The organism is Streptomyces sp. CNH189 (assembly GCF_000527195.1).
In genome coordinates, this window is the sequence record NZ_AZUS01000018.1 from 1 (window position 1) to 114892 (window position 114892).

The 114892-nt window shown below is 72.5% G+C and carries 105 protein-coding genes and 2 pseudogenes (1 of these 107 cut by a window edge); 66 read left to right on the forward strand and 41 right to left on the reverse strand.

Annotation, left to right across the window (positions count from 1 at the left end; all coding sequences use genetic code 11):
* A partial coding sequence (locus tag B100_RS34150; RefSeq protein ID WP_037723322.1) for a lectin occupies positions 1-383 on the forward strand: 383 nt, incomplete at its 5' end.
* A 93-nt stretch (positions 384-476) separates the two neighbouring features.
* Here the strand turns inward: B100_RS34150 and B100_RS0123090 are convergent.
* The 3 genes from B100_RS0123090 to B100_RS0123100 form a co-directional block, all read right to left on the reverse strand.
* Positions 477-1454 (reverse strand): alpha/beta fold hydrolase, encoded by a 978-nt coding sequence (locus tag B100_RS0123090; RefSeq protein WP_024886782.1) that lies wholly within the window; start codon positions 1452-1454, stop codon positions 477-479.
* A gap of 179 nt (positions 1455-1633) precedes the next feature.
* Positions 1634-2233, reverse strand: coding sequence for a molybdopterin-dependent oxidoreductase (locus tag B100_RS0123095; RefSeq protein ID WP_024886783.1), 600 nt, complete (start codon positions 2231-2233; stop codon positions 1634-1636).
* A 96-nt stretch (positions 2234-2329) separates the two neighbouring features.
* Positions 2330-2710: an STAS domain-containing protein gene (locus B100_RS0123100; RefSeq protein WP_024886784.1), complete on the reverse strand. Its 381-nt coding sequence runs from the start codon at positions 2708-2710 to the stop codon at positions 2330-2332.
* A 322-nt stretch (positions 2711-3032) separates the two neighbouring features.
* Here B100_RS0123100 and B100_RS0123105 point away from each other — a divergent pair, with 322 nt between their 5' ends.
* Positions 3033-4766, forward strand: coding sequence for a SpoIIE family protein phosphatase (locus B100_RS0123105; RefSeq protein ID WP_024886785.1), 1734 nt, complete (start codon positions 3033-3035; stop codon positions 4764-4766).
* 37 nt (positions 4767-4803) lie between these two features.
* On the opposite strand, the gene B100_RS34155 is transcribed toward B100_RS0123105, so the two are convergent.
* Complete coding sequence (locus B100_RS34155; protein WP_486585683.1) at positions 4804-5046, reverse strand: hypothetical protein; 243 nt, start codon at positions 5044-5046, stop codon at positions 4804-4806.
* 291 nt (positions 5047-5337) lie between these two features.
* On the opposite strand from B100_RS34155, the gene ctaD reads away from it, so the two are divergent.
* Together ctaD and B100_RS34160 are read left to right on the forward strand one after the other, a co-directional pair.
* On the forward strand, positions 5338-7053 hold the full coding sequence (gene ctaD / locus B100_RS0123115; protein WP_024886786.1) for an aa3-type cytochrome oxidase subunit I: 1716 nt from the start codon (positions 5338-5340) through the stop codon (positions 7051-7053).
* Positions 7053-7430: a hypothetical protein gene (locus B100_RS34160; protein ID WP_024886787.1), complete on the forward strand. Its 378-nt coding sequence runs from the start codon at positions 7053-7055 to the stop codon at positions 7428-7430. The genes ctaD and B100_RS34160 overlap by 1 nt, the downstream gene beginning before the upstream one ends.
* Here the strand turns inward: B100_RS34160 and B100_RS0123125 are convergent.
* Both B100_RS0123125 and B100_RS0123130 read right to left on the reverse strand, forming a co-directional pair.
* Entirely contained in the window at positions 7420-8412 is a 993-nt protein-coding gene (locus B100_RS0123125) for an alpha/beta hydrolase (protein WP_024886788.1), read from the reverse strand. The genes B100_RS34160 and B100_RS0123125 overlap by 11 nt on opposite strands.
* A gap of 87 nt (positions 8413-8499) precedes the next feature.
* On the reverse strand, positions 8500-8829 hold the full coding sequence (locus B100_RS0123130; RefSeq protein ID WP_024886789.1) for an antibiotic biosynthesis monooxygenase: 330 nt from the start codon (positions 8827-8829) through the stop codon (positions 8500-8502).
* Positions 8830-8974: 145 nt separating this feature from the next.
* Here B100_RS0123130 and B100_RS0123135 point away from each other — a divergent pair, with 145 nt between their 5' ends.
* A complete protein-coding gene (locus tag B100_RS0123135; protein ID WP_024886790.1) occupies positions 8975-9877 on the forward strand; it encodes an AraC family transcriptional regulator in 903 nt (300 codons plus the stop codon).
* A 6-nt stretch (positions 9878-9883) separates the two neighbouring features.
* Here B100_RS0123135 and B100_RS0123140 read toward each other — a convergent pair whose 3' ends face one another.
* The gene (locus tag B100_RS0123140) at positions 9884-10384 is read right to left on the reverse strand and encodes a hypothetical protein (RefSeq protein ID WP_024886791.1); all 501 of its coding nucleotides are present in this window, start codon (positions 10382-10384) and stop codon (positions 9884-9886) included.
* On the opposite strand from B100_RS0123140, the gene B100_RS0123145 reads away from it, so the two are divergent.
* Together B100_RS0123145 and B100_RS0123150 are read left to right on the forward strand one after the other, a co-directional pair.
* Positions 10383-10883 (forward strand): hypothetical protein, encoded by a 501-nt coding sequence (locus tag B100_RS0123145; RefSeq protein WP_486585684.1) that lies wholly within the window; start codon positions 10383-10385, stop codon positions 10881-10883. The two genes, B100_RS0123140 and B100_RS0123145, sit on opposite strands and share 2 nt — an antisense overlap.
* Positions 10884-11015: 132 nt before the next feature.
* On the forward strand, positions 11016-11594 hold the full coding sequence (locus B100_RS0123150) for a Dps family protein (protein WP_024886793.1): 579 nt from the start codon (positions 11016-11018) through the stop codon (positions 11592-11594).
* A 77-nt stretch (positions 11595-11671) separates the two neighbouring features.
* Here B100_RS0123150 and B100_RS0123155 read toward each other — a convergent pair whose 3' ends face one another.
* From B100_RS0123155 to B100_RS0123165, 3 genes are all read right to left on the reverse strand, one after another.
* Positions 11672-12817 (reverse strand): polyprenyl synthetase family protein, encoded by a 1146-nt coding sequence (locus B100_RS0123155; protein ID WP_078541144.1) that lies wholly within the window; start codon positions 12815-12817, stop codon positions 11672-11674.
* A 137-nt stretch (positions 12818-12954) separates the two neighbouring features.
* The gene (locus B100_RS0123160; RefSeq protein WP_024886795.1) at positions 12955-14535 is read right to left on the reverse strand and encodes an SDR family oxidoreductase; all 1581 of its coding nucleotides are present in this window, start codon (positions 14533-14535) and stop codon (positions 12955-12957) included.
* 88 nt (positions 14536-14623) lie between these two features.
* On the reverse strand, positions 14624-16711 hold the full coding sequence (locus tag B100_RS0123165; RefSeq protein ID WP_486585685.1) for an FUSC family protein: 2088 nt from the start codon (positions 16709-16711) through the stop codon (positions 14624-14626).
* 308 nt (positions 16712-17019) lie between these two features.
* On the opposite strand from B100_RS0123165, the gene B100_RS0123170 reads away from it, so the two are divergent.
* Together B100_RS0123170 and B100_RS0123175 are read left to right on the forward strand one after the other, a co-directional pair.
* The gene (locus B100_RS0123170) at positions 17020-18180 is read left to right on the forward strand and encodes a DUF3103 family protein (RefSeq protein WP_024886797.1); all 1161 of its coding nucleotides are present in this window, start codon (positions 17020-17022) and stop codon (positions 18178-18180) included.
* A gap of 198 nt (positions 18181-18378) precedes the next feature.
* Positions 18379-18858: a universal stress protein gene (locus tag B100_RS0123175; RefSeq protein WP_024886798.1), complete on the forward strand. Its 480-nt coding sequence runs from the start codon at positions 18379-18381 to the stop codon at positions 18856-18858.
* A gap of 9 nt (positions 18859-18867) precedes the next feature.
* On the opposite strand, the gene B100_RS0123180 is transcribed toward B100_RS0123175, so the two are convergent.
* Positions 18868-19449: a TetR/AcrR family transcriptional regulator gene (locus B100_RS0123180; protein WP_024886799.1), complete on the reverse strand. Its 582-nt coding sequence runs from the start codon at positions 19447-19449 to the stop codon at positions 18868-18870.
* 87 nt (positions 19450-19536) lie between these two features.
* On the opposite strand from B100_RS0123180, the gene B100_RS0123185 reads away from it, so the two are divergent.
* The gene (locus B100_RS0123185; RefSeq protein ID WP_037723354.1) at positions 19537-20586 is read left to right on the forward strand and encodes a zinc-binding dehydrogenase; all 1050 of its coding nucleotides are present in this window, start codon (positions 19537-19539) and stop codon (positions 20584-20586) included.
* Positions 20587-20733: 147 nt separating this feature from the next.
* Here B100_RS0123185 and B100_RS0123190 read toward each other — a convergent pair whose 3' ends face one another.
* Together B100_RS0123190 and B100_RS0123195 are read right to left on the reverse strand one after the other, a co-directional pair.
* On the reverse strand, positions 20734-22251 hold the full coding sequence (locus tag B100_RS0123190) for an MFS transporter (protein WP_024886801.1): 1518 nt from the start codon (positions 22249-22251) through the stop codon (positions 20734-20736).
* A 96-nt stretch (positions 22252-22347) separates the two neighbouring features.
* Positions 22348-23367: a LacI family DNA-binding transcriptional regulator gene (locus tag B100_RS0123195; RefSeq protein WP_024886802.1), complete on the reverse strand. Its 1020-nt coding sequence runs from the start codon at positions 23365-23367 to the stop codon at positions 22348-22350.
* 141 nt (positions 23368-23508) lie between these two features.
* On the opposite strand from B100_RS0123195, the gene B100_RS0123200 reads away from it, so the two are divergent.
* From B100_RS0123200 to B100_RS0123230, 7 genes are all read left to right on the forward strand, one after another.
* On the forward strand, positions 23509-24360 hold the full coding sequence (locus tag B100_RS0123200; protein ID WP_024886803.1) for a phytanoyl-CoA dioxygenase family protein: 852 nt from the start codon (positions 23509-23511) through the stop codon (positions 24358-24360).
* 38 nt (positions 24361-24398) lie between these two features.
* Complete coding sequence (locus tag B100_RS0123205; protein ID WP_078541126.1) at positions 24399-25469, forward strand: sulfite oxidase; 1071 nt, start codon at positions 24399-24401, stop codon at positions 25467-25469.
* Between the two features lie 65 nt (positions 25470-25534).
* Positions 25535-26494 carry a Rieske (2Fe-2S) protein gene (locus B100_RS0123210; RefSeq protein ID WP_051490038.1) on the forward strand — a complete coding sequence of 320 codons (960 nt, stop codon included), beginning with the start codon at positions 25535-25537 and terminating at the stop codon, positions 26492-26494.
* On the forward strand, positions 26491-27033 hold the full coding sequence (locus B100_RS0123215) for a DUF1360 domain-containing protein (protein WP_486585686.1): 543 nt from the start codon (positions 26491-26493) through the stop codon (positions 27031-27033). The genes B100_RS0123210 and B100_RS0123215 overlap by 4 nt, the downstream gene beginning before the upstream one ends.
* A 132-nt stretch (positions 27034-27165) precedes the next feature.
* A complete protein-coding gene (locus tag B100_RS0123220; protein WP_024886807.1) occupies positions 27166-27633 on the forward strand; it encodes a hypothetical protein in 468 nt (155 codons plus the stop codon).
* Positions 27630-28805, forward strand: a complete 1176-nt coding sequence (locus B100_RS0123225) for a zinc-dependent alcohol dehydrogenase (RefSeq protein ID WP_024886808.1) — start codon at positions 27630-27632, stop codon at positions 28803-28805. Before B100_RS0123220 ends, B100_RS0123225 begins: the two co-directional genes overlap by 4 nt.
* 7 nt (positions 28806-28812) lie before the next feature.
* Entirely contained in the window at positions 28813-29511 is a 699-nt protein-coding gene (locus tag B100_RS0123230; protein WP_486585687.1) for a phosphodiesterase, read from the forward strand.
* Between the two features lie 134 nt (positions 29512-29645).
* Here B100_RS0123230 and B100_RS0123235 read toward each other — a convergent pair whose 3' ends face one another.
* From B100_RS0123235 to B100_RS0123250, 4 genes are all read right to left on the reverse strand, one after another.
* Positions 29646-30338: a hemerythrin domain-containing protein gene (locus tag B100_RS0123235; protein ID WP_037723328.1), complete on the reverse strand. Its 693-nt coding sequence runs from the start codon at positions 30336-30338 to the stop codon at positions 29646-29648.
* 2 nt (positions 30339-30340) lie between these two features.
* Positions 30341-30502, reverse strand: coding sequence for a hypothetical protein (locus tag B100_RS37010; protein WP_158686745.1), 162 nt, complete (start codon positions 30500-30502; stop codon positions 30341-30343).
* A gap of 131 nt (positions 30503-30633) precedes the next feature.
* Positions 30634-31167, reverse strand: coding sequence for an SRPBCC family protein (locus tag B100_RS0123245; RefSeq protein ID WP_024886811.1), 534 nt, complete (start codon positions 31165-31167; stop codon positions 30634-30636).
* A gap of 101 nt (positions 31168-31268) precedes the next feature.
* Positions 31269-32144: a PhzF family phenazine biosynthesis isomerase gene (locus B100_RS0123250; protein WP_024886812.1), complete on the reverse strand. Its 876-nt coding sequence runs from the start codon at positions 32142-32144 to the stop codon at positions 31269-31271.
* A 227-nt stretch (positions 32145-32371) separates the two neighbouring features.
* Here B100_RS0123250 and B100_RS0123255 point away from each other — a divergent pair, with 227 nt between their 5' ends.
* From B100_RS0123255 to B100_RS0123265, 3 genes are all read left to right on the forward strand, one after another.
* Positions 32372-33316, forward strand: a complete 945-nt coding sequence (locus B100_RS0123255) for an NADP-dependent oxidoreductase (RefSeq protein ID WP_024886813.1) — start codon at positions 32372-32374, stop codon at positions 33314-33316.
* Positions 33313-33924 (forward strand): HD domain-containing protein, encoded by a 612-nt coding sequence (locus B100_RS0123260; protein ID WP_078541128.1) that lies wholly within the window; start codon positions 33313-33315, stop codon positions 33922-33924. The genes B100_RS0123255 and B100_RS0123260 overlap by 4 nt, the downstream gene beginning before the upstream one ends.
* A 139-nt stretch (positions 33925-34063) precedes the next feature.
* The gene (locus B100_RS0123265) at positions 34064-36388 is read left to right on the forward strand and encodes an FdhF/YdeP family oxidoreductase (protein ID WP_024886815.1); all 2325 of its coding nucleotides are present in this window, start codon (positions 34064-34066) and stop codon (positions 36386-36388) included.
* Positions 36389-36458: 70 nt separating this feature from the next.
* Here B100_RS0123265 and B100_RS37680 read toward each other — a convergent pair whose 3' ends face one another.
* Entirely contained in the window at positions 36459-36584 is a 126-nt protein-coding gene (locus B100_RS37680) for a hypothetical protein (RefSeq protein ID WP_486585688.1), read from the reverse strand.
* A gap of 414 nt (positions 36585-36998) precedes the next feature.
* On the opposite strand from B100_RS37680, the gene B100_RS0123275 reads away from it, so the two are divergent.
* From B100_RS0123275 to B100_RS0123295, 5 genes are all read left to right on the forward strand, one after another.
* Positions 36999-38171, forward strand: a complete 1173-nt coding sequence (locus B100_RS0123275) for a hypothetical protein (protein ID WP_024886816.1) — start codon at positions 36999-37001, stop codon at positions 38169-38171.
* A gap of 168 nt (positions 38172-38339) precedes the next feature.
* Complete coding sequence (locus tag B100_RS37275; protein WP_199785277.1) at positions 38340-38501, forward strand: hypothetical protein; 162 nt, start codon at positions 38340-38342, stop codon at positions 38499-38501.
* A gap of 37 nt (positions 38502-38538) precedes the next feature.
* Positions 38539-39198 carry a histidine phosphatase family protein gene (locus tag B100_RS35810; RefSeq protein ID WP_024886817.1) on the forward strand — a complete coding sequence of 220 codons (660 nt, stop codon included), beginning with the start codon at positions 38539-38541 and terminating at the stop codon, positions 39196-39198.
* Between the two features lie 105 nt (positions 39199-39303).
* Positions 39304-40125, forward strand: coding sequence for a nucleotidyltransferase domain-containing protein (locus B100_RS0123290; protein ID WP_037723358.1), 822 nt, complete (start codon positions 39304-39306; stop codon positions 40123-40125).
* Between the two features lie 162 nt (positions 40126-40287).
* Positions 40288-40761, forward strand: a complete 474-nt coding sequence (locus tag B100_RS0123295; RefSeq protein ID WP_024886819.1) for an SRPBCC family protein — start codon at positions 40288-40290, stop codon at positions 40759-40761.
* A gap of 85 nt (positions 40762-40846) precedes the next feature.
* Here B100_RS0123295 and B100_RS0123300 read toward each other — a convergent pair whose 3' ends face one another.
* Positions 40847-41338, reverse strand: a complete 492-nt coding sequence (locus tag B100_RS0123300; protein ID WP_024886820.1) for a hemerythrin domain-containing protein — start codon at positions 41336-41338, stop codon at positions 40847-40849.
* Positions 41339-41556: 218 nt separating this feature from the next.
* Between B100_RS0123300 and B100_RS0123305 the strand changes: the two genes are divergently transcribed.
* Both B100_RS0123305 and B100_RS0123310 read left to right on the forward strand, forming a co-directional pair.
* The gene (locus B100_RS0123305; RefSeq protein ID WP_024886821.1) at positions 41557-44082 is read left to right on the forward strand and encodes a SpoIIE family protein phosphatase; all 2526 of its coding nucleotides are present in this window, start codon (positions 41557-41559) and stop codon (positions 44080-44082) included.
* A gap of 99 nt (positions 44083-44181) precedes the next feature.
* Positions 44182-45555 (forward strand): APC family permease, encoded by a 1374-nt coding sequence (locus B100_RS0123310; RefSeq protein ID WP_037723330.1) that lies wholly within the window; start codon positions 44182-44184, stop codon positions 45553-45555.
* A 75-nt stretch (positions 45556-45630) separates the two neighbouring features.
* Here B100_RS0123310 and B100_RS0123315 read toward each other — a convergent pair whose 3' ends face one another.
* Together B100_RS0123315 and B100_RS0123320 are read right to left on the reverse strand one after the other, a co-directional pair.
* Positions 45631-46140 (reverse strand): DinB family protein, encoded by a 510-nt coding sequence (locus B100_RS0123315; RefSeq protein ID WP_024886823.1) that lies wholly within the window; start codon positions 46138-46140, stop codon positions 45631-45633.
* A gap of 86 nt (positions 46141-46226) precedes the next feature.
* Positions 46227-46985 carry an SDR family oxidoreductase gene (locus tag B100_RS0123320; protein ID WP_024886824.1) on the reverse strand — a complete coding sequence of 253 codons (759 nt, stop codon included), beginning with the start codon at positions 46983-46985 and terminating at the stop codon, positions 46227-46229.
* 296 nt (positions 46986-47281) lie between these two features.
* On the opposite strand from B100_RS0123320, the gene B100_RS0123325 reads away from it, so the two are divergent.
* The 3 genes from B100_RS0123325 to B100_RS0123335 all read left to right on the forward strand — a co-directional run bounded on the left by B100_RS0123325 (position 47282) and on the right by B100_RS0123335 (position 50935).
* Positions 47282-49045 carry an MOSC and FAD-binding oxidoreductase domain-containing protein gene (locus B100_RS0123325; protein WP_024886825.1) on the forward strand — a complete coding sequence of 588 codons (1764 nt, stop codon included), beginning with the start codon at positions 47282-47284 and terminating at the stop codon, positions 49043-49045.
* Between the two features lie 274 nt (positions 49046-49319).
* The gene (locus B100_RS0123330; protein WP_024886826.1) at positions 49320-50330 is read left to right on the forward strand and encodes a sporulation protein; all 1011 of its coding nucleotides are present in this window, start codon (positions 49320-49322) and stop codon (positions 50328-50330) included.
* A 149-nt stretch (positions 50331-50479) separates the two neighbouring features.
* A complete protein-coding gene (locus B100_RS0123335) occupies positions 50480-50935 on the forward strand; it encodes a tellurite resistance TerB family protein (RefSeq protein WP_024886827.1) in 456 nt (151 codons plus the stop codon).
* Between the two features lie 75 nt (positions 50936-51010).
* Here B100_RS0123335 and B100_RS0123340 read toward each other — a convergent pair whose 3' ends face one another.
* Together B100_RS0123340 and B100_RS0123345 are read right to left on the reverse strand one after the other, a co-directional pair.
* Positions 51011-51943, reverse strand: a complete 933-nt coding sequence (locus B100_RS0123340; protein ID WP_024886828.1) for a M56 family metallopeptidase — start codon at positions 51941-51943, stop codon at positions 51011-51013.
* 6 nt (positions 51944-51949) lie between these two features.
* Positions 51950-52339 (reverse strand): BlaI/MecI/CopY family transcriptional regulator, encoded by a 390-nt coding sequence (locus B100_RS0123345; protein WP_024886829.1) that lies wholly within the window; start codon positions 52337-52339, stop codon positions 51950-51952.
* A 270-nt stretch (positions 52340-52609) separates the two neighbouring features.
* On the opposite strand from B100_RS0123345, the gene B100_RS0123350 reads away from it, so the two are divergent.
* Entirely contained in the window at positions 52610-53185 is a 576-nt protein-coding gene (locus B100_RS0123350) for a TerD family protein (RefSeq protein WP_024886830.1), read from the forward strand.
* Positions 53186-53261: 76 nt separating this feature from the next.
* A complete protein-coding gene (locus tag B100_RS34175; protein ID WP_024886831.1) occupies positions 53262-53552 on the forward strand; it encodes a twin-arginine translocase TatA/TatE family subunit in 291 nt (96 codons plus the stop codon).
* A 128-nt stretch (positions 53553-53680) separates the two neighbouring features.
* Here the strand turns inward: B100_RS34175 and B100_RS34180 are convergent.
* Positions 53681-54079, reverse strand: a pseudogene (locus B100_RS34180) (GNAT family N-acetyltransferase).
* Entirely contained in the window at positions 54076-54525 is a 450-nt protein-coding gene (locus tag B100_RS0123365; protein ID WP_024886832.1) for a DUF2199 domain-containing protein, read from the reverse strand. The pseudogene B100_RS34180 and the gene B100_RS0123365 overlap by 4 nt, the downstream one beginning before the upstream one ends.
* Positions 54526-54784: 259 nt before the next feature.
* Here B100_RS0123365 and B100_RS0123370 point away from each other — a divergent pair, with 259 nt between their 5' ends.
* The 5 genes from B100_RS0123370 to B100_RS0123390 all read left to right on the forward strand — a co-directional run bounded on the left by B100_RS0123370 (position 54785) and on the right by B100_RS0123390 (position 59148).
* Positions 54785-55447 carry a DedA family protein gene (locus B100_RS0123370; RefSeq protein ID WP_024886833.1) on the forward strand — a complete coding sequence of 221 codons (663 nt, stop codon included), beginning with the start codon at positions 54785-54787 and terminating at the stop codon, positions 55445-55447.
* 89 nt (positions 55448-55536) lie between these two features.
* A complete protein-coding gene (locus B100_RS0123375) occupies positions 55537-56763 on the forward strand; it encodes a histidine kinase (RefSeq protein WP_024886834.1) in 1227 nt (408 codons plus the stop codon).
* On the forward strand, positions 56754-57398 hold the full coding sequence (locus B100_RS0123380; RefSeq protein ID WP_024886835.1) for a response regulator transcription factor: 645 nt from the start codon (positions 56754-56756) through the stop codon (positions 57396-57398). The genes B100_RS0123375 and B100_RS0123380 overlap by 10 nt, the downstream gene beginning before the upstream one ends.
* Positions 57399-57434: 36 nt before the next feature.
* Positions 57435-57998, forward strand: a complete 564-nt coding sequence (locus B100_RS0123385; protein WP_024886836.1) for a hypothetical protein — start codon at positions 57435-57437, stop codon at positions 57996-57998.
* Between the two features lie 52 nt (positions 57999-58050).
* On the forward strand, positions 58051-59148 hold the full coding sequence (locus B100_RS0123390) for a MerR family transcriptional regulator (protein ID WP_024886837.1): 1098 nt from the start codon (positions 58051-58053) through the stop codon (positions 59146-59148).
* 157 nt (positions 59149-59305) lie between these two features.
* Here the strand turns inward: B100_RS0123390 and B100_RS0123395 are convergent, their stop codons facing one another.
* The gene (locus B100_RS0123395) at positions 59306-61390 is read right to left on the reverse strand and encodes an NPCBM/NEW2 domain-containing protein (RefSeq protein ID WP_024886838.1); all 2085 of its coding nucleotides are present in this window, start codon (positions 61388-61390) and stop codon (positions 59306-59308) included.
* A gap of 494 nt (positions 61391-61884) precedes the next feature.
* Here B100_RS0123395 and B100_RS0123400 point away from each other — a divergent pair, with 494 nt between their 5' ends.
* From B100_RS0123400 to B100_RS0123455, 12 genes are all read left to right on the forward strand, one after another.
* Positions 61885-63171, forward strand: coding sequence for an extracellular solute-binding protein (locus B100_RS0123400; protein ID WP_024886839.1), 1287 nt, complete (start codon positions 61885-61887; stop codon positions 63169-63171).
* A gap of 1 nt (position 63172) precedes the next feature.
* Positions 63173-64111 carry a carbohydrate ABC transporter permease gene (locus tag B100_RS0123405; protein ID WP_024886840.1) on the forward strand — a complete coding sequence of 313 codons (939 nt, stop codon included), beginning with the start codon at positions 63173-63175 and terminating at the stop codon, positions 64109-64111.
* Complete coding sequence (locus B100_RS0123410) at positions 64111-64965, forward strand: carbohydrate ABC transporter permease (RefSeq protein ID WP_024886841.1); 855 nt, start codon at positions 64111-64113, stop codon at positions 64963-64965. Before B100_RS0123405 ends, B100_RS0123410 begins: the two co-directional genes overlap by 1 nt.
* Positions 64962-67058 carry an alpha-galactosidase gene (locus tag B100_RS0123415; protein ID WP_024886842.1) on the forward strand — a complete coding sequence of 699 codons (2097 nt, stop codon included), beginning with the start codon at positions 64962-64964 and terminating at the stop codon, positions 67056-67058. Before B100_RS0123410 ends, B100_RS0123415 begins: the two co-directional genes overlap by 4 nt.
* A gap of 75 nt (positions 67059-67133) precedes the next feature.
* A complete protein-coding gene (locus B100_RS0123420) occupies positions 67134-67907 on the forward strand; it encodes an SDR family oxidoreductase (protein ID WP_024886843.1) in 774 nt (257 codons plus the stop codon).
* Positions 67908-67947: 40 nt separating this feature from the next.
* Positions 67948-68685 carry a FadR/GntR family transcriptional regulator gene (locus B100_RS0123425; RefSeq protein WP_024886844.1) on the forward strand — a complete coding sequence of 246 codons (738 nt, stop codon included), beginning with the start codon at positions 67948-67950 and terminating at the stop codon, positions 68683-68685.
* Positions 68682-69827, forward strand: coding sequence for a galactonate dehydratase (dgoD, locus tag B100_RS0123430; protein ID WP_024886845.1), 1146 nt, complete (start codon positions 68682-68684; stop codon positions 69825-69827). The genes B100_RS0123425 and dgoD overlap by 4 nt, the downstream gene beginning before the upstream one ends.
* Positions 69828-69829: 2 nt before the next feature.
* Positions 69830-70675 (forward strand): hypothetical protein, encoded by an 846-nt coding sequence (locus B100_RS0123435; RefSeq protein ID WP_024886846.1) that lies wholly within the window; start codon positions 69830-69832, stop codon positions 70673-70675.
* A gap of 66 nt (positions 70676-70741) precedes the next feature.
* Positions 70742-71374, forward strand: coding sequence for a bifunctional 4-hydroxy-2-oxoglutarate aldolase/2-dehydro-3-deoxy-phosphogluconate aldolase (locus B100_RS0123440; protein ID WP_024886847.1), 633 nt, complete (start codon positions 70742-70744; stop codon positions 71372-71374).
* Entirely contained in the window at positions 71371-72246 is an 876-nt protein-coding gene (locus tag B100_RS0123445) for an SMP-30/gluconolactonase/LRE family protein (RefSeq protein ID WP_024886848.1), read from the forward strand. Before B100_RS0123440 ends, B100_RS0123445 begins: the two co-directional genes overlap by 4 nt.
* Complete coding sequence (locus B100_RS0123450; RefSeq protein ID WP_024886849.1) at positions 72243-73223, forward strand: sugar kinase; 981 nt, start codon at positions 72243-72245, stop codon at positions 73221-73223. Before B100_RS0123445 ends, B100_RS0123450 begins: the two co-directional genes overlap by 4 nt.
* A 269-nt stretch (positions 73224-73492) precedes the next feature.
* Entirely contained in the window at positions 73493-74719 is a 1227-nt protein-coding gene (locus tag B100_RS0123455; protein WP_024886850.1) for an erythromycin esterase family protein, read from the forward strand.
* 13 nt (positions 74720-74732) lie between these two features.
* Here B100_RS0123455 and B100_RS0123460 read toward each other — a convergent pair whose 3' ends face one another.
* The 3 genes from B100_RS0123460 to B100_RS0123470 all read right to left on the reverse strand — a co-directional run bounded on the left by B100_RS0123460 (position 74733) and on the right by B100_RS0123470 (position 79121).
* Positions 74733-75275, reverse strand: a complete 543-nt coding sequence (locus B100_RS0123460; protein WP_024886851.1) for a hypothetical protein — start codon at positions 75273-75275, stop codon at positions 74733-74735.
* Positions 75276-75370: 95 nt separating this feature from the next.
* The gene (locus B100_RS37685; protein WP_486585689.1) at positions 75371-77656 is read right to left on the reverse strand and encodes an alpha/beta fold hydrolase; all 2286 of its coding nucleotides are present in this window, start codon (positions 77654-77656) and stop codon (positions 75371-75373) included.
* A 361-nt stretch (positions 77657-78017) separates the two neighbouring features.
* Positions 78018-79121 (reverse strand): FAD-dependent monooxygenase, encoded by a 1104-nt coding sequence (locus B100_RS0123470; protein ID WP_024886853.1) that lies wholly within the window; start codon positions 79119-79121, stop codon positions 78018-78020.
* Between the two features lie 509 nt (positions 79122-79630).
* Between B100_RS0123470 and B100_RS0123475 the strand changes: the two genes are divergently transcribed.
* Entirely contained in the window at positions 79631-80476 is an 846-nt protein-coding gene (locus tag B100_RS0123475) for an MBL fold metallo-hydrolase (RefSeq protein ID WP_024886854.1), read from the forward strand.
* A gap of 35 nt (positions 80477-80511) precedes the next feature.
* Here the strand turns inward: B100_RS0123475 and B100_RS0123480 are convergent, their stop codons facing one another.
* Positions 80512-81177, reverse strand: coding sequence for a TetR family transcriptional regulator (locus tag B100_RS0123480; protein WP_024886855.1), 666 nt, complete (start codon positions 81175-81177; stop codon positions 80512-80514).
* A gap of 98 nt (positions 81178-81275) precedes the next feature.
* Here B100_RS0123480 and B100_RS0123485 point away from each other — a divergent pair, with 98 nt between their 5' ends.
* The gene (locus B100_RS0123485; protein ID WP_024886856.1) at positions 81276-82178 is read left to right on the forward strand and encodes an SDR family NAD(P)-dependent oxidoreductase; all 903 of its coding nucleotides are present in this window, start codon (positions 81276-81278) and stop codon (positions 82176-82178) included.
* Here B100_RS0123485 and B100_RS0123490 read toward each other — a convergent pair.
* Together B100_RS0123490 and B100_RS0123495 are read right to left on the reverse strand one after the other, a co-directional pair.
* Positions 82150-83289: a serine hydrolase domain-containing protein gene (locus B100_RS0123490; protein ID WP_024886857.1), complete on the reverse strand. Its 1140-nt coding sequence runs from the start codon at positions 83287-83289 to the stop codon at positions 82150-82152. The genes B100_RS0123485 and B100_RS0123490 overlap by 29 nt on opposite strands.
* The gene (locus B100_RS0123495) at positions 83286-84122 is read right to left on the reverse strand and encodes an IclR family transcriptional regulator (protein ID WP_024886858.1); all 837 of its coding nucleotides are present in this window, start codon (positions 84120-84122) and stop codon (positions 83286-83288) included. Before B100_RS0123495 ends, B100_RS0123490 begins: the two co-directional genes overlap by 4 nt.
* A gap of 54 nt (positions 84123-84176) precedes the next feature.
* On the opposite strand from B100_RS0123495, the gene B100_RS0123500 reads away from it, so the two are divergent.
* The 5 genes from B100_RS0123500 to B100_RS0123520 are packed head-to-tail and all read left to right on the forward strand — an operon-like array spanning position 84177 to position 89383.
* Positions 84177-85754, forward strand: a complete 1578-nt coding sequence (locus tag B100_RS0123500) for an ABC transporter substrate-binding protein (RefSeq protein WP_024886859.1) — start codon at positions 84177-84179, stop codon at positions 85752-85754.
* On the forward strand, positions 85751-86743 hold the full coding sequence (locus tag B100_RS0123505; RefSeq protein ID WP_024886860.1) for an ABC transporter permease: 993 nt from the start codon (positions 85751-85753) through the stop codon (positions 86741-86743). Before B100_RS0123500 ends, B100_RS0123505 begins: the two co-directional genes overlap by 4 nt.
* On the forward strand, positions 86740-87660 hold the full coding sequence (locus tag B100_RS0123510) for an ABC transporter permease (RefSeq protein ID WP_199785278.1): 921 nt from the start codon (positions 86740-86742) through the stop codon (positions 87658-87660). The genes B100_RS0123505 and B100_RS0123510 overlap by 4 nt, the downstream gene beginning before the upstream one ends.
* Complete coding sequence (locus B100_RS0123515; protein ID WP_024886862.1) at positions 87657-88502, forward strand: ABC transporter ATP-binding protein; 846 nt, start codon at positions 87657-87659, stop codon at positions 88500-88502. Before B100_RS0123510 ends, B100_RS0123515 begins: the two co-directional genes overlap by 4 nt.
* Entirely contained in the window at positions 88499-89383 is an 885-nt protein-coding gene (locus tag B100_RS0123520; protein WP_024886863.1) for an ATP-binding cassette domain-containing protein, read from the forward strand. Before B100_RS0123515 ends, B100_RS0123520 begins: the two co-directional genes overlap by 4 nt.
* Before the next feature lie 29 nt (positions 89384-89412).
* Here the strand turns inward: B100_RS0123520 and B100_RS0123525 are convergent, their stop codons facing one another.
* The gene (locus B100_RS0123525) at positions 89413-90351 is read right to left on the reverse strand and encodes an ROK family protein (protein ID WP_024886864.1); all 939 of its coding nucleotides are present in this window, start codon (positions 90349-90351) and stop codon (positions 89413-89415) included.
* A gap of 62 nt (positions 90352-90413) precedes the next feature.
* Here B100_RS0123525 and B100_RS0123530 point away from each other — a divergent pair, with 62 nt between their 5' ends.
* The 4 genes from B100_RS0123530 (at position 90414) to B100_RS0123545 (ending at position 95797) form a co-directional block, all read left to right on the forward strand.
* The gene (locus B100_RS0123530) at positions 90414-91196 is read left to right on the forward strand and encodes a creatininase family protein (protein ID WP_024886865.1); all 783 of its coding nucleotides are present in this window, start codon (positions 90414-90416) and stop codon (positions 91194-91196) included.
* 23 nt (positions 91197-91219) lie between these two features.
* Positions 91220-92347 carry an enolase C-terminal domain-like protein gene (locus B100_RS0123535; RefSeq protein ID WP_024886866.1) on the forward strand — a complete coding sequence of 376 codons (1128 nt, stop codon included), beginning with the start codon at positions 91220-91222 and terminating at the stop codon, positions 92345-92347.
* A complete protein-coding gene (locus B100_RS0123540) occupies positions 92344-92751 on the forward strand; it encodes a RidA family protein (RefSeq protein ID WP_024886867.1) in 408 nt (135 codons plus the stop codon). The genes B100_RS0123535 and B100_RS0123540 overlap by 4 nt, the downstream gene beginning before the upstream one ends.
* 121 nt (positions 92752-92872) lie before the next feature.
* Positions 92873-95797, forward strand: a complete 2925-nt coding sequence (locus B100_RS0123545) for an FAD-binding and (Fe-S)-binding domain-containing protein (RefSeq protein ID WP_024886868.1) — start codon at positions 92873-92875, stop codon at positions 95795-95797.
* Between the two features lie 14 nt (positions 95798-95811).
* On the opposite strand, the gene B100_RS35820 is transcribed toward B100_RS0123545, so the two are convergent.
* Positions 95812-96647 (reverse strand): IS5 family transposase gene (locus B100_RS35820; RefSeq protein ID WP_106967070.1). Its coding sequence is split into 2 segments (ribosomal slippage): positions 95812-96272 and positions 96272-96647, totalling 837 coding nucleotides; the frame shifts between segments, so codons are not numbered across the junction.
* Between the two features lie 80 nt (positions 96648-96727).
* Positions 96728-97345 carry a hypothetical protein gene (locus tag B100_RS0123560; protein ID WP_024886871.1) on the reverse strand — a complete coding sequence of 206 codons (618 nt, stop codon included), beginning with the start codon at positions 97343-97345 and terminating at the stop codon, positions 96728-96730.
* A gap of 146 nt (positions 97346-97491) precedes the next feature.
* On the opposite strand from B100_RS0123560, the gene B100_RS0123565 reads away from it, so the two are divergent.
* Positions 97492-98874: an SMI1/KNR4 family protein gene (locus tag B100_RS0123565; RefSeq protein ID WP_024886872.1), complete on the forward strand. Its 1383-nt coding sequence runs from the start codon at positions 97492-97494 to the stop codon at positions 98872-98874.
* A 70-nt stretch (positions 98875-98944) separates the two neighbouring features.
* Here B100_RS0123565 and B100_RS0123570 read toward each other — a convergent pair whose 3' ends face one another.
* A complete protein-coding gene (locus B100_RS0123570) occupies positions 98945-99817 on the reverse strand; it encodes an SGNH/GDSL hydrolase family protein (RefSeq protein ID WP_024886873.1) in 873 nt (290 codons plus the stop codon).
* Between the two features lie 262 nt (positions 99818-100079).
* Between B100_RS0123570 and B100_RS0123575 the strand changes: the two genes are divergently transcribed.
* The 3 genes from B100_RS0123575 to secY all read left to right on the forward strand — a co-directional run bounded on the left by B100_RS0123575 (position 100080) and on the right by secY (position 103066).
* Positions 100080-100637 carry a TetR/AcrR family transcriptional regulator gene (locus B100_RS0123575; protein ID WP_024886874.1) on the forward strand — a complete coding sequence of 186 codons (558 nt, stop codon included), beginning with the start codon at positions 100080-100082 and terminating at the stop codon, positions 100635-100637.
* Positions 100638-100932: 295 nt separating this feature from the next.
* Positions 100933-101532, forward strand: a complete 600-nt coding sequence (locus B100_RS0123580; protein ID WP_024886875.1) for a GPP34 family phosphoprotein — start codon at positions 100933-100935, stop codon at positions 101530-101532.
* Between the two features lie 226 nt (positions 101533-101758).
* On the forward strand, positions 101759-103066 hold the full coding sequence (secY, locus tag B100_RS0123585) for a preprotein translocase subunit SecY (protein ID WP_024886876.1): 1308 nt from the start codon (positions 101759-101761) through the stop codon (positions 103064-103066).
* An 8-nt stretch (positions 103067-103074) separates the two neighbouring features.
* Here secY and B100_RS0123590 read toward each other — a convergent pair whose 3' ends face one another.
* The 5 genes from B100_RS0123590 to B100_RS0123610 are packed head-to-tail and all read right to left on the reverse strand — an operon-like array spanning position 103075 to position 109351.
* A complete protein-coding gene (locus B100_RS0123590; RefSeq protein ID WP_024886877.1) occupies positions 103075-104886 on the reverse strand; it encodes an alpha-galactosidase D in 1812 nt (603 codons plus the stop codon).
* A 48-nt stretch (positions 104887-104934) separates the two neighbouring features.
* The gene (locus B100_RS0123595) at positions 104935-105861 is read right to left on the reverse strand and encodes a carbohydrate ABC transporter permease (RefSeq protein WP_024886878.1); all 927 of its coding nucleotides are present in this window, start codon (positions 105859-105861) and stop codon (positions 104935-104937) included.
* A complete protein-coding gene (locus tag B100_RS0123600) occupies positions 105858-106760 on the reverse strand; it encodes a carbohydrate ABC transporter permease (RefSeq protein WP_486585690.1) in 903 nt (300 codons plus the stop codon). Before B100_RS0123600 ends, B100_RS0123595 begins: the two co-directional genes overlap by 4 nt.
* A 34-nt stretch (positions 106761-106794) precedes the next feature.
* Positions 106795-108108 (reverse strand): ABC transporter substrate-binding protein, encoded by a 1314-nt coding sequence (locus B100_RS0123605; RefSeq protein WP_024886880.1) that lies wholly within the window; start codon positions 108106-108108, stop codon positions 106795-106797.
* A gap of 25 nt (positions 108109-108133) precedes the next feature.
* Positions 108134-109351 (reverse strand): ROK family transcriptional regulator, encoded by a 1218-nt coding sequence (locus tag B100_RS0123610; RefSeq protein ID WP_024886881.1) that lies wholly within the window; start codon positions 109349-109351, stop codon positions 108134-108136.
* A 278-nt stretch (positions 109352-109629) separates the two neighbouring features.
* On the opposite strand from B100_RS0123610, the pseudogene B100_RS34190 reads away from it, so the two are divergent.
* Positions 109630-113703 (forward strand): annotated as a pseudogene (locus tag B100_RS34190) (discoidin domain-containing protein).
* Between the two features lie 224 nt (positions 113704-113927).
* A protein-coding gene (locus B100_RS0123620) for a PP2C family protein-serine/threonine phosphatase (RefSeq protein WP_051490040.1) crosses the window boundary here: on the forward strand, positions 113928-114892 show its 5' portion. The gene runs 91 nt beyond the window's last position; the window shows 965 of its 1056 coding nt (coding positions 1-965); its start codon is at positions 113928-113930; its stop codon lies off the right edge, out of view.

The following is a 114892-nucleotide window of genomic DNA, read 5'->3' on the forward strand; positions in this document are numbered from 1 at the left end:
CCCGTGCCGGTGAGGTGAGGGGCGTGAACGCCAAGTGTCTGGACGTGGACGACGCGGGGACGGCGGACGGGACGCAGGTGCAGATCTACGCCTGCAACGGGTCGGCGGCGCAGCGGTGGACGGTGCCGGGTGACGGGACGTTGCGGGCGTTGGGGAAGTGTCTGGACGTGTCCGGTGGGGGGAGTGCGGACGGGACGAGGGTGCAGTTGTGGACGTGCAACGGGACTGCCGCGCAGGTGTGGTCGGCGCAGTCGGACGGCACGGTCCGTAATCCTCGGTCGGGCAAGTGCCTGGACGCCTCGGGCGGTACGTGGAACGACCGCACGCCGGTCCACCTGTGGACCTGCCACACCGGCCCCAACCAGAAGTGGACCCTGCCCTGACGGCCGGCACCACTGCCGGGGACGCTCCCTGCCGGGCCGGGCGGGCAGGGAGCGTCCCCTTGCCCGCCCGATGCTCGACCGTGGGGGACGGCGTCAGGTGCGGCGGCGGGCGAGGGCGACGAGGCCGGTGCCGGTGGCCAGGGCGAGGACGGCGGCGCCGCCGAGGACCGTGAGCTGCTCGGCACTGCCCGTGTCGGCGAGGGCGGGGCCGGAGGAGTCGTGTGCCGCCTGCAGGATGAGATCCGTGATCTCGTCGGGAGCGGTCTCCATGACGGCGTGCGGCCCGTCGACCTCGACGGTGGTGGAACCTGCCCGCTCCGCCATGAAGCGCAGGTTGGCGGTGCCGATGGTGCGGTCGTCCGTGGGCACGAGGAACCAGGACGGGATGTCCTTCCACGCGGTCGCCTCGGTCGGCTCGTTGCCGCTGGCGACGGTCGCGGGCCGCTGGGCGGCGGCGAGGGTGGCGGCGCGGTCCGCCTCCAGCCGGTCGCTGAGGAAGACGTCGCTGAACTTGTCGGGCTTGAGGTACAGGTCCACGTCGGTGGGGTCGTCGCTCAGCGGCACGGCGTTCAGGGAGGTGGGCACGGGGGCCGTGGGGTCGTCCGTGATGCGGCTGCCGGGGTACTTGGCCGCCAGCTCGAACGCGGTCTCGCCCTTCTCCGGGGCGAACCCCGCGATGTAGACGAGGGATTCGACGTTCGGGTTGCCGGCCGCGGCGTTGGTGACGACGGCGCCGCCGTAGGAGTGGCCGACGAGGACGATGGGTCCCTCGATCGTCCTGAGCAGGGTGGCCAGGTAGTCCGCGTCGCCGGACAGGCTGCGCAGCGGGTTCGCGGGGGCGATCACCCGGTAGCCCTTGGCCTGAAGGTTCTCGATCACCTGGGTCCAGCCCGAGCTGTCCGCCCAGTAGCCGTGCACCAGGACGACGGTCGGCTTGGCGTCCTGGTGCGGCGTGGTGTCACCCCCGCTCTCCGACCCCGTGGACGGGCCGGCCGCCATCAGGGCCAGGGCCGGGAGGAGGACCGCGAGGGCGAGTGTCCGCCGCGCGGCGGAGTGCCGTATGTGCGTCATGACCGCTCTTTCTCCGAGGGTGTGGTCTGCTGAGACGACACTGCACGCGCGGCGGGGGCACGGCACCGCCCGGTGGTCCGTGCGGGTGACACCGCACGGACGACGCACGGGTGAAGATCACGGCGGTCAGGTTTCGGCACGCCTCGTCCCCGGCGGGTCACGCCGGGGGAGGCCGCGTGTCAGTCACCCCGGTGCCGCTGCTCCCGCCAGGGATCCCCGTAGTTGTGGTAGCCGCCGCCCTCCCAGAAACCCGGCCGGTCCTCGGCCGTGAGGCGCAGTCCGCGCACCCATTTCGCCGACTTCCAGAAGTACAGGTGGGGCACCAGCAGCCGTGCGGGGCCTCCGTGCTCGGGCGACAGCGCGAAGCCGTCGTAGGCGTGGACCACCCATGCCTTGCCGCCGCGCAGGTCGGCGAGCGGGAGATTGGTCGTGTAGCCGCCGTAACTGTGGGCCACGGCGAACGCGGCGTCCGTGGCGACACCCTCCAGGGACGTGTCCAGGGAGACCCCGCGCCACCGGGTGTCGAACTTCGACCAGCGGGTGACGCAGTGGATGTCGCGGACCGGCTCCTCCTGCGGCAGCGCCATCATCTGGTCCCACGTCCAGCGGCGCTCCTCGCCGTGCTCCGTGGTGACCGTGAACGTCCAGGTGTCGGTGGACACCTCGGGCGTGGGACCCGCCGACAGTACGGGAAAGGACTCGGTCGGATACTGCCCCGGCGGAAGGCGGTCGACGAACGACCGGCCGCGTCCGCGGAATCCGGGCGAAAAAGAACTCACGGCTCACTCCGTCCCTGGGAAGAGCGAGGGTCGGTGTGCTTCTTCTCTCCTCGAATCGTCGCTTCATCGACATGTCTGCCGAATGGCCAGCCTACGTCAGCGGTGCGCCTCGGGCAGGGGCGGCCGGGCGGCGCGGACCGCCTCGTCGACATCGGCGTGGAAGGTGAAGACCTCGTCCAGCCCGACCATCTGCAGCACCCGCATCTGCGCGGGGGTGACCCCGGCCAGAGCGAGCGACGAACCCGCCGCCTGCGACCGCCGGTGCGCCGTCACGAACACCGTGATGCCCGTCGAGTCGCAGAAGGTCAGCCCGGACAGGTCCAGCACCACCCCCAGCGGCCCGAAAGGGGCGTCGTTGACAGCCTCCGACAGCACCGGGGCCGAATGGTGGTCGAGCTCCCCGACCACCTCAAGGACGTAGGGGCCCGAGGTGCTGGGGCGGGGGGTGACGACGAACGTCTGGTCCGTATGGGACACGCAATCTCCTCGGCGGGGTCCTCGGCGCAAGCGGCCGACCTGGCTCCGCCCATCCAGTGGTGCACGGCTGGCCGGATCATCCTACGAACTCGACGCAGGTGGATCGTGCACACCCTGCCCCGATCGCTCCGCGTGCGCACGTCGTCCCGTTCTGTGCGGCGGAGCGAGGATCAGGGGCGGGAGAACCGCACGCCCGCCGGACGTGTGATGATCTGGGGAGGGTCGCGTCGTGCTTCCCGGTTTCCCGCCACGGTCCGGCCGAGCGCTCGGAACCGTGGGGTCCCGTGACCGTTATCCGATCGACAGGTGGCGAGGAGGGGACATGGAGACGGCGGGTGACGGCCGTGGTTCCGGCGACGGACATGGCGGAGCGGGCCCCGACCGGACGGTCGGCGACATGCTCGCCCGGCTCCGCACGGGCGCCTACGTCGTGGACGTACGCGGCTCCATCGTCGCCGTCAACGCCCTCGCCGAGCAGCTCCTCGACCGCACCGCCGCGCAACTCGTCGGTGCGGACGCACACGACCTGCTGCACCGCAACGCCCGCGGGGAGTCGATGCCGACGTCCCGGTGCCGTATGCGGCCCGCCTTCCTCGCGGGCCGCCCCGCCCAGGACGACCAGGAGTGGTTCGAGCGGGGGGACGGCACCCTGCTCCCCGTCGCCTGGAGCATCATCCCGTGCGGCGCGGGACCGGCCGACACCCTGGTGCTCGTCCTCTTCCACCGCCGCGAGATTGCCGCCGGCCTTCCCGGGCACGAGGAGGCCGGGGGCGGGACGCTCGACGAGCTCGAACGGCTCGCCCTGCTGGCGGAGATGACCACCCAGCTGACGTCCACCCTGTCCGTCGACGAGGCGCTGCGCCGTCTCGTCTCCCTGGTGCTGCCACGGCTCGCGGACTGGGCGGTCGTCGACCTGATCAGCGAACGCGACGAGGTGTGGCGCACCAAGGTGGTCCACGTGGAGAACGGCACCCCGGTCGCCCGCCGGGATCTGGAAGGCCCCATGGCCCCCGTCCCCGCCGAGTCCCCGATGCCGCTGTCCCGGGCTCTGCGGGGCGTCTCGTCGACGATCGCCGAACCGCAGACCTACGAGCGGTCCCCCGACTCCGGCATCGCCGTCGAACAGCGCCGGCTGTTCGAGGCCACCGGCATGCACTCGGCGGCCATCGCCCCGATACGCGGCCTGCGTGAGGTGCTCGGCGCCCTCACCCTCGGCCGGTCCGAACGCGCCGACAAGTTCACCCCCGCTGACCTCACCCTGCTCGAGGACATCACCCGGCGCGCCGGACTGGCCCTGGACAACGCCCGCCTCTACCAGCGGCAGCGCAAGGTCGCCGAGACCATGCAGCGCTACCTGCTGCCCCAGCTGCCGCGCGTCGCCGGCCTGGAGATGACCTCCCGGTACCTGCCGGCGCCGGACGCCTCCCATGTCGGCGGCGACTGGTACGACGCCTTCACCCTCGGCGACGGCGACACCGCCCTGGTGATCGGCGACGTCTCCGGGCACGACCTGGACGCCGCCGCGGGCATGGCCCAGCTACGCAACGTGCTGCGTTCCTACGCCTGGTCGCAGAAGGAACCGCCCAGCCGCATCGTCGAACGGGTGGACCGCGCGGTGCTGCGCATCACCGACGTCTCGATGGCCACCCTGGTGCTCGGCACGCTGACCACGGACGACGAGGGACGGTGGACCCTGCGCTGGACCAACGCGGGCCACCCGCCGCCGCTGCTGGTCACCCGGGACGGCGTCACCGAGTACCTCACGGACGGCGGCGGCATGCTGCTCGGCACCGGCACCGACCGGCCGCGCGTGGACGGTTCGACCGCCTTGCCGCCGGGCTCCACCCTCGTGCTCTACACGGACGGACTCGTCGAGTCGCCCACCCACTCCATCGACGACGGGCTGGACCGGCTGCGCCGGAACGCCGCCGCGCTCGCCCACCGCCCGGTGGAGGCGTTCACCGACGAACTCCTGCGCAGGGCAAGGCCCGACGACAACGACGACGACGTCGCCCTGCTGGCCGTACGGATCGGCACCCGCTCCGGCCGCCGCTGACACCCGTCCCGGCGCCCGGCGAGGCGTCCCCGCCCCGTCAGCGCAGGCTGTCGCGGAGCCGGGCGACGGCGGCCTGCAGAGCGTCGAAGGCGTGCTCCTCCTGCCGCGGACCGGTGCGCGCCGCCGGCAGCAGGCTGTCACGGGCCGCCCGGGCCCGGGCGTACGCCTCGAAGCGCGTGACGACGTCGGCCACGGCGTCGGGCGGCGGTGCGCCCTGGTGGGGTTGCTCGCGGGACGGCATGGAGCGTCCTTCCCTCCCCGAGTCGGTCCGTCCGGTCATGCCCCGCATCCTTACCGGACACCCTTGCCCTCCACACTGCCCGACGCCGGACACGGACCGCGGGCCGACCTTGCCGACAACCGGCAACGCGCCGCCGTACGCCCGTCGTCCCCCGCGCACCGCGGCCACTCGCACGGGTGAAAGTCGGCGTCCGGTCGGGGAGTGTCAGAAGCGGACCCCGGGATACCTGACATAGCGTCGACCCGACCCACCCGTGCCGTTTGCACCTTTCGTGGCATGAGTGGATGCCCTTCCCGCTCTGCATTCCGCGTTGTGAACCGAAGGACCTCGATGGCGACACACACGACTGAACCGCTTTCTCCGGTACCCGCGGCGGAGGGACGACGAGGGAAAGGGCGTGTGGTCGTCTCGTGGCTGACGACGACCGACCACAAGAAGATCGGGCACCTGTACCTGATCACCTCGTTCGCCTTCTTCCTGGTGGGCGGTCTGCTCGCCATGCTGATCCGGGCCGAACTGGCGCGCCCCGGGCTGCAGATCGTGTCGCAGGAGCAGTACAACCAGTCGTTCACCATGCACGGCACGATCATGCTGCTGCTGTTCGCGACGCCGACCTTCGCGGGTTTCGCCAACGCGATCATGCCGTTGCAGATCGGCTCCCCGGACGTGGCGTTCCCCCGGCTGAACATGCTGTCGTACTGGCTGTTCGCCCTGGGCGGTCTCATCGTCCTGGGCAGTTTCCTCACCCCCGAGGGCGCCGCCGACTTCGGATGGACGGCGTACACCCCGCTCAGCGGCGGCGAGCGCACCACCCAACTGGGCGGCGACCTGTGGATCATGGGGCTGGCGCTGTCCGGTTTCGGCACGATCCTCGGTGCCGTGAACTTCATGACCACGATCATCTGCATGCGCGCGCCGGGCATGACGATGTTCCGGATGCCGATCTTCACGTGGAACGTCCTGCTCACCTCGCTGCTGGTGCTGCTGGCGTTCCCCGTGCTCGCGGCGGCGCTGCTCGCCCTGGAGGCGGACCGCAGGTTCGGCGCGCGGATCTTCGACCCGTCCAACGGCGGCGCGCTGCTGTGGCAGCACCTGTTCTGGTTCTTCGGCCACCCAGAGGTGTACATCATCGCGCTGCCGTTCTTCGGTGTGGTCACCGAGATCCTGCCGGTGTTCTCCCGCAAGCCGATCTTCGGTTACATGGGCCTCGTGGGTGCGACGATCGCCATCACGGGCCTCTCGGCGACGGTGTGGGCGCACCACATGTTTGCCACCGGCGCGGTGCTGCTGCCGTTCTTCTCCTTCATGAGCTTCCTCATCGCGGTACCGACGGGTGTGAAGTTCTTCAACTGGATCGGCACCATGTGGAAGGGATCACTGTCCTTCGAACCCCCGATGCTGTGGGCGGTCGGGTTCCTGGTGACCTTTCTCTTCGGCGGCCTGACGGGCGTTCTGCTCGCCTCACCCCCGATGGACTTCCACGTCCACGACAGCTACTTCGTCGTCGCCCACTTCCACTACGTGGTGTTCGGCACCGTGGTGTTCGCCATGTTCGCCGGATTCAGCTTCTGGTGGCCGAAGATGACCGGCACGATGCTCGATCACCGGCTGGAGAAGGTGCACTTCTGGACCCTTTTCGTCGGCTTCCACACCACCTTCCTGATCCAGCACTGGCTGGGCGCGGAGGGCATGCCCCGGCGCTACGCCGACTATCTCGCCGCCGACGGGTTCACCGCGCTGAACACGGTCTCCAGCATCGGCGCCTTTCTGCTCGGTCTGTCGACCCTGCCGTTCCTGTACAACGTGTGGAGGACCGCGCAGAAGGGCGAGAAGATCGAGGTCGACGACCCCTGGGGCTACGGCCGTTCCCTGGAGTGGGCCACCTCCTGCCCGCCTCCCCGGCACAACTTCGTCACCCTGCCGCGGATCCGCTCCGAGTCCCCGGCCTTCGACCTGCGTCACCCGACCCTGGCCGGCTTCGACCAGGCGGAGAACGCCGGCCAGCGCGATGTCCTCGACCCCGGCGGCCACAAGGGCGACCGCTGATGGCGCGGGCCTCGCGCTCCCGTCGCGCCCTCGCCCGCGATGCCTCGGCCGTCACGGCCGAGGCGGAGGGCATCGTCATGGCGCGGTCCCATCTCGCCGAGGCGCGGCTGGAGGCGGAGGCGCTGTGCGGGGACATGCCGTGGCTGACCACCGCCCAGGCCGAGGACGTCGCCCGGCACTACGTCGACCGGCGCATCGACCTCACCCGGCGGATGCTCCGGACGACGGCCCGCCGTGCCGAGGAACTGCGCGGCGAGTACGAGGCCCGGTACGCCGAACTGCGCGGCGCGCTGCTGAGGCGTCACGTGGCCTGTGCGTCCGGCCTGCTGGCCTGCGCCACCGGGATCAACGCGGCGCTCTGGGTGTTCATGCGATAGGCCCTGTCGTCACCTTCCCGTCGTTCATCTGCCGCAGTACACGGGCCAGCCAGTCGGTGCGGGTCCGGCGCGCCGCGACCGACAGCTCCGCCTCCGGGAACAGCGCGTCGAACCCGTGGTGCCCGCCCGCCCACACGTGCAGTTCCGCCTGACCGCCGGCCGCCCAGAGGCCGGCGGCGTAGGCCACGTCCTCGTCGCGGAACACCTCGGCGGAGCCGGTGTCGAGGTACGCGGTGGGCAGGCCGGACAGGTCGCCGGCCCGCGCGGGGGAGACGTACGGGGGCACCTCGTCGTCGGCGAGGTCACCGAGGACCGCGCGCCAGGCGAACGCGTTGGTCTCCCGGGTCCAGACGCCCGGCTCCCCGGCGTACTGCCGGCTGGAGGGGGTCGCGTTGCGGTGGTCGAGCATGGGGCAGATCAGCAGCTGCGCGGCGATCGCCGGCGTACCGATGTCACGGGCCAGCAGGCAGAGCCCGGCGGCGAGGCCGCCGCCCGCGCTGGTACCGGCGACCACGATGCGGGCGGGGTCGATGCCCAGCTCCTCCCCGTGCCCGGCCACCCACTTCAGCCCTTGATGGCAGTCCTCCACGGCCGTGGTGCCGGTGGCCTCCGGCGCCAGCCGGTACTCCACGGTGACGACGACCGCGCCGAACCGCTCCAGCCACTCCAGCGGGATGTCGATCTGCGAGAAACGGTCCCCCATGACCATGCCGCCGCCGTGGATCCAGTACACGCACGGCGCGGGGACGGCCGGGTCGCGGTCCGCGGGGCTCAGGACCGACAGCCGGACGAGGGCACCGTCCTCGGCGGGCACGTCCACCTCGCGCCGGACGGCGCGGTGGCGGGCGAGGAGGGAGTCGACGGGGGCGGAGGGCAGCTGCCGCAGCTGGGCGAGGATGTCCTCGTCGAGCCGTGCCACAAGGGGCATGTCGGTCAGGAGCGAGCGCAGTTCGGGGTCGAGGGCGGGACGCGGGACGGTCATGGGGTTGCCTTTCAGGGGAGAGTGAGGCGGGTCAGGAGTGCCGGGGTGACGGCCGGGCGACGCGGGCGACGCGCGGCGCGGTGCGGGTCAGACGGCGGCCGGGAACGCGGCCTTGCCGTGCACCGGGACGTGGTCGGTGTACACGGGCTCCCCGGCCAGCAGTCCGGAGAGCCGGGCGACGACGGCCTGGGCGGCCTCACCGTCGAAGACCCGGTGGTGGTCGTCCTCGCTGGTCCAGCCCTCCATGACGTGGACGACGTCCGGGTCGGCGGCGGAGCGCGAGACGAGGTAGACGACGCAGTGCTCGCTGGACGCCGGGCCGCCCTCGTCCAGCCCGGTCAGGAGCACGTCGACCAGCGCCTCGCCCATGCCGGGCCGGGCGGTCAGGGTGGCCTGGAAGCCGTAGTGCGCGATCATGTCGGCCTTCTTTCGTCCGATGGAGTGTGGTGATTCCATTGAAGGCCGCTGAACTGCGGAAACGTTAGAGCGATGCTCTCCGCTGCTTGCACGATCCTGCTGAGGGGAGGACAGCTGGCCCCGACGGGTGTGCTGCAATGGGGGTATGGGCCTTGAAGAGCTGCGCACGCTGCTGGAGCGGCACGCCCGCCCCGACGCCACCACCGCCATCGACGGCGTCCTCGCCTCGAGGATCGACCGCCAGGACCCCCCGGGGCCCTCCATGTCGGGCACGGTCCTCGCCGTCATCGCCCAGGGCGCCAAACGTCTCGCCCTCGGCGAAAGGGTCTACGAGTACGGGCCCGGCCAGTATCTGGTCGCCTCCGTGGACCTGCCCGTCAGCGGACAGTTCCTCCAGGTCGACGCCGAGCACCCGGCGTTGGGCTTCGGGCTCGTACTGGAACCGTCCGCCATCGCCGAAGTGCTGCTGCAGGCCGGGCCGGGGGACCTGCCTCGGGCCGGCGGCGTTCCGTCCGCGATCGCCGTCAGCGACGCCCCGGCGGCGCTCCTCGACGCGATCGTCCGGCTGCTGCGGCTGCTGGACGAACCACGCGACCGCGCGGTGCTCGCCCCCCTGCTCAAACGGGAGATCCTCTGGCGCCTGATGACCGGCGAGCAGGGCGCGACGGTCCGTCACCTGGGCCTGGCCGACAGCGGACTGAGCCATGTCTCCCGGGCGGTGCGCTGGATCCGCGAACACTACGCCCAGGCCTTCCGGGTGGAGGACGTGGCGCGCATGACCGGCATGAGCGTGTCCGCGTTCCACCGCAACTTCCAGGCGGTGACCGCGATGAGCCCCATCCAGTTCCAGAAGCAGATCCGGTTGCAGGAGGCCCGCCTGCTGCTGGCCACCCGCCCGGGTGACGTCACCGCGGTCGGCCGCCGGGTCGGCTACGACAACCCGTCCCAGTTCAGCCGGGAGTACCGGCGCCAGTTCGGCGCGCCCCCCAGCCGCGACGCGGCCCGCCTGCGCGACACCGGACGCGTCCCCGCGGCGGTCACACCCTGAGCGATTTCAGCCCACGTCCGGCAGCTTCATCCACTCGGCCCAGGTCAGGTCACGGCCGATGAACCGCGGCCGCTCGAACGGCCAGTCCTCGGCGATCCAGCGCGGCACGAACGCGTCCAGCGCCCGCTCCAGCGGACCGCCCACCTCGTCGTCCACCACCCACCAGGAGATCTCGGCGTCCGCGCCCTCCTTCTCCGGCGGGTCGATGTAGACGCAGCCCCTCAGCGCGGTGCGCTCGGCGTTCTCGACGGTGTAGTTGAACGACTCGTGCGCCTCGATCTCCTCGGCGTGCCGCTCCAGATCGGCGAGATTCGCCTCGTACGACATCGTGGCCGACGGCCAGCCCCACGCGGGCCCGAAGATCGAGAACAGCCGCTCGCGCGACCCCATCACCGTCGGGTAGTCGAGCGGCGCGTCCGCGCCACTGATCGGCCGCAGCCGATGACCCCCGCCGTCGGGTATGCCGACGTGCGGAGGATGGACGAAGTCACGCGGAAGCCAGCTCATGACCGCGAAGCCAACCACGCACCGCCCACCGGGGCAAAGTAATATCCGCACCCGCCAGTTCCGCGCGGCGCCAGCCCGCCGCCGGCCCTGTGCCGCGGCCGACGAGGAGGACCGGATGGGGCTCATGCTGTTCCCCGGCGACAGCGACACCACCAGCCCGGACGTGGCCTGGTCGTACGGGGACTTCGCCATGTTCCGCCGGTGGCTGGCGCGGACCGAGGGGTTCGAGCTCGACCAGATGGACGGCTTCGGCGGGAAACGTCCCTGGAGCGACGTCTCGACCGCGCTCGAGCCGCTTCTCGACCACCCCGACGACGCCGGCCCCGACTTCCCGCCGTCCCGGTGCGCCGCCATGCTGCCCCGCCTTCAGCAGATCGCGGCGCGGACGCACGACGGAGCGGGCGGACCGGACGCGGCACGTCATCTCGATGACGTGCGGCGGCTGGTGGTCGTGCTGCGGCTCTGTGTGGAGAAGGACGTCGAGTGCGTCTTCGGGTAAGCCGCCGGCCGGCGGTGTGGGCTGCTCCAGACCGGTGAGATGCCGGGGGTCCGGCAGTGGGGAGCGGGGGAATCGCGCGATGACCCGCTTATCTGGAGGTCCGAGCATCGGACCATCGCAAGGAGTTACACCGTGCCGTCACAGCCCAGCGACCCCTCGTACACCGTGCCGGGCCTGCGCACCCAGGACAGCGGACGGATCATCGAGCTGCTGCAGATGCGACTCCACTCCCTCAACGACCTCCACCTGACCCTGAAGCACATCCACTGGAACGTCGTCGGACCCCACTTCATCGCCGTACACGAGATGATCGACCCGCAGGTCGACAAGGTGCGGGACATGACCGACGACCTCGCCGAGCGGATCTCCACCCTCGGCGGCGAGCCCAACGGCACCCCCGGCGCCCTGGTGCACGCGCGGACCTGGAACGACTACTCCATCGGCCGGGCCGAGGCGATGGAGCACCTGGGCGCGCTGGACCTGGTGTACACGTCCGTCATCGAGGACCACCGGGAGGCGATGCGGGAGACCGAGGAGGCCGACCCCGTCACCCAGGACATGCTCATCGAGCAGCTGCGCGGCCTGGAGCTCTTCCAGTGGTTCGTCCGCGCCCACCTCGAGTCCAGCGGCGGCCGGCTCAGCACCCGCGGCGCCACCACCGAGACCGGCGCGGCGGGGCAGGCCGCCGCGCAGGCCCGCAACCAGCCCTGACCGTCGCCCCGCCACGGGGTACCGCGATCGCCGTGCCCGCCCCGGTCCGGCCGGCCGGACCGGGGCGGGCACGGACCTCACACCGCTTCCCGCACGCACCCCGTGGTGATCCCCGACGCGCGGGCGACCAGCGCCGCGAACTCCCGCCGCACCGCGCGCTGCGCGCCGGTCTCGTCGAAGTGCCGCAGCGCGGAGTCCGCCAGCTCCGCGATCTTCGACTCCACCTCGTCCCGGGCACCGGTCCGCTCCAGCGCGTTCCGTACGCCCTCCACGGCACCGTCCGGCAGGGTGGTGGTGGAACCGGGGGAGAGGAGCGTCACGGCCTCCTCGTCCCCGTTGGCCCGGCCGAGCTCCAGGGCGACTGCCAGCAGATACGTCAGCTTGCGCGCGCGCAGGTCGTCACCCACCGGCTTGCCCGTCAGCGCGGGATCGCCGAAGGCGCCGAGCAGGTCGTCCCGCAGCTGGAAGGCCAGCCCGGTGCAGCGGCCGGCCGCCCGCAGCGCCGTCACGACCGACTCGTCCGCCCCGGCCAGTGACGCGCCGAGGGCCAGTGGCCGCTCCACCGTGTACAGGGCGCTCTTGAGCGTCGCGATCGTCAGCGCCTCGTCGACACCGGACGCGCCGGCCGCCTGCGCCTGGAGATCGCGGTACTGCCCGGCCACCATCTCGCCTCGCATCGCCCGCCACTCCCGGTACACCCGGGGCCCGTGCGGCGAGTCGAGAACGATGTCCGTCATCAGGTCGTCGGCCCAGGCCAGCGCCAGGTCACCGGCGAGCACCGCCGCCGAGTGCCCGAACGCCTCCGCGCTGCCCGTCATGCCCTCGGCCCGGTGCATCCGGGCCAGGTCCACGTGCATCGCGGGCGCCCCGCGGCGCAGGTGCGACCCGTCCATCACGTCGTCGTGCACGAGTGCACACGTCTGCACCAGTTCCAGCGCGGCGCCCGTCCGCAGCAGCGGGCCCGGGTCGCCCGAGCCGCCGCCGGCCCGCCACCCGCACCAGGCGAACGCCGTACGCAGCCGCTTCCCGCCGCGCCGGGCGAACGCGGAGACCCGGCCCGCGACCTCGCGGGCGAACACCGCGTCGACGTCGTACGCCTGCGACATCCGCGCGTCCAGCACCTCGTCCAGGACCCGCCGCACGGCCCGGGTGGCGGCGTCGGCGGTGAGCGGGCCACCGGCACGTTCCGCCGGTTCCTCCGTCGCCGACCGCAGTTCACGCATGCACAGCCTCTTCTCGTTGTCCGTCGCCCGCACGCACTCGTCCGCCGCCGAGTACCCGGGAAAAGGCGCGGTGACCTTCTCCCGACGGCGCGGCGCCCCCGGACGCCGGTCCGGTACGCCCACGGGGCGGCCCGGCGCTAGTTCGGGACGCCCGCCCGTCGTCGGCGGGTCCGCCGCCCACGACCGGTACCCGTCGCGCCGCCCGGTGCGCTTCCGCCCGCCGCCGCCCGGGTGATGTTGCGGGCCATGCCGCCGAAGACCACGGCGTGGAAGGGCGAGACGGACCACCAGTAGGCGTGGCCGAGCAGGCCGCGCGGGTGGAACAGGGCGCGCTGCCGGTAAGCGGTGCGGCCCGCGCCGTCCGTCTCCACGCGCATCTCCAGCCACGCCAGGCCCGGCAACCGCATCTCGGCCCGCAGCCGCAGCAGCCGTCCCGGCTCGATCTCCTCCACCCGCCAGAAGTCCAGCGAGTCACCGGCCCGCAGCCGCTGCGGGTCACGCCGGCCGCGCCGCAGCCCCACCCCGCCGACGACGCGGTCCAGCCAGCCCCGGATTGCCCACGCCAGGGGGAAGGAGTACCAGCCGTTCTCGCCGCCGATGCCCTCGATCACCTTCCACAACGCCTCCGGTGACGCGGACACCGCCCGGTGACGTTCGTCCCGGTAGAGGCTGCCGCCGGCCCAGTCCGGGTCCGTGGGCAGGGGGTCGCTGGGGGCGCCCGGCACGGCGGCCGACGACCAGCGGGTGGCGACCTGCGCCTCCCGCACCCGCCGCAGGGCCAGCTCCAGCGCCTCGTCGAAGGGCAGGGGCCGGCCGGGTGCGTCAGGCACGTACGCGGCGATGTCGTGCTCACGGCACACGACCTCGTGGCGCAGCGACTCCGTGAGGGGCCGCGCGATGCCGGCCGGCACCGGGGTCACCAGCCCCACCCAATGGCTCGACAGGCCGGGCGTGAGCACCGGCACCGGCACGATGACGCGCCGCCGCAGACCCGCCACCGCGGCGTAGCGGCGCATCATCTCGCGGTACGTCAGGACGTCGGGGCCGCCGATGTCGAAGGCCCGGTCGACGTCGGCCGGCATCGTGGCCGACGCGACGAGGTAACGCAACACGTCACGGACCGCGACGGGCTGCGTGCGGGTGTGCACCCAACTGGGGGTGACCATGACCGGAAGACGCTCGGTCAGGTAACGCAGCATCTCGAACGACGCCGACCCCGAGCCGATGACGACGGCGGCCCGCAGCACGGTGGCGGGGACGGGGGAGTCGAGGAAGATACGGCCCACCTCGGCACGGGACCGCAGGTGCGGGGACAGTGTGTGCTCCGGCACGCCCTGCGGGGTGAGCCCGCCGAGGTAGACGATGCGGCGCACCCCGGCCGCATGCGCCTGCTCGGCGAAGGTGCGGGCCGCGCGGCGGTCGGTCTCCTCGAAGTCGCCGCCGGTGCCGAGCGCGTGGACCAGGTAGTACGCCACGTCGACGCCGTCCATGGCCGCGGCGACGGAGGCGGCGTCGGTGACGTCGCCGCGTACCGTCTCGACGTCCGGCGCCCAGGGGTGGTCGCGGAGCTTGTCGGGGGAGCGGGCCAGGCACCGGACCCGGTGGCCGGCCTCGAGAAGATCGGGGACCAGCCGCCCGCCGATGTAACCCGACGCCCCGGTGACGAGGCAGTGCGCCCCCGCGCTGCTTCCTCCTTGGCCGCGCCTGTCCACGGTCATCCCTCCGCACGGTCGTCGTGACACCGGCTCCTGCTCCCGATCCTCGCCGCACGCGCCGGGTCCCGCGCGTCGACCGGGGCACGCGGCTTCACCGGTGACCGTCCCGGACCCCGTCGCCCTGCCCGACGGCCGCCTCCAGGTCGGACGCGAGGGCGTGCAGCCACACCTCCACGTCGACCAGGTGGGAGACGGACGGTGCCGGGATCCGCGCCAGGACCCCCGGCGGCAAGGGCGCCGGTCGTACGGCCACACCGCCGGCCGGGAAGTCCGCCGCCCGGAGCGCCGCGGACACCACCTCCTCGGCCGCCGCCCGGGCCCAGGCCGCCGCGTCGGGAGGCCACGGCGCCCCCGGCGCCCAGGGCACCCAGTAGGTGCCGGTCAGCACGCGGGAGCCGAAGTTGATCGCGGCGAGCCAGTCGGGCCCGCCGTCCGCCGGGCGGCGGGGCGGGGGCTCGGTCCGCAGCTGCGCGTACGAGGCGTGGGCGATGCGCCACCGCAGCAGCGCCCGCCGCAGCGTCGGGGCCGCGTCCGTGCGGCTCGTGGGGGCGGCGTGTCCGGCCGCCGTCCGCTCCACGGTGACCCGCACCAGCGGCGCGGTGGTGCGGAACAGGTCGGCCGCGCTGCGCCGCATCTCGGCCCGCGCACCGGCGGGCCAGGCCAGCACCCCGCACACCAGCCCGATCACGCTGCCGGTGAGCACGTCGACGATCCTGGCCTCCGCCAGCTGCCACGTCACCGGTGCGATCTGCGCGAACGCCATGGACACCACCAGGGTGAAGAGCCCCTGCCCCCAGGCGGGCCCGCCCACCGGGCCCGCCCAGAAGGCCACCAGCGCCGTGGGCACCAGCAGGGCGGCGTACACCTCGGTCGCGTCGCCCACCGAGACCAGCAGCGCACCCGCCGCCAGCGATCCGACCAGCGTCCCCGCCACGGCCCCGCGCACCGCGGACCAGGTGGCGCCCGCCGTGGTGCGGCCCAGGGTCAGCATGCCCAGCAGGACCCAGAAACCGTGCGACAGGTCCAGCGACCCCGCCACCAGCCGGGCGAGCGCCAGCCCGGAGGCGGTGCGGACGGCGTTCTGGAAGACGACGGAGCGCGGCGTGACATGGTCGGCGATCCGCACCCACCACAGCCGCGCCGTGGAGGCGTCGGCGTACCAGAACTGCTCGCGCGGCAGCCCGGGCAGGGGCCCGCGTCGTCGGGTCGCCAGGGCCACCGCCGCGCTCACCGTCACCGCCGACACCGCGACGGCGAGGAGCGCCGACTGACGGCTCAGCAGCGGGTGCGGGTCCCCGCGCAGGTCCGACGGTACGCCCCGGGCGACCGCGTACTGCGCGGTCATCTCCTCGGTCCTTTCGGGATCGGGGGCCGGGTGCGCCCCGCGCAGCGCGGCGGCCGTGTCGGCGCAGGCGGCCGCGAGACCGCGCAGCAGGGTGGCCGAGGGCAGGTCGACCGGTGGCCGCAGCAGCGGCGCGAGGACGGCGAGCAGGTCGAGACAGCGGCGGGTCGCGTACCCCGCCTGGGCCAGCGCACGGTCCCGCGCACCGGCTCCGGTGGGGCGGCCGCCGGCCGGTGTCCTCGAGAAGCGCAGGTCCCGGCCCGCCGCCCGCAGCGCCTCGGCCGCCTCCCGGCCGTCGGCGACGCCTCGCAGCAGGTCCCGCACGGCATGCGCCGCGAGGTCGAGGCTCCCCGCGATCCGGTCGCGGTACGACGGCTGTTCGGGTTCCGGCAGCAGCAGCCACTCGCACACGACGGTCAGGGTCGCGCCCACGGCGAGCCCGGCCAGCCGGTCCGGCAGGGTGCCGGGGGCGTAGGGCGGGAAGCTGGCCAGGATGTAGCTGAGCTGGAGCGCGGGGACGACGCCGGCCGCCCGGGAGCCGATCGAGGAGCCGAGCACGAGCACGAACCCCACGAGCAGCATCCCGAGCGCCGCGGACCAGCTCGCCGCCGCCAGGTACGTGCCGAGCACGATCAGCGCCGCGGCGGCCGGCACGGCGCGCAACACGGTGCCGGCGCGCCGGCGTCCGCAGCCGGGGAGCGGGGAGAGCAGCCCGAACGCGACGGGGATGAACAGCGTGTACAGCGCGAGGACGGGCCGGTCCAGCAGATAGACCGCGGGATAGAACCCGGCGACGGCTGCGACCGTGACGCGGACCGCGCGCCGGGCCGCACCCACGGATTCGACCCGTGACGGCGGTTTCGGCAGCAGCGTCCGCCAGGAACGTGCGTGCCTCTCGGAGCGCCCCCGATGCCACATGACGCACCATCCTGCCGGGACACGGCGGGGTGGCGGGCAGGCCGCACCGCCGTGGGCGGCGGCACCGCCCGTCCGGCGCACCGTGGCGCAGGCCCCCTTGCCGGACTGTCATGTCAGCGTCATCATCTCTACTCGCGGGTCTACCCGCATAGACACCCGCACGGTCCCGCTCACGAGCTCCATACGCAGTGCCCCGCCCCTCACTCGTCCCAGGAGGCTCGATCCACGTGAGATCCCGTCATCTCCGCCGCCGCGGCGCCCTCGCCGTCGCGGCGACGACCCTGGCCGTCCTGTTCGCCGGCCAGTCCCTCGGCGCCCCGCAGGCCGCCGCAGCCCCGGCCACCGCAGCCCCCGCCCCCGCGTCGGCCTCTCCCGCGTCCGAGGTGCACGCGGTGGAGGACCTGGCCGCGCGGGCCCTCGCCGGCGCCCTCGCCGACCCCGCCTGGAACGCCCGCGTCCGCCGGGCCGCGCTCGCCTCCGAGGAGGTCGCCGTCACCGCCCTGGCCGACGGCGCCCTGAGGTCCACCCTCGCCGCGGCCGACCGCAGGATCGCCACCGCCAAGGGCCTCGACGCCGACGTCGGACCGCTGCTGCGGCTGCGGCTCGGCGACCCCTCGATGCGCGGAGCGCTCACCGCCGGCACGCGGCCCTGGGTGGCCGCCGCCACCTCGGACGACGGCCCCGTCACCGCGTACGACAGCAACGGCCGGATCCACACGCTGGACGCGCGCGAGGCGCCCGCGCACCCGGTGTACGTCGTCGACCTCGACGGCTCCCGGGCGCTGGCCGCCGGCCTGGACGTCCTGAACGAGGAGCTGACCCGCCGCGGCGTGCGGTCGACCGCCCCGACGGCCCTGCGGACTCCGCTGCGGGACGCGTCGGCCACCGCTGCCGGCGCCGGCTTCTGGACCACCCGCGTCGCCGCGGTCTCGCTCTCCGACGACCAGGAGCCCTGGATCAAGGGTGACGCCGAGATCTACACCCTCGTCACCGGCTTCGGCCACGACGGCAAGGTGCGGGTCGACCCGGTCGACATGCCGTACCTCGACGACGACGGCGTTGTTTACCGGCCCCAGCAGATCCTGGTCAACTGGTCGTCGTACAAGTACGACCTGGCCGACGCCGTGATGATGGAGGACGACGGCGGCACCAACTACCGCGACCTCGCCAAGGCCATCGCCGCCGTCCTGCTCACCGTCACCGACCAGGGCGCGTACATCCCGCTGGTGAACGCGGTCCTGGACGCGATCCCGGACGACTGGTGGACCGACGACCCGGACTACGTCGACTCCTGGTACACCCTGGCCCGCACCGACGACGGCACCCGTCACGGCGCCCGCGGCAACGGCTGGATGACCCTGGAGCCGTACTTCGTGCAGGAACTCTGAGAGGCCGGCGCGTCCGCGCGGCCCCGCGGTGAGGGCGACCTGCCGCGGGGCCGCCCCGCGTCCGAGGTCACCTTCCCGCTGCCCCGTCCGGACCCGCTGGGCTCGGCATCCGCCGCCGGGAGCCGGAGGCTGGGGACCGGGTGAGGCGCGGGCGGTCCGGAGCCGGCCGGCCGCCCGGGCACAGGTGGAGGAGAGACCGTGGACGATCAGCACGGGGTGGCGGACCGCTTCGTGGTCGGGGTGGACGGCTCGCCGTCGTCGCGGCAGGCGCTGCGCTGGGCGGTGCGCCAGGCCACGCTCACCGGAGGGACGGTGTGGGCCCTGAACGCGTGGGACTACCCGCAGTACCACGGCGCGCTGGGCTGGCTGCCCCCGTCGAGCGGGGACGAGGACGAGCTGGAGGCCAGGGCGCGCGAGGACCTGACCCGGTGTGTCGAGGAGACCCTGGGCGCACGGCCGCCGGCGGAGGTCCGCACCGAGGTGCAGTACGGAACGCCGGCCGGCGTGCTGCTGCGCGCGGCCCGTGACGCGTCCCTGCTGGTGGTCGGCAGCCGGGGCCTGGGCGGGTTCGCCGGGCTGCTCCTCGGCTCCGTCGCGCAGCACTGTGCGCAGCACGCGGCCTGCCCGGTCGTCGTGGTCCGGGAGGACACCGCGACAGGGATCGGCGACGCCGACTGACGAGCCGCCTCAGGCGCGTGCGCGGACGGCGGCGCGGACCAGGTCGCGGGCCAGGTCCGTGGCCGTCGCGAGCGTGCCGGGGCCGAGGGGCCGGGTGGCGAGCGCACCCTCGTGCAGGACGAGCAGGCGGGCGGCGAGGGAGGCCGGGTCCGGGCAGCCCGCCGCGCCGGCCAACTCCTCGAAGAGGCGCCGCAGCCAGCGCTTCTGGTCCGTGGCGACGCGGTGCGCTGGATGTCCCGGATCGGGCAGCTCGGCCAGGGCGTTGATGAACGCGCATCCCCGGGGGTCGGTCGCGCTCCACTCACGCAGCGTCTCGAAGGGCGCGGTGACGGCCTCCTCCGCGCCGCCGCTCGCCTCGACCGCCGCGAGGACCGCCGACCGCCAGCGCCGGTCGCGCTCGGCGAGGTAGGCGGCGACGAGGTTGTCCTTCGAGCCGAACCGGTTGTACAGCGTCCGCTTGGTCACGCCGGAGTGCTCGGCGATCAGGTCCACGCCGACCGCCGTGATGCCCCGTTCGTGGAACAGTTCCTCGGCCGCCGCCACGATGCGGCGCCCGGCCGGGGTGAGAGGCGTATCGGTGCTGTGGTCCATCCGCGCGGGCCTTCACTGATCGGTGTACGGTGGAGGTGAAAGTATACAGATCAGTGTACCTGTGAGGTGAGAATCTTGTCCGAGTACATGCGCGCGGTACGCATCACACGGCACGGCGGACCCGAGGTGCTGGAAGTGACAGACGTGCCCGTACCCGTACCGCGGGCCGGCGAGGCGCTGGTGCGCGTCGCGTCGGTGGCCCTGAACAACACCGATCTGTGGACCCGCGAGGGCGCCTACGGCCGGCCCGGGGATCCGGAGGCCCGGTCGGGCTGGCGGGGGCCGGTCGACTTTCCCCGCATCCAGGGCGCCGACGTCGCGGGCCGGGTGGCGGCGGTGGGCTCCGGGGCCGACGAGGGCCTCGTCGGCCGCCGCGTGGTGGTCGACCCGGCGGTCTACGACGGAGACGGCCCGGACGCCCACCCGGTGGGCCTCATGGGCAGCGAACGCGACGGCGGATACGCCGAGTTCGTCACCGCCCCGCTGGACCAGCTGCACGACGTCACCGGCTCCCCGCTCACCGACGACCAGCTCGCCTCCCTGCCGACCGCGTACGGCACCGCGCTGGGCATGGTCGAGCGCGGGCGCCTGCGCGAGGGTGAGACCGTGCTGGTCTCGGGCGCCTCCGGCGGGGTCGGGCTCGCGCTGGTGCAGATCGCCCGCGCCCGAGGTGCCCGGGTGGTCGCCGTCAGCAGCGGCACCAAGATCGACGCGGTGCGCGAGGCGGGGGCGCACGCCGTCGTCGACCGGGCCGGGGACGTCGTCGGGCAGATCCGTGCCGCCGCGCCGGACGGCATCGACGTCGCGCTCGACGTCGTCGCCGGGGACCTGGTGAGCGACGGTGTGCCGCTGCTGCGCGAAGGCGGACGGTGGGTGATCGCCGGGGCGCTCGGCGGCTACGGGGTGCACCTCGACGTACGCCGTCTCTACCTGCACAACGCCCAGGTGATCGGCTCGGCGATGCACACGCGGGCCCACTTCGGGCTGCTCATGGACATGGCCCGGCAGGCCGCCGTCGAGCCGGTCGTCGCCGCGGTGTACCCGCTGGACCAGGCCGCGCGGGCGCAGGAGGAACTGGCCCGCAGGAACCACGTCGGAAAGATCGCCCTGCACCCGGGGGCCGCGCCCGGCCGGTGACCGGGCCGCCCCCGTCGTCCGCCGCCCGCCGGGCCGCTCACGCCGTGAGCCGGACCCCCCCCGCCGTCCGCCGAGCCGCTCAAGCCGGTGACCAGGACGCCCCCGCGGCCCGCCAGGGCACTCAGGCCCCGCGGTCCGCCGGGGCGCTCAGATCTGCCGGGCGTGCACCGGGCTGTTCGCGACCTCCTCCGGGCACTTCGCGTGCGCCTGGCGCATCCGCCGGTCGCGCAGCCAGTCGTACGCCGCCAGGGCGAGCGAGGCCAGCATCGCCGTCAGGGCGGCAGTCAGCGCGATGAACAGGGAGACCTGGAAGTCGTCGTTGCGGGCGAGCATCAGGTAGAAGAGGCCCGGCAGGGCCGCCGTGCCCACCGCGGCGCCGAGCCGCTGCCCCGTCTGCAAAGCGCCGCCGGCCGCGCCCGCCATCCGCACGGGCACGTCCCGCAGCGTCATGGTGATGTTGGGGGAGACGACGAAGCCCCCGCCGATGCCGCCGACGAACAGTGCCGGGGCGGCGAGCCAGGGGGCGATGTCCAGGGGCGCGAACCGCAGCAGCAGGGCGGTGGTGCCGAGCCCCACGATCACCCCCGCGAGCCCCCACACGGTGAGCAGACGCCCGAACCGGTCGACGAGACGCCCGGAGATCACCGCGGCCCCGGCCGAACCGATGGCGAACGGTGTCACGGCGAGCCCGGACTCCAGCGGCGAGTAATGCAGACCGTGCTGGTAGAACAGCGCGAAGACCAGCCAGACGCCGCTGAAGCCGATGAAGTACAGCGTGCCGACGCCCGCGCCGATGGCGTAACCGCGCACCGTGCTGAACAGCCGCGGGTCGAGCAGCGGGGTGGCCCCCCGGGCGAGCAGACGGCGCTGCCGGCGGACGAAGACGGCGAGGATCGCGGCGCCGACGAGGAACAGCCACCACATGCGGCTCAGCCCGCCCGCCTCCGCCTGCACCAGCGGGAACATGAACGACAGCACGCCGAGCCCGAGCAGCAGCACGCCCGGCACGTCCACATGGCCCCGCCCCGACGTGCGGGTCCGCGGCAGCAGGCGGCGCCCCAGCAGCACGGCGAGGACGCCGATGGGCACGTTGACGTAGAAGATCCACCGCCATCCCTGCATGCCGTCGGCCAGCGCGAGGATCGCACCGCCGACGATCGGCCCGGACGCCGAGGAGATGCCGACGGTGGCGCCGAAGTAACCGAAGGCGCGGCCCCGTTCGGCGCCCCGGAACATCTGCTGGATGAGGGCCGAGTTCTGCGGCGCCATGAACCCCGCCGCCAGACCCTGGGCGAGGCGGGCGACGACCAGCAGGGTGATGTCGGGCGCCGCGCCGCAGGCCGCGCTGAACAGCACGAAGCCGCACAGGGCGATCAGGAAGATCTTCCGCCGGTCCAGGGCGTCGCCCAGCCGGCCCGCCGTGACGAGGGCGAGCGCGAAAGTGAGGGCGTAGCCGGACACCACCCACTGGACCTGTGCGGGGGAGGCCCCCAGATCGGTCTGCACGGTGGGCAGCGCGACCGCCACGATCGTGACGTCGAGCAGGCTCATGAAACCGGCGACGAGCGTCACCCACAGGGCACGCCACCGCTGCGGATCCGGCTGGTGGTCGTCCTCCCGGGCACCGGGCTGCCGGTCGCCCGCCCCTGACGCCGACGCAGTCACATGGAGTCCTCTCGCACGCCCGAACAGGGCGAACATGTTCCCCGGCCGGGCCACGCGCACACCCGGTGGCGCACAAAACCAGCCCGCCGCCCCGCCCTAGCCGGCCGAAGCCACCGTGCTCCCGCGGACGGCCAGCCGGTGCGGGACCGTGAGGTCGGCGGCGGGCACGTCGTTGAGCGGGCTGTAGACGCGGTCGGCGAGGCACTGCAGCGCCCGCGCGGCGATCTGCTGCTTGTCGGGCGAGACGGTGGTGAGCGTCGGCCGGGCGTACCGGCCGTCCTCGATGTCGTCGAACCCGACGACCGCCAGGTCCTCCGGCACCCGCACCCCCCGGACGTGCGCCGCGTGCAGCGCGCCCAGCGCCAGTTCGTCGCTGAACGCGAACACCGCGTCGGGCGCGTCGCCGGAGTCGAGGAGTTCGGCCATCGCCCGGGCACCGTCGCCCCGGTGCAACGCCGTCACCGGGCGCTCCCACGCGGCGTCCGGGGTGATCCCGGCACGCCGCAGCGCCGTACGGTAGCCCTCGGCGCGCAGCTCGGCCGTGCCGTTGCGCAGGTGGGGCTGCAGGCCGATGGCGGCGACGCGGCGCCGGCCCAGGGACAGCAGGTGCGTGGTGGCCTCGTCCGCCGCGGCCACGTTGTCGACGGCCACCCGGTCCGCCAGGCCCTGCGGGTCGCGCTCGCCGAGCAGCACCACGGGCAGGGGGCGTGCGGCGGCGGTGATGTCCTCGGCCGGCAGCGCCCAGGGACTGATGATCAGACCGTCCATCACCCGGCCTCCGTCACCGGTGAGCAGCCGCCGTTCCGCCTCGGCGTCGCCCCGGGTCTGGTCGATGACCACCGTCCACGACCGGCGGCGCGCCTCGTCCACGAGCAGGCCGGCCAGCTCGGCGAAGTAGGGGGAGTGCAGCTCCGGGATCGCCAGGCCGATGATGCCGGTCCGTCCCGCCCTCAGGCTCCGGGCCGCGAGGTTGGGGCGGTACCCCAGCTCGTCGATCGCCTTCTGCACCCGTCGGCGGGTCTCGGGCGCCACCCGGGCGGAACCGTTGACCACGTTCGACACCGTGCGCGCGGAGACCCCCGCGCGCGCCGCCACGTCTTTCAGGCTGCTGCTCACCCGCACATCGTGGCATGCGCCCCGGCGCGTGGACCATGACCCGGCACCGACCTATTGCCACGTTGAAATCAACGATGCAACATGGGTGCGGGGAGGTACCCGGCCCGGTACCTCCACAGGTTCCGCCGCAAGGAGGCACGCATGAGCCCGTACGCCCACCCCGGCATCGCGCCGGCCGAGCTCGACGTCGACGTCGCGGCCGACGTCCAGGCCCTCTACGAGGACGGCATCACCGCCCGCAAGGGCGCCTTCACCCCCGAGTGGGCCGACCGGCTGCGCGAGGACATCGAGGCGGCCTTCGAGGAGGCCCGCGGCCGCCCCGGCGGCGCGGTCGGACGCGGACCCCACCGCTACTACGTGGAGATCCATCCCGAACAGCTGCGCGGCTTCGTCGACCTCGTCGACCATCCCTGGGTGCGCTCCGTCTGCACGGCGGTCCTCGGCCCCGACTACCGCATCGTCGAGGTCGGTTTCGACGTGCCGCTGGAAGGCGCCGTCAACCAGCCGTGGCACCGCGACTTCCCCATGCCCGAGGAGACCCGCGCCGAGCGGCGGCTGACCTCCCTCGCCTTCAACGTGACCGCGGTCGACACCGAGGAGGACATGGGCCCCTTCGAGATCGCCCCCGGCACCCAGTGGGACGACAGCCCGGAGTTCGGCCACGGCATGTTCCCGCCCCGGACGCACCACCCGCGCTACGAGGAACGGGCGGTGCGCAAGTACCCGCGGCGCGGCGACATCTCCGCGCGCAGCGCCCTGACCATCCACCGCGGCACCAAGAACCACTCCGCCAAGGCGCGCCCCGTCCTCGTCCTGGGTGTCGACGGCCCCGACGCGACCAACGGCGAACGGCACGACACCGCCGTCACCCGCGCCTACTGGGAGACGCTGCCCGAGCGGGTCCGGCGCCACCTGGACTGCCCGGTCGTCGACGTCCTGGTGCCGGTGACGCAGAAGCACACCATCGAGGGCCTGGTCATGGGGGACGCCTGACCGGGCGGTCCGCCGGGGAGAGGCGGACAATCACCACCATGGGCATGTGGGGCAAGCGGGACGACATGGTGGTCCACGGACGAGAGCCGTTCAACGCGGAACCGCCCGGCTCCGCCCTGGCCGGCGCGCCTGTCACCCCCGTCGACACCTTCTACAGCCGCAGCCACGGACCCGTGCCCCGGCTCGACCCGGCGGACTGGCGGCTCACCGTCGACGGCCTGGTGGCGCGCCCGCTGCGGCTGTCCCTGGACGAGCTGCGGGACCGTTTCGAGGAAACCGGGGCGACGGTCACCCTGCAGTGCGCGGGCAACCGGCGCGCCGGCCTGATGACCGTCCGCGACATCCCCGGCGAGACACCCTGGGGGCCGGGCGCCGCGTCGACGGCCCAGTTCCACGGCGTGCGCCTCGCCGACGTCCTCGCCCACGTCGGCGTCGCCCCGGAGGCGGTCCATATCGCCTTCCACGCCCCCGACGTCTCCCCGTCCGCCGACCCGCCCCAGCCGTACGACGTGTCCGTCCCGCGCGAGAGGGCGACGGAGCCGGACGTGCTGCTGGCCTGGGCGATGAACGGCGCGCCACTGCCCGACGTCCACGGCGCGCCCCTGCGCGTGGTCGTGCCGGGCTGGATCGGCGCCCGCAGCGTCAAATGGCTGACCCGCGTCACCGCGCGCACCACCCCGTCCGACGGCTGGTTCCAGACCACCGCCTACCGCCTCCCCCCGGCCGAGGCCGGCGCCGAGGGAGTCACCCTCGGGCCGTTCCCGCTCAACTGCGCCGTCCTGACCCCGCAGGACGGCGCCCTCGTGCCCCGCGGTCCGGTCGAGGTCACCGGCTACGCGCTCGCCGGCCCCGGGCGCACCGTCGCCCGGGTCGAGGTGTCCACGGACGGCGGCCGCGCCTGGTCCCGGGCGGCACTCGACGAGCCCGCGGGGCCGGGGGCCTGGCAGCAGTGGCACCTCACCCTCGACCTGCCGTCCGGTGACGCGGACGTCCTGGCCCGGGCGTGGGACACCACCGGAGCGGGCATGCCCGCGTCACCGACCGCTCTGTGGAACCCCAAGGGCTACGTCAACACCTCCTGGCCCCGTGTGCGCCTGCGGGTCCGCTGACCTGCCCGCGGCCGCCCGCACTCATCCCGCTGTTTGCGCGGCGCGCGTGGGGAAACTCAGCGCCCATGAGCAAGAAGCCTGGGCGCCCCCTCATGGGTCAGAACCGGATGCTGTGGCTGTTGGACGCGCTGGAGCGCGATCCCGGCCGGGACAAGCTGATCGACGCGCTCGGCGCACGCGTCCGCGCGCTGCCGCTCGGACGCGTCCGGGACGTACTCCACGGCACGTGGCTCGGCCACCCCGTGCACCCGATGTCGATCCATCTGCCCATCGGCAGCTGGATGTCGGCCGCCGTTCTCGACCTCACACCCGGCCGATCCCGGCAGGCGGACCTCCTGGTGGCCGTCGGCCTGGCCGGTGCCGCCCCCGCCGCCGTGACGGGCCTTGTCGACTGGGCGGAACTCCGCCGCGAGCAGCAGCGGGTGGGCCTGGTGCACGCCGTGGCCAACACGACGGCCGTGGGGCTCTACGGCGCCTCCCTCGTCCTGCGCATGACCGGCCGGGGCACGGCGGGACGCGCCCTCGGGTTCCTCGGGCTGACCGCGGTCGGCGTCGGCGGCCTCCTCGGCGGCCACCTGGCGTACCGGCAGGCGGCGGGCGTCAACCACGCCGAGGAGGTGCCGCACGTCGTCAGCGACGGCTGGCACCGCGTCGGCGGCGTGGACGAGTTCCCGGTGGGCGAGCCCGTACGGCGCGTCGTGGACGACGTGCCGGTGCTGGTGGTGCGGGAGGCCGGCGGGGAGGTGCACGCGCTGGCCGAACGGTGCAGCCACCTGGCCGGACCGCTGTCCGAGGGCACCGTCGCCGACGGCTGCGTCCGCTGCCCCTGGCACGGCAGCGTGTTCCGGCTCTCCGACGGCTGGAACGTCGAGGGCCCCGCCACCGCGCCCCAGCCCGCCTTCGACACCCGCGTGACCGACGGGCACGTCGAGATCCGCCTGCCCGGCGACGGCGTACCGGACACCGTGGACGGTACGGCGACGGCCGGGGCGACGCCGGGGACGGACGGAGGACGGACGTCGTGACCAGGACGGCCGAGGGCGGTGCCGTGACGCGGGTGAAGGGGATGCTGCGCCGCGTCGAGCACACGTACGCGGAGGACGGCGAGCGTCCGATCCGCGGCTACCTCGTCGCCATGTCGGCGTTCGCCGCCTACACCACCGGCTGGGCCCTGGTGGTGCGGCGGCGTGGCCGCCCGCTGCCGGACCGGCCGGTGCCGTGGGACGTGGCACTGACCGCCGTCGCCACGTTCCGGCTGAGCCGGCTGCTGAGCAAAGCGTCGGTGACCAGCCCGCTGCGCGCCCCCTTCACCACCTTCGTCGGCCCGCAGGGACCCGCGGAACTGCACGAGGAGGCACGGTCCGACGACCGCAAGGCCACGGTCGGCGAACTGGTGACCTGCCCCTTCTGCGTGAGCGTCTGGGTCGCCTCCGGCCTCACGGCGGGACAGCTCCTGTGGCCGCGCGCCACCCGCACCGCCATGGGGGCCCTGACCGCGCTGGCGGGCGCGGACGCGCTGCAACTGACGTACGGGGCCCTCGTGGACAGGGCGACCGGTCACTGATCCCGGCCGTGCGTGCCCCGGGCCTCCGGCCCGCCCCGTGACCGCCGCCGACGTCGGCCCGGCGCCGTTTCGCCTCACCCGCCGCGGAAACCCGGCGCCCACGATGAGGCGTTTCCGAGCAGGAGGCAGTACATGAAGAGGGCGTTGTGGATGGTTCCCGTCGCCGCCGTCGGCGTCGCGGCGGCCCGGAAGGCCGGTGCGGCGGCACGCGGCGGGGACGACCGGGCGGGTGACCGCTGGCTGACGGTGACGGTGAACCGTCCGATGGAGGACGTGCGGCAGGACGGAAAGCTGCCGGACGCCCTCGAACGGCTCGCCGACCGCGTCGACGTACGGCTGAGCCCTGCGCCCGGCGACCGCGGCACCGAACTCGCCGCCCGCCTCAAGGAGCCGACGCCTCCCACGTCTGCCTCCGTGCCCGCCCGCCTCGCCGGGCAGGACCCGCGCCAGGAGGTGCGGCTCGCGCTGCGCGAGGCCAAGGCCGTCCTGGAGACCGGGGAGGTCATGCTCCCCGACACACCGCCGACGACGCGGCCCACCCCGGGCGGCCGGCTCGTCGGACTGCTCAGCCGCCGGTCCGGCGGGGAGGGAGTGCTGTGAAGGCCCTGTGCTGGGAAGGCGTCAACAAGCTGTCCGTCGAGCAGGTCCCCGACCCGGAACTGCGCAACGACCAGGACATCGTCGTACGGCTGATCGCGGGCACCACCTGCGGTTCCGACCTGCATCTCATCGGCGGGTACATCCCGGCGATGCGGGCCGGCGACGTCATCGGCCACGAGTTCGTCGGCGAGGTCGTCGAGACCGGGTCCGCGGTGCGCAAGCACAAGGTGGGCGACCGGGTCGTCGTCTGCTCGTTCATCGGCTGCGGCCGCTGCTGGTACTGCGCCAACGACCTGTGGTCCCTGTGCGACAACAGCAACACCAACCCGGGCATCGGGCAGGCCCTGTTCGGCTACGAGACCGCCGGCATCTTCGGCTACTCGCACGCCATGGGCGGCCTGCGCGGCAGCCACGCCGAGTACGTACGGGTCCCGTTCGCCGACTACGGTGCCTTCACCGTCCCCGAGGGCATCGACGACACCAGCGCCCTCTTCCTGTCGGACTCCGTGCCCACCGGATGGATGGGAGCGGACCTGGCCGGCGTGAAGCCCGGCGACGTGGTGGCCGTCTGGGGCTGCGGCGCCGTGGGACAGATGGCGGCGCGGGCGGCGATCCTGCTCGGCGCGGAACGCGTCATCTCCATCGACCGCATCCCCGAGCGGCTGGAGATGACCGAGCGGTACGTCGGCGCGGAGACCATCGACTACACCACCACCGACGTCGCCGCGGAACTGCGCGAACGCACCGGAGGGCGGGGCCCCGACGTGTGCATCGAGGCGGTCGGCATGGAGGCCCACAGCGACGGCCCCATGCACCTGTACGACCAGGCCAAGCAGCAGCTCCGGCTGCAGACGGACCGCCCCACCGCCGTACGTCAGGCCATCCACGCCTGCCGCAAGGCGGGAACGGTGTTCATCCTGGGCGTCTTCGCGGGCGCGGTCGACAAGTTCCCGCTCGGCGCCGTGATCAACAAGGGGCTCACCGTGCGCGGCGCCCAGATGCACGGGCAGCGCTACCTTCCGATGCTGCTCGACCGGCTCGCCGCCGGTGAGATCTCCACCGCCCACCTGGCCACCCACTCGGTGTCCCTCGACGACGCCCCCACGGCGTACGACATGTTCAAGCACAAGACCGACGGCTGTGTCCGCGCGGTCATCCGCCCCGGGGCCTGAACCGCCCGTGGGCACCGTGCACGAGACCGCCCACCGGGCCGCCGAACGGGTGGCCCGGTGGCGGGGCGCGCCCGCCGTGCACTCGACCGGGGTGCTCTGCTCCGGCACCCTGCACGTGTCCGGCCGCGGCGACGCCGTCTGGGGCGTGCCGTGGCTGGACCGGCACGCCTCCTACCCGGTGACCGTGCGCTGGTCCCGCGCCCTGGGCACACCCCGGCGGCTGCCGGACGCGCTGGGCCTGGCCGTCCGCGTCGAGGACGCCGGCGGACCCGGCCGGCCGCTCGACCTGCTGTTCACGTCCAGCGGCGCGGGCCGGCTCGGCCGGCATCTGCCGCTGCTCCGGCCCGACGCCCTCACCGGGGCGTACTCCACCCTGCTGCCCTACCGGACCGGAGGATGCGAACGCGTCCTCGCCGCCTTCCCGGTGCACGGCCCGCCGCACACCCCGCAGCCGACGCTGTGGCGGGAACTCGCCCGCCGCCCCGTCCGCTTCCGGCTGTGCGCGGCCGCCGCCGGTGAACCCTGGCGGCCGTTCGCCTCGCTCACCCTCGACGCGGTGTACGCCGCCCCCGCGGACGCCACGCTGTCCTACGACCCCAACGCGCACAGCCTGCCCGGACTGCACCCGGCGGGACGCCTCAACCGCCTGCGCGACGCGGCCTACGCGGGCTCCCGCCAGGGACGCGACGCCGAACCCCCGGAGTGAAACCGACTCCCGGCCCGGAGTGAATCCCGGCCCGGATTCACTCCCGGCCCGGAGTGAATCCGGGCCGGGAGTGAACCACAGCGAACGAAGGGCGGCGCCCGGCGCGTTGTCGCGCGGCCGCCGCCGACGTCTGCTCAGCCGCGCGTACGGCGGGCGAACCGCACCGCCAGGACGACGGCGCCACCCGCCGCCACCACTCCGGCCGCCACGAGGGAGGCGCGCCGGGCGGTCGGACCGCTGCCCGGCGCCAGGTCGCGCAGCCGGTCGAAGGCGCTCAGCGGCACACCGCGCAGGGCGTTCCCGGGCGGGCGCCGCGGCACACCGGGGTGCGGCCGGGTCGGGGCGGTCGCCCGCACGGCCTCCCACGTGGCGCCGATGCGTCGCAGCTTGCGGTCGTCGAACGCCACCCGCAGGTGCGGCAGGAGCTCGTCCTCCTCGTCGCGGATGTCCTGCCGGATGAGGGCGAACGCCTGCTGGAGCCACTCCGCGCGCCGGGGGTCGTCCGGGGACCGCTCGATCCGCGCGATCAGCTCGTTGATCTCCTGGTGCTCCTCCTCGACCTGACGCGTGAGCGCCTCCCCGTCCGGTGCCACGCGCCGCAGCAGCGGCCACAGCACGGTCTCCTCGGCGAAGGCGTGGCTGAACACCAGCTGCACGATGTCGAGCCAGAGCGCGTCCAGTTCGTCGGCCGGGAGGTCCTCGGACTGGCAGCGGCTGATCATCGCGTCGAGCCGTGCGTGGTCCCGGCGCTGGCGCATCAGGATGCTGTCGTCACCGCCGAGCGCGTCGGCGTCCTGGAGGGAGATCGAGGCGGCGCTCACGGTCATGGTCAGCCTCCGGACGTGTCGTCGCCGGAGCCGGCGGCGCCCTGTGCGTCGGTGTCGCCGGACGCCTTCCGGTCCTGGCGCTTCTCCTCCTCGGGAGTGACGTCCTTCTCGCCGGTCACCTGTTCCAGCGGATGGGTCAAATCCTTGTCGTCCGGGGTGCTCATCGGGTCGCTCCTCGGGTCGGTTCCGACCGCCGGGTTCCCCGCCCGCCCGGAACCGCTCAGCCGATTCCGGGCTTTTTTCCGGGATGTCCGCTACCGCCGTGACGACAGCGGGACGGGCCGCGGGCGGTGGGTCAGCCGACGGGCCAGCCCGCCACCCTGCTCCGCGGCGGCTCCGCCTCCAGAGGCTGCACCTGCCCGTTGCGGATGACCCCGCGCCAGGCGCCGCTCTCCTGCCCCAGCCCTTCGATGAACCACTTGAAGTGGCCCAGCTCGGCCCGCACCACGCGCGCCGTCACCGGGATCCGGTGCAGCAGGTGCCGCTTGGCGGGGTGCGGCAGGGACCCCATGCGCACGACGATCTCGGTGTGTTCCGTCCCCACGGAGCGGAACGCCACTTCGCCCCGGTGCCCGGCCCAGCGGCCGAGCCCCCGCCACGCGATCAGCTCGTCAGGCCGCTGCTCCACGATCTCGGCCGTGTACGTGTAGCTCACCCAGCCGGCGCCGATCACCCACCGGGTGAGGTTCGGCCTGAGCTGCTCGACGCCCTTCACCCAGCGCATGAAGCGGGGGAAGGTCTTGTACTGGGTCCACTGGTTGTACGCGGTGTGCACCGGAACGGCGACCTCGATCGCCTCTTCGACGGACTGCGTGGCTGCTGCGGGCATGGCCCCACCTGTCGCTCGGGGTAGTCCACCTCAGTGTCACGCCGCGTCCGGCACCCCGCCACCACACACTCCGCGCGGGGCGCCCCGGCCGCCTCGTGCCGTCAGCCGATGCGGGTTCCCGCGCCGCTGACCCGCACGCGCGGGTCGCCGGCCCGCAGCGTCACCGTGAGTTCGCCGGGACGGCCCAGGTCCTCACCCTGGCGCAGGGTGAGCACGGCGTCCTCGGGGACCAGGCCCAGCTCACGGGCGTACCCGCCGAACGCGGCGGCCGCGGCGCCGGTGGCCGGATCCTCGACGACCCCGCCCACGGGGAAGGGGTCGCGGACGTGGAACAGGCCGGGCGACTCCCGCCACACCAGCTGCACGGTGGTCAGGTCGAGGCGGTGCATCAGGGCTTCGAGGCGCTCGAAGTCGTAGGCCAGGTCGGCCAGACGGGCGCGGGTGGCCGCCGCCAGGACGAGATGGCGGGCGCCGGCGAACGCGATGCGGGGCGGGAACGCCGGGTCGAGGTCGGTGGCGGGCCAGTCCAGCGCGGCCAGCGCCTCCGCCAGATCGGCGTCGGTGACGTCCTCGAGGTGCGGTTCGACGCTCGTGAGCGTGGCCCGCAGCGTGTCGCCCTCCTCCGTCACGTCCACCGGCACGGTGCCGGCCGGTGTCGCGAAGACCAGCGGCCCGGGGCCCAGCCGCTCGGCGAGCGCGAGGGCCGCCGCGACCGTCGCGTGTCCGCAGAACGGCACCTCGGCCTTCGGGCTGAAGAAGCGGACGGTGTACGCCCGTCCCTCCTCCCCGCCGAGACCCTCCGGGGGCGCGGTGAGGAAGGCGGACTCCGAGTAGCCGATTTCGGCGGCGACGGCCAGCATGTCCCCGTCGTCCAGGGCACTGGCGTCGAGCACGACACCGGCGGGGTTCCCGCCCGCGGGGTCGCTGGAGAAGGCGGTGTAGCGCAGCACTTCGGGCCGTGACGTCGTCGTGGTCATACGCGCGACAACTACCGCAGGAGCCGGTGTGTTCCCGGGGGCCGTCCGGCCGGAGCCCGGGATGCCCGGGCCGGTGACAAGTGGCACAACGGCCCACCCGCGAAGTGGCCCACACGGAGGGATCGGCTGGTGCATACGGTCGAGAGCACGGCACGGCACGTCCCCTCGCGGACCCGCGAGGGGATGGTGCTGGTGCCCCGACCACCCCGTAACCTCCGAGGACTTCCATGCGCGCCATCACCGTCCACGACCCCGACGCGGGTGTCCAGGGACTCACGCTCACCGAACTGCCCTACCCCCACGCCGCCGAGAACGACGTCGTCGTAAGGGTGCACGCCGCCGGCTTCACCCGGGGGGAACTCGACTGGCCGTCGACCTGGGCCGACCGCGCCGGCCGCGCGCGTACCCCCAGCGTGCCCGGACACGAACTGTCGGGGGTGGTGGAGCAGCTGGGCTACGGCACCACCGGACTGTCGGTCGGCCAGCACGTCTTCGGCATGGCGGACTGGGCCCGTGACGGATCCCTGGCCGAGTACACCGCCGTCGAGGCCCGCAACCTGGCCCCGCTGCCCGCCGACGTCGACCACGTCGTCGCCGCCGCGCTGCCCATCTCCGGACTGAGCGCGTGGCAGGGCCTGTTCGACCACGGGCGGCTCACCGCCGGACAGACGGTGCTGATCCACGGCGCCGCCGGAAGCGTGGGTTCGGTCGCGGTGCAGCTGGCGTGCGAGGCCGGCGCGCGGGTGATCGCCACCGGACGGGCCGCCGACCGGCACACCGCGCTCGGCCTGGGCGCCCACGTCTTCCTCGACCTGGAGTCCGAGCAGCTCGAGGCCGTCGGAGAGGTCGACCTGGTGCTCGACGTCATCGGCGGGACCGTCCTCGATCGCTCGGCGGCACTCGTGCGCGCCGGGGGCACCCTCGTCACGATCGCCGCGCCGCCCACGGTCCGGCCCGCGGACGGCAGGGCCGTCTTCTTCGTCGTCGAACCCGACCGCGCCCGGCTCGCCGACCTGGTGCAGCGGGTACGGGAGGGCCGGCTGAAGCCCGCCGTCGCCGAGGTCCGGCCGCTGGAGGAGGTTCCCGAGGCGTTCGCGCCCGGCCGCGGCAGGCACGGCAGGACGATCGTCCGCGTGGTGCAGGAAGGCCCCACCGAGGCGGACGCACGGTGACCCGTCCGACGCTCGACGCGCTGCCGGTACCGGACGGCGCGACGGCCGCCGCCGCCCTGGAGGTGGCGGCCGCCCACTACTCACCCGCGATGCTCCACCACGCGCAGCGGTCCTACCTGTGGGCCGCGGCGCGCGGCACGGCGGACGGCATCCCCTTCGACCCGGAACTCCTCTACGTCGCCGCCCTGCTCCACGACATCGCCCTGGTGCCGGTGTTCGACAGCCACACGGTCGCGTTCGAGGAGGCCGGCGGCCAGGTCGCCGCGGTCTTCGCGGCCGGCGCCGGCTGGCCGGCCGCGCGCCGCACCCGTCTGGCGGAGGTGATCGTCCGGCACATGTGGCCGGAGGTGGAGGTGTCGGCGGACCCGGAGGGGCACCTGCTGGCGCGCGCGACGGCGACCGAGATCGTCGGCCGGGAGGCCGACTCCTATCCGGCCGCGTTCCGGGCCGAGGTGCTGGAGCGCTATCCGCGACTCGGTCTCCCCGTGGAGTTCCTGGTCTGCTTCGAGGCCCAGGCCGCCCGCAAACCGGAGAGCAGCGCCGCCGGGGCGGTGCGTTCGGGCCTCGCCGGGCGGGTGGCCGCCAATCCGCTCGACTCCCTCGCCTGACGCCGCCGGACCGGCCCGAACCCGGTTCCCCGCCCGCCGGGTGACGGCCACGGAACCCCATCGGCGGAAGATCATGTGGCCGTCCCCGGCCGGTGACGTGAGACTGAGGACGTCCGCGTGTCCGGTGAAGGAGAGTCCGATGTCCGAGCGGTCCGACGACGGTTCCCAGGAACAGGAACAGCTCACCGTGACACCGCCCAAGACGTGGGCGACGGGAGCACCGGCGGTGATGCACGCGCTGGAGTACTCCCTGGCGCAGACCTCCCCGCTGCGCACGGGGCAGACGCTGCTGACGATGAACCAGGTGGACGGCATCGACTGCCCCGGCTGCGCCTGGGCCGACCCCGCGCCGGGGCACCGGCACCGCAACGAGTACTGCGAGAACGGCGCCAAGCACATCAACGACGAGGCGACCACGCGGCGCATCACCCGCGGCTTCTTCCGCGAGCACTCGGTGTCCGACCTCGCCGGACGGTCCGACAAGTGGCTCAACGACCAGGGACGGCTCACCGAGCCGATGGTCAAGCGGCCCGGCTCCGACTTCTACGAGCCGATCAGCTGGCACGACGCCTTCGGACTGCTCGCCGGAGAGCTCACCTCTCTCGGCTCGCCCGACGAGGCCGTCTTCTACACCTCCGGCCGCGCCAGCAACGAGGCCGCCTTCGTGCTCCAGCTGTTCGCCCGCGCCCTCGGCACCAACAACCTGCCCGACTGCAGCAACCTGTGCCACGAGTCCAGCGGCTACGCCCTGCACGAGACGCTCGGCACCGGCAAGGGCACGGTCAGCCTGGAGGACATGCACCACGCCGACCTGATCTTCGTGGTCGGTCAGAACCCCGGCTCGAACCACCCCCGCCAGCTGTCCGCGCTGGAACAGGCCAAGCGCAACGGTGCCCGCATCGTCGCGGTGAACCCGCTGCCCGAGGCCGGACTGCTGCGCTTCAAGAACCCGCAGACGGCGCGCGGGCTGATCGGCCACGGCACGGCGATCGCCGACCGGTTCCTGCACATCCGCGTCGGCGGTGACCTGGCGCTGTTCCAGGGCCTGAACCGGCTGCTCCTGGAGGCCGAGGACGCCCGCCCCGGCACGGTGCTGGACCACGCCTATATCGACACGAACACCGAAGGGTTCGCCGACTTCGCCCGGCACGTCCGCTCCGTCGACTGGGACGACATCCTCACGGCGACCGGACTGACCCGCGAGGAGATCGAAGAGGTCCGCGACGACGTCCTGCGGTCCGAACGCGTCATCGTCTGCTGGGCGATGGGCATCACCCAGCACAAGCACGCGGTACCCACCATCCGCGAGTTCGTCAACTTCCTGCTGCTGCGCGGCAATCTGGGCCGGGCGGGCGCCGGGGCGTGTCCGGTGCGCGGGCACAGCAACGTGCAGGGCGACCGGACGATGGGCATCTGGGAGCAGATGCCGGACTCCTTCCTGGACTCCCTGCGGGAGGAGTTCGGCTTCGACCCGCCGCGCGCCCACGGCATGGACTCGGTGAAGGCGATCCGAGCGATGCGCGAGGGCCGCGTCACGTTCTTCCTCTCCCTGGCCGGCAACTTCGTGCGCGCCGCACCCGACAGCACGGTCACCGAGGAGGCCGTGCGCGCCTGCCGGATGACCGCCCACATCTCCACCAAGCTCAACCGCACGCACACCGTCTGCGGCGACACCGCGCTGATCCTGCCCACCCTCGGCCGCACCGAACGGGACGTTCAGTCCGGCGGCGAGCAGTTCGTCACGGTGGAGAACTCGATGAGCGAGGTGCACACCTCGCGCGGACGCCTGCAGCCGGCTTCCCCGCTGCTGCTCAGCGAGGTCGCCATCCTCTGCCGCCTGGCCCGCCGCACCCTCGCTGGCAAGGGCCCCGACATCCCGTGGCCCACGTTCGAGTCGGACTACGGCGAGATCCGGGACCGCATCTCGCGCATCGTGCCGGGGCTGCACGACTTCAACCGGCGCGTGGTGCGCCCCGGTGGGATCCGGCTGCCCAACGCGGTGAACGAGGGGGTGTTCCACACCCAGGTCGGCAAGGCCCGGTTCACCCGCAACACCTACGAGATGCCACACGTCCCCGAGGGGCACCTGCTGCTGCAGACCCTGCGCTCGCACGACCAGTGGAACACCGTGCCGTACACGGACAACGACCGCTACCGGGGCATCCACGGCAGCAGGCGGGTCGTCCTCGTCAGCCCCGCCGATCTCACCGCGCTGGGGCTCGCCGACGGGGACCACGTCGACCTGGTGGGCGTGTGGACGGACGGCACGGAGCGGCGCGCCGACGACTTCACGATCGTCTCGTACCCGACCAAGGCCGGTACGGCGGCGGCCTACTACCCGGAGACCAACGTCCTGGTCCCGCTCGACAGCGTCGCCGACAACAGCAACCAGCCCACGTCCAAGAGCGTCGTCGTCCGCCTGGAGCCCGCCCGCCGCCCGGCGCCGGCCCCCGTCCCCGGGTGACCGGAGCGGCGGCCGGACGGCGCGGGAGCCCGGGTCCGAGGAGCGCGGGCGCCCACGCGCGGGACCGCGGTCAGGAGGCCGGCGCGGTCAGGTAGGGGCCGTGCTCCAGGTCCTCCAGCAGGGTCGGATGGCCGGGGGACCAGCCGAGCAGATCCCGCGTGAGCGCGCTGGTGACGGGGCCGTCGAATGCGTACACGCCGGCCATGAAGGGGCTCACGATGTGCTGGCCGCCTCGGCGGGCGTCAGCGACACCGTGGGCAGGCCCAGGCCCCGGCCGATCGTCTCCGCGATGCTCTTCATGGTGACGCCGGTCTCGGCCGCCCCGTGCAGGACGCTGCCGGCCGGTGCCTTTTCCAGGGCGGAACAGGCCCGCCGCGTCGAGCCGGTGCACGGCGGGCCGGCGGTTGGCGCCGTCGCCGACGTAGGCCGACACACCGGTCTGCCGCGCGGTGGCGACGGGCATCGGGACGAAGCCGCCGTCCCGGGGGCCGTGGACCGTCGGGGCGAGCCGGTGCACGGGCGGGAGACCGCCGACGCCGTTCTGCCCGCGCACCGATCCGCCGCCCGCCGCAAGATGGAACCAGGGGGCCGGCGACCGGGAGGTGCGGTGATGGGCGACAGCGCCGAGAACGACGCGGCGGCGATCGAGGAGGGAGAGCCGTACGACACGGACGAACCCGACGTGGAGCCGGACGCGTACGACGCGGAACCGGACGTGTACGACGCGGAACCGGACGCCTACGACGTCGAGCCCGACGCCGACGACGTGGAGGACCGACCCGCCGCCCCCGTGGCCGGCGACCGGACGGACACGGACGTCTACCTGGACGTGCCGCTGCTCAAGGTCGACCAGATCGACCTGGACGTCGAGGACCTGCGCGCTCATGTGTCCCTGCAGGCCGAGGTGCTCGACCTGCTGCGGCTGAACGTCGGCGCGGACGTGTCCCTCGGCCGGGTGCATCTGGGAATCTCCGGGGTGGAGGCCCAGGCCCAGCTGAAGGTACGTCTCGACAACGTCGCCCTGATCATCAACCGCGTGCTGACCACGCTGGACCGCAACCCAGAACTGCTGCGCGACCTGACTCGCGGGGTGGGCTCCGCCGTGCGGGACGTCGGCGGTGGGGCGCGTGAAGCCGTCGGGGCGGTGGGGGAGGGCGCCGGGCAGGCCGTCCAGGACGTCGGCCGGGGTGCCGGCGGCGCGGTGCGGGACGTGGGACGCGGCGCGGGAGGTGCCGTGGAGGAGGTCGGCCGGGGTGCCGGCGGCGCGGTGCGGGACGTGGGACGCGGCGCGGGAGGTGCCGTGGAGGAGGTCGGGCAGGGTGCCGGCAGTGCCGTGCGGGACGTCGGCCAGGGTGCCGGAGGTGCCGTGGAGGAGGTCGGGCAGGGTGCCGGCGGTGCTGTACGGGACGTCGGACAGGGCGCCGGGGAGGCCGTCGAGGACGTCGGACAGGGGGTCGGGGAAGTGGTCGAGGGCGCCGGAGATGACGTCGGCGCGGTCGCGCGGGACGCCGGTCGGGGCGCCGGGCAGGCCGTGCGGGAAGCGGGGGGCGAGGTCGGACGCACGGTCGGGGACGCCGGCGCCGAAGCGGGGCAGGCCGTCCAGGGTGCGGCGGGCCAGGAGGCCGCCGAAGCGCCCCCACGCAGGGCGACCAGGTCGGCCGCGAAGAAGCGGACCACGGCGGAGAGCGGCACCCGTAAACGCAGGGTGCGCGGCGAGGACGGCAAGCTGCCGCGGAGGCCCGCCCGCCGCCGCGCGGTCGAGGAGTCCGAAGAGCCGCCCTGAACGGCCGACGCGCGGGAGCGGAAGCAGGGGAGTGGGCGCAGGGCGCGCACCGCCCCCGACATCACCTTCCGGGCGACGGTCCGTTCCGACCGTCTCCGCTTCGAGGACGCCCCCCGAACGGCCGTACGCTTCCCGGGCTCCGGTGCGCGTGAGTCGGTCAGCCGCAGCGTGCGTACCCACCTGCCGGAGACGGTCGAACCCGGTGTGGACTACCGCGACGTCACCGTGCACTACCGGCTGGAGACGGGCCTGAAGCAGCCCCCCTGGACCATGTACGGCGACGGACCGCCCGGCGACGGAACCGCCCCCGCCCCCGACCACGTCCCTTGAGGTGCAGGAGCGCCGACGCGCCACGGGGGACAGTGACATGACGGCCGGCACGGCCGCCCGGCACCTCCACCTGGTCCGGCACGGCGAGGCCCTGCCGGACGGCAGCGGGCTGACGGAGCGTGGTCGCCGCCAGGCAACGCTGCTCGGCCGGCGCCTCCGAGACGTCCCCCTGGCCGCCGTGCACCACGGCCCGCTCGCGCGCGCGGAACAGACGGCCCAGCTGATCGCCGGCCAGTCGCACGACCTGCCCGTGCACGTCTCGGAAGCCGCGGGCGACTACGTGCCGTACGTGCCCGGCAGGGAGGAACTGCCCGCCGACCGGGGTCACGCTCCTCGAAGCGGTCGCGGCGAGTTGCGCCGTCCCCGTCGTCTGACCCCCGGTCACTGTCGCGGGCCGCCGCTGGATGGACGGCGGCAGCCGCTCGACCGCCAACCTCCGGCTCGCGCACGGCAGTCGGAGGGTGCTCGCGATCGTACCGATCCCCCGTGCGGTGAGCCCCCACCCGAGCGCCCCGAGCAGGCCGCGCACCTGACGGAACAGGGGGCGCGCGTCGCACTGCTGACCCCGGACCACGCCGCCCGCCGGACCATGGGCCGCGACATGGCGGACGCCGCACGCCAACCGGACGCCGCCCGCGCGGGCCACGCCCAGGCAGCAAGGGTGGCGGCCACGGTCGCCGCACTGTGGCAGAACTGACCGACGGTCACCGTGCCCCTGTGCGATCCTCGGCCTCACGTCCCGCTCTCACGTCGCGCGGGAACGTGGTCGCCACGGGGCTTCCCGTTCGGCACACTCGTGCCGATGGACCAGATCTCCCGCATCGCGCACCGGTTGCAAGCCGTGGACGGCGTCGTCGCGGTCGCCCTCGGCGGCAGCCGCGCCCGTGGCACGCACCGCCCCGACTCGGACGTCGACCTCGGCCTCTACTACCGCCCTCCGCTGGACACGACGGCGCTGCGCCGGCTGGCCGCCGAGCTCACCGGGGCCCCGGTGGAGATGACCGATCCGGGCGGCTGGGGGCCGTGGGTGGACGGCGGCGGCTGGCTGACCGTCGACGGCACACCCGTCGACTGGATCTACCGTGACCTGGACCGCGTGCACCGGGTCTGGCAGCAGTGCGGCGCCGGACACGTCGAGGTGGGTGTCCAGGCCGGCCACCCGTTCGGCTTCTCCTCCCACACGTACGCCGGTGAGGTGGCCCTCGGCCGAGTCCTCACCGACCCCACCGGCGAACTGACCGCCCTGCGCGCCCGGATCCGCTCCTCGTACCCCCGGCCGCTGCGTGACGCGCTGATCGGTCAGGCGCGCTGGGAGGTGCCGTTCATCCTGACCGCCGCCCGCAAGGGCGTGCCCCGGGGCGACGCCTTCCATGTCGCGGGTTGCCTCCACCGCGCGGTCGGACTCCTCGTCCACGCCCTGCACGCCGCGGCCGGAACCTGGGTGCTCAACGAGAAGGACGCCGTCCGCGCGGCGGGCGGGCTTCCCGCCGCCCCGGCCGGCTTCTCGCCCCGCGCCCACGGCCTGTTCGGCACGCTCGACACGGCCCCGGACCGTCTCTCGGCGGCGGTCGACGACGCGCAACGGCTGGCCGCCGAGGTCCTGGACACCCTCCCCAAGGGGTGAAACGGCACTAAGGCAGGGGTGTTGACGCGCATCCGGAAACCGGCCGCGATCGGGGATCTTTCAGGTCGCGTCTGCCGGGTACCCGCCGTCCCGGACGATCCGAACAGGAGGCCGACGTGCCCGGCACGCCGGCCCTTCGCACAGAGAATCCAGGAGGGACCCATGAGCACGGTCAAGGAGACGGTCGACGTCAACGTCCCCGTCCGCCGGGCCTACGACCAGTGGACGCAGTTCGAGGACTTCCCGCGCTTCATGGAGGGCGTCGAGGAGGTCACGCAGCTCGACGACCGCCACAACCACTGGACCACGAAGATCGGTGGGGTGAAGCGCGAGTTCGACACGGAGATCGTGGACCAGCTCGTCGACGACCGGGTCACCTGGCGGACCATCGGGGGCGAGACGCAGCAGCGCGGCTCGGTCCGCTTCGAGCCGCTGGACGACACCCGCACCCGGGTGGAACTCACCATGGACGTCGAGCCCACCGGCATGGCGGAGAAGGGCGCGGACGCCATCGGGCTGATCGACCGGCGGGTCAAGGGGGATCTGCACCGCTTCAAGGACTACGTCGAGGACGGGGGCAGCTCCGGCGGCTGGCACGGCCGCATCCGTCCGGAGGACCCGGCCGCCGGCCACTGAGCCGGCGGACTGCCACACACCGAAAGGCCGGCCCCCCGCTCCCGGGAGGGCCGGCCTTTTCGTGCGCCGTGGGGCAGGCCGCGGGTCAGGACCCGACGATCTTGCGGACGTTGTCGACGGAGCCGCAGCCGGCCTTCAGCCGGCGCTCCCGCTCCTCCCAGAACGCCACGCCCAGCTCCTCACGCCGCTCCATCGGCACGTTCTCCCGGGCGCCGTTGAGGATCGTGCGCTCCTCCTCGTCGGCGTGGTGCGTGACGGCCTCGACGAGCTCCTCGAGCTTCTCGTCCCACTCGTCGCCGCCGATCTCCTCCACCTGGAGCAGCTCCAGCAGCGCCTTGTTGCCCTCGTCGTGCTCGTCCTCGCCGTGCTCGACCTCGTCGTCGTCGATGTTCTTGTACCGCTTGAGCGCGGGGTACACCTTGGACTCCTCGGCCAGCGCGTGTGCGATCAGCAGATCCGAGAACTCACGCAGCGCGGCGCCCCGGTCGTCCTCGACGCTGCGCATCAGGCGGAACAGGTCCTCCATGCGCCGGTGGTCTCGAAGGATCAGCTCGACGACGTCCGATGTCTCGGGCATGGGACTGCACTCCTTACATCTGAGCGGATTCGGCGACTACCGAATGCCCAGTTCCGCCGCGATGAGTACTCCCGATCTCCCGAACGGCGGAGCCTGCCCCCGCCACCGGCACGCCCGCCGCCCGCAGGTCCCCGCCCTGTCACACGGCGGCCGTCCGGACGGTCATCCCTGCGTAAAGGGGCGGACACCAACCTTCCACTACCGAATCCGGACCAACCATGGTGACTCTGGACAAGCCGATGAGCAGTGCCGACATCTCCGACACCGCGCTGGCCCTGCTCGACGACGACGGGACGGTGATCGGATGGACCCAGGAGGCCCGCCGACTCACCGGTCTCGCCCCGGGTGACGTCGTGGGCCGGGCCGCCGACCTGGTCTTTCCCGGCCTCGCGAGCGGGCGGGACATTCCCGGCGACGCGGACGTGTGCGGGACGGACGACAGCCGGCCGGGCACGGCGGGGGCGCGCCACCTCGACGGCCGTCTCCTCGACGTCACCCTGCGCCTCTCCCCGGTGCGCGGGCTGCGGGGAGCGGTGCGCCGGCTGGTGTCCCTGGCCGACACCACCACGCTGCCCGACGGCCCGAGGGGCGCGGCCGTGGGGCAGGCCCGCCCCGCCGGGGATCCCGTCGGCGTCGTCGTCCGGGACCCGGAACTCCGCTGCCTCTGGGCGAACGACACGGTGGAGGACCACGACGGCATCCCCGCAGGCCGGCGGCTCGGGCGCCGGGTCGGCGAGGTGCGGCCGGGACCCGAGGCCGACGTGCTCGAAGCCGTGATGCGGCAGGCGCTGCACAGCGACACGACCAAGGTCCACGAGTACCGCACCTGGCTGCCGACGGGCTCCGGCCGGGAACATCTCTTCGCCGTGTCGTTCCAGTGCCTGCAGGGCGCCGACGGGCGGGCGCTCGGCGTGTGCGTCCTCAGCACGGACGTCGAACGGCACCGGCGGACGCGGGAGCGCCTCGCCGTCCTCGGGCGGATCAGCGCACGGCTGGGCAGCACCCTCGACGTGATGCAGGCCAGCCAGGAACTCGCCGACGTCGCCGTTCCGTTGCTCGCCGACTACGTCGCCGTCGACCTGGAGCAGTCGCTGTCCTTCGGTCAGGGACCGCCGGTCCCCGTCGGCGCGGCCGGCCGCACCCTCCCCGGCCTGCGCCGCGCGGGCCTCGCCTCGATCCACCGGGGGGTGCCGGAGTCACCGTGGATGCGCGGCGAGCTGGTGCGGGTACCGCCGGTCTCACCGCTGGCCGGCGTGCTGCGCGCCGGGCGCCCGCAGCTCGAACAGGTCCGCGACAGCGCGTCGAGCCCGTGGGTCGACGAGGTGCCCGCGCTGGCCCGCAGGGTCCGCGGGCACGGCATGCACTCGATCATGGCCGTACCCATCCGCGCCCGGCGCGCCCTGCTCGGCGTGGCCCTGTTCGTGCGCACGCGCGAGTCCGAGCCGTTCGACGAGACCGACCTGCTGCTCGCCGAGGAACTCGTCGGCCGCGCGGCGCAGTCCCTGGACAACGCCCGCCAGTACACGCGCAAGCACAACGCCGCCCTCGCCCTGCAGCGCACCCTGCTCCCCAAACGCCCGACCGGCGGCACGGCCGTCGACGTGGCGTCGCGCTACCTGCCCGCGGACGTGGACCACTCCGTCGGCGGCGACTGGTTCGACGTGATCCCGCTGTCCGGTGCGCGGGTGGCGCTCGTCGTCGGCGACGTGGTCGGGCACGGCCTGCACGCCGCCGCCACCATGGGCCGCCTCCGCACCGCCGTCCGCACCCTCGCCGGCCTGGAACTGCCCCCCGACGAACTCTTGGCCCACCTCGACGACACGGTGCAGCGGCTGGGCGAGGAGGACTGCGACCTGCCGGAACAAGTGCCCGCGGTGGCCGGCGCCACCTGCCTGTACGCCGTCTACGACCCCGCCACCCTCCGGTGCACCCTCGCCTCCGCCGGACACCCTCCGCCCGCGGTCGTCGACCCCCAGGGGCACGTCGACTACCTCGACCTCCCCACCGGAGCACCCCTCGGTGTCGGCCTCGGCGACCCCTTCGAGGCCGTCGAGGTGGACCTGCCCGAGGGCAGCGTCCTCGCGCTGTACACCGACGGCCTGATCGAGACCCGCGCGCACGACCTCGACGCGGGCATGGACCGCCTGGCCGGCGCCCTCGCCCGGCCCGGCAGCTCCCTGGAGGACTTGTGCGACGCGGCGACCCGGCCCCTGGCGGACCGGGACCCCTGCGACGACGTCACCCTCCTCCTCGCCCGTACCCGCGCCCTCGGGCCGTGCCGGGAGGCTTCCTGGACCCTGGACGGCGACCCGCGGGCCGTCCGTACCGCCCGCGGTCTCGCGGCACGCCAGCTGGGGGAGTGGGGCCTGGACGGCCTGGCCGACGCCACGGAACTGCTCGTCAGTGAACTGGTCACCAACGCCCTCCGCCACGGGGACGGGCCGGGACCGGTCGGACTGCGGCTCCTGCGTGACCAGGTGCTGACCGTCGAGGTTTCCGACGGCGGCAGCACGCTCACCCCGCACCCGCGTCGCGCGCACGTCACGGACGAGGGAGGCCGCGGCCTGTTCCTCGTCGCCAAGCTGTCCCGCAGGTGGGGATCGCGACCGGCCCCGGACGGCAAGGTCGTCTGGGCCGAACTGGACTACCCCCGGTCCTCTGCCCCCACCGGACCGGTGGAGACCGCTTCCCGCGGCGTACCAGTTGAGGTCTCCTCGGTCCCCGTGCGACCGCAGGCGGCCTGACACGGTCTCGCCCGGCCGGACGAGCGGTGTGACGCGGCCCATCCCCGCCCCGGCGGGTCGACGAGCGTGCAATCGCCGGGACGGGAAATACGTGGCGTTATGGCAAGACGAGTCGGTGACCAGGCAGGGACGCACACGCACGCACAGGGAACGGCACAGGAGCCGACGGCCCTCAAGCGCGCCCTGACGACCCCGCTGCTGTACTTCTTCATCCTGGGTGACGTGCTGGGCGCCGGTGTGTACGTCCTGGTCGGGCAGGTCGCGGCCGACTCCGGGGGAGCGGTGTGGGTGCCGCTGGTCGTCGCGCTGCTGCTCGCGATGCTCACCGCAGCCTCCTACGCCGAGCTGGCGACGAAGTATCCCCGGGCGGGCGGCGCCTCCCACTACGCGACCCGCGCCTTCGGGCCGTTCGCCGGTTTCGTGGCGGGGTTCTGCATGCTGGCCGCCGGCATCGTCTCCGTCGCGGCCCTCGCGCGCGGCTTCGGCGGCGACTACCTGTCGGCCTTCGTGTCCTTGCCCGTGGCGCTCGTCGCCGTCGTCTTCCTCGGCCTGCTCGCGCTGGTCAACGCGCGCGGCATCAAGGAGTCGACCCGCGCCAACGTCGTCGCCACCGTCGTCGAGGTGGGCGGACTGGTCGTCATCGTCGTCCTCGGTGCCTGGCTGCTGCTGCGCGGCGACGGCGACCCGGGCCGGCTCACCCAGCTCGGCACGCCGGAGAAGGGCGCGGCGGCCGCCGTACTGAGCGGCTCCGTGCTGGCGTACTACTCCTTCGTCGGCTTCGAGACCTCGGTGAACGTCGCCGAGGAGACCCGCGACCCCCGGCGCTCCTACCCGCGCGCCCTGTTCGGCGCGCTGGCCACGGCCGGAGCCGTGTACGTGCTGGTCGGCCTGGCCGCGTCCGCGGCCGTACCGACCGACCGGCTGGCCGCCTCCAGCGGGCCTCTGCTGGAGGTCGTGCGGGAGGCGGGCGGCGTACCGACCCGCCTGTTCAGCGCCATCGCGCTCGTCGCCGTCGCCAACGGCGCGCTGCTCACCGGCATCATGTCCTCCCGCCTGGCCTACGGCATGGCCAAGGACGGGCTGCTGCCCGGAGCGCTGACCAAGGTGCTGCCGGGCCGCCGCACGCCGTGGGCCGCCATCGCGGTCACCACCCTCCTGGCGATGCTCCTCGCCCTCACCGGCAGCGTCGCCACCCTCGCGTCCACCCTGGTCCTGCTGCTGCTCATCGTCTTCCTCATGGTCAACACCGCGGTGCTGGTGCTGCGCCGCGACCCGGGGGAGACCGACCACTTCCGGACCCCGGTGGTGCTGCCGGTCCTGGGCATCGCCTCCTGCGTCGTGCTCGCCACGCAGCTCGATGCCGCGGTGTGGCTGCGCGGTCTGGCGATCGTGGCGGTCGGCACGGTGCTCGCCGCGATCAGCGCCGCGCGCCGCTCCAGGCGGGAGGCCGAGGAGGCTCCGGACGCCGGCTGACACGACCACCGGCCCGCCGGTCGGCCGACCCGCCGGCCCAGGGCCCGCGGCGGCCGTTCGGCCGACCGGAAGGAGTCAGGCGCCCACGGTCCCGTCGACGCCCTCGCGCAGGAAGTCGGCGTGACCGTTGTGGCGGCCGTACTCCAGCAGGACGTGCAGCATCACCCTGCGCAGCGACACGTCCTCGCCCCACCGCGGCTGATGTCCGGTCTCGTCCAGGGAGGGCGCCCCCCGCTCCACCCGGCGGGAGTTCTCCACCTCCGCCTCCCACGCCGTGAACGCCTCCTCCCGGGTCGAGGCGTCGGCGTCGTACGCGGCCTGGAAGTCGACCGTGTCCGACCACACCATGGGCGCGTCGTTGTCCTGGAAGACCCGGCGGAACCAGGCCCGCTCCACCTCCGCCATGTGCCGCACGAGACCGAGCAGCGACAGCGTGGACGGCGGCATCGACCGCTGCCGCAGCTCCTCGTCGGTGAGTCCCTCGCACTTCATGGCGAGAGTCGCCCGGTGGTGGTCGAGGTAGGCGCGCAGCATCTCGCGTTCGCTTCCGGAAGTGGGCGGTACTGGGCGGCTGTCCCTCGTCACTGCTTGCGCTCCTCGTACACGTCGGTGGGCCGGTGGGGTACGAGTATGACCGCCCGCGTCTCCGCTCCCCGGGGCGGGTGCGGCGGTCAGAGGTTGTGGCCGCCGGAGACCTCGATGTTCTGGCCGGTGATCCAGCGCCCGTCCTCCGAGACCAGCATCGCGACGACCCTGCCGATGTCGTCGGGCTCGCCGATCCGCCCGAGCGCGAACGACTTCGCCATCTCGTCGGCGATCTCCGGGTTCCGGGCGAAGGCGTCGTCGCCGAAACGGGTGCGGGTGGCGCCGGGGGCGACGGAGTTGACGCGGATGCCGCGTGAGCTGAACTCCTTCGCCATGTACCGGGTGAGGACCACCACGGCGCCCTTGAGGGACGCGTAGACCGAGTAGCCCGGCGCGGTCACGTGGGGGAGGGCGGAGTTGCTGGTCACGTTGACGACGGCACCGCCGTCGGCCAGCAGCGGCAGCAGGGTCTGGGTGAGGAAGAACGGGCCCTTGAACAGGCCGTCGGTGAGTCGGTCGAACGCCTGCTCGGTGGTCTCCTCGATCATCGCCATGCCCGCGAAGCCCGCGTTGTTGACCAACTGGTCGAACGCGTCCCGCCGGAAGGTCTCCCGCAGGACGTCGGCCACGGCGTCCCGGAACGCGGGGAAGCCCGCCGTGTCGGCGACGTCCAGACGCAGCGCCACCGCGGTGCCGCCCGCCTGCTCGATCTCCCGGACGGTCTCCTTGGCGCCCTGCTCGTTGGCGCTGTAGGTCAGGACGACGCCGGACCCCCGCCCGGCGATGTGTACGGCGGCGCTCCGGCCGATGCCGGAACTGGCGCCCGTGACGACGGCTACCTTCATGGCGTGCTCCCTGGGTGTGCCCCGGAGCCCGAAGGCCCCGTGCGGAATGTGACACCTCAAGGCAATCGCGTCGCCGGTCCGGCGGAAACAACGATCCTCCCGGCCTCTTGCCCGATCCTGCCGCCCCTCCCGGGCAACCGGGCCCGGGCACCGCCTCGACAGGGCGGTCCTTCCCGTCAACAGGGGGGCGACGGCCGGTCGCCCCTTCAAACGAGGCGGCACCGGGCGGTCGCCTCGTCGACCCGGGCGGAACCGCCTAGGGTTTTCAGTAGCGAGCACTGCGGAGAGGTGCGGTGATGGCGCGGCTGCTGTCGGTGAACGTCGGTCTGCCCCGGGACGTGCCCTGGCGGGGCGAGACGGTGCACACCGGGGTCTACAAGAGCCCGGTCTCCGGCCCCCGGCGCGTCCGGCGCCTCAACATCGACGGCGACGGGCAGGGCGACCTGCGCGGCCACGGCGGCGAGATGCGGGCCGTGCTGGTCTACCAGGCCGACTCCTACCGGCACTGGGCCGCACACCTCGGCCGGGACGACCTCGTGCACGGCAACTTCGGCGAGAACTTCACCGTCGAAGGACTCCCCGACGACGAGGTGTGCGTGGGGGACCGCTACCGGATCGGGACGGCGGTCTTCGAGGTGACCCAGCCGAGGGTGACCTGCTACCGCGTGGGGCTGCGCATGGGGGAGCCCCGCCTGCCCGCCCTCCTGGTCTCGCACGGGCGCCCCGGCTTCTACCTGCGCGTGATCGACGAAGGTGAGGTGGAGGCGGGCCAGGAGATCGTCAAGGTCGCCGACGGGCCGGAACGCATGACCGTCGCGGAGATCGACGCCCTGCTCTATCGTCCGCCCCACCCGGCCGACCGCCTCGAAAGAGCCCTGCGGGTGAACGCCCTCAGCCCCGGCTGGCAGGCGTCGTTCCGCGCGCTCCTCGACCAGGCGCGCGGTGACGGCGCCCGGCCGGGCAACGCGGGCCTCAGCCCCGCATCGGTCACCCCGCCCGCGTGGGACGGCTTCCGGTCGCTTCGCGTCCAGCGCGTCGTCGACGAGACGCCGTACGTCCGGTCCCTCTGGCTCACCGATCCCGACGGGACGCCGCTGCCCGCGGCCCGACCGGGCCAGTACCTCACGCTGCGGGCCGGAGAGGCACCGGGCACGGTGCGTTCCTACTCCCTGTCCGGGCGGCCCGGCGCCCCGGGCTACCGGATCAGCGTGAAACGGGAGGAGCACGGGCGGGCCAGCACCTGGCTGCACACCGGCGTCCGGACCGGCGACGACCTCCAGGCAGCGGCGCCCCGCGGCGCGTTCGTCCTCCAGGATCTCCGGGAGGACACCCTCCCCGTGGTGTTCGTCTCCGCCGGGGTGGGCGTCACGCCGCTCCTCGCCATGCTGCACGCCCTCGCCGAGGACACCGATGCGCCGCGGCACCAGGTCTGGTGGCTGCACGCGACGCGGAACGAGCGCACCCACGCCTTCGCCGGCGAGGTCCGCCGGCTGCTGGCACGGCTGCCCGGCGCCCGGCTCCGCGTGTTCTACAGCCGGCCAGAGCCGGCCGCCCGCCTCGCCGCCGGGACCACGGCCGGCCGGCTGACCGCCGACACCGTCGCGCGTCTCGGCCTCCCCGGCGACGCAGAGGCCTACGTGTGCGGACCGGACCCCTTCATGCGGGACGTCACGGAAGCCCTCCGGCACCAGGGCACCGATCCGCGCCACATCCACACGGAGATTTTCGGGGCCGGCCCCGGCTCCACACCCGGAATCGCGGAAAGGAGGCGTCCGAGCCCGCACTCCCTGCCGTCCTCGGGCCCGGGTCCCCGGGTCGAGTTCGCCCGCAGCCAGGTGAGCGCGACATGGGACGGCGACCACGACAGCCTGCTGGAACTGGCCGAGGCCTGCGACGTGCCGACCAGGTGGTCCTGCCGCACGGGAGTGTGCCGCACCTGCGAAACGGCGCTGATGTCCGGTGCGGTCGACTACACCACGGAACCGGTGGAGCAGCCCCCGCCGAGCTCGGCCCTCATCTGCTGCTCACGGCCCGCGCGGGACGTCATCCTCGACCTATGAGCCACCTGACGGTGCGTCACACGTCCCGCGTGGCCGACCCGCCCGGCCGGGCAGAGCCTGTTTTCGGCCGTTTCCGGCGAGCCGCTTCCGACGGCGCGGTGTCGGCCCCGGGGCGCCCTATTCTTCTACCCGTCTGTAGAAGAACCCAGGCGCCGACGTCGGCCGCTCCGGCCGGGTGGCGCGCCCGGCGGTGCCGCGGTGCACCGGCGGCTTCCCGGCCGCCCGGCACCGCACCCACAGGAAACACACGTACGCAAAAGGAGTGGACGCCACCATGGTGTTCAAACGACTGCTCGGCTCACTCGGCGTGGGCGGTCCCACGGTCGACACGGTCCTCGATCCGGGAGCGCCCTGCCCCGGTGGCGCGCTGACCGGGCAGGTCCATCTCGAGGGCGGCGAGGCCGACTTCGACATCGAGCACATCACCCTGGAGCTGGTGGCCCGGGTCGAGGCCGAGCACGGCGAGGGGGAGAGTGAGGGCGTCGTCACCTTCGAGCGGTTCACCGTCGGCGGCGGCTTCCGGCTCGCCGCGGGCCTGAGGCACAGCGTCCCCTTCACGGTGACCCTGCCGTGGGAGACGCCGATCACCGAGCTGTACGGCCAGCACCTCGGCATCGTCCTCGGCGTGCGCACCGAACTGGCGGTGGCCGGCGCCAAGGACAAGGGCGACCTGGATCAGCTGAGCATTGCCCCGCTGCCCGTCCAGGAGGCGATTCTCGAGGCGTTCGGACAGCTTGGCTTCGGCTTCAGGTCCGCCGACCTGGAGTACGGGCACATCGCGGGCACCGGACAGCAACTGCCCTTCTATCAGGAGATCGAGCTGACCCCCGCGCCCCAGTACGCCCATCAGGTCGACGAGATCGAGGTGACCTTCCTGGCCGGTCCGGGCGGCGTCGAGGTCGTCCTGGAGGCGGACAAGCGCGGCGGCCTCTTCTCCGGCGGCCACGACGCGGTGACCCGCTTCGCCGTCGGGCACCACGACGCACGCGACTGGAACGCGGAAGTCGACGCCTGGGTCCGCCAGTTGGTCGAGCACCGGGCGGCATCCGGACACCACGGGCAGCACGGGGCGTACGCCCACGGGGGCTACGGCCACGGTGCCCCGCACGCGGGCCACGGCTCCCACGGCCACGGCGACCACCACCGCGGCGGTCCCGGCGTGGGGACGGCCGTCGCCGCGGGCGCCGCCGGCCTCGCGGTCGGTGTCGTGGGCGGCATGGTGGCGGCCGAAGTGGTGGACGAGGTCGGCGACTTCTTCGAGGGTGACGAGGAGGACGAGGGCTGATGACGGCCCGGGTGCTGCCTCCGTGGGCACCGGCAGTGGCGCGGACGATCGCATCTCTCCGCTCCCTGCTGATAACTTCTACATCAATGTAGAAAACGAGGGGCCCGGACCACCCGTCCGGGCTCCCGCCCGACACGTACGGAGCTCTCATGGCCCTCTGGGACCGCCTCAAGGAGTCCGCATCCACGATGCAGACCCAGCTCATGGCGAAGAAGAACGATCTGACGAGCGGCGCCTTCCGGGACGCCGGTATGGCGATGTGCGCCCTGGTCGCCGCCGCCGACGGCAGCGTCGATCCCTCCGAGCGCCAGCGGGTCGCCCAGCTCATCGCCACCAACGAGGTGCTGCGGAACTTCCCCGCCGACGATCTGCGCCGCCGCTTCGAGGACAACCTCGACAAGCTCACCGCCGACTTCGCGTTCGGCAAGGTGAGCGTCATGCAGGAGATCGCCAAGGCGAAGAAGAAGCCCGCCGAGGCGCGGGCGGTCATCCAGATCGGCATCGTCATCGGCGGCGCCGACGGCGACTTCGACAAGGACGAGCAGGCCGTGGTCCGCGAGGCGTGCTACGCCCTGAACCTGCCGCCCCACGAGTTCGACCTCTGACCGGCCGGAGCGGCGTTCGGGCCGGCACCCCCGCGGTGCCGGCCCGTCGCATGCCCGTGGCTCATCGGGTGCGGCTCACAGCGGCGTGGCCGCGTGCAGGATGAGCACCATCGTCACCGCGGAGTTGGCGGACGACATCGCCGACACGACCGCCCCCGTGGCCGCTCCCCACGCGGCCACGCCCACCGCCGTGAACAGCGAGGGCCACGTGCGCACCGCGGGCGCGGGCCCGAGCAGCGCCGCCACCCGGCGCGGCACCGGCCCCGCCGCGGCCAGACCGGCCAGGGTGGCGGACGGAGTGCCCCGGGACACCAGCGCGGCCTTGCCGATCGCGCGGGCCACCGTACGGCGGCTGCCGACCGTGCGGGCCGCGTCCTCGTCCGCCCACCGCTCCGCCGTGTACGACACCGCCGTACGCAACGGCCGCAGGAACGGGTTGGCCTGGGCGGCCAGGCGCACCGTGAGCAGGAAGCGGTGGTGGCGCGCGGACAGATGGGCCCGCTCATGGGCGAACAGCGCCCGACGCTCGGCCGGTTCGAGACAGTCCAGCATGGCCGTCGTCACCACCACCCGGTCCCGCCGGCCCCCGGGCAGGGCGTACGCGTACGGGGCGGCGTCGGGAAGTACGGCCACCTCCGTGTCCCGCAGCCCCGCCAGCGCCCGATGGGCACGGCGGCGCACCCGCGCGTGCCGCCACCACGTCCGGCCGCACGCCACCAGCACCGCGACCAGCGCGGGAATCGCCGCCTTGCCGACGACCTCGTCGTACGGGACCGCCGCCCGCACCTCGGGATCCGACCAGCCGTCGGGCAGCGGATTGCCGGGAAGCTGGGCGGTGCCGACCACCATCACCAGCGCCAGACAGAGCGTGCTGCACGCCGCCATCACCGCGGCCACCCCGGTCAGCAGCCGCGTCGCGGTCCGCGGATGCAGATGCTGCTCGGCCAGGCGCGCGATCGGCCACGCGGTGAGTGGCAGCACCAGCGGCAGAAAGACGAAGACCCCCATGAGGCTTCAGTCTTCCCCGTCATGCCCCGCCGGACGCAGCAGCTCCCGCAGCAGCCGCTCGTCGTCCGGCCCCAGGCCGGTCACGAAGCTGGCCAGCACGGCCTCACGGTCGTTCTCGGAGTCCAGCACCTTGCGCATCCGCCGGGCGGCCAGCCCCGCCTGGTCCAGCGCACAGGTCCAGGCGAACGACCGGCCCGCCCGCTCCCTCGTGACGGCTCCCTTGGCCAGCAGCCGGGTCAGGATGGTGATCACCGTCGTGTACGCCAGGTCGCCGCCCAGCCGTTCCTGCACCCACCCGGCGGTCGCGGGACCGTCCGCCTCCTGGAGCGCCGACAGGACCAGAGCCTCCAGCTCACCCTGCCCCCGCCGCCGGGGACGCTGCCACTGCTCGCCCACGTCCTGTCTCCTCCCTGCCGTCGTACGTTCGCCGCGCTGACATCGTATAGACGCCCGCACCCCGCCCGTCCGCGCGCCGGGCGGGGGCCTCGGGGCGCGGGGGCGCGGGGCTCGTGGCGGGCGGACGGAGGGACGCGGCCGGCCTCGCGACGCGAGCCCGGTCCGGACCTACGGTCGCACGCCCTGCCCCACCCTCTCTACAGTGATGTAGATTCGTGAGTCCGGACCCGAGCCGCGGGCCCGAACGCACCGGTCGAGAAGGAGCACACCGTGGGAGTTTCCCTGTCCAAGGGCGGCAACGTCTCGCTCAGCAAGGAGGCGCCGGGCCTGACCGCCGTCCTGGTCGGTCTCGGCTGGGACGTCCGTACGACCACCGGCACCGACTACGACCTCGACGCGTCCGCCCTGCTCCTCGACGCCTCCGGCAAGGTGCTGTCGGACCAGCACTTCGTCTTCTACAACAACCTCAAGAGCCCGGACGGTTCCGTGGAGCACACCGGCGACAACCTCACCGGTGAGGGCGAGGGCGACGACGAGAGCGTGAAGGTGAACCTCGCGGCCGTGCCCGCCGAGGTCGACCGGATCGTGTTCCCGGTGTCCATCCACGACGCGGAGAACCGCGGCCAGAGCTTCGGCCAGGTCCGCAACGCGTTCATCCGGATCGTCAACCAGAACGGCGGTGCCGAGATCGCCCGCTACGACCTGTCCGAGGACGCCTCCACCGAGACCGCGATGGTCTTCGGTGAGCTCTACCGACACGGCGCCGAGTGGAAGTTCCGCGCGGTCGGCCAGGGGTACGCCTCGGGCCTCGCCGGGATCGCCGCCGACTTCGGCGTGAACGTCTGACCCGTCGCTCCCGACGCACCGCCAGTGCACTCGTGCCGCCCCGGCCCGGGTCCGGAGACAGAAAGAGCAGGACACCATGTTCGGACTGAGCGAACTGGCCGTCATCCTGATCGTCGTCATCGCGCTGATCCTGGCCAGGAAGGGACCCGAACTCGCCCGTAACGCGGGCAAGTCGGCCCGCATCCTCAAGGCCGAGGCACAGGCCATGAAGAGGGCGGAGCAGGAGGAGGCACAGGCGCGCGGCGCGGACACCTCCCCCCGGATCATCCAGGGGGAGGCCGTTCCGGGCCCGGGCGCGCCCGCACCCGCCCCGGAACGGCCCTCCACGGACACGGACGGCGTCCCGCCGCAGGGCAGCAGGGCGTAGGCCCGACCCGCCGCCGGACCGGTCCTGCCGCTCGGGGGGCAGACGCTCCCGCCTGCCGGCGCGGGCCCATGACGGGCGGCCCGACGAGAACTCGTCACCGGGCCCGAGCCGCCGTGGGCCCACGGGTGTCACAGCGCGATCAGCCCCGCGGCCGTCTCCCGGAAGCCGCAGGCGTCGAGGTGGGACGGCCTCGGGTGCTCCTCGAAGTCGACGTGAAGCCACCCGCACCCCGCCGCACGGGCCCCCCGTCAGCCGCCGCCCCGACCAACGCGGACCCCACGCCGCCGGAACGGCAGTCCCGGGCCACCACCGTGTCCGGGACGAACGCGTGGACCCCACCGTCCCAGGCGACGTTGACGAAGCCGACCAGACGGTCCCCGTCGAGGGCGCAGACCCCGCCGGGACTGTGCCGCTCGAGCCTGGCCCGCCAGTCCGTCTCCCCGACCGGTTGCCCGAACCCCTCGGCGTGCAGGGCGTTGACAGCCGAGTCGTCGAACATCCCCACGCCACTCGTACGTGATGGTCATGTCCCGTGGAGTACGGCCGTGGCGATCTCCCGTACCCGCTCCATGGTGATCCCCGCTCGCTGTTCCACGGCGAGGGGGTGGTTCGTGGGTTCGAGCTCGATGCAGGGGCGCTCACCGACCGGGCGGGTGTGCACGAGCGTTGTGAGGTTGAGGGTCGTCTCCGGGTAGACCAGCAGTTCGGTGGTGAGCCAGCCGAAGTACGGCTTCTCGTCCTCACGGCCGGGCTTGTCCCAAAGGTCCGCCGCGCGGGCGAAGTTCTCGCGGCTCAGCGACACCCAGACGCCCCAGGAGAACACGTCGTCCGTGTCGACGACCGGTACCTCGATCAGGCCCTTGACGAAGTAGTGCGCGCCCTGGATGACGCACTGGTCCGAGGAGAGCATGCAGTCCTCGGCACCGGCGAAGGCCGCGTTCCATACGGCCGGAGCGTCGGCCGAGTAGTTCATCGGCAGCTCGGCGTGGTGGGAGCCGCAGCCCGTGCAGGTGAATCCGGGATCACTGACCATGGCGCGGGAGTCCAGCCCTCCGTCCACTGGTGGTGATCTTCGCACCAATTGGCACAAGTGCGGGTTTCCGCAGGGTGGGTGGTGTGGGAAACCGCAGTGGGCCGGGCGGAGATCCGCATACCCGCGCTGACCTGCGCTTTCTAGCGTGGTGGGAGTCGGCGTCCGCCCGGGCGCCGGACCCGCACGCTGGGAGAACCGTATGCGCCTCACCTCCTCATCCCTACCCGCCGCACCCGCCGACGGAATCGCGGGCTGGGCCGCCGATCTCGTCGGGACCCTGGGCGGTCCCGGCGCGGGCCTGGCCATCGCGCTGGAGAACCTCTTCCCGCCGCTGCCCAGCGAGGTGATCCTCCCACTCGCCGGGTTCGCCGCCGGGCAGGGTGTGATCACCCTTGTCTCGGCCCTGTTCTGGACGACGCTCGGCTCGGTCGCCGGAGCAGTGGTCCTCTACGGCATCGGCGCGCTGTTCGGCCGGGACCGCATGCACGCCCTGTGGGCCAAGCTGCCGCTGGTCAAGGCATCCGACCTGCGGCGCACGGAGGCATGGTTCGCGAAGCACGGCACCAAGGCGGTTTTCCTCGGCCGCATGGTGCCGATCTTCCGCAGCCTCATCTCCGTCCCCGCGGGCGTGGATCGCATGCCGCTGCCCGTGTTCGTCATGCTGACCACCCTCGGCAGCCTCATCTGGAACGTGGCCCTGGTGATGTCCGGTTACTGGCTGGGCGACCAGTGGCAGACCGTGGGGACCTACGTCGGCGTCGTCTCCAAGGCCGTGCTCGCCCTCGTCTTCGTCGCGCTCGTCTCGTACGTGGCTCTGCGACTGCGCGGCAACAGCCGGGCCCGTCACGGCCGGGCGTCATGACGCGTCACTCCCCGACGCCCGTGGGAGCGCCGCCCGCCGAACAGAACCGATCTTGCTCCCTCCGACCGGCCGCACTACGCTCAACTCCCGTGCAGGGAAACTCCGCAGGCATCACCGCCGCCCACCCCCTGCCCAACCCCCCAGGACAGGACGTCCACGGGGACGACGACACCACCGTCACGGCGCCCGCCTCCCGGGTGCGCCGCTGCGCCGGCACGCTCCTCGGCTGCGCCACGGCCTTCCTCGGGCTGCTCTACCTGCTCGTCTTCGGAACCCTCCTCGGCCCGTTCCTCCTGTGGCCCCCCACCCGCACCACCGCGCTGGTGGCCCTCACCGCGGGAGCCCGCCGCCTCACGGCCCTGGAGCGGGCCCGACGGACCGTCCTGTTCGGCGACCGCTACCCCGAGCACTACGAGGCGTCCGCACAGCAGACCCTCCGCTACCTGGCCGCACGCACCTACACAGGGCTGCTGAGCAGCGTGGTGGTCGCGCTGCTCGGCTTCGGCATGGTGCTGGCCGGCCTGCTGGCCGTGGGGCTGGCCCGGGGCTCCCTCGGCTGGGACGAACTGCTGCTGCAGACGTCCCTCGGCGGCGTGCTGCTCTTCCTCGACGTCCAAGGCCTGCGCTCGCTCGCCGCCCTGGACGCGCGCATCGCCCGCGAGTGCTTCGGCCCCTCCGAACGGGACCTGCTGCGGCAGCGCATCGATGCCCTCGCCGCCAGCCGGGCAGCGGTCGTCCAGGCGGTGGACACGGAACGCCGGCGAATCGAGCGTGACCTTCACGACGGCATCCAGCAGCGGCTCGTGGCCCTCGGTATGCTCCTCGGCCGGGCCCGCCGGGCACGTGGCCCTGAGCAGCCGGACACACTCCTGCGCCAGGCTCACCAGGAGACCCAGGACCTCCTGGCGGAACTGCGCGAGGTGACCTGGCGCATCTACCCCTCCGCGCTGGACAGCCTGGGCCTCGAGGAGGCACTGAGCGGTGTGTCCGAGCGGGCCGCCCTCCCTGTACGGACGGAGTTCGACGTCCCCGGGGAGCTGCCGCGCGCCGTGGAGACGGCGGCCTACTTCCTGGTGTCGGAGTCCGTGACGAACGCGGCCAAGCACTCCGGCGCGACGGACGTCTCCGTACGCGTACGCCTCCACGACCGGCTGCTCACCGTACGGATCAGCGACAACGGGCGCGGCGGCGCCGATCCCACCGGCAGCGGACTGAGCGGACTGAGCAGCAGGGTCGCCGCGCTCGACGGCGTCCTGCACGTCGACAGCCCCGACGGGGGACCCACCACCATCACCGCGGAACTGCCATGCGCCTGATGATCGCTGAGGACTCGACCCTGCTCCGTGAAGGGCTGGTGCGGCTGCTCGTCGAGGAAGGACACGACGTCATGGGCGCGTACGGCGACGCCGACGCCCTCCTGGCGCAGCTGCCCTCGCAACGCCCCGACGTCGTCGTCCTCGACATCCGCATGCCCCCGACCCACACCGACGAGGGCCTGCGCGCGGCGCTGTCCATCCGCGAACAGTGGCCGGACGTCGGCGTGTTGGTGCTGTCTCAGCACATCGAGCGGAACTACGCGGCCAAGCTGCTGGCGAGCAGCGTGGAACGGGTGGGCTACCTCCTCAAGGACCGCGTCGCCCAGATCGAGGAGTTCCTGGACGCGCTGGACCGCGTCCACGCCGGCGGCGCCGCCATCGACCCCGAGGTCGTACGGCAGTTGGTCGTCCGCACGACCCACACGGACCCCCTGACCCGCCTCACCCCCCGCGAACGCACCGTCCTGGAGGCCCTGGCCCAGGGACACACCAACGCGGCGATCGCGCAGAAGCTGCACCTTTCCCAGAGCTCCGTCGAGAAGAACCTCAACGCGATCTTCGACAAACTGGACCTGACCCACACCACCGGCTACAGCCGCCGCATCCTGGCAGTCCTGAGATACCTGGAGTCATGAGACCCGGCCACCCGGCCACCCGCGAGGAGCGACGACATGCGCCCAGCGCTGCTGCTGGATGTGGACGGCCCGCTGAACCCGTACGCCGCCACACCACAACGCCGCCCCGACGGCTACGAGACGCACCGCTTGCTGACCCCTCGCTGGGAAGCCCTGGAACGCCGTCGGCTGGAGGAGTGGGGGACACCGGACAGACCGGTGAAGCCACTGCGGGTGTGGCTCAACCCCCGGCATGGCCCGCAACTGCTGTCCCTGCCCTTCGACCTCGTGTGGGCGACGACGTGGGAGGAAGAGGCCAACACCTTCATCGCCCCGGTCCTGGGCCTGCCAGAACTCCCTTACCTCACCTGGCCGTCGCCCCGGTCGGAGCCCGAGGACGGCGTGTTCTGGAAGACCCCGCTGATCACCACCTGGGCGAAGGGTCGCCCGTTCGCCTGGGTCGACGACGACATCACCGACGCGGACCGCACCTGGGTCCGGACCCACCACCGAGGTCCCGCCCTCCTCCTCAGGATCGACCCCCGCCACGGGTTGGCCCCCGCCGACTTCACGACCCTGACGTCCTGGGCCACCGGTCCGGGTGGGCGTGGTCGCGCTTGACCCTTACGTGGCGTCAGGGTGCAGGGTCGGGGTCGTGGAGGATCACTGGACCGTGGGGCAGGTGGCCGAACTGGCCGGGGTGACCGTGCGGACGCTGCATCACTACGACGCCGTCGGGCTCGTCCGGCCGTCGGCGCGCACCCCGGCCGGGTACCGGGCGTACGCGGCGGGTGACGTGGAGCGGCTGCGGCAGGTGCTGGCCTACCGGCGGCTGGGCTTCGGGCTGCGGGAGATCGCCGAACTGGTCGGCGATCCGCACACCGACGCCGTCGCGCACCTGCGCCGGCTGCGTGGCCTGCTGCTGGAACGGCGGGACCGCGCCGACGCCATGGTGGCGGCCATCGACAGAGAACTCACCGCACGCGCACGGGGATTGACGGTAGGACCGGAGGAGCAGCTGAAGATGGTCGGACCACGCCTGTACGACGCGATCGGCGGCGCGTACACCGCGACCCGCCGCACGGATCCGCGCATCGCCGCGCGCATCTGGGACGCGCTCGGGGACGCGCGCACGGTGCTGAACGTCGGGGCCGGCACCGGCTCCTACGAGCCCACCGACCGCGACGTGACCGCCGTGGAACCGTCCGCCGTCATGCGGGGGCAGCGGCCCGCCGGTGCGGCACCGTGCTTGGCCGCCGCGGCGGAGAAGCTGCCGTTCGGTGACGGCGCCTTCGACGCCGCGACGGCCGTCTCCACCGTTCACCACTGGGGCGACCCGATCGTGGGCCTGCGCGAGATGCGGCGCGTCGCCCGCCGCGTCGTGGTCCTCACGTTCGACACCGACGAGCCCGGCTGGCAGGACCGCTTCTGGCTCACCCGCGACTATCTCCCCGAGTTCGCCGACGTCCTCGCGGACTTTCCCTCCCTGGCCGGGATGGCCGATGCGATCGGCGCACGCACCGCACCGGTGCCGGTCCCGTGGGACTGCGCCGACGGCCTGTTCGAGGCGTACTGGCGCCGGCCGACGGCGTATCTGGAGGAGCGCGTGCGCCGCGCGATGTCGGTGTGGACGAGGGTGGGGGAGCAGGCCGAGCAACGGGCGGTGCGCGGCCTCAGGGACGACCTGGACTCCGGCCGCTGGGCCGAGCGCAACGGCGAACTGGCCGCCCTCGACACCGCCGACCTCGGCCTGCGCCTGCTCATCGCCTGACGGACGTCAGGGGGTGTGCGCGCCGCCGGCTGGCGGAGAAAGCGATCGCCGCTGCCATGCCCACGCGGACGCCGGGAGGCGCGCGCACCCCGCCCGCCCGCGTCCGAAGACGGATGGCGCGCGGGCGAGGTGCGACCTCATGACGTGACGGGCCTCGTCAGCAGGTGGCGTCGAGCCCCGCCCAGTCGGCGCGGTCGTTGTAGCCGCCGTCGCCGCCGTCCCCGACCACCAGGTCGAGCACACGGACACCGGTGAGGTCGACGTCGGCCTCGCGGACGCCGTCACGGCCGAGCACCCCGCTGTCGAAGAGCACCCGCCCGTCGCCGACCACCTGGAAGTCCGACGTGCCGCCCTCCGGGCCGACGTTGCGGACGGCGTCGTCGATGCCGACGGTCGCCCGCAGCCGGGTGCACCGGTCACCGAGGTAGTAGCGAACGGTGGAGGGCGAGGCGACCCCGAGGCCGGTCGGGTGGACCTGACCGAGCATGCTGATCGGCGACCCGCCGCCGACGCTCCGGTCGACCGTCGGGCTCATCCACCCGCTGGTGGCGCTGATCCAGTTGTGGTGCGACAGGACGACGTCACCGTCCGGGGCGGTCGGTGCCACGGTCAGCGCCGCGCTCGTCCCCTGTTCGAGACGGCCCTTGCCGGTGACCTCGTACGAGGTCGTCGCGGTCAGCGCGGTGCTGCCCGGCACGGCGTCGGGCGGCAACGTCACCGCGAAGGCGAGCGTGACGGAACGCCTGGGCGACAGCAGCCCGGGTGCCGTGCCGAGCGGACGTACGGTCCAGCCGTCGGGCACGTCCAGCCGCACCCGAGGCGAACCGACCGGCCGGGCGCCGTCGTTGCGCACGGTGACCTCGACCCGGGCACGGTCGCCGCCGGCGGCCACCGGAGCGATCCCGGCCGGTACGGCGTCGCCGCCGACGGCGGTCACCTGCGGCAGGCCGGCCACGACATGCGGAACACCGGGCCTGCCCGTGGCCCGCCCGACCCGGAACAGGGCCGCACCATGGGCGGGGACGGCGGCACTGAGGGTGCCCGCGCTCTCGGTGACCCGGTCGGTCCACACGTCCTTGACGGTGAAGCGGCCGCCGGACAGCCCCACCGAGCGGGCCGTCGTGGTGAGCGTCGCGGGACTGTCGCCGCGGTTGAGCAGCACCACGGCACGGTCACCGTCGGCGAGCTGCTTCACCCACGTCTCCGTCGTGCCGGCGGGGCCGACGCGGACGGCCTGGACGGCGGCCGTGTCCTGGTTGACGGCGAGGACGTCGGGGTCCGTGAGGATGCCGAGCGAGGCCGTGCTGAGCTGCCGGACGTCGCTGCCGATCACCAGCGGCGCGGCCGCCACCGACCACAGCGTCATCTGCGTACGGAACTCCTCGTCGCTCATGCCCAGTTCGGGCCCGAGGTAGTCAGGGTCGTTGAAGTGCCCGGGACCCGCGACCTCCGGGTGCCGCGCGTTCGCGTCGTAGTTGCGCAGCACGTCCTTGAACTTGATCTCGCCGACGAAACCCACGTCCGTGTACGTCCGCCAGGACTGCGCGATCGCCGGTGCGTACGACCAGGAGTGCGTCGACTGTTGCTCCTCCGGATAGGTGCCCCAGTCGGGGGAGGTCACCGGGTTGCAGAGGTTGAAGAGCATGGGGCGGCCGGCGGCGTTGTTCCGCAGGGCCCGCGCGAACTCGGTGTAGACGGTCTTCGGGTCGAGGTCCGCGGCGATCCCGCAGAGGTAGTCGACCTTGACCGCGTCGAACTCCCAGGCCGCGAACTGGTCCGCGTCGTGCTGGTAGTGGCCGTGGCTGCCCAGTCCGCACTTACCGGGGATGTAGGGACCGGCGTCGGTGTAGATGCCGGCCTTGAGGCCCCTGGAGTGGATGTAGTCGACCAGCGGCGCGAGCCCGTCGGGGAACTGGTCGGGGTTGGCCACCAGGTCGCCGGCCTCGTTACGCGGCGTCGGCGCGGCCCAGTTGCCGTCGATCCAGACGTACTCGTAGCCGGCGTCGCGCAGACCGCTGCTGACCAGGAAGTCGGCCGTCGACCTGATCTCCGCGTCGGTCGGGTCGCCCCCCAGGGCGTAGTAGGTGTTCCAGCCCATGTACGGCGTCGGGCTGAGCACCTGCGTGGGTACCGTCGGCGCCGTTCCGGGGGCCTCACGGGCCTCGGGGGCCGCGAGGGCGGGTGCCTGCGCGACCAGCAAGGCGGTCAGGAGAGCCGGCAGGACGGTGAGATGTCGTTTCACATCGGATCCTTCGCTGTCCGATCAGGCGGGCGACCCGTCCCGGACGTGCGTCCGGCCGCCGCCTCGCGGAGGATGCGGCGGGTCGCCTCGGGGTCCGTCAACGGACGTAGGCCTGCGGGATGTTGGCCAGGATCCTGACGGCCGTCCCAGCGCACGTCAAGAATATTTCCTAAATTAACAGTTACTCGTCCTCGTCACAGCGGACGGCGCACCCGACGGCAGCCGCCGCTCAAATTAATTAGGAATAATCGTTGACACGGCCCCTGTCCGGCGCCACAGTCTTCGCCGTGGCACCGGCCGGCGCGCTCGGTTGGCTCCGGCGGCTCCGGCCGTGCCCCCTGCCCTGCTCTCACCTCCAGGGCAAGCAACTCTCCATTAATTAGTAATTAACCTTGACGTGGCTCGATCGCCACGCGAACCTGTATGCGCCGCGAGCAGCGCCCGGCCCGCACCAGGGGCCGGCTCCCGCCGCGCGGATCCCCAGGGAGTGCTCCATGACCAACCAACAGCCCAGCCGACGACGGTTCCTCGCCGGGCTCGGCGCCGCCGGCACGGCCGCCCTGCTCAGCGGCTGCGTCACCTCCGGCTCGTCCGGCAAGAGCTCCTCCGGTGGAGCGGTGACCCTCCAGTCCAACCTGTCCGCCCCGCAGGCCAAGGCCGCGATGGAGGACCTGGTCGCCGCGTACGGCAAGAAGGGGACCGGCGAGGTCAGCCTGAACACGGTGGCCGCCGAGACCTTCCGCACCCAGCTGCCGACGTACCTCACCTCGGCCAACCCGCCGGACGTCTACACCTGGTACCCGGGGTCCGTCGCCGACGCCTACGCCGGCAAGGACCTGCTGCTCGACCTGGGCGAGGTCTGGTCGTCCCCGGAACTGCGCGGCTACTCGAAGGCGTTGAACAGCCTCTGCACGGCGACCTCGGGCAAGAAGGTCTTCGTGCCCACGACCTACTACTGGTGGGGCATGTTCTACCGGAAGTCGAACTTCGCCAAGTGGGGCGTCGGCGAACCGAAGACCTGGGACGACTTCCTCGACCTGTGCGACAAGCTCAAGAGCAAGGGCATCACCCCCATCGGCCTCGGCGCGGGCGGCAACACCGCATGGGTCGCCTCGGCCTGGTTCGACTACCTGAACATCCGCATCAACGGCGCCCGGTACCACCGCGAACTCCTCGCCGGCACACACCGCTTCGACGACCCCGAGGTGCGCAGGGTCTTCGACCGCTGGCAGGAGGTGCTGCCGTACTTCGACCCGGACGGCACCGCCGTCGCCTTCCAGGACGCCTCCACCTCCATGCTCAACGGCCGCAGCGCCATGATGCTGATCGGCACCTTCTTCGCCGACGCCGCCCCCAAGGACGCCCTCGACGACATCGACTTCTTCCGCTTCCCGGTCATCGACCCGAAGGTCCCGCTCGCCGAAGAGGCGCCCACCGACGGCTACTTCGCCGGGGCCCGCACCGGCCGCCGCGACGAGGTGATCGACCTGATGCGCTTCCTCGGCACCGCCGAGGCCCAGGAGATCTACATCAAGGGCTCCTCCGGCACCGTCCTGCCCTGCCACCCGGACGCCAAGGACGCCGGCACCCCGCTGGTCGTCAAGGGGCGCAGGCACATCGAGGAGGCGGCCGAGATCACCCAGTTCTTCAACCGCGACTCCAGCGACGCCCTCCAGCCCACCGCCGACAACGCGCTGACCCGCTTCATCGCCGAGCCCAAGTCCATCGGCTCCGTCCTCACCACGTGGCAGCGCGACGCCGAGAAGATCTGGAACGCCTGACGTGGCCGTGCTGACCCCGACCAAGAGCACCTCCCCGGCCCCCGCACCGCCCCGCGGCAAGCGGGGCCGGGGGGCCGCCCGCCGCACACCCCCGCTGGTGCTCGCCTTCGTCCTGATCCCGCTGCTCGCCGAGGCCCTGTGGGTGTTCTGGCCCGCGCTCCAGGGCTTCTACCTGGCCCTGACCGACTGGGACGGCGTGTCCGCGCCCACCTTCGTCGGCCTGGACAACTTCCGGGAGATGGCGGGCGACGACACCTTCCGCAGCGCCACCTGGCACACCGTGCTCTGGCTGGTCCTCTTCGGCGGACTGTCCGCGGTCCTCGGCCTGGCCACCGCGCTGCTGCTCCAGCAGGAGCGCCGCGGCATCGGCTTCTACCGCGCCGCCCTGTTCCTGCCCGTGGTCTTCTCGCTGGTCGCCACCGCCCTCGTCTGGCAGGCGATCTACCAGCCCGACGGCGTCCTCAACCAGGTACTCGAATCGGTCGGTCTGGAGAGTTTGCGCCACGCCTGGCTCGCCGACCAGGACACCGCCCTGTACGCGGTGATCGTGCCCGCCCTCTGGCGCCAGATCGGCTACGTGATGGTGCTGTACCTGGCCGGCCTCAAGGGCATCGACCCCGCCCTGTACGAGGCGGCCAAGGTCGACGGCGCCGGCCCCTGGCAGCGCTTCCGGCACGTCACCCTGCCCCAGTTGCTCAGCGTCAACGCCGTCGTCCTGTCCGTCATCGTCATCGACTCACTGCGCTCCTTCGACGTCGTGTGGTCGCTGACCCGCGGCGGCCCCTACCACTCGTCCGAACTGCTGAGCACCTACATGTACTCCACCGCTTTCCAGTCCCTGCGGCTCGGCTACGGATCCGCGCTGGCCGTCGTCATCTTCGTCCTGGCCTTCGGCGTCATCGCTTCCTACCTCGTCCGCGCCTTCCGGGAGGCCGACTGATGACGACCCCACCCACCCCGTCGGCGCCGGTGCGGCGGCGCGCCGCCACCGCCGGATTCCACCTCGGCGCGGGAACACTGGCCCTGCTGTGGCTGCTGCCCATCGCCCTGGTCCTGGTGACCAGCCTGCGCTCCTTCGACGACATCGCCGCCCACGGCCTGGGCAGCTGGCCGCACTCCTTCACCCTCGACAACTTCAGCCAGGCCTGGGTCGACGGCGGCCAGCAGCGCGCGCTGATCAACAGCCTGCTGGTGACGATCCCGGCGGTGCTGGTGACCCTGGCACTCGCCGCCATGGCCGCCTTCGCCCTCAGCCGCTACGAGCTGCCCTTCCGACGCTCGGTGTTGCTGCTCATGCTCGGCGGCAACCTGCTCCCGCCGCAGATCCTGCTCATCCCGGTGTCCAAGCTCAGCGAGATGATGGGTGTCTACGACTCCCTGACCGCTCTCATCGGCGTGCAGATCGGCTTCGGCGTCGGCTTCTACGTCTTCGTGCTGCACGGCTTCATGCGCGCCATACCCGCCGAGATCCAGCAGGCGGCCGTCGTCGACGGCGCCGGGCCCTGGCAGATCTTCTGGCGGATCATCCTGCCGCTCTCCCGCCCCGCCCTGGCTGCCCTCAGCGCCCTGTCCTTCACCTGGATCTTCAACGACCTGCTGTGGGCCATCACCGTGCTGCGCAGCGACACCAGGATGCCCATCACCGCCGCCCTCATCGGACTTCAGGGCCAGTACGTCTCCATGTGGAACGTCATCGCCGCCGGATCCGTCATCGCCGCCGCGCCCACCGTCGCCGTGTTCCTGCGCTTCCAGCGGCACTTCGTCGCCGGCCTGAACCTGGGAGCGGTCAAGTGACTGACCAGCGTTGGACTTTGCGCACCGACCGTACGAGCTACACCGTCCGGCTCTCCCCGGACGGCCCCTGGGCCGAACTCGACGCCTGGGGCCCGCACGGCTGCGAGGACGGCCCCTCCGCACTCGACTGGTCCCGGCGCACCCACTTCCTCACCCCCGCCGACGCGGCCCCGGCCGAGTACCTGCCGTACGGGATGCGCCCGTTCACCGGCGCCGACCTCGTGGCCTCCCGCCCCGGCGGTGAGCGCGGGGCGTGGTGGGAGTTCTCCGGCGCCGAGAAGGGGGAGGGCTCGCTGCGGCTGGCCTTCACCGACAGCGTCCTCGGACTGCGCACGGTCCTGTACTACGCCACCGTCCCCGGCACCGACGTCGTCCTGCGCTGGACCGAGCACACATGCACCGGTGACGAACCGCTGCGCCTGGAGCGCTTCGACTCGGCCGCCGTGAATGTCCCCGCGGCCGACGGCGTACGGCTGACCTACCTCACCGGCCAGTGGTCGCAGGAGTTCCAGCGCACCCAACTCGACCTGACGCGCGGCACGTTCACCATGGGCAGCGTCCAGGGAGTGCCCGGACACGCCTACGCGCCCTGGCTCGCCATACAGGACCGCGGCGCACCGCAGGACGGCCCGGCACCCGCGTACGGCGTGGCCCTGGAGTGGCCGGGCAACTGGCACATCACCGCCGAGGCCGAACCGGGCGGAGCCGTCCGCGTCCGCGCCGGACGCGTCCCGCACGAGGGCGCGGTGCTGCTCGCCCCCGGTGACACATTCACCACCCCCCGCCTGGCCTGCGCGTTCAGCCCCGACGGACTCGACGGACTGTCCCGCGTCCAGCACCACTACGAACGCCGGCTCAGCGGTGAACGCCTCCACCGCACCCGCAAGGTGCTCTACAACTCCTGGGAGGCCACCGGCTTCGACGTCGACGCCGCCGGACAGCTGGAACTGGCGGAGGCCGCCGCCGGCATCGGCGCGGAACTCTTCGTCGTCGACGACGGCTGGTTCACCGGCCGCGACGACGACACCGGCGGCCTCGGCGACTGGGACCCGGACCCGAAGGCGTTCCCGGAGGGCTTCGACCGGTTCGTCGCCGACGTGCGCGCGCTCGGAATGGACTTCGGCCTGTGGGTGGAGCCCGAGGCGGTCAGCCCGGGCAGCCGTCTGCACGCCGAACACCCCGACTGGGTGTACCGCATCGAGGACCGCCCCGCCCGCCTGGTCCGCAACCAGCTCCTGCTGGACCTCGGCCGCGCGGACGTCCAGGACTTCGTCACCGACACCCTCGACCGGCTGCTGACCGCGTACGACATCAGCTACCTCAAGTGGGACATGAACCGCCCGCCCACCGAACGCGGACGCCCCGGCGCCGGCCCCGCCGACCGGCTCGACCTCGACGCCGCCCACGTCACCGGATACCTCCGCGTCCTCGACCACCTGCGCACCGCGCACCCCCACGTCACCGTCGAGGGCTGCGCGGGCGGCGGGGGACGCGTCGACCACGCCACCCTCGCCCTCACCGACGTCGTCTGGCCCAGCGACAACACCGCACCCCTGGACCGGCTGCGGATCCAGTTCGGCTTCCTGCACGCCCACGCACCACACGTCATGAGCTCCTGGGTGACCGACGCGCCCGGCCTGTTCGACCCGCGCCCGCGCAGCCTCGCCTTCCGCTTCGTCACCGCGATGTGCGGTGTGCTCGGCATCGGCGCGGACCTGCGCACCTGGGGCCCGGAGCAGCGCGCCGAAGCGGCCCGGTGGATCGCCCGCTACAAGGAGGTGCGCGACGTGATCCACCACGGCGGGATACACCTCCTGGCCACCCCGGACGACCCCACCTGCGGGGTCCAGTACGACGCCCAGGACGGGGAGCGCACCGTCGTCGCCGCGTTCAGCACCGGACGGCTCGACGGCGCCCCGCTCGTCCCCGGCCGCCCGGCCAGGCTGCGCCTGCGCGCCCTCGACCCCCACGCCCGGTACCGCGACACACGCACCGGCACCAGGTACGGGGGAGCCCATCTGCTCCACTACGGTCTGCCGTTCGCGTGGAGCGCCGGTTACGACGCCGAACTGGTGGTGCTGACACGGCACTAGGCCGAGCCGCCCCGTAGGTTGCCAGCACACCCCCGACACCCACCGCCCGACCCCGCGAAGGAGCCCGACCCCACGATGGACCAGCCAGCACGACGTCACGGCACCCGCTACCACGGTCGCACCGCCGTGGTGACCGGAGCCGCCTCCGGCATCGGAGCCGCCACGGCCGAGCGCCTGGCGCGGGAAGGAGCCGCCGTCGTGCTCGCCGACGTCGCCGCAGCGGCCGGCGAGACCGTCGCCGCCGGCATCACGGAAGCAGGCGGCCGGGCGGCGTTCGTACGCGCCGACGTCTCCGCCGAGGCCGACTGGGAGCGCGTGCTGGACGCCGCGCACGCCTTCGGCCCGGTCGACCTCCTGGTCGGCAACGCCTACACCGTGGACGTCGCCCCCGCGCACGAACTCACCCTCGACTCCTGGCAGCGGCAGCTCTCCGTCAACGTCACCGGCTGCTTCCTCGGCTTCCGCGCCGTCCTGCCCGACCTGCGGGAACGGCAGGGCGCGGTGGTGCTCACCTCCTCCGTGCACGCCCACGCCGGCATCCCCGGCCACCCCGCCTACGCCGCCTCGAAGGGCGCGCTGCTCTCCCTGTGCGGGCAGCTCGCCGTGGAGTACGGACCCGAGGTGCGCGTCAACGCCGTGCTGCCGGGACCGATCCTCACCGCGGCATGGGACAGGGTCCCAGCCGAGGAGCGTGAACGCAGCGTCGCCGGGACCGCCGCACGCCGCTTCGGCACCCCCGGCGAAGTCGCCGCCGCCATAGCGTTCCTCGGCAGCGACGACGCCTCCTTCATCACCGGCTCGCACCTCCTGGTCGACGGCGGCTGGAGCGTCGTCAAGGCCTCCGCATGACCACCACCGACCGTTCCCCGCAGCAGAAAGGCTCTCCGACATGACGCCCTACGCCCGTCGTGGTGTGCACGGCCAGACCGTGGAAGCCCTGGCCCGCCGCATCCTGGGTGGGGAGATCCCCGAAGGCGCCACGCTCGACCTGGTGGCACTGCAGAGCGAACTCGACGTGAGCCTCACCGCGTTGCGCGAGTCGCTGAAGGTCCTCGCCGCCAAGGGAATGGTCGACGCCCGCCAGAAACGCGGCACCTTCGTGCGGGCGCGCGGCGACTGGAACCTCCTCGACGCCGACGTGCTGCGCTGGCAGTTCGAGGGCGGCCGGACCACGGAGGCCGACCGCGCGCTGCTGCGCAACCTCGCCGAGGTACGCAGCATCATCGAACCGGCCGCCGTGCGGCTCGCCGCCGAGCGGCGCACCGCCGACGACCTCGCCGCCCTCGACGCCGCGCTGAGGGCGATGGGGGAGGACGACAGCGACGCCGGTCACGCCGTGGAGGCCGACCTCGCCTTCCACCGGGCCCTGCTGACGGCCACCCACAACGAGCTGCTGGAACGCATGGAGATGGTCATCGAGTCGGGCCTGGCCCACCGCGACCGCATCGTGCACAGCTCCCCGCACGGCGAGAACCCCGTGCCGGCCCACCAGGCGGTCCTGGACGCCGTGCGCGAGCAGGACCCCGACGCCGCCGAGGCCGCCATGCGGGCCCTGCTCGACCAGGCCGGCCGCGACCTGGAACGCGTCGACGGCGACGACGAGACGAAAGGCCCCGGCCCGCAGTGAAGATCGCCCGCATAGAAACGTTCCTGGTCCCGCCGCGATGGCTGTTCTGCCGGGTGGAGACCGACGACGGACTCGTCGGCTGGGGCGAGCCCGTCGTCGAGGGCCGCGCCGAGGTGGTGCGCAGCGCCGTCGACGTCCTGTCCGAACATCTTCTCGGCGAGGATCCGCTGCGCATCCAGGACCACTGGCAGGTGCTGACCAAGGGCGGCTTCTACCGCGGCGGCCCGGTGCTCTCCAGCGCCGTCGCCGGACTCGACCAGGCCCTGTGGGACATCGCCGGCCAGGCCTACGGCGCCCCCGTGCACGCCCTGCTGGGCGGCCCCGTCCGGGACACCGTCCGTGTCTACGCCTGGGTGGGCGGCGACGAACCGGCCGGGCTGCGCGAGCAGATCACCGCCCAGGTCGAGGCCGGTTTCACGGCGGTGAAGATGAACGCCGCCGGCGCCACCTCCCCGCTCACCACCGCCGCCGAGACCGCGGCCGTGGTCGCCCGGGTGGCCGCCGCCCGCGACGTACTGGGCCCGGACCGCGATGTCGCCGTCGACTTCCACGGCCGCTTCACCGCGGCGGCGGCCCGCCGCGTCCTCACCGAACTCGCACCCCTGCACCCGCTGTTCGTCGAGGAACCCGTCGTCCCCGAACAGAGCCACCTGCTGCCCGGCCTGGTCGCCGCGAGCCCGGTCCCGCTCGCCACCGGCGAACGCCTCTACTCCCGCGGGGAGTTCCTGCCCGTCCTGAGCGCCGGGGTCGCCGTCGCCCAGCCCGACCTCTCCCACGCGGGCGGCATATCCGAGGTGCACCGCATCGCGACCCTCGCGGAGACCTACGGCGCTCTGCTCGCCCCGCACTGCCCGCTCGGCCCGATCGCCCTCGCCGCCAGCCTCCAGGTCGCCTTCGCGACACCGAACTTCCTCATCCAGGAGCAGAGCCGGGGCATCCACTACAACAAGGACGCCGACCTGCTGTCGTACGTCGTCGACCCCGAGCCCTTCCGTTTCGTCGCCGGGAACGCCCTGCGCGGCGACCGCCCCGGCCTCGGCGTGCGTGTCGACGAGGCCGCCGTACGCGCCGCCGACCGTGCCGGACACGCCTGGCGCAACCCCGTGTGGCGCCACGCGGACGGCTCCTTCGCGGAGTGGTGAGCATGCCACCGCCGGGCAAGCCACCGCCGAGCACGCCACTGACCATCACCACCGACCTGGAGCACGGCGGACGCTGGACGTCCCTGAAGACGGGCGGCCGGGAATGGCTGTGGCGGCGCGAGACATCCGGACGCGCGGCCGTCACCCCCGGGAGCGCGTTCATCGACGCGGGCGGCCTCGAGGAGTGCGTCCCTACCGTCCGGGGCACCCCCGACCACGGGGACGCCTGGACCCGCCGCTGGCACCGGGACGGGGACACCGACCGGGTGGACTGCGAACGCTTCACCCTGACCCGCCGGATCCGGGTCACCGGTGTCGTCGCCGAGGCCGACTACACGCTGGCCGCCGACGCCGGCTTCCGGTTCGTCTGGGCGGCCCACGCCCTGCTCGCCCTGTCGGACCGGGCGGTCCCGCACATGACCCCCGGCGCGCCCACCCGCCTCCACCCCGAGGCGGCACCGCTGCTGGCAGGGCAGTGGCCCGCCGGCGCGCCCTGGCTGGAGGGCCCCTGGCCCGCGCCCCACGGACTGCGCCTCGACCGGTTCGGACCGGACGACGGCTCGGCGGTCGGCGCGGTCGTGGACACCGACCGCGTCTGCGTCCACGACGGACCCGCCGACCGGCTCGCCCTGTCCCTCCAGGCCGACGGACAGCCGGCGTCCGTCGCGCTGTGGCGCAATCTCGGCGGCTACCCCGAGGATCACCCCTACCGCAGCACGGGTGTCGAACCGATGCTGGGGCGGGTCTTCGACCTCGCCGACGCGCGCGAGGGCGACGCCGCGCGCGTACCGGCGTCCGGCGAGGTCCGCTGGCGGCTCACGCTGACCGCCGACTGCCGCTGCCCCTGAGCCGCGGCGCCCACCGTCCTCACCCGAGGAACCGTTCCCGTACCCCCGACAAGAAGGAACCCCGCCGTGGAACTCCAGGCCGCACTGGCCACCCACCGTCTGGTCGCCATCGTGCGCGGCAGTGACGCCGACGCGGCGCTGGACACGGTCCTGACGCTGGCAGAGGAAGGCGTCGAACTGATCGAGGTGTCACTCACCGGGGCCGACGCCCTGACCGTGATAGCCCGCGCCCGCGCCGCACTGGGCGACGCCCGCCCCCTGGGCGCCGGTACCGTCCTCACCGCCGACGACGCCCGCGCCGCCCGTGACGCGGGCGCCGACTTCCTCGTCACCCCCGCCCTGGGCGAGTCGGTCGGCATGGCCCGCGAACTGGAACTGCCCGTACTCGCAGGGGTGTTCACCCCGACCGAGATCGTCGCCGCCCGCTCGCTCGGCGCCACGGCGCTGAAGGTCTTCCCCGCGGCCCAGGCCGGGGGACCGGCCTACCTCAAGGCACTGCGCGGCCCCTTCCCGCACGAACCGCTCGTCCCGGTGGGCGGCGTCGACGAGGAGACGGCGCGCGCCTACCTGGCCGCCGGAGCCACCGCCGTCGGCGTCGGCTCACCCCTGGTCGGCGACGCGGCCGACGGCGGAAGCCTCACCGCCCTGCGCGCCCGCGCCCGCGCGTTCACCGCCGCCGTGCGGGAGGCCACCCGATGACCGGCGTCCTGCGGCCCACCCGCCCCGACCGGCTGGAACTCGGCGAGGGTATCCGGCACGCCGACGGCCGCATCGTCCTGGTCGACCTCCTCGCCGGACGCCTGCTGACCGCCCCCGCCGACGACCCGGCGGCACCGCTGCGCACCCTGGCCGAACTGCCCCACCCGCTGGGCGCCGTGGCCCCCGTGGCCGGACGCCCCGGTCACTGGATCGCCGCGGCGGGCACCGGCATCTGCCTGCTCGGCCCCGACGGCTCGGTCCGCCGGCTGGCCCGCCTGGAGGGCGACGGCATGCGCATGAACGACGCCGTCGCCGACCCCGCCGGCCGCTTCTGGGCGGGCAGCATGTCCTACGACGCCGACCCGGACGCGGGCTCGCTCCACCGCGTGGACCACGACGGCACGGTGCACCGGGTCCTCGACGGCATCACCGTCCCCAACGGGCCCGCCTTCACGGCCGACGGCCGCCACATGTACCTGGCCGACAGCGCCCGCGGCGTCGTCCGGCGCCACCCGGTCGACCCCGCGACCGGCACGCTCGGCAGCCCGGAGGAGTTCGTGCGGATCGAGGACGGCAGCCCGGACGGCATGACGGTCGACGCCGAGGGCGGGGTGTGGATCGCCGTCTGGGGCAGCGGCACCGTCCGCCGTCACCTCCCCGACGGACGCCTCGACACCACGCTGCGCCTGCCGGCCCGCCAACCCGCCGGAGTGTGCCTCGAAGGCCACACCCTCCACATCACCTCGGCGCGCCTGGGCCTCGACGACCCGGGCCCGCACGACGGCGCCCTCTTCAGCACCCGCGTCGCCGTCCCCGGCGCACCGGCCGCCCCCTACCGGCCCACGCCCTCCCTTCTCGCGGAGCCGGCATGAACGACACCCTGCTGCCCGCCGAGGGCCGAGTGGTCTGCGTCGGCGAGACCATGGCCGCCCTGACACCCGACCCGCCCGAGCCCTTGGACCACGCCGACCGGCTGAGGCTCGCCGTGGCCGGAGCGGAGTCCAACGTCGCCATGTACCTCGCCGGCCATGGGATCCCAGCCGTGTGGCTCTCGGCGGTCGGCGACGACCCCCTGGGCCGCCGCGTCCTCGCCGCCGTGGCATCCGCGGGCGTCGACGTCTCGTACGTATGGACCGACCCCCGGCGCCCGACCGGGCTGATGGTGAAGGACCCCGGCCCCGACGGCACCCGCGTCCACTACTACCGGTCCCGCTCGGCCGCCTCGGCCCTCGGCCCCGACCTGCTCGACCGGGAACCGGTGAGCACCGCCCGGCTGCTGCACTTCACCGGCATCACCCCCGCCCTCTCCGCGTCCTGCCGCGCCCTCATGGCCCGGGCCCTCGACACGCCCTGCGACGCCCGCCCCTACGCCATCAGCTTCGACGTCAACCACCGCGCCGCCCTGTGGCCGGACGGCACGGCCGCGCCCGTCCTCCAGCGCCTGGCGAACCGGGCGGACATCGTCTTCGTCGGCCTGGACGAGGCACAGACACTGTGGGGCGCGGATCTCACCCTCGAGGACGTACGGACCCTGCTGCCCGGTCCGGGGACCGTCGTGGTCAAGGACGGTGCGCGGGCCGCGACGGCCTTCACGGCCGACGGCCCGGCCACGGTCCCCGCCCTCCGCACCACGGTGGTGGAACCCGTGGGCGCCGGCGACGCGTTCGCCGCCGGCTTCCTGGCAGGTCTGCTGCGCGGCGAGCCCCTGACGCGCGCCCTGCGCCGCGGCCACATCACCGCGGTCTCGGCCCTCAAGGTGACCGGGGACCACGGCCCACTGCCACCCCCGGCGGAGACGGAACACCTGCTGGCCCTGCCGGACACGGCGTGGAGGTCCCTCACCCGCTGACACGAACCGGCCTCAGCCGGGCGATTGCCCTCGCGGCACGCCGCAGCGCCGGGCCGCTGTCCGATTACGGCCGGGCAGGGACGAACGAAGTTGTCGTCGACGCCGCGGGCGTGTATGCCGAACATGGCCAACCGGCCGCCGTGAGGGACCTGCGGGACATCCTCACGGCCTGCCGGGAGGCCGCGAACCGATCCACGACCGGGTGAGAGGCCCCGGCGCATGACACGCACGCGCCGGGCCGCCCGCACGCACGGAGGAGAGGCACACCGGTGCCCGACGACATCGCCCGCTGGCTGACCGAGCACGCGCACCCCCTGGGCTCGCTGACCCCCGGCGCCCCCACCCAGGACCTGAAGCCGCTGGGCGAGGCCCTGCACGGGACCCGCGTCGTCGGCCTCGGTGAATCCACCCACGGCACCGGCGAGTTCTTCCGGCTCAAGCACCGCATCGTGGAGTTCCTGGTGCGCGAGGAAGGATTCACCACGCTCGCCCTGGAGGCCAGTCAGTCCGCCGGCCGCGCCCTCGACGCCTACGTACGGCACGGCACCGGCGACCCCGGACACCTCGTCGGAAAGCTGGGCTTCTGGACCTGGCGCACCCGGGAAATGGTCGACCTGATCGAGTGGCTGCGCGCCCACAACCGCGACCTCCCCGAGGAACGCCGGGTCCGCTTCGTCGGGACGGACCCCCAGCGCTGCGCCGACTCCGTCGAGGCGGTCACCGCCTTCATCCGACGGGTGGCACCCGAGCGCGTCGGGGACGCCCACGCCCTCGACGTGCTCGCCCACGCCCGCCCCTCCTCGCTGCCCGACCCGCGGCAGGCGCTGATGCGCCAGGCCGAGGAGATCGTCCGCCTCGTCGAGGACCACCGCGAGCGAACCGGGTCCGGCGAGGGAGCCGACACCGTTCTGGAGCACGCGCGCGTGCTGGTGCGCGCCGCCGACCTGGTGACCCACCCCTTCGACCCCTTCGCCGGCGAGGACAGCGTCTTCGCCGCACGGGACCGCTACATGGCCGAGGCCGTCACGCGCCTCCTGGACGACGACCCGGAAGCGCGGGTCATGATCTGGGCGCACAACGGCCACATCGCCAAAAGCACCTACGGGGAGGGGATCCCGGCCCTCGGCAGCCGGCTCCGCGAACGGTACGGCGACGCCTACTACGCCCTGGCCCTCCTCTTCGGCAAGGGGTCCTTCCTGGCCCGGCGCGGCGACGACCGCCAAGGCCCTCCGGTGCGGCACCGCGTCGGCACCGGCATCCGCAGCATCGAGGCGCGGCTCGCGGACGCCGTACACGGTGACTACTACGCCGACCTGAGGACCGGGCCGGCACCGTGGCTCGACAGCCCGCAGGCGCAGCGCAGTTACGGCGCGAACGTCCCCCGCTTCGTCCACCGCTTCCACACGGCGCCGCTGGTTCCGGCCCGGGACTACGACGGCTTCGCCTTCGTCGCGCGCTCCACCTGCTCCCATCCGCTGCCCGGCACCGGGGACTGAGCAGCGGTCCGCGTCAGGGCCACATCTCCAGTGCGGCGTTGAGGGTCAGCTTCCACATCGGCTCGGCGCCGGTGCCGAAGGCGGTGGCCAAGGCGTAGCCCACGGACGCGTCGTAGGGCTCCGGGGCAGTCTCGGAGCCCGGCATCTTCTCCTCCCAGTCGGCAGAAACCTTGCCGTCACCGGTGGAGGTGAAGATGCCGAGCCGTCGTCCGTCCCGCAACAGGCGGCTGGTGCCGATGGATTTCGGCACCAGCACGTACCCGCACTGCCTCGCCCCTGAAGCGACCTCGACCCGGTACGACCTCCGGGTCAGCAACCCCTTGGCCGGGCGCAGCACCTCCTCGGCGCCGTCGGCGAGCAGGGTGAGCCGAGCGGGATCACGTGTCCCGATCGGCACATGCGTCTCCGGCGGAGTGTCCGGGGCCCGTCGGACCTCGACCGGCGGCACTTCACCCCCGCTCACGCTCAAGGTGCCGCGCACGTGGTCGAGTTCGATGTCGATCACACCGAAGAAGGGATCCTCCGCGGGCGCGTACACGAATGGATCCGTCGGCATCCCTGACTCCCTGCCTAGTCCCGGTGGTCACAGGTCCCCAGTGTCCGACGGACACGGACGGGCGATCCCGTTTTCGGCCACGCGAGGCACGGCGCTCAGGCAGGAAGGACGTTGTGGTTGCAGCGGAACAGGTTGGCGGGGTCGTGGCGCCGCTTCACCTCGGCGAGCCTGTCGTACCGCTCAAGGCCGTACACGGCCCGTACGCCTTCGGTGTCGGCGGCCTCGTCCGGCGAGAGGAAGTTCACCATGCCCCGGTCCGCCGCCCACGGCGCGAGCCCGTCCACGACCTTCGCCAGGTCCCTCCGCAGGTCGTCCGCCTGGTCGGCGCCACCGACCGCGAAGCCGAAGGCGACGTACGGAATCCCTCTCATGGACACGGCGTTGGCGACCTTCGGCTCCCGGTCCAGCGCACCGCCGAGTGCCCGGATCTCGAAGTTCGCCAACCGGCAGCCGGAACCGGGCCCCACGAGTTCCACCAGGGCTCGCGCCGCCTTCTCGGGGAACTCCCGCAGGGACAGGCTCCGGTCGAAGTACGGCATCGGGTCCACCGGGTCCATGTGGATCTCCCCGACGGCGGTGACGGGCCTCTCTCCGACCGCGTCGAGGAGGACCGGCGCCGCCGCGCGGAGCGGGGCCAGGAGCCTCTCGCCGTCGTCGGCGGACCCCAGATAGCCGATCCGCACGTGCACGACGAACGCACCACGCAGGGGCGGGGGCAGCGCCGGCAGATCGGGGAGCCGCTGGACACCGAGGGACGTCGTCATCTCCTCCGGGACGGTGGGCACCCACAGCCGCCAGGCCTCCAGCACCGCCGCCAGGTCCTCGCCGGCGAAGTAGAGGCCGCCGCCGTAGAAGCGGGTCACGGGAAAGACGTCGAACTCGATCTCGGTCACGACACCGAAGTTGCCCTTGCCTCCGAGCAGGGCCCAGAACAGGTCCGGATCGCTGTCCGCCGTCACCGTGCGCAGTTCGCCGTCCGCCGTCACCACGTTCATACGGCGGACATGGTCCGCCGCGTATCCGTGGGTCCGGCCGAGCAGCGGACTCTGGCCTCCTCCGAGGGTGTACCCGACCACCCCGACCTCGGGAGCGGAACCCGCGACCGGGGTGAGGCCGGCGTCCGCCGCGCGCGGCAGCACCTCGCTCCAGCGCAGGCCGGCCTCGGCACTGACAGTGCGCCGGTGCCGGTCCACCGACAGGCGCTTCATCCGTTCCGTCGTGATGAGTACGGCGTCCTCCGCCGGTGACACGAACTGGTGCCCCGAGGACTTGACCGCGATCGGCATGCCCCGGCCGGCGGCGAACCTCACCGCCGCCCGGACGTCGTCCTCGCAGGCGGCCCCCACGACGAGGGCCGGCCGGAAGGCGAGGTTGAGATTGAACGTGGCGCACTCGGCGGCGTACTCATCCGTGCCGGGCATGAACACGGGGCCGGAGAGTCCCCGCAACTCGTCGGATACGGAATCCCCGGTCCGGGGCTCGGCTCCTGTCCGCGTGGACTCCACGAAGCCGCGCACGGCCCGCGCGAACGCCTCTGGTTCCTCGACGTGGCCGAGGTGACCGCTGTCCTCCAGCACGGCCAGCCGGGACCCCGGTATCAGCGTGTGGAGTTCCTCGGCCCATCGCGGCCCGCAGATCACGTCGTGGCGGCCGACCAGGACCAGGGTGGGAACGGTGAGTCCGGGCAGGGCATCCCTGTCGTCGATGACGTCGGGTTCTCCCGTCTCGTGCTGCGTCGAGACGTAGGTGCAGGTGACCGTGGAGCGGAACGCGCGGAACTCGTCCTCGCGGTCCCAGTACCGAGCGAAGTAGACCGGCAGCAGACCGCGCAGGGCCGTGGTGACGGAGGCGTCGTCGGTGCTGGATCCGACGGCCTGGAGGGCGGCGAGCGCCGAGGGAAGCTCCGGCTGGTCCTGGTTGCGCTGGACGAACGCGTCCACCCTGGCGGCGGCCTCCGCCATGTGCTCGGGACCCGTCACGGGAGCGCTTTCGTACAGCACCAGGCCGTGCAGCCGGCCGGGGTGGTGCAGCGCGAAGTGCTGTGCGACGAAACCGCCGTGGGAATGGCCGAGCAGGAAGACACGGGGGAGTGCCAGCCGGTCTAGCAGCCCGGTCAGGCTGCGGGTGTAGCGCTCGCGGGTGTAACCGTGGGGGTGCGACGCGAGGCGCTGCGAGTCGCCGGTGCCCAGCGGTTCCACGTACACCATGGTCAGGAACTCCTCGAGTTCCGGTGTCCGCAGCGAGGCCCAGTCGACACCCGGGCCGCCGGGCACGGCCAGGCAGATTGGGCCCGATCCGTGGACGTGGTAGCGCTGGGTGAGGCCGTCCACGTCCACTTGGTGAGGGCCCGGGGTCAGGTGACCGGCCGTCTCGTTGCTCACAGATTGCTCCAGAGGGTGACTGTTCGGTCCCTTGAGGAGGCGCGACAGATGTCGGCGGGTCGCTCAAGGGAAATCAAGGGAGGGCGTGCCCGCGCTGTGGCGTGATGATCGGTAGTGGCGAACTGCCGGTGCCGGGATGTCGTCGCGCAAGGTCAGGGTCACTGTTCGCGCGGTGATGTCCAGCAGCCTCCGGCCGGGGCACTGCGAGGCGCTCGCGTTCCCATTATGTGGTCTCGGACACTGAGCGTCCACGTGATAGATGTCATATGTAATCTATGTGGTCCGCGCGTCGGCCGGGGCGGGTGTGCCCTCCGGGCGGCCCCCGCCCGGTCGCTGACCCGACGTCAGGTGACTGAGGAGATCAAGGCTGGGCGTGCAGGGGGGCGTGGTTGGCCTTGAAGAGACGCTCACCCGCCCGGCGGAGGGTGAAGTCGCGCAGCGGCGTGGGCAGATTGCGGGCCTTGTCACGGCGGTGGTTCTGCGCCACGACCCAGGCGACCCGGCCGGCGCGCCGTGCCTGGAAGGAGGTGAGGGCCGCGGTGACATCACGTGCGTCGGCCAGTGTGCCGGCGAGGACCACGGCATCCTCGAGTGCCATCGCGCCGCCCTGCGCCATGCTCGGGGAGAAGGTGTGAGCGGCATCGCCGACGAGGGCGGCGCCGGGACGCGTCCACACCGTGTTCTCACTCTCGTGCAGCGCGGCGAAGTACGCGTCCTCGCCCTGCTCGAGCAAGCGGGGGACCGGTCCGCCGAAGTCGGCGAAGAGGGTGCGCCAGTCGCCGGCCGGGGCCGCGGCGACGCGGCTGTTGATGTCGGCGTAGCAGTAGACGCGGCCGCCGCCGAGCTGCACCGTCAGGAACGTCCGGCCCTTGCTGCCCAGGCGTGCCGTCCATTCGGTGATGCCGGGTATCCCGGTGTCGTCGGCGATGAACCGCCAGCACAGCTGGCCGAGGAAGCGCGGAGCCGGACCGCCGAAGAGGGAGCGCCGGACGGCCGAGTTGACGCCGTCCGCGCCCACCACCAGGTCGTACTTCCCGGTGTCGCCGTTCGCGAAGGTCACGGTGCCGTTGTCTGCCACGGAGGTCACCTCGGTGCCGTACTGGACGACATCGTTGTCAACGGCTCCGCGAAGCACTTCGTGCAGGTCGTTCCGGGTGATCGCCAGGCAGGGGCCCACCTCACCCCAGATGCCGCCCACCTCGAAATCGGCGAGCGGGCGCCCGCGATGGTCCTGGAGTCGCTGCCGGGTCACCGGCTCCGCGCGCTTGGCCACTTCGTCCCCCACGCCGATGCTCCGGAGGGTGCGTACGGCGTTCGCCGGCAGGTAGAGGCCGGCACCGAGGGCCTGCCCGTCGGCGGCGCGCCGCTCGACGACCTCCACCGGGAGTCCACGATCCAGCAGGGACTTGGCCAGGGCGAGACCGGAGATTCCGGCTCCGGCGATCAACGTACGGGGGTTGTTCACAAGGTTTCCTTACCGGCACGGACGGTGTGGTGAGGGACTCGAACCCCGCCTGGGACGTGCGGACGCCTGGGCGGGAACAAGTGTCGCGCGGACTCCTTCGTCGCAGCCCGCGTGGCCACTCGCTTGATGGACTGACAAGACACTCAGGGGGGAGTTGAACGGCGCAGGGTCGAAAGGGGCCTGTTGCGGACGGCAGCCGACGCACGGCATGTGTGCGATGCGGGTCCCGTCGTTCCGTCCTGTGGGGCGGCTGAGCCGTACGGACATACAACTCTGCCTGGTGATACCCCGGAAGAGGCAATCACGGTCCTGATGCGCCGGGCAACAGATCAAGGCCCACACGCACCGGACACATGCCCTCTTCTTACCTTCGAGATCGCCCCCACGTTAGATGGTGACGATAATCTAACTGGCAGGCCGAAGCGCGCCGGGTGAGCGGACGGCGGAGACTTGTCCCGCGGGGCGCTGCGCGTATCAGTGATCACCTCCACCGACTCAGGAGAGAACCCATGACAGACCTGAGGTACGACACACTGCTGGTCCGACGGGAGGGAGTCGTCCGAGACCTTCCGCAGAGCGCCGAAGAAGGGCCTGATCTGCGCTGGGTGATGAACACGGCGACCTTGATCTTCGGTGAACGGGATGCCGTCCTCGTCGACACATTCACCACGATCGAGCAGAACGACGAGCTGGTCGAGTGGATCAAGGGGCACGGACGCACTCTCACGCACATCTACGTCACGCACGGCCACGGCGACCACTTCTACGGCATCGGGCAACTGCTCGACGCGTTCCCCGGGGCGCGGGCCGTGGCCACGGCGGGGACCGTCGCGGGTGCGCGCGTCCAGGCCGGGGACGACTACCGCGACGGATTCTGGGGCCGCCTCTTCCCCGGGCAGATCCCCCGTCCGGTCGTTCCGGACGAGCTGGAAGGCGACCACATCCTCCTGGAAGGGCACGAGCTGAGGGTGGTCGAGGCGGGTCACACCGACACGAAGGGGAGCACCGTCCTGTGGGCCCCGGACGCCCGGCTCGTGGTCGGCGGCGACGTCGTCTACAACCACACCCACATGTACCTCGCCGAGACGGACGCGGCCTCACGTGTCGAGTGGGTCGCCGCCCTGCGGGCCATCCAGGACCTCGGCGCCCGGCGTGTCGTCGCCGCCCACAAGCACCCCGACCGCGACGACGACCCGGTGATCGTGCAGCAGTCGATCGACTACCTCGCCGACGTCGAGGACACCCTGGCGACCACGTCGAACGCCCTGGAGTTCTACGAGGCGATGCTCGCCCGCCACCCTCACCGCGCCAATCCCGGCTCCCTCTGGGGTGCGGCGAAGGTGTTCAGGCCGTAGGTGAAGGCGCGCCGGCGGGCCGGGTGTGCTGTTGTTCAGGCGCGCGGCAGCACACCCAGCAGGGACGAGGTGAAGGAAAGCCGCAGAGCGTCCCGCAGCTCCATGTGGAGCACGCCGAGGGCGGGTTCCTCCGCGTAGGCGGCGAGGACGCCGGGTGGCGGCGGGACGTACGTGGACAGGGCGCCCGCCGAAGCCAGGCAGATCAGGCAGAAGATCCGCGCGTCGTCGCCGAGTTCGGGCACATGGCGGCGCAGTAGCTCGGACATGGTCTCCAGCCTCGCGAGGGAGGCCCGCTTGTGCCGCTTGACCACCTCGACCGAGACGTTACGCTCGAGCACCCCGCCCTGCGCGCCGAAGAGGTCGCACAGTGTCACGCGGTCCGCCAGCGACCGGCTGAGCACCTCGGCCAGCTGGTGCGCCCGCACCTCCGGTGCCGCGTCCGCCTCGACGCCCGCGGTGAGCTCGTCCGCCAGCTCTGCGAGCCAGCTCCCCAGGAAGTCGTCCAGCAGTTCGAGCAGGACGGCCTCGCGCGACTCGAAGTAGCGCAGGACGTTCGACTTGGCCAGGCCCACCCGCCGGCTCAGCTCGTTGAGGCTGACCTCGGCCACGGGCATCTCGGCGAGCATCGCCGCCGCCGTGTCCAGGATCGCCCGTCGGCGAATCGCCCGTTGCTCCTCACTGCGCGCCCGCTGGAACGTCATGCCCGCAGCCTAACTTGGAGACCGGCGGTCCCTTGACAGCGGACCGCCGGTCTCTTACGTTCACCGGTAACAGACCGATGGTTCTTTAGGGGTGCGTCATGAGTGGCAACTGGAACGAACAGCACATTCCCGATCAGCGCGGCCGCGTGGCGGTCGTGACCGGAGCCAACACCGGACTCGGCTTCGAGACCGCGCGGATGCTCGCCGAGCGCGGTGCCCGGGTGGTCCTGGCCGTCCGGGACGTCGAGAAGGGCAAACAGGCCGCCGCGCGCATCACCGGCGACGTCAGCGTGCAGGCGCTCGACCTGGCCTCCCTGGACTCGGTCCGGTCCGCGGCGGATGACCTGCGCGCCGCCCATCCGCGCATCGACCTTCTGATCAACAACGCCGGCGTGATGTACACGCCGAAGCGGACCACCGCCGAAGGCTTCGAGCTGCAGTTCGGCACGAACCACCTCGGCCACTTCGCCCTCACCGGCCTGCTGCTGGACCGCCTCCTCGACGTCCCGGGCTCCCGCGTCGTCACGGTCAGCAGCGCCGGCCACCGCATCCGGGCCGCCATCCACTTCGACGACCTGAACTGGGAGCGCTCGTACAGTCGCGTGGGCGCGTACGGACAGGCCAAGCTCGCCAACCTGATGTTCACCTACGCGCTGCAGCGCCGGCTCGCGGCGCACGGCACCACGGTCGCGGTGGCCGCCCATCCGGGCGTGTCCAACACCGAGCTCATCCGCAACTCGCCCGCCGTGTTCCGCGCGCCCGTCACCCGGCTCGCGCCGCTGCTCACCCAGAAGGCCGCGACGGGGGCCCTGCCGACCCTGCGGGCCGCCACCGACCCGGCGGTGCGGGGCGGTCAGTACTACGGTCCCGGCGGCCGTCTCGAAGTCCGCGGCCACCCGAAGCTGGTCGAATCCAGCGCGGCCTCCCACGACCGGGACGTCCAGCAGCGCCTGTGGACCGTCTCCGAGGAACTCACCGGGGTGGCGTTCCCGGTCCGGTGACGCGAGCGGGCGCGCTCGCCCCGTCCTCGGTCCCGCCACGGCCGCCGGCCTGACCGGTGCCGTGACGGTCCTCGGCGGTGACCAAGGGTGTGCGGGCGGCGATGTCGTGAAAGGCCCGGCGCAGGGCGGTGATGCCCTCACCCGTCCTGGTCGGGTGCACGCGGTTGGTGAGGAGTACGGCGTAGCGCCGCGTGGCCGGATCGACCCACAGACTGGTGCCGGTGAAGCCCGTGTGGCCGTACGAGTGCGGGCCGAACACCTCTCCCGCGGGGGAGTCGACCGGGTCGCGCCCCTGCCAGGCGAGGGCGCGCCGCAGTGCCAGGCCGTCCGTGTGCGGGGCCGTCATCAGGGCGAGGGTCCCGGGATGCAGCAGGTCCCGGCCGCCGGCGGCGAGGGCGGCGCCGAGGCGCTCCATGTCCGCGAGGGTGGAGAACAGTCCCGCGTGAGCGCCGACCCCGCCGAGCACCACCGCGTTCTCGTCGTGGACCTCGCCCACGACCAGGCGGCGGCGCCAGGGGCAGTCCTCGGTGGCCACCGCCCGGGCCCGGCGGCCGGCGTCCGGCCGGAAGACGGTGTCACGCATGCCGAGCGGGGCGCACACCAGCCGTTCCACCAGCTCGTCCAGCGGTTGGCCGGCAGCCGCCTCGGCGATGAGGCCGAGGACGATGAACCCCTGCGAGGAGTACTGGACGCGGGTGCCGGGCTCCGCGGTCAGCGGCAGCAGACGCACCGCCTCAAGCAGCGCCGCGCGGGTGGGGTGGTCCCGGTACAGCGGCACCTGTCCAGGGATCCCCGAGGTGTGTGCGAGGAGTTGACGCACGGTCAGCTCCGCCTTGCCGCCGCCCCGGTAGTCCGGAAGGTACGTGCCCACGGTGTCGTCCAGCCCGAGGACGCCACGCTCGACGAGGGCCATGACCGCGAGTCCGGCGATCGGCTTGGTCACCGAGGCGAGGTCCCAGATGTCGTCGCCGTCCAGGGGCGGCCCGTCCCAGCTGCGGGTACCGGTCCAGCCCCGGTCCAGCGGGCCGTGCGCGTCCCCGACGGACCAGGCGGCGCCGGAGTAGATCCGCTCCTTCCGCCCCTCCGTGAGCAGTTCGGCCGGCGTGCTCATGCTCCCTCACCTCCCCGTGCCGGGTCCACGACGCCGAGTGCGGGGGTGCGGGCGCCGAGCCCGGCGGAGACCGTGCGCGCGGCGGCCCGCACCATGGGCCCGAACACCTCCACGCTGCCGGGGTCGAGGGTGAAGGACAGTCCGGCGATGCCGATCGCGCCCACGGGCCGGCCCTCGGCGTCCAGCACGGGGGCCGCCACCGACCGCACGTCCGGCTCGTCGTACTCGTCGTCCACCGCGTACCCGCACAGGGCGGCCCGGGCCAACTCCGCCCGCAGCGCGGCCGGGTCGGTGAGAGTGCTGTGGGTGCGCGCCTCCAGATCCGGTGCGTCCACGACCGCCGCGCTCTCCCCGTCCGGCATCGCGGAGAGCATGGCGAGTCCGACACCGCAGGCGTGCAGGGGTGACCGGTGGCCGGGCCGGGTGCTCATCCGGTACTCGCGGGCCGGCTCCGACAGCTCCAGGTACACGGCGTCGCTCGCGTGCCGCGCCGCGTAGAACGCGACATGACCGGTGCGCAGCCGCAGATCGGCGAGGACGGGCCTGGTGAGTTCCAGGACCCGGCTGTCGCTCAGGGCCGCCGCCGCCAGGCCCAGCAGCCGGGGGCCCGGACGGTAACTGCCGCCCTCGGCGGGCTCCGCGAAGCCGTGCTCCGCCATCGTCCGCAGATGCCGGTGGACGGTGGGCTTCGTCAGCCCGGTGCGGCGCGCGATCTCCCCCAACCGGTGGGGGCCGCCGGGCCGGACGAGCGCTTCGAGCACCTCCATCGCCTTGTCGACGGGGCCCTTCACGAGTTCCTGGTCGACCGACCGGGTGTTGACCGCTTTCACCATGTCGCTTAGCTTAACCCAACCGCATTCCATCTGACGGAACGGAGGTGTTGTTCAATGGAACGAATTCTTCAGGGGCGCACGATGGACCGCAGCCGTCCCAGCCGACGCCACGTCCTGCGGACCGGTGGTCTGCTGCTCGGCGCCCTCAGCGCCCCGGCGCTCCTGAGCGCGTGCGGCACGACGGCCGCCGCGGACCGGGCCGGCAACGTCCTGCGGGTCTCCCAGCCGGGCGACCCCAAGACGCTGGACCCGCACAAGCAGGGCGACATGGTGTCGATGAACGTCCTGATCAACATGTTCGACACCCTCACCACCCGCGGCCCCGACAACGGGCTGCACCCGAGGATCGCCCTCTCCTGGAAGGCCACCGACGCCCGGACCTGGCGCTTCGTCCTCCGCCCCGGGGTGACCTTCCACAACGGTGAGGTGTGCGACGCGCGGGCCGTGGCCTTCAGCATCGAGCGTCTGCTCGACCCCGCGACCAAGTCACCGATCGTCGAACTGCGCTTCGTGGAGGGCGTCACCGTCGTCGACCGGCTCACCGTCGACATCCACACCACCGTGCACGACCCCATCCTGCCCGCCAAACTCTCGCTGTTCGGGGGCGTCGTGGTACCGCCCCGGTACCTCGCCGAGGTGGGCGACGCGGCCTTCGCCGACCACCCCGTCGGCACCGGTCCCTTCACCTTCACGAGCTGGCAGCGCGACCACGAACTGCGGATGCGCGCTCACGCCGGCCATTGGAACGGCCGCCCGGCCGTCGACGGCCTCGTCTTCAGCCCGGCACCCAACGCCTCGTCCTCCCTGGCCGCGCTGCAGAGCGGCGGCGTCGACCTCGTGGCCGGCCTCACCCCGGACGCCGCGCAGCAACTCGACGGCTACGAAGGCATCACCATCGACGGACACACAGGCATCCGTACCGCCTACCTGTCCCTGAACACCCTCGAACGCGGCCCCCTCCAGGACCGCCGGGTGCGCCAGGCACTCAACCACGCGATCGACGTCCCGCTGCTCATCAAGGCCGTGCTCGGCGGCAAGGCCACCGAGACCCCCGCACTCGTCCCACGCGGTTCCTTCGGCTTCGACCCCACCGTCAAGCCCTTCACACGCTCGGTCGGCACCGCGCGCAGGCTCCTCGCCGAAGCCGGCCACCCCCACGGCTTCTCCACCACGCTCACCGCCTCCAACGTGGACGCGAACGTCGCCGAGGCCCTGTCCGGACTGCTCGCCAGGGCCGGAGTGGACGCCCGCGTCAACCTGCTCGACCCCGGCACCTACTCCGCGCGGCTCACCTCCGACAACCGGGGAGCGCTCGGTCCCGTCTACCTCGCGGCCAGCACCGTGTGGACGATGGACGGCGCGTCCATCGTCCAGTCCAACGTGCGCAGCGACCGGCGGCAGAGCCGCTGGCACTCGGCGGAGGCCGACCGTCTCATCGACGCCGAGGAACTCTCCGAGGACCCGGCGCGGCGGAAAGCGGCCTTCTCGGACCTGCAACGGCTCATGCGCCGGGAAGCACCCTTCGTCTTCCTCTACCAGATCGACAACATCTTCGCCCGCAACGACCGGCCCCGCTGGACCCCGGGAGCCGCAGGCGTCCTCGCCATGGAGAGCGCGGAGGTGACCCGGTGAGCACCCTCACCCTCGACACACCACCCACCCCGGCGGCCGGCGCCGTGCGCCGCCCGGACCGGACAGGACTGCTGCGGGCGGTGCTCAAACGCCTGGCCACCGCCCTGTTCGTGCTGCTGTGCACGGCGACCGTCGCGTTCTTCCTCGTCCGCCTGTCCGGCGACCCCGTGAAAATCCTGCTGCCGCCGGACGCCACGGCCGAACAGGAACAGGTGCTGCGCCACTCCCTGGGCCTGGACCAGTCCCTGCTCACCCAGTACCTCGACTACCTCCGGGGACTGCTGCACCTCGACTTCGGTGACTCCCTCGTGTACGGGCAGCCGGTGAGCGAGATACTCGCCGACCGGCTGCCGGCCACCGTCGAACTGGCAGCCGTGGCCCTCGCGTTGACCCTCGTGATCGCCATCCCGGCGGGCATCCTCGCCGCCATGCGCCGCGGCCGGGGGGCCGACCACACCGTGATGACCGGCGTCCTGCTCGGCCAGTCCACCCCGCCGTTCTGGGTGGGCATCCTGCTCATCCTGGTCTTCGCCGTGTGGCTGCGCGCCCTGCCCGCCTCCGGATACGGCACGTTCGCCCACCTGATCCTGCCCGCCGTCACCCTCGCCGTGTACTCCGTCGCCGTCGTGGCCCGCCTGCTGCGCTCCTCACTGATCGACGTCCTGTCCTCCGACCACATCCGCAGCGCCCGCGCCAAGGGGTTCGGGCCGCTGCAGGTGGTACTCCGGCACGGAGTACGCAACGCCTCACTGCCGGTGGTGACCGTCGTCGGCCTGGAGGTCGGCAACCTGCTCGGCGGAGCCATCCTCACCGAACGGGTCTTCTCCTGGCCCGGAGTGGGCCAGCTGACCGTCGAGGCGATCTCCAACCGCGACTTCCCGCTCGTCCAGGCCACCGTCCTGTTCTTCGCCGCCACCTTCGTCGTGGTGAACCTGCTCGTCGACCTCTCCTACAGCTTCCTCGACCCGAGGGTGAGGACGTCACGATGACCGTCATGACCCCCGCCGCGCCCGACCGGGCCACGGCGAAGACACCGCCCGGCCGGTCCGGCTCCCGGGCCGTCGCCCTGCGGGCACTGCTGCGCAACAAACGGGCCGTGGTGGCCCTCGCCGTACTGCTCCTGCTGATCGTCGGCGCCCTGTTCGCCCCCCTGATCGCCCCCTACGACCCCAGCACGCAGAATCTCCTGCTGCGACTGCGGCCCCCCGCCTGGCAGGACGGCGGCAGCAGCGCCCACCTCCTGGGCACCGACCAACTCGGCCGCGACATGCTCTCGCGCGTCGTCCACGGCGCCCGTGTCTCCCTGCTCGTCGGCGCCGGAGCGGCCTTGCTCGCCGGCGTCGTGGGCACGGCCGTGGGCCTCGCCTCCGGCTACTTCGGCGGCTGGGCCGACCGCACCCTCATGCGGCTCGCCGACGTCCAACTCGCCTTCCCCTCCCTCCTGCTGGCGCTCGCAGTCGTCGGCTTCCTCGGCTCGGGACTGTGGATGGTGATCCTGGTCCTCGGCTTCACCGGCTGGGTCTCCTACGCCCGCGTCGTGCGCTCCGAGGTGATGTCGCTGCGCACCCGCGACTTCGTCACCGAGGCCCGCGCGATCGGCGTCACCGACGTCACCATCATGCGCCGCCATCTGCTGCCCAACGTCATGGCGCCGCTGGCCACCATCGGCACCCTGCACGTCGCCGCCGCCATCGTCGCCGAGGCCTCCCTCAGCTACCTCGGCCTGGGCGTCCCCAAGGAGACGGTCACCTGGGGCGGCATGCTCGCCGACGGCCAGCTCTACCTCGGCACCTCCTGGTGGGTCGCCGTCTTCCCCGGCATCGCGCTGATGCTGACCTCCCTCGCCATCAACATCACCGGCGACGCCCTGCGGGACGTCGCGGACCCGAAGGCCTACCGCCGATGACCAACGACCGCACCACCACCGACCCGTCCCGGCGTCCGGCGGAGGAACAGCCGCTGCTGGAGATCGACGGCCTCAGCGTCGACTTCCGGCTGGAGACGTCCGTCGTCCACGCCGTCCAGGACGTCTCCCTCCACGTCCGCGCCGGCGAAACACTCGCCGTCGTGGGGGAGTCCGGCAGTGGCAAAAGCGCCACCGCGCTGTCCGTCCTGCGCCTCAACCCGAGCCCGCCGTGCGTCTACCCGAGCGGCGAGATCCGCTTCGACGGACGGGACCTGCTGAAACTCTCCGAGAAGGAACTCGGCAAGGTCCGCGGCCGCGACATCGCCATGGTCTTCCAGGACCCGATGACCTGCCTCGACCCGCTCCAGCGCGTCGGCGCCCAGGTGGCCGAGGTCCTCCGGCACCACACCGGCGTCTCCCGCGCCGAGGCCAGACAGGCCGCGCTGGCGGCACTCGACGAGGTAGGCATCCCCGACCCCGCCCTGCGCTACCGCCAGTACCCGCACGAACTCTCCGGCGGACTGCGTCAGCGCGTGATGATCGCGACGGCCCTGGTGGCCCGCCCCCGTGTCCTCATCGCCGACGAGCCCACCACCGCCCTGGACGTCACCGTGCAGCGCCAGATCCTCGACCTCCTCGTCACCCTCCAGCACAAGCACGACATGGCCGTCGTACTGATCACCCACGACCTCGCGGTCGTCGCCGAGACAGCCGACCGCGTCGTGGTCATGAACCAGGGCAAGGTCGTCGAAACCGGCGACGTCCTCGACGTCTTCGACCGTCCGGCCGACTCCTACACCCGCGGACTTCTGGCGGCCACCCCACGACTGGAGGCGGCATGAGCACCGACACGGCCGACACCACCGCGCCCGCACCCACGGCCGGGCGGCCACTCCTCGAACTGCGCGGCCTGCGCAAGGAGTTCGGCGGCAGGCGCACGAACGTCGCCGTCGACGACGTGTCACTCGACGTGCACGAGGGCGAGACCCTGGCCCTGGTCGGTGAGTCCGGCTGCGGCAAGACCACCCTCACCCGGCTGCTCCTCGGCCTCCTCGAACCCACCGCCGGGAGCGTGCGCTTCGGCGGGCAGGACCTCGCCGCCCTCACCACGGCCGAACTGCGCGGCACACGGCGGCAGATGCAGGTCGTCCTGCAGGATCCCTACTCCAGCATGAACCCGCGCATGCGTGTTACCGACATCGTCGCCGAACCGCTGGTCACCCACGACCCCGAGGCACGTGGCCGGCGAGCCCGCGCCCGCACCAGGCAGCGGGTCGGGGAACTCCTCGAAGCCGTCGGCCTCGATGCCGGCATCCAGGACCGCTACCCGCACGAGTTCTCCGGCGGCCAGCGCCAGCGCATCTCGATCGCACGGGCCCTGGCACTCCACCCCCGGATGCTCGTCCTCGACGAGCCGACCAGCGCCCTGGACGTCTCCGTGCAGGCGACCGTCCTCGACCTCCTGGCGGACCTCCAGCGGCGGCTGGGCCTCACCTACGTCTTCGTCTCGCACAACCTCGCCGTGGTGGCGCAGGTGGCCGACCGGGTCGCGGTGATGAGCCGCGGACGTCTGGTCGAGGTGGGCGAGACGGCGGCGGTACTGCGCACTCCGCAGCACCCTTACACCCGGCAGCTGCTCGACGCCGTACCGGTCCTCGACCCGCGCCGGGGCCGGCGCGCCGCGGCCCGCGCGTCCTCCCCGACGGACGAAGCGAGCCGATGACCTGCCACCCGCCACCGGCACGACAGCCGCTAGAGGTGCGACAGCACCAGACCCGCCCCGCCGAGCAGCGCCACGTCGTCGACCGCCGCCGCACCGACCAGCACCCGCGGCTGCTCGGCACCCCCGAAGGCGACCGCGTCCCGCAGCCGCTCCTCCACCATGGTACGGAAGCGCTCACCGCCCTCACGCGCCTCACCGTGCAGGATGAACAGACCCGGCGCGAACAGCTGCTGCACGTTCACCAGCCCCAGCGCCAGGTTGTGCGCGTACTCCTCCACCACCTGCCCGGCGAGCGCGTCATCCCCGCGCACCAGCGCGGCCAGCGACGTCTCCTCGCCGAGCCCCGCGGCACGCGCCCTGGCCCGCAGCCATCCGGTCGTGGCCAGGGTCTTCCAGCAGCCCCGGTTCCCGCACGTGCAGCGCTCGCCGCTGGCCGACACGGTCATGTGCGCGCCGCTGCGCCCGCCGGGGGGAGCCAGCACCTCACCGTCGTAGAGAACACCCACCCCGAGCACCTCGCCGGTCGACACCGAGGCGAACGTGCGCCGCCCGCGGCCCGCGCCGAACCAGCGGTCGCCGAGCACCTGCAGCCGCGCCCGGTGTTCCACCCGCACCCCGGCCCCGGTGAGGGCGGCCAGCCGCTCCGTCACCGGGTAGCCGTGCAGCGCCGGCACGTCGTTGACCTCCAGGATCAACCCCGCGAGGGGGTCCACCAGCCCCGCGGCGGCCACACCGATCCCCTGGACCTCGTGGCCGGCGAAGACACCGGCCACCTGGGCCAGCGCCCTGTCGATGTCCGCGGGCGTCGCGTCGGCCGCGTCGTAGCGCGACTCGGTGCGGTCGAGCACCTGCCCCGCCATGGACAGCACGGCCGCCCCGATCCGGCCGGGCACCAGTTCGACGGCACCGAGGCGCCGTGGCGCCGGGGGAGCGGAGGGCCGCTGCACGGCCTCGGGGACCAGCCGCAACGGAGAACGTTCGTGGACCATGCGCCGACTGTGCCATGGCCGTGTTTCGGAGAGGTAGCACTGTGAGCCAATCGAAACTGAGTGAACTCACCTGGCAGGAGGTCCGACGGGCCGGCGAGAACGGCCTGGCCCTGCTGCCCATCGGCTCGCAGGAGCAGCATGCCGGGCACCTTCCCATGGGGACCGACACCCTGCTGGTCGAGGCGGTCGTGGACAGGGCGCTGGACATCATCGACCGCGAGACCTCCGCACCCTCGGCGCCCCCTGCTCCTGACATCGTGCGGCTGCCCGCGCTGCCCTTCGGACACAGCCCGCACCACCTGTTCGCGGCGGCCGTCTCGCTCTCCGCGTCGACCCTCGGCGCCGTGCTCGACGACATCCTCGACTCGCTCGCGACCAGCGGCTACCGCCGGATCATGGTGGTCAACGGGCACGGCGGCAACGACGAGATCATGCGGCTCGCCGTGAAGCGGTTCGCGCTGCGTGCCCAGGTCACGGTCGCGGCCTGCTCGTACTGGACCGTCACCGCCGGCGACGACGAGGCCGAACGGCCGGACGTCACCCCGGGGCACGCCGGATGGTTCGAGACGTCCCTCATGCTGGCGGCCCATCCCGCCCTGGTGCGCACACCCGTGCCCGCCCGGGCCCCCGTCGAACCGCCCCCGCTGTTCGACCACCCGCCCCACCCCGGCCTGACCGTCGAGCGGTACGGCGAGTGGGAGCGCGTCGAGGGCTCCACCGACGACGCATCCGGCGCCGACGCCGACCGCGGCCACCGGCTGCTGCGCGAACGGGCGCTGGGACTGGCCCGCGCGATCCGGGCCTTCGACGCGGCGAGCCGATGACCCCCCTGATGCGAGGAGAAGCAATGAAGATCACCGACGTCGACGTGTGGGTCGTCAACCTCCCACTCGTCAATCCCTTCACGAGTTCCTTCGAGACCAAGACCGGCGAGACCCGCACCGTCGTCCGCGTGCGCACCGACGCGGGCGTCGAGGGCTGGGGCGAGACGATGTGGGGCGCGCCCGTCGCCGCCGTGGTCCGGCAGATGATCCCCGACCTGATCGGGACCAGCCCGTTCGCGCTGGAGGGCTTCCACCGCAAGCAGCACATGGTGCCCTTCTTCTACGGCTACCTCGGCTACGCGGCGATCGCCGCCGTCGACGTCGCCTGCTGGGACGCGATGGGCAAGGCCACCGGCCAGTCCGTCACCGACCTGCTGGGCGGCGCCGTCCGCGACGAGGTGCCGATCACCGCGCTGATCACCCGCGCCGACGCCCCGGGAGCGGCACCCGCCGACCTGCCCCGGGCCATGGCGGAGCATGCGGCACGCGTCGTAGCCGAAGGCGGATTCGAGGCGGTCAAGCTCAAGGGCACCAAGGACTGCGCGGGCGACGTCGCCATCCTGCGCGCGGTCCGCGAGGCGCTGCCCGACGTGGACCTGCGCGTCGACCCGAACGCGGCCTGGTCCGTCCCCGACTCCGTCCGCGCCGGCATCGCACTGGAGGAACTCGACCTCGAGTATCTGGAGGACCCCTGCGTCGGCATCGAGGGCATGGCCCAGGTGAAGGCCAAGATACGCATCCCGCTGTGCACCAACATGTGCGTCGTCCGCTTCGAGGAGTTCGCTCCCGCCATGCGGCTGAACGCGGTCGACGTCATCCACGGCGACGTCTACAAGTGGGGCGGCATCGCCGCCACCAAGGCACTCGCCGCGCACTGCGAGACCTTCGGCCTGGGCATGAACCTGCACAGCGGCGGCGAACTGGGCATCGCCACGGCCGCCCACCTGGCCGTCGTGTCGAGCACGCCCGTCCTCTCGCGGGCCATCGACAGCATGTACTACCTGCACGCCGACGACATCACCGAGCCCCTGCACCTCGAGAACGGCCGGCTGCGGGTGCCGTCGGGACCGGGCCTGGGCGTCAGCGTCGACGAGGACAAGCTCCGCCACTACGCGGGCGTCAACGAGCGGGACGGAGACCTCACCGGATGAGCGAGCCGACCGGCAAGCGAGCCGTGGACACGCCCGCGGCTCCCCGCCCCGCGGGCGCCTACTCCCAGGGCGTGGTGGCCGGCGGTTTCCTCTTCACGGCCGGATTCGGCCCCCAGGACCCCGCCACCGGCGCCGTACCGGAGGGCGTGGGCGCGCAGACCGCGCAGGTGCTGCGCAACCTCGGCGCGGTCCTCGCCACCCGCGGCCTGTCCCTGCGGGACGTCGTGAAGGTCACAGCGCACCTGCAGCACCTCAGGAGGGACTTCGCCGCGTACGACGCCGCCTACCGTGAGTTCTTCGAGGAGCCCTGTCCGGTGCGCACCACGGTCGGGTCCGACCTGATGGACATCCTCGTGGAGATCGACGTGGTGGCCCTGCTGCCCGACCGGGAACCGCCCGGGTGAAGCCCTCGGCCCGCCGGGTGACGCCCGGTGCCCGCCGGTCCGACGGGACCGGCGGGACCGGCCGGAATCCGCCGCCGTACGCTGAACAGCACCGACCGACATCGTGTGGGAGCCGAACGTCATGCCCTTGCTGGAACCCAAGCCGGAATCCCTCCGACCCGGCACGGCCCGTGCCGCCGCCGCCGACCGGGTGCCCGACGACGGGGCCACGGGCACCCCCGAGGCGCTGCGCGCCGGCCTGACCGCGCTGCTGGGGCCAGGCAAGGTCCTGTGGAAAGTCTCCGACCTGGTGAAGTACGCCTCCGACGCCAGCCCCTACCGGTTCGTCCCGCAGGTCGTCGTCCTCCCGGAGAACACCGACGACGTCTCGGCGGTGCTGGCGTACGCCCGTGACCACGACCGCCAGGTCGTCTTCCGCGCCGCCGGGACCAGTCTCAACGGGCAGGCGCAGGGCGAGGACATCCTCGTCGACGTGCGCCGGCACTTCACCGGCATCGAGGTCCTGGACGACGGCGCCCGGGCCCGGATCCGGCCCGGCACCACGGTCATGCGGGCCAACGCCACCCTCGCCCGGTACGGCAGGATCCTGGGGCCGGACCCGGCCAGTGCCATCGCGTGCACGGTCGGAGGCGTCGTCGCCAACAACGCCTCCGGCATGACGGCCGGCACCACACGCAACTCCTACCGCACCCTCGCCTCACTGACCTTCGTCCTGCCGAGCGGCACGGTCGTCGACACGGCCGACCCGCACGCTGACGAGACGCTGGCGCGTACGGAACCGGAACTCTGCCAGGGACTGCTGGCACTCAAGGCGGAGATCGAGGCCGACGCCGAACTGACCGCCCGCATCCGCGCCAAGTACGAGATCAAGAACACCAACGGCTACCGGCTGGACGCCTTCCTCGACGGCGCCACGCCCGTCGAGATCCTGCGCGGGCTCATGGTCGGCTCCGAGGGCACCTTCGGCTTCATCTCCGACGTCGTCTTCGACACCCTGCCGCTGGACCGCAAGACATCCAGCGGCCTGCTCTTCTTCCCGTCGCTGACCGCCGCCGCGGCGGCAGTCCCCCTGTTCAACGAGGCCGGGGCCACCGCGGTCGAGCTGATGGACGGCAACACGCTGCGCGCCTCGGTGAGCGTGCGGGGTGTGCCGGCCGACTGGGCCGATCTGCCGCGGGAGACCGCGGCGCTGCTCGTCGAGTTCCGCGCACCCGACGAGGCGGGCCAGGAGGCTTTCGAGCGGGCGGCGGCCCAGGTCGTCGAGCGCCTCGACCTGGTCGCGCCGGTCGCCTCGGTGACCAACACCTTCACCCGCGACCCCAAGGTGATCAACGGTTACTGGAAGGCCCGCAAGGCCTTCGTCACGGCCGTCGGCGGCTCCCGCCCGGCGGGCACCACCCTGATCACGGAGGACTTCGCGGTGCCGCCGTCCCGGCTGGCCGAAGCCTGCCAGGACCTGCTCGGACTCCAGGCGGAGCACGGCTTCGACGCGGCCGTCGCCGGTCACGCCGCCCACGGCAACCTGCACTTCCTGCTCGCCTTCGACGCGTCGAAGACATCCGACGTCGACCGGTACGCCGCGTTCATGGACGACTTCTGCCGGATGACCGTGGAACGCTTCGACGGGTCGTTGAAGGCCGAGCACGCCACCGGACGCAACATCGCCCCCTTCCTGGAGATGGAATGGGGGCCCACGGCCACCGAGCTGATGTGGCGCATCAAGCAGCTGATCGACCCCCGGGGCGTCCTGGCACCCCGGGTCGTCCTCGACCGTGACCCCAGGGCCCACCTGCGCGGACTGAAGACGATCCCCGGCATCGAGCCCGTCGCCGACCCCTGCATCGAGTGCGGCTTCTGCGAACCCACCTGCCCCAGCCACGACCTGACGACCACCCCGCGCCAACGCATCGTGCTGCGACGGGAGATGCTCCGCCAGCCGGACGGATCACCCGTGGAGGAACAACTCCTCGCCTCCTACGGCTACGACGCGGTCGACACCTGCGCGGGCGACTCCACCTGCGCGATCGCCTGCCCGGTCGGTATCGACACCGGCGCCATGATGAAGGACTTCCGCCACCGGCGGCACTCACCGCGCGAGGAGCGGATCGCCGTACTCACCGCCAAGCACTTCAAGACCGTGGAGGCGTCGGCACGCCTCGCCGTCGGCGCGGCGGAGAAGATCAGCGACCGGCTGCTGGAGGCCGCGACCGGCCTCGCGCGCAAGGCCGTACGCCCCGACCTGATGCCCGAGTGGCTGCCCGAGATCCCGGGCGCCGCCGCCCGCACCACACCGCCCACCTCCCGCACGGGAGCGAGCGCCGTCTACTACCCGGCCTGCGTCAACCGCATCTTCGCCGGACCCGAGGACGACGGCACCCCCTCGCTCCAGCAGGCCGTGGTCGACGTGTCGGCCCGCGCCGGCCGGCCGGTGTGGATCCCCGACGACGTCGCCGGGACCTGCTGCTCGACGATCTGGCACTCCAAGGGCTATGAGGACGGCAACACGCTGATGGCCAACCGTGTCGTCGAGGCCGCCTGGGCCTGGACCGACGGCGGACGGCTCCCGCTGGTCGTCGACGCCTCCTCCTGCACGCTCGGCATCCAGCACGAGGTCGTCCCCTACCTCACCGACGCCAACCGGGAGCTGCACGGGCGCCTGAACGTGATCGACTCCGTCGTGTGGGCCGCCGAGGAACTTCTGCCACGGCTCACCGTCCGCCGGACGACCGGTTCGGCGGTGCTGCACCCGACCTGCTCGATGCAGCACCTGGGCGACGTGGACCAGCTGCGCGCGGTCGCGGACGCGATCGCCGACGAGGTCGTCGTCCCGGACGACGCCGGCTGCTGCGCCTTCGCCGGCGACCGGGGCATGCTGCACAAGGAGCTGACGGCGTCGGCGACGGCGAAGGAGGCCGCGGAGGTCACCTCGCGTGCCTACGACGCCCACCTGTCCGCCAACCGCATGTGCGAGATCGGCATGGACCGCGCGACGGGCCGCGCCTACTACTCGATCCTGATCGAACTGGACCGCGCCACCCGCCCCTGACCGCCTTAGAGGTCCTAACAAAGGCGTTGGACGTGCCGGTGGGTGATCAGGCAGGTCGCGAGGCCGAGGAAGGCTTCGTGGATGTCGTCGCGCCGTTCCCAGCGGACGCGTAGGCGCCGGAAGCCGTGCAGCCAGGCGATGGTGCGTTCGACGACCCACCGGTGCACTCCGAGCCCCGAACTATGAGGGGTGCCGCGGCGGGCGATCACCGGCTTGATGCCCAGAGCCCACACGAGCCGGCGGTACTTGTCGTGGTCGTAGCCACGGTCGCCGAGCACCACGTCGGGCCGCCGGCGCGGCCGCCCGACCAGGCCCGCAACGGACGGGACCTTGGCGAGGAGGGGCAGCAGTTGCGTGACGTCGTTACGGTTGCCGCCGGTCAGCGACACCGCGAGCGGGACGCCCTGACCATCGACGAGGACGTGGTGCTTGCTGCCCGGACGCGCACGGTCGACCGGGCTGGGTCCGCTTTTGGGCCTCGTCGAGCGGCCCGCACATGGCTGGAGTCGATCACCGCCCGAGACCAGTCGAGCTGCTTCGCCGCCCGCAACTTCTGCAGCAGGACGACGTGAAGGCGGTCCCACACGCCGGCCTCGTTCCAAGCGGCCAGCCGCCGCCAGCACGTCATGCCAGAGCCGAAGCCGAGCTCTTGGGGCAGGTACTCCCACTGGATGCTGGTGTGCAGGACGAACAGGATCCCGCACAGAGCCTGCCGGTCAGGAACCCTCGGCCGCCCGGCGACCAACTTCGGACCCGGCTCCGGCAACAACGGCTCGATCAGCGACCACAGTTCGTCCGACACGATCCACGGACGAGAGTTCCTCTTCCCCACGAACAGAGCAACGAGCATCTGAGCCGACAGTCACACCATCAGCGACTTCTGTTAGGACCTCTTACACCGACCACCGTCACGGTGTCCCCCTCACGAAGTCACACTTCCGCGTCGGGATGCGCCGAGGCTGAGTGCACGGTGCCGCCGTCGGGCAGTGACGCGGCGGCCCGTTCCCGGTTGGCGCGGAAACGGCGCAGGTACGCGCGTGCCTTGGGCCCCGGCGGGATACCGCGGGCGAAGGCGCGCATGTTGCGTTCGCCGGTGTTGTAGCCGAGGGCCAGGAGTTCGTCGCGGGTGTAGCGCCGTACGTGCCGCCGGGGGAGACCGCGGTCGAGGTCGTGCAGGTGGAGGGAGGCCGCGCGGATGGCGAAGGCGGGGTCGTCGCGCAGGTCCTGCCACCGTCCCGGCAGGCCGTGCGACCGCCGGACCCGCTCGAACGTCGCCCGGTGCATGTTGGCCACGCCGAAGGACGCTCCGGGCTTCCACCACTGCCACAACCGCTCCAGCAAGGGGTGGTGGGGTTTGTACGCCTCGTTGTGCAGCACGGTCATCACGAGGACGGGGGACACACCGACCTCCCGGGCGCCGCGCACCACGGCATCGGCGTAGTCGGCCGGCGAGTAGTCGTGGGGACGGAGGGGCGGCGTACGGACGTCCTCACGGTCCGCGGGCCGCCGGACTTCCGGTTCCGCCGTCGGCACCCGCCGTCGGGCCATGGCTGTCACCCCTTCACCGTCGTCGGTCGTCGTGGGACTGCACGTGCCCCCGAGTCCTCTCCGCAATCCGGACGCGCGGCGGACGGGGAGGAGCCAAGGCCGTCGCCGCCGGCTGCCGCGTGGGGCGGCGCACCTAGGGTGGGCGCATGAGCGAGCCGACCTCCGCACCCTCCCCGCCGGTCCTGAACTCCTTCGAGACGTGGGCGCCGCTCTTGCGCGCCTGGGCCGACCGGGGCGAGGGCACGGCGTACATCGCGGGAGCCGTGGGGCGCGACAGCTGGAGCGCGTCGTCCGGGGCCCGCACGCGCGGGCGGGCTACCGATGCGGAACTGGAGGCAGTGGGGCGTGTGCGCGATGCCCTGGTGGGAGCCGGCGCGGAATCCGTGACGTTCTCCGCCCGCGTCGACCCCTCGGGCAGGACCCGCCTGCGGGTACTGGGCCCCAGCGCCGCGGTGGAGTCCGGACCGGCTGCCGGGAGGGCGCTGCTGCTGGTCGAGGGCGCTGTCCCCGAGCCGTGGCGGCGACAGCCCACGCGGTTTCCTGGCGTGCGGCCGGCCCCGTCGGCCGACCGGGCGGCGCTGGAGCGGTGGTTGCTGCAAAGGCTGCCCGGCGCCACCGGGGCTCGCGACGAGGAGATCCGCGCGGCCGAAGCGCGCCTGGGTCTGACGCTCCCCGACGAACTCGCGTCGCTCTACCGGGCCGTGGGCGGCGTGGGGGAGGGCCGGGGGCAGGACACCTGGTCGGCGAGCGAGGTGTGCGACGTCGTCGGATTCGAGTTGTTCCCCCTGGACGACGTGTACGTGGCGGACAGCGCGTCGCGGCCGGCCCCCTGGAGATACGCTGCCTGCGAGGCACCCGTCACCCTGCCCGACGACGCGGTCCAGGGCCTCGTCGGTTCGCCCGGCTGGATCGTGTTCGGCGACAACGGCGGTGGTGACAGGCTCGCGGTCGACCTCACCCCAGGGCCCGCCGGTCACGCGGGACAGATCGTGCTGCTGAGCCACGAGGCGTTCAGCGGAGCCGAGTTGATCGCCGACTCGCTCACCGACCTGGTGCGAGGGAAGCGGCCGCACAACCGACGGGGCGGCCGGTCCCGCCGTCCGGGCGAGGGACCGGCCGTGGCCCACGTCAACGTGGCACACCTGCGCCGCGTGGAGGCCGCCGCGCACCCCGAGTTGGAGGTCCTCAGCATAGGGGTGTGGGACGACCCGCCGGTCGATCTCACGCCGGTGACCGAGCTGCCGCGCCTGCGCACCCTCACCGCCTACCCGGGCACCCTCGCCGACCCCCGGCAGATCGGCGCGCTCACCGGTCTCGAGTACCTCGAGACAGGACCGGCCGAGTGGCGGACCCTGCTGGAGGCGAAGGCCGTCCCCCGCGGCCTGGCGGCGGCCGCCGTCACCACGCACGGTCTGGACGACCACGAACCGCTCGCCGACCTCTCCAACGACATCCTGGCCCTGTGGGGCCGTCCACCGATCGTGCGTGCCCTGCTGCACGGTGACCTGAGCCACCCGGCCGGTCGGTGACGGCCGAGCCCCTTCACCACGCTCCGACCGGTCGGGACGGAGCGGTCGACGGCGGTGCCGCGAGGCGCCGTCAGCTCAGGCCGAGGACGGCCATGGTGTGCTCGGCCATGCGCCGCTCCCCGAGGGCGTTGGGGTGGACGGGCACCACGCTGGTGCCGAAGAGCAGCGGCTCGATCCACCGGGTCCCGCCGGCCTTGCACGCGTCGTGGCCGTCGGAGACCTGGGAGAAGTCCACATAGGCGGCGCCGGTCTCCTCGCTGGCCCGCTCGACCGCCGCGTTCAGGCGGGCCTGTATGTCACGCAGGTACGGCACGTCACCTTCGGCGAGCGGCAGCTTCACGAAACACGACCGGTCGGCCTGGGCCGGTGTGATCCACGGGTAACCCAGCACGGCCACCCGGGCGTTGGGCGCCTTGGCGCGTACCGCCCCCAGGGCGCTCTTCAGCGCGGGGTAGGTGTTCTTCTCGATCTCGTCGGTGAAGGAGGAGCCGTGCTTGTCCTTGCAGGGGCTGCCCTTGCCGAGGGTGAGGAGACCGGCGCTGCCGCACGCGGTGATGGCGTTGATGAAGGTGCCGTTGTCGTTGCCGCCGATCGTCAGTGTCACCAGGTCGGTGTCCGCGTCCAGCGCGTTCACCTGCGGCGCCACCCCGGGGTACTGCGACGAGGTGAAGTCCTTCGTCTGGGCCGCGCCGCAGGTCACGTCCTTCAGGTGGGCACCCGTTCGGGACGCGATCACATGGGGGTAGTTCACGGTGGAGCGCAGACACAGAAGGTTGGTCAGATCGACCGGCAGCACGCCCGAACCGGCGCTGTAGCTGTCGCCGAGAGCGACGTACTCCAGCGAGTCGGACGCGTGGGCGGTGCCGCCCGTGAGGCTCAGCGCGAGCGCACCGACGAGCGTGAATGATGTGGCCATGACATTGCGGGGGGTGTGCTTCGGCATGTGATCCCTCTCCTGGGGGCGGAGCTGCGGGTGCGGCGGCCGACAGGGCATGCCGACAGCGGAGGAACGGAGCGGTGCGGACGGGAAAAGCGCCTGGCCGAACGGTTACCGGTGGTTCTACCGTCAAGTAATGTGCAGTGCTCCTGAGGAGGAGTCAACATAGTTGACCGAACTTCTTGAAACACTCACGTAACGTCGGGTCGGCCTCGGTGATTGTGTGAACGCGCAGGTGCGAAGCGCGGGGCCGCCTATCCTGACCCGCATGCTGCAGACCGGCTCCGGCGCTTCGACCCGTGACTCCATCCACTCGGCCGCCGCCGAACTCTTCCGGGCCAGGGGCTTCTCCAGGACGACCGTCCGTCAGATCGCGGCCGCCGCCGACACGGACCCCGCACTGGTGATCCGTCACTTCAAGAGCAAGGAGCAGCTGTTCCTGGAGACCATGCATCTGACGCTCGACGACGAACCACTGCTCGACGTGGACCAGGAGCAGCTGGGGCAACGGCTCGTCGAACTCCTCGTCGATCTCAACGGTTCCGCACGGGGTGTCTTCCTCGCCCTCGTGCACGGCAGCAACGAACCGCACATCCACGACCGTCTGCGTGACACGCACGAACACCTCTTCGTCGCGCCCCTGCGCCGCCGCCTGTCCGGCCCCGACGCCGACGTCCGTGCGCGCATGGCTGCCGCCCTGGCGGGAGGACTGCTGTACGCGCTGTGGGTGGCGGACGACCGGACCCTGCTCCGCATGGACCGCGCGGAACTGGTCTCGCGGTACGGAGCGCTGCTCCAGGAGGTGCTGACGCCGCGCACCCAGTGACGCGGCTTCGCGGCTGCGACCGGGCCTGCTGTCTCAGACATCCGTGGCCGTCAGGCGTCCTCTGCCGTCAGGCAGCCCCGGCCGTGGGGCATCCGTGGCCGTCTGGCGTACGGAGCCGTCGGACGACCCGTGCCGTCACGCGTACGGCGTTCACTCCGCCGGCCTCCGGCACCCGGCCCCGCTGGCGCGGCCGGGGCGCCGATCGGCGCGAGCCGGTGGAACATGCAGATGCCGGGCCCATCGGCCGCACGACGGCCAACCGCCGGCGCTGTTCCTCCTCCCTCACGGAGTCGCCATGACCACCGCCCATGATCTGGCGGCCCTCGCTGCCGCTCCCGGCACCGACCCGGCCCCCGACCAGGGAGACCTGTCCCTGGTCCTCGCGGGAGCCGAACTGCTCGACCTCGCCGACGTACGGGCGGTCGTCCTCGGGGCCGACAGGATCACGCCGGTCGTCCCGCCGCACGACGTGGACCCGATGCTGATGGAAGCCGCGTCCGAGATCACCCGGGAGCCCCCGTACGAGACCGTGGAGAGCTGGCTCTGGCGCCGGGGTGCCGGGCTGGCCGCACGCTACGGCGCCGCGATGGAAGCGGCCGAACCGCACGGGCCGCCACGGTCGCACCGGCGCCCTTTCCGCCGTCCCCGCCCCGTGGTCAGCCCTGTCGTCGTGCGCCACGGCGTCGACCGCCTGCGTGCGGGCGACCCCGTCTTCGTCGGTCTCGCTGCCGCAGCGGGCATGGCGGACGCGCCCGCGGACGTGTTCGGGGGCCTCGCCGACGACGAGACCGCCGTCCTCGCCGCGATTCATCAGGCCATCACCCAGTTGGCCGCGGAACGGCAACGCAGATCGGCGCAACAAGGAGCCTTCGACAACATCTGGCAGACACCGTGACCGCGACCCCGCCACGAGCCGCGTGGGACCGACCTCGCCGGACACGTCCGTAGCTCACCCAGAGCCGCAGGACCTGCCGGTCCGAGCCGGTTCGTGCAGCATGGGTCCGAGGAGCCGGTGACCGGCGCCCGCCGGTCCCGCGCGTCGGGCCGACGGCGGACGCGGTGAACCACACGCCTCACCCGAGCCACTGGCCCCGCTGCCGGCCCGCACTGAAGGAAGCCTCGTGCTGAACGCATTCAAGCGTGTGTTCCAAACGCCCGATCTGCGTAAGAAGCTGGCCTTCACGCTCGGCATCATCGTGCTCTTCCGGATCGGGTCGCATGTCCCCATCCCGGGGGTGGACTACAGGGCGGTCCAGAGTTGCGTGGATTCCGTCTCCGATTCGAGCGGCATCCTCGGGCTGGTCAATCTGTTCAGCGGCGGGGCACTTCTGCAGATCACGGTGTTCGCCCTGGGAATCCTGCCCTACATCACGGCGAGCATCATCCTCCAATTGCTGACGGTGGTCATCCCGCGCCTCGACGCGCTGAAGAAGGAAGGGCCGTCGGGGCAGGCGAAGATCACCCAGTACAGCCGCTACCTCACCCTGGCGCTGGCCGTCCTGCAGGCGACAGGACTCGTCGCGACCGCCCGCAGTGGGGCCCTGTTCCCGAACTGTCCGGCCGCCGCGCAGATCGTGCCGGACGACTCGGTCTTCCGCACCGCGGTCATGATCCTGACCATCACGTCCGGCACGGCGTGCGTCATGTGGTTCGGAGAGCTCATCACCGAACGCGGGGTCGGCAACGGCATGTCCATGCTGATCTTCCTGTCGATCGCCTCCACGCTCCCGAGCGCGCTGTGGTCCGTCAAGGAGGAGAGCACACTCGCCGGAGGATGGCTGGCCTTCGGCGTCGTCGTGCTGGTGGGACTCGTCATGGTCGGCCTGGTCGTCTTCGTGGAGCAGGCCCAGCGTCGCATTCCGGTGCAGTACGCGAAGCGCATGATCGGCCGTAAGTCGTACGGGGGTACGGCCACCTACATTCCGTTGAAGGTGAATCAAGCCGGCGTCGTCCCGGTCATTTTCGCGTCGTCGCTCCTCTACCTTCCCGCGCTGGTCGCACAGTTCGCCGGCTCGGGTACCGGGTGGGCGGACTGGATCAACAACAACCTCACCAAGGGCAACCACCCCGTCTACGTGGCGGTCTACTTCGTCCTCATCGTCTTCTTCGCCTTCTTCTACGTGGCGATCACGTTCAATCCGGACGAGGTGGCCGGGAACATCAAACAGGCCGGAGGATTCGTGCCGGGCATTCGTGCGGGAAAGGCCACGGCGCAGTATCTCGGCTATGTCCTCAACCGGCTCACCTGGCCCGGATCGCTCTACCTCGGACTGATCGCTCTGGTGCCGACGGTGGCGCTCGGCAATTTCGGCAGTGCCAATCAGCTCACGGGCACCAGCATCCTGATCATCGTGAGCGTGGGCCTGGAGACCGTCAAACAGATCAGCAGCCAGATCGAACAGCACCGCTACGAGGGTTTCCTGCGCTGAGCGCGGGGCTACTTCTGCACGTCGATCCGGTCGATGTCCGGCGCGTAGCCGTCGCTTCCGCTGTCGATGGTGATCGTGTTCGCGCCGGCCTTCAGCTTCACCGGCACATGGACGCTGTTCACCGTGGACCAGTCACCCGTGGAGGCGAAGGTGTGCGAGGTGGCGCGGCCGCCGTTGGCGGACACCAGCGCGGACCGGGCGTCCCCGCTGATGTAGGAGATCCTGACCTGGTAGGTGCCTGCCTTGTGCACGACCACGTCGTCGATCGTGAGCTTGCCGCCGCCGTAGAGGTTGCCGGCCTTGCGGCCGCCGGAGCAGACGGAGCAGTCGGCCGTGGCGGCGTTGCCGCTCAGGGTGCCCGCCTCGGCCTCGTGAGCGGTCCACCTGAGGCCGCCGCCGTGCGGGGTGACCGTGAACAGCCGGGAGCCGTGCGCGGGCAGGACCTCGGTGATCCCGTCCCGGTGGGTGCCGAGCTTCTTGCCGTTCCAGACGTCTCGTACCGCGGCCTTGCCCTTGAAGCCGAGGGCCGGCCAGTGGGCCGTGACCGGGGCGGGTGCGTCGGCCAGGTTGAACAGCGCCACGGTGTAGGTGCCGTCGGGGTTCTTCGCGGCCCACACCTGCTGCGGGTCGGACGCGGTGACGGGTGCGGCGGGCGGCGCGCTGGACTGGTTGATCGCGATGACCTCACGGTTGGTGAGCAGCGACAGCCCGTAGGAGTCGAGCTCGGTGAGATCGTCGCCGGTGTACAGCGGGGACTTGGCGATCGCCCACAGGGTCGCGTAGCTCTGCCGCTCGGCCTTGGTGAGGCCGTCCATCTCACCGTTGCCGACGTTGAGGGAGTCCAGGTCGTTCCAGCCGCCGGGTCCGGCGTGGGCGGTCCAGGCCGGGGCGTCGGCCCACCGGTCGTCGACCGAACTCTCCCAGCTGACCAGGGTGTCGCAGTAGCACTCGACGTCGGTGTCGATGCGCCAGCCGTTGGAGTACTTCTTCCAGTCCTCGACGTGTCCGAAGTCGAGGGACCAGGACAGCTCCAGGTGGATCGGACGGCCCGCGGTGGCGATGGCCTTCTGCCAGGCGGCCACGTCCGCGACGTTGTCGTAGTTGTCGCCGCTTCTGAAGGAGCCGGGGCCGACGCCGTCGAGCTTCAGGAAGTCGTAGCCCCAGTCGGCGAACATCCGCGCCTGGGAGTCGACGTACTTCTGGGCACAGGGGTCGGAGAAGTCGATCTTGTAGGCGCTGTCCCAGCCGTTGGTGGTGCGGAGGTCGGGGTACACGATGTCGGCGGTGGTGCAGCCCTCGGCGTTCCAGATCGGCGTGGTGCCGTCGCCGTAGGCCGCCTTCTCCAGGCCGACGGGGAGGTAGATGCCGGCCTTCAGACCCTTGGAGTGGATGCGGTCGGCGACGGCCTGCATTCCGCCGGGGAAGCGCTCGGGATCGGCCTTCTGCCGGCCGTACGCGTCGTACTGCGGCGTCCACGACCAGTCCATCCACCAGCCGGCGTCGATGTTGACGTACTCGTACCCGTAGGGCTTGAGCTTGGCCGCCATGGCGTCTGCCTGCTTGAGGACGTTCGCCTCGGTGAGGTAGCTGTAGTCGCCCCTGGGGTTGAGCCCCGGGTACTTGGACGACTGCATGGTCCAACTGGTCCAGCCCATGTAGGGCTTGGCGGCCAGGGGAGCGGTCGTCGCCACCGGGGCCGTGACGGTCTCCGGCGTGGCCTGCGCGGCCGGTACGGCCGTGGCCACCGCGGCGGTGAGGGCCAGCACGACGGCGGCTCTCACCGCGCGTGCGGGCAGGGGAGTGTTCGGGGATGACGGCATGGGCCGTGCCTCCTGTTGTCTCGGTGCGGCGAGGGGTGCGAGGGCGGCTCAGCCCTTGCTCGAGCCGATGGTGAGCCCGCTGATGAACTGACGCTGGAGCGCGAAGTACACCAGCAGCGTGGGGATCGCAGTCATGAGGGCGCCGGCCGCGATCAGATTGGGGTTGGTGAAGTAGGCGCCCTGGAGGTTGGCGAGCGCGGAGGTGATGGGCCGCTTGTCACCGGTGTCGACGAGGACGAGGGGCCAGAAGAAGTCGTTGTAGATCCAGATGGATTCCAGCGTGGCCAGTGCGGCGAAGGCCGGCCGGCACAGGGGCAGGACGATCTGGAAGAACTGCCGCCACACGGGGGCGCCGTCGACCTGCGCGGCCTCGGTGATCTCCTTGGGGATCGTCTTCATGTAGTTGCTGAGGACGAAGGTGCAGAACCCGCACTGGTACGCGATGTGGATCGCGATGACGCCCCACGCCGAGTCGTACAGCAGCAGGGAGTCGCTCATCCACCACGGCAGCGGGATCAGCAGGTACAGCCGGTACAGCGGGGTGATGAGCACCTGGGCGGGCAGCAGGTTGCCCGCGGTGAAGAGCATCAGCAGGGCGACGTTGAAGCGGAAGCCGAAACGGGAGACGAAGAACGCGACGGCCGCCGAGAACAGCAGCGTGCCGAGTACGGCGGGGACGGTGATGAGGACGGAGTTCCAGAAGAAGTGCGGCATGCCGGACTGGGTCCAGGCGTCCGTGAAGTTGTCCAGGCCGAAGCTGCGCGGCAGGGAGAAATAGCCGTTGCTCGCGGTGTCCTCGTAGGACCGCAACGAGGTGTACACGGCCCACAGCAGCGGCACGAGCCACAGCAGGGCGATCCCGCCCAGCATCAGGTGCCGGCCGACGGCGCGGGGCGGGCGCCCGGGACCGTCCTGCTGTGGCCGGTCGGGTCCGGTCCGGGTGGGGGAGGAGCGCTGTTCGAGGGTGGTGGTCACCGGTCCTCCTTCCGGAAGGACTGCACGAGGAAGGTTCCGATCGCCGCGAGCGACACGAGCAGGAGGATCACGGCGAGCGCGGAGCCGTAACCGATGTGTCCGGCCTCGCCGACGATGTTGTCGGTGATCAGCAGGGAGAGCAGTTCCATGCCGGGTTTGCTGCCGGTGCCGCCGCCGAGGACGTAGACGATGTCGAAGGCGCGCAGGGACTCCATCACCGTGACGACGAGAATGATGATGTTGACCGGCTTGAGCGCAGGGAAGACCACCCTCAGGAAGGTCTGGCGTCCGTTGGCGCCGTCGAGGGCGGCGGCCTCCCGCAGGGCGGGGTCGACGCTCTTCAGCCCGGCCAGGTAGAGGATCATGATGTAGCCGGTGTGCCGCCAGCCCGAGGCGACGAGGACGGCCCACAGGTTGAGGTCGGGGTCGCCGAGCCAGTCGATGTGGTGACCGGCCCCGACGGCCCCAAGAACACTGTTGAGCAGCCCGGTGTCGGGGTTGTAGACGATCTCCCAGATGAAGCCGACCACGGCGAGGGACAGCACCATCGGAAGGAAGATCGCGGTCTGGTAGACGCGGGTGAAGCGGATCTTCCTGTCGAGCTGGTACGCGAGGAAGATGCCGAAGGGGGTCGGGAGCAGCGCCGTGAACAGCAGCCAGATCACGTTGTGCCGCACGGCCGGCCAGAACGGCGGGTAGTTGGTGAAGATCTGCGTGTAGTTCTCGACGCCGGTCCAGTGGATGCCGGACAGGTCGATGCCGTCCCAGGTGGTGAACGACAGGGCGATCGAGGCGAAGGCGGGGAACCAGACGAAGACGAGCAGGGCGAGCAGGGGCAGTCCGATGACGAGCGTCAGGAAGAGTCGGTCGCCCCGGCTGAGCCGCCCGGGAGAGGTCACGGAGGACACGGTGCGCAGGCCTTTCCGGTCCCGGTCAGGCGGTGAAGAAGCGTGAGCGCTGGGACTCGATCTTCTTGAGGACGGAGGCGCCGTCGTCGGGATGGCCGAGCCACTCCACGAGCCCGGGCAGGACGACGGTGCCGATGAAGCCGGGGTCGCTGTCCCGGTCGGCGAACTGACTGATGTGCCGTGCGGAGTTGACGAGCTTGGCCGACTTGGTCTGCAAGGCGTTGTACGCGCTCGTGTCGGCCCGCTCGTTGGCGGCCAGGTTGCTCAGGTCGACGCCCATGTACAGCTCCTCGGCCCGGGCGCCGCCCAGGAACTGAAGGAACTTCTTCGCCGCCTCCTCGTTCTTCGGTTGCCGGCTCAGCATGAAGCCGTCGGTCGGTGCCTCCACGGCGTCCTGGCCGTGGGCACCGTCGATCTCGGGGAAGGCGAAGAAGTCGATGTCGGCGCGTATCGCCTCGTCGGTGATCTGCTGGCCGACGAACAGGCCGATGACCGCCATGCCGGACTTCTTGTCGATGAGCGACTGCGCGGCGTCCTGCCAGGGGCGGCCCGCGCCGCCGGACTGGTAGTACGGCGTCAGCTCGCGCCACAGGTCGAGGACGCGCAGCGCGCGCCTGTCGGTCCAGGAGACCTCGCCGCGCATCAGCTGCATGTGGAAGTCGTAGCCGTTGGCACGCAGGTCGAGGTAGTCGAAGGCGCCCAGGACGGACCAGCTGTCGCCGCCGCCGTAGCCGGAGGAGACGGGGGAGAGTCCGTCCTTCTTCATCCGCTTGGCCAGTGCGATGAACTCGTCCCAAGTGCGCGGGACTTCGTATCCGCGCTCCCGGAAGAGACTCTTACGGTAGAAGACCGCCCAGGGATAGTTGTAGAGCGGGACGAAGTAGTACTTGCCGTCGTGGCCCCGCGACAGCTGTTTGGCCGCGTCGCTGAAGCCGTCGCCGATGACGTCCCAGACGTCGTCGATCGGGCTCGCGAGGCCCTTCTTCGCGAAGTACTGCATGCGGTAGCCGGCGAACCACGTGAAGACGTCGTCCGGGGTGCCTTGAAGGTAGCTGGTGATGCTGTTCTGGAAGGTGTCGTGGTCGACCGTGTTGGTCTTCACCGTCAGGCCGGAGTCCTGCGAGAAGGCCTTGGTGACGGCCTCGTAGGCCTTCCTCGGTGTGGCGTCGGCGCCGTTCGACCCGAACGTGACCGTCTTCGGGTCGGCCCCCGGGCCGCCGCCGCAGGCGGAGAGGACGGGCGCGGCCAGGGCGGCCGCGGACAGGCCGAACAGCCCGCCGACCACTCTGCGCCGGCCGGGGCCCTGCCCGGCCAGGGGGACGCTGTTGTGCTGCGTCATGGGTCGCTCCTCGTGCTCGTGCGTGCTAGGCGCGCGCGGCAGCGCCGTGGGAGCGCTGCTGGTGGATGTCGGATCTGATGAAGCTCTGGATGGCGGTGGCCGCCGCTCCGCGCGCCCACTCCTCGAACGGCAGCGCACGGGTCCGCACGTCGCACCGCGCGGCCGAACCGAACGCGTACGCGGCGAAGGCGCCCCGGATCTGGTCGGCGAACAGGTCGTACGCCGCCAGCCCTTCGCCGGAGATGATCACCCGCTGGGGCCCGAACAGGTTGGCCACGGTGGCGATTCCGCGGCCGATCGCCTCGCCCGCGGCGGCGTAGACCTCCCGTGCTCCGGGAAGTCCCCGGCGTGCCAGGTCCACGGCGTGGGCGGCGTCGGTGACCGCGACCCCGGTCGCCTCGGTGATGCGGTCGACGATGGCCTGATCGGCCGCGATCGCCTCCACACACCCCCGGTTGCCGCACCGGCACACCGGGCCGGCCGGATCGATGGCGATGTGGCCGATCTCGCCGGCCACCCCGTGCGCCCCGGCCACCACCTTCCCGTGCACGACGAGTCCGCAGCCGATGCCCGCGCCGACGGTGACCAGCGCGAAGTCGGACAGCCCGACGCCGGCGCCGAACCACTGCTCGGCGACGGTCAGGGCACGCACGTCGTTCTCCACGGTGACCGGCAAGCCGGAGACGGCGTGCGCGAGTTCACCGAGGGCCACGTCGCGCCACCCCAGGAACGGCGAGTAGCGGACGGTGCCTTCGGCGCGGTCCACGTCACCGGAGACGGCGAGGCCCAGACCGAGCACCGGCACACCGAAACCCTCGGCCTCGGTGAGCAACTCCCGTACGAGCTGCGCGATGCGGGCGAGCACCGACCGCGGGTCCGGGTCCGTCAGCGGCAGATGCCGGGCCACACGGATCCGGCAGCACAGGTCGGTCAGGACACCGATGAGTTCGTCACCGGTCGCCTTGACCCCGACGAACCACGCCCGCCCCGGGTCGACCCGCACCGGATTGGCCGGCCGTCCCAGGGCCCGGCGGGCGTCGACGGCGTCTTCCGTGAGATACCCGGCGGCGATCAGCGGGCGCACCGCCTTGGTCACCGCCGCGGCGGACAGACCGGTGCGTTCGGCCACCTCTGAACGGGTGAGGGGACCGTGCGAGAGCACCGTGGTGAAGATCTCCGCGACGGCCGGAGTCTGTGCCGGGAAGGCCTCAGGAGGAGACGTCGAAGGGGAAGTCGACTGCATGGCCGGGAACTTAGGGGCATTATTTTCCGCTGTCAATGAAAGAAACAGGAGCTTGTGAAACCGAGGTGTGCCACGTCCGACCCGCACGAACCGATTGCGTGTGCGCTCCGTTGGCAACTGATCGCAGGTTACCCTTGCTGCTGGCGGCATCGTTGCCATCCGGAGGGTTGACAGGCGGCACCCGGCGGACCCAGCCTTTGGCAACGTTGTCATCCGGTTCCGCCTCACGGTGCGGAACCGGTCATCGCGCCCTGCGCTCCTGAGGGGACGTCACACTCATGACCGATCGATCGGGTCCGTCGCGCCTGCCGTCGCGAAGGGCCGTAGTCACCACGGGACCCGCCCTGCTGGCCGGGTTCGGCCTCGGTGCCGTGCTGCCCGCGTCACCCGCCGCTGCCGCCCCCGCCGGCCCGCGGGCCGGCGGGGAGCTGGCCCGCTACCGCCCCGTCACGGCGTCCTCCACCGCCTACGCCGCCACGCCCGGGTCGTTCGTCGTCGACCGCCTCACCTCCCCGGGCGTCAAGGGCAGCGGATGGCGTGCCGAGGGCGGCGATCCGCAGTGGATCGCCGTCGACCTCCAGGCGGCCGGCGAGGTCACGCGGATCCGTCTCACCTTCGAGGCCGACGCGTCCGACCCGGTGTACACGCCGCCCGTCGAAGGCAATGTGCACAGCGGCACCACCGGCGACGAGATCCAGTCGAGCTACTCCCTGGTCTTCGTGGTGGAGACCTCTCTCGACAACACGTCCTGAACAGCGGTGTACAGCACCACCCAGGGCACCGGCGGCGTGGTGGACATCCAGCTCGCGCGCCCCGCCCGCGCCCGCTGGGTGCGCCTGACGTCCCGGAAACGTTCCAGCCCCCTGCCCCTGGGGCTCAACGGCTTCGAGGTGTACGGCACCGCCGAGGGCCGTCGCCCCGCGGTGACCGGCTGGACCGACTGGGGGACCCGTCCGGGCAAGCCGCCGAAGCTGACCGTCGCCGACGACGGGACCGTCCCCGTGGAGTCCGGCTGGCGGCTCACCCTGGACGACTGGGCCGGGGCGGACGGCGCCCGCCTGTCGACGACCTCCGTGGACACCGGCGGCTGGCTGCCCGCCACCGTCCCCGGCACCGTGCTCGGTTCCCTCGTGGAGCAGGGCAAGCTGCCCGACCCCGTGGCGGGCCTGAACAACCTGCACATCCCCGAGGCCCTGTCGCGCCACTCCTGGTGGTACAAGCGGGACTTCGCGCTGCCGCGGGGTCTGCGCACGGGAGCCGGCCGGCACGTCTGGCTGGAATTGGACGGCGTCAACCACAAGGCCGACGTCTGGCTCAACGGCACACAGGTCGGCGAGCTGGTCCACCCGTTCGCCCGCGCCGCCCTCGACGTCACCGGGCACCTCGCCGAGCACGGCGACAACGCGCTCGCCGTACGGATCTCACCCATGCCGGTCCCCGGCAGCCCCGGTGACAAGGGCCCCCAGGGCGAGGCATGGGTCGACGCCGGCGCACAGCAGATGAACCTCAACTCACCGACGTATCTCGCCTCCTCGGGCTGGGACTGGATGCCCGCCGTACGTGACCGCGCGGCCGGCATCTGGAACCACGTCCGGCTCCGGTCGACCGGGCACGCCGTCATCGGCGACCCGCGCGTGGACACCGCCCTGCCGAAGCTGCCGGACGTGTCGGTCGCCGAGGTGACCGTGGTCGTCCCGGTCCGCAACGCCGGCACCGCCGACCTGCGCACCACGGTCACCGCGTCCTTCGACGGGGTGCGCGTCTCGAGGACCGTCACCGTGAAGGCCGGCCGGAGCGTGGACGTCGTCTTCGCCTCCGACGCGTTCGCGCAGTTGAAGCTGCACAACCCCAAGCTGTGGTGGCCCAACGGGCTGGGCGAACCACACCTGCACGACCTGACCCTGACGGCGTCCGCCGACGGCCGGGAGAGCGACCGCCGCACCACGACGTTCGGCATCCGCCAGTTCGGCTACGAGTACGACGTACCGCTGCCGTTCACCGCGTCCGGCGACGCCTGCACGCAGACCGTGACGTTCGAACGGCAGCAGGCCCGCTACGTCCGCGTCAGATGCCTCACCCGGGCCACCTCCTGGGGCAGCTCCCTGTGGTCCCTCTCCGTCGGCGACAGCGCCAGGCCCGGAATCGACCTCGCCCTGCACGCGACCGCGGAGGCCTCCAGCACCGACCAGGACGACCACGCGCCCGCCAACGCCACCGACGGCGACGACACCACCCGCTGGTCCTCGAAGTTCGAGGACGACCAGTGGATACGCGTCGACCTGGGCTCGGTCCAGTCCATCGACCGGGTCGACCTCATCTGGGAGCAGGCGTACGCCAAGACCTTCGTGGTCCAGGTGTCGGCGGACGACTCGGACTGGACCGACGTGAAGTCCGTCGACAACGGGGCCGTACCGCTGCCCTTCACCAACGGTAACGCCAGCCTCCAGATCGAGGACTTCGAGCGGACGACGGCACGCTACCTCCGCCTGCAGTGCGGTCTGCGCAACACCAGCTGGGGCAACTCCCTGTGGAGCCTGAGCGTCGTCGACACCGAGGACCCCGGCACCGACCTCGCCCTGCGCCGGACGGCCACCGCCTCCACCGAGGAGCACGACAACCCCGCCTCCCACGCCACCGACGGCGATCCGAACACCCGCTGGTCGTCCGCGTACGAGGACCACCAGTGGATCCAGGTCGACCTCGGATCCCCGCGCGCCTTCGACCGCGTCGCCCTCCTGTGGGAGACCGCCTACCCGAAGACCTACGTCGTCCAGGTGTCCGACGACGGCGACGACTGGACCGACGTCACGTCCGTGTCCAACACCCCCGACCCGCTGAAGATCAGCGTCAACGGCGTGCGGGTGCTGGCCCGTGGCGGCAACTGGGGCTGGGACGAACTGCTGCGCCGCATGCCGGCGGAGCGCATGGACGCGGCCGTGCGCATGCACCGCGACATGAACTTCACCATGATCCGCAACTGGGTCGGCAGCAGCGACCGCGAGGAGTTCTTCGCCGCCTGCGACCGCCACGGCATCCTGGTGTGGAACGACTTCCCCAACGCGTGGGGCATGGACCCGCCGGACCGTGACGCGTTCGTGTCGCTCGCCCGCGACACCGTGCTGCGCTACCGGATCCACCCCTGCGTCGCCGTCTGGTGCGGCGCCAACGAAGGCAACCCTCCCGCCGCCGTCGACAAGGGCATGCGGGGGGCCGTCCAGGACCAGGCACCCGGCCTGCTCTACCAGAACAACTCGGCCGGGGGAATCGTCACCGGCGGTGGCCCCTACGGCTGGGTGGAGCCGGAGAAGTACTTCGACCCGATGACGTACGGCAGCAAGGACTTCGGCTTCCACACCGAGATCGGCATGCCCGTCGTCCCCACCGCCGCGAGCATCCGCACCATGGCCGGCGACGAACCGGAGTGGCCGATCGGCGGCGCCTGGTACCACCACGACTGGAGCGAGCGCGGGAACCAGGCACCGCAGCACTACAAGGCGGCGGTCGAAGCACGCCTCGGCGAGGCCGGAGACCTCGACGACTTCGCCCGCAAGGCCCAGTTCGTCAACTACGAGAACACCCGCGCCATGTTCGAGGCGTGGAACGCCAACCTGTGGGACAACGCCTCCGGACTGATGCTGTGGATGTCCCACCCCGCCTGGCACAGCACGGTCTGGCAGACCTACGACTACGACTTCGACGTCAACGGCACCTACTACGGCGCCCGCACGGCGTGCGAACCCCTGCACGTCCAGGCCGACCCGGTGAAGTGGCAGGTCCTCGCCGTGAACCACACCTCGGCCGACCTGCGCGGCGCCACCGTCACCGCCGAGCTGTTCGACCTGGCCGGCCGGCAGCTCGGCGCGACCCGACGGGCCCGGGTCGACATCGCCCGGGCGGCCACCGCCCAGGCCTTCACCGCGGCATGGACGGAGGGTCTCCCCGACCTCCATCTCCTCCGGCTCACGCTGACGGACGCCAGGGGCACGGAGGTGTCGCGGAACACGTACTGGCGCTACCGCGACCCCGCGTCCCTGCGCGACCTGAACAGGACCAGGCAGGTCGAGCTGACCGGAGGGATCACCAAGGTGTCGCGTGCGGGGGAACGCCACGCACTGACGGCGACGGTCCACAACGCGGGAGCGGCGGTGGCCGCCATGGTCAGGCTGTCCCTGCTCGAGGCCGCCGGGGGCCGCCGGGTGCTGCCGACGCTGTACAGCGACAACTACCTGTGGCTGCTGCCCGGCGAGTCCCGCACCGTCCGCCTGTCCTGGCCGACCGAGGTGCGCGCGTCGAGGACCCCGGTCCTGACCGCGCAGGCCTACAACAGTCCGGTGGCGACACTCCGCGGCTGAGCGGCCGGCCCGTGCCGGTCCCGGCGACCCCGCGCCGGGACCGGCGCTCCCTGACAGGGCTGTCACAGGTTCCGCCGCCCCCGAGGCCGCGCACAGCGAGTCCGCCCGGCCCGCGGCTCCAGCCCACCGATCTGATGTCCATGTTGTCCGGATAAGATCCGTTTGTGATCCGCTCAGGAAGGCCCCGGCGCCGTCATCGTCCTCAGGCTGGCCAGCGGGACGCCGTGCTGCTGTCGCCAGTGATCGTCACCCTCATCATCACCGCCCTCGCGGCCTCCACGCCGAGGGAGATCGCCTTCAGCCGCCTGCTGACGGCCGCACCCGCCCTCGCCGCCGCACTGTGGCCCGTGCTCCCGACGGTCCTGCTGGGGGTGTTCTGCCTGCTGGTCATGATCAGCCTCAGCTTCTTCTACCCCGATCTGGGGACGCCGTACACGGCCGCCGCGATCGGTGCGGTCACCGCGGCGGCCGCGTACGCGAGCCATCTGCGGCTTCAGCGGGAGGAGACGCTGTTCCAGGTCCGGCTCGTCGCGGACGCGGCCCAGAAGGTCCTGCTGCGGCCGCTGCCGCACCGGGTCCACAGCATCGAGATCGAGTCGATCTATCTGGCGGCCCAGGAGCAGGCACGGATCGGCGGCGACTTCTACGAGGCCGCGGACACGCCCTACGGCATCCGTCTGCTCATCGGCGACGTGCGGGGCAAGGGCCTGTCCGCGGTCGGAGCGGCCTCCGCGGTGATCAACTGCTTCCGTGAGAACGCGTACGACCAGCCGGACCTCAGGGCACTGGTCCGCCGGCTCCAGACCACCATCTCCCGCTACAGCGCCAGTGTCCCCGCCGACGATCAGGCGGAGCACTTCGCGACGGCTCTGCTCGCCGAGATTCCCTACGACGCCGGACACGTCGACATCCTGAACTGCGGGCATCCGCCGCCGGTCTTCCTGCGCGGGGGAGGAGACGTCCAGGTCCTGGAGCCCACACTGACCTCGACGCCCCTCAACCTCGCGGCTCTCCTCGGGCACCACTACCACGTGGACACCGTCCCCTTCCTGCCGGGCGACCAGATGCTGCTCTGCACCGACGGCGTGACGGAGACCCGCGACGGCGCCGGCAGGTTCTTCCCGTTGGCGGACTGGGCGCGGCTGCACCGCCGGACGCCGCCCCGTCAGTTGCTGGACGGGCTGCACAA

Excerpts from the sequence above, each read along its gene's own strand:
- B100_RS0123090 (WP_024886782.1), bottom strand. The coding sequence starts at position 1,454 with ATGACGCACATACGGCACTCCGCCGCGCGGCGGACACTCGCCCTCGCG.
- B100_RS0123105 (WP_024886785.1), top strand. The coding sequence starts at position 3,033 with ATGGAGACGGCGGGTGACGGCCGTGGTTCCGGCGACGGACATGGCGGA.
- B100_RS34155 (WP_486585683.1), bottom strand. The coding sequence starts at position 5,046 with ATGACCGGACGGACCGACTCGGGGAGGGAAGGACGCTCCATGCCGTCC.
- ctaD (WP_024886786.1), top strand. The coding sequence starts at position 5,338 with ATGGCGACACACACGACTGAACCGCTTTCTCCGGTACCCGCGGCGGAG.
- B100_RS34160 (WP_024886787.1), top strand. The coding sequence starts at position 7,053 with ATGGCGCGGGCCTCGCGCTCCCGTCGCGCCCTCGCCCGCGATGCCTCG.
- B100_RS0123125 (WP_024886788.1), bottom strand. The coding sequence starts at position 8,412 with ATGACCGTCCCGCGTCCCGCCCTCGACCCCGAACTGCGCTCGCTCCTG.
- B100_RS0123130 (WP_024886789.1), bottom strand. The coding sequence starts at position 8,829 with ATGATCGCGCACTACGGCTTCCAGGCCACCCTGACCGCCCGGCCCGGC.
- B100_RS0123135 (WP_024886790.1), top strand. The coding sequence starts at position 8,975 with ATGGGCCTTGAAGAGCTGCGCACGCTGCTGGAGCGGCACGCCCGCCCC.
- B100_RS0123145 (WP_486585684.1), top strand. The coding sequence starts at position 10,383 with ATGACCGCGAAGCCAACCACGCACCGCCCACCGGGGCAAAGTAATATC.
- B100_RS0123140 (WP_024886791.1), bottom strand. The coding sequence starts at position 10,384 with ATGAGCTGGCTTCCGCGTGACTTCGTCCATCCTCCGCACGTCGGCATA.
- B100_RS0123155 (WP_078541144.1), bottom strand. The coding sequence starts at position 12,817 with ATGCGTGAACTGCGGTCGGCGACGGAGGAACCGGCGGAACGTGCCGGT.
- B100_RS0123160 (WP_024886795.1), bottom strand. The coding sequence starts at position 14,535 with ATGACCGTGGACAGGCGCGGCCAAGGAGGAAGCAGCGCGGGGGCGCAC.
- B100_RS0123180 (WP_024886799.1), bottom strand. The coding sequence starts at position 19,449 with ATGGACCACAGCACCGATACGCCTCTCACCCCGGCCGGGCGCCGCATC.
- B100_RS0123185 (WP_037723354.1), top strand. The coding sequence starts at position 19,537 with ATGCGCGCGGTACGCATCACACGGCACGGCGGACCCGAGGTGCTGGAA.
- B100_RS0123200 (WP_024886803.1), top strand. The coding sequence starts at position 23,509 with ATGAGCCCGTACGCCCACCCCGGCATCGCGCCGGCCGAGCTCGACGTC.
- B100_RS0123205 (WP_078541126.1), top strand. The coding sequence starts at position 24,399 with ATGGGCATGTGGGGCAAGCGGGACGACATGGTGGTCCACGGACGAGAG.
- B100_RS0123210 (WP_051490038.1), top strand. The coding sequence starts at position 25,535 with ATGAGCAAGAAGCCTGGGCGCCCCCTCATGGGTCAGAACCGGATGCTG.
- B100_RS0123220 (WP_024886807.1), top strand. The coding sequence starts at position 27,166 with ATGAAGAGGGCGTTGTGGATGGTTCCCGTCGCCGCCGTCGGCGTCGCG.
- B100_RS0123235 (WP_037723328.1), bottom strand. The coding sequence starts at position 30,338 with ATGACCGTGAGCGCCGCCTCGATCTCCCTCCAGGACGCCGACGCGCTC.
- B100_RS37010 (WP_158686745.1), bottom strand. The coding sequence starts at position 30,502 with ATGAGCACCCCGGACGACAAGGATTTGACCCATCCGCTGGAACAGGTG.
- B100_RS0123245 (WP_024886811.1), bottom strand. The coding sequence starts at position 31,167 with ATGCCCGCAGCAGCCACGCAGTCCGTCGAAGAGGCGATCGAGGTCGCC.
- B100_RS0123250 (WP_024886812.1), bottom strand. The coding sequence starts at position 32,144 with ATGACCACGACGACGTCACGGCCCGAAGTGCTGCGCTACACCGCCTTC.
- B100_RS0123255 (WP_024886813.1), top strand. The coding sequence starts at position 32,372 with ATGCGCGCCATCACCGTCCACGACCCCGACGCGGGTGTCCAGGGACTC.
- B100_RS0123265 (WP_024886815.1), top strand. The coding sequence starts at position 34,064 with ATGTCCGAGCGGTCCGACGACGGTTCCCAGGAACAGGAACAGCTCACC.
- B100_RS0123275 (WP_024886816.1), top strand. The coding sequence starts at position 36,999 with ATGGGCGACAGCGCCGAGAACGACGCGGCGGCGATCGAGGAGGGAGAG.
- B100_RS35810 (WP_024886817.1), top strand. The coding sequence starts at position 38,539 with ATGACGGCCGGCACGGCCGCCCGGCACCTCCACCTGGTCCGGCACGGC.
- B100_RS0123290 (WP_037723358.1), top strand. The coding sequence starts at position 39,304 with ATGGACCAGATCTCCCGCATCGCGCACCGGTTGCAAGCCGTGGACGGC.
- B100_RS0123295 (WP_024886819.1), top strand. The coding sequence starts at position 40,288 with ATGAGCACGGTCAAGGAGACGGTCGACGTCAACGTCCCCGTCCGCCGG.
- B100_RS0123300 (WP_024886820.1), bottom strand. The coding sequence starts at position 41,338 with ATGCCCGAGACATCGGACGTCGTCGAGCTGATCCTTCGAGACCACCGG.
- B100_RS0123305 (WP_024886821.1), top strand. The coding sequence starts at position 41,557 with ATGGTGACTCTGGACAAGCCGATGAGCAGTGCCGACATCTCCGACACC.
- B100_RS0123310 (WP_037723330.1), top strand. The coding sequence starts at position 44,182 with ATGGCAAGACGAGTCGGTGACCAGGCAGGGACGCACACGCACGCACAG.
- B100_RS0123320 (WP_024886824.1), bottom strand. The coding sequence starts at position 46,985 with ATGAAGGTAGCCGTCGTCACGGGCGCCAGTTCCGGCATCGGCCGGAGC.
- B100_RS0123325 (WP_024886825.1), top strand. The coding sequence starts at position 47,282 with ATGGCGCGGCTGCTGTCGGTGAACGTCGGTCTGCCCCGGGACGTGCCC.
- B100_RS0123330 (WP_024886826.1), top strand. The coding sequence starts at position 49,320 with ATGGTGTTCAAACGACTGCTCGGCTCACTCGGCGTGGGCGGTCCCACG.
- B100_RS0123335 (WP_024886827.1), top strand. The coding sequence starts at position 50,480 with ATGGCCCTCTGGGACCGCCTCAAGGAGTCCGCATCCACGATGCAGACC.
- B100_RS0123340 (WP_024886828.1), bottom strand. The coding sequence starts at position 51,943 with ATGGGGGTCTTCGTCTTTCTGCCGCTGGTGCTGCCACTCACCGCGTGG.
- B100_RS34175 (WP_024886831.1), top strand. The coding sequence starts at position 53,262 with ATGTTCGGACTGAGCGAACTGGCCGTCATCCTGATCGTCGTCATCGCG.
- B100_RS0123365 (WP_024886832.1), bottom strand. The coding sequence starts at position 54,525 with ATGAACTACTCGGCCGACGCTCCGGCCGTATGGAACGCGGCCTTCGCC.
- B100_RS0123370 (WP_024886833.1), top strand. The coding sequence starts at position 54,785 with ATGCGCCTCACCTCCTCATCCCTACCCGCCGCACCCGCCGACGGAATC.
- B100_RS0123380 (WP_024886835.1), top strand. The coding sequence starts at position 56,754 with ATGCGCCTGATGATCGCTGAGGACTCGACCCTGCTCCGTGAAGGGCTG.
- B100_RS0123385 (WP_024886836.1), top strand. The coding sequence starts at position 57,435 with ATGCGCCCAGCGCTGCTGCTGGATGTGGACGGCCCGCTGAACCCGTAC.
- B100_RS0123400 (WP_024886839.1), top strand. The coding sequence starts at position 61,885 with ATGACCAACCAACAGCCCAGCCGACGACGGTTCCTCGCCGGGCTCGGC.
- B100_RS0123410 (WP_024886841.1), top strand. The coding sequence starts at position 64,111 with ATGACGACCCCACCCACCCCGTCGGCGCCGGTGCGGCGGCGCGCCGCC.
- B100_RS0123420 (WP_024886843.1), top strand. The coding sequence starts at position 67,134 with ATGGACCAGCCAGCACGACGTCACGGCACCCGCTACCACGGTCGCACC.
- B100_RS0123425 (WP_024886844.1), top strand. The coding sequence starts at position 67,948 with ATGACGCCCTACGCCCGTCGTGGTGTGCACGGCCAGACCGTGGAAGCC.
- B100_RS0123435 (WP_024886846.1), top strand. The coding sequence starts at position 69,830 with ATGCCACCGCCGGGCAAGCCACCGCCGAGCACGCCACTGACCATCACC.
- B100_RS0123445 (WP_024886848.1), top strand. The coding sequence starts at position 71,371 with ATGACCGGCGTCCTGCGGCCCACCCGCCCCGACCGGCTGGAACTCGGC.
- B100_RS0123450 (WP_024886849.1), top strand. The coding sequence starts at position 72,243 with ATGAACGACACCCTGCTGCCCGCCGAGGGCCGAGTGGTCTGCGTCGGC.
- B100_RS0123460 (WP_024886851.1), bottom strand. The coding sequence starts at position 75,275 with ATGCCGACGGATCCATTCGTGTACGCGCCCGCGGAGGATCCCTTCTTC.
- B100_RS0123475 (WP_024886854.1), top strand. The coding sequence starts at position 79,631 with ATGACAGACCTGAGGTACGACACACTGCTGGTCCGACGGGAGGGAGTC.
- B100_RS0123480 (WP_024886855.1), bottom strand. The coding sequence starts at position 81,177 with ATGACGTTCCAGCGGGCGCGCAGTGAGGAGCAACGGGCGATTCGCCGA.
- B100_RS0123485 (WP_024886856.1), top strand. The coding sequence starts at position 81,276 with ATGAGTGGCAACTGGAACGAACAGCACATTCCCGATCAGCGCGGCCGC.
- B100_RS0123490 (WP_024886857.1), bottom strand. The coding sequence starts at position 83,289 with ATGAGCACGCCGGCCGAACTGCTCACGGAGGGGCGGAAGGAGCGGATC.
- B100_RS0123495 (WP_024886858.1), bottom strand. The coding sequence starts at position 84,122 with ATGGTGAAAGCGGTCAACACCCGGTCGGTCGACCAGGAACTCGTGAAG.
- B100_RS0123500 (WP_024886859.1), top strand. The coding sequence starts at position 84,177 with ATGGAACGAATTCTTCAGGGGCGCACGATGGACCGCAGCCGTCCCAGC.
- B100_RS0123510 (WP_199785278.1), top strand. The coding sequence starts at position 86,740 with ATGACCGTCATGACCCCCGCCGCGCCCGACCGGGCCACGGCGAAGACA.
- B100_RS0123515 (WP_024886862.1), top strand. The coding sequence starts at position 87,657 with ATGACCAACGACCGCACCACCACCGACCCGTCCCGGCGTCCGGCGGAG.
- B100_RS0123520 (WP_024886863.1), top strand. The coding sequence starts at position 88,499 with ATGAGCACCGACACGGCCGACACCACCGCGCCCGCACCCACGGCCGGG.
- B100_RS0123535 (WP_024886866.1), top strand. The coding sequence starts at position 91,220 with ATGAAGATCACCGACGTCGACGTGTGGGTCGTCAACCTCCCACTCGTC.
- B100_RS0123540 (WP_024886867.1), top strand. The coding sequence starts at position 92,344 with ATGAGCGAGCCGACCGGCAAGCGAGCCGTGGACACGCCCGCGGCTCCC.
- B100_RS0123545 (WP_024886868.1), top strand. The coding sequence starts at position 92,873 with ATGCCCTTGCTGGAACCCAAGCCGGAATCCCTCCGACCCGGCACGGCC.
- B100_RS0123560 (WP_024886871.1), bottom strand. The coding sequence starts at position 97,345 with ATGGCCCGACGGCGGGTGCCGACGGCGGAACCGGAAGTCCGGCGGCCC.
- B100_RS0123565 (WP_024886872.1), top strand. The coding sequence starts at position 97,492 with ATGAGCGAGCCGACCTCCGCACCCTCCCCGCCGGTCCTGAACTCCTTC.
- B100_RS0123570 (WP_024886873.1), bottom strand. The coding sequence starts at position 99,817 with ATGCCGAAGCACACCCCCCGCAATGTCATGGCCACATCATTCACGCTC.
- B100_RS0123575 (WP_024886874.1), top strand. The coding sequence starts at position 100,080 with ATGCTGCAGACCGGCTCCGGCGCTTCGACCCGTGACTCCATCCACTCG.
- B100_RS0123580 (WP_024886875.1), top strand. The coding sequence starts at position 100,933 with ATGACCACCGCCCATGATCTGGCGGCCCTCGCTGCCGCTCCCGGCACC.
- B100_RS0123590 (WP_024886877.1), bottom strand. The coding sequence starts at position 104,886 with ATGCCGTCATCCCCGAACACTCCCCTGCCCGCACGCGCGGTGAGAGCC.
- B100_RS0123605 (WP_024886880.1), bottom strand. The coding sequence starts at position 108,108 with ATGACGCAGCACAACAGCGTCCCCCTGGCCGGGCAGGGCCCCGGCCGG.
- B100_RS0123610 (WP_024886881.1), bottom strand. The coding sequence starts at position 109,351 with ATGCAGTCGACTTCCCCTTCGACGTCTCCTCCTGAGGCCTTCCCGGCA.